Source organism: Pseudomonas sp. L13, from assembly GCF_009935965.1.
Lineage (GTDB): Bacteria > Pseudomonadota > Gammaproteobacteria > Pseudomonadales > Pseudomonadaceae > Aquipseudomonas > Aquipseudomonas lactis.
In genome coordinates this window covers 1-115343 of sequence record NZ_QODJ01000008.1, presented here as the reverse complement: position 1 = coordinate 115343, position 115343 = coordinate 1, and the positions used below count along the sequence as shown (strand labels likewise).

103 protein-coding genes, 1 tRNA gene and 2 pseudogenes (1 of these 106 running past the window's edge) are annotated in these 115343 nt (G+C 60.5%); 47 read left to right on the top strand and 59 right to left on the bottom strand.

Features of this window, described 5'->3' with window-relative positions:
* Positions 1–457, bottom strand: the start of a protein-coding gene (locus DK871_RS07455; RefSeq protein WP_161904548.1) for a putative zinc-binding metallopeptidase. It extends 710 nt beyond the left edge of the window; 457 of the gene's 1167 nt are visible here — the first part of the coding sequence; it begins with the start codon at positions 455–457; its stop codon lies beyond the left edge, outside the window.
* 48 nt (positions 458–505) lie between these two features.
* Between DK871_RS07455 and DK871_RS29015 the strand changes: the two are divergent.
* Positions 506–628: pseudogene (locus tag DK871_RS29015) on the top strand (outer membrane lipoprotein carrier protein LolA); the annotation flags it as partial.
* Positions 629–637: 9 nt separating this feature from the next.
* Here DK871_RS29015 and ligA read toward each other — a convergent pair.
* The 4 genes from ligA to DK871_RS07435 all read right to left on the bottom strand — a co-directional run bounded on the left by ligA (position 638) and on the right by DK871_RS07435 (position 8397).
* Positions 638–3004 (bottom strand): NAD-dependent DNA ligase LigA, encoded by a 2367-nt coding sequence (gene ligA / locus DK871_RS07450; protein ID WP_161904547.1) that lies wholly within the window; start codon positions 3002–3004, stop codon positions 638–640.
* Positions 3005–3091: 87 nt separating this feature from the next.
* Positions 3092–3955, bottom strand: a complete 864-nt coding sequence (zipA, locus tag DK871_RS07445; RefSeq protein ID WP_032895820.1) for a cell division protein ZipA — start codon at positions 3953–3955, stop codon at positions 3092–3094.
* A 291-nt stretch (positions 3956–4246) separates the two neighbouring features.
* On the bottom strand, positions 4247–7735 hold the full coding sequence (smc, locus tag DK871_RS07440) for a chromosome segregation protein SMC (RefSeq protein ID WP_161904546.1): 3489 nt from the start codon (positions 7733–7735) through the stop codon (positions 4247–4249).
* A gap of 2 nt (positions 7736–7737) precedes the next feature.
* Positions 7738–8397, bottom strand: coding sequence for a GntR family transcriptional regulator (locus tag DK871_RS07435; protein WP_161904545.1), 660 nt, complete (start codon positions 8395–8397; stop codon positions 7738–7740).
* 280 nt (positions 8398–8677) lie between these two features.
* On the opposite strand from DK871_RS07435, the gene xdhA reads away from it, so the two are divergent.
* From xdhA to guaD, 4 genes are all read left to right on the top strand, one after another.
* On the top strand, positions 8678–10126 hold the full coding sequence (gene xdhA / locus DK871_RS07430) for a xanthine dehydrogenase small subunit (RefSeq protein ID WP_161904544.1): 1449 nt from the start codon (positions 8678–8680) through the stop codon (positions 10124–10126).
* On the top strand, positions 10119–12518 hold the full coding sequence (gene xdhB / locus DK871_RS07425; protein WP_161904543.1) for a xanthine dehydrogenase molybdopterin binding subunit: 2400 nt from the start codon (positions 10119–10121) through the stop codon (positions 12516–12518). The genes xdhA and xdhB overlap by 8 nt, the downstream gene beginning before the upstream one ends.
* 123 nt (positions 12519–12641) lie before the next feature.
* On the top strand, positions 12642–13481 hold the full coding sequence (gene xdhC / locus DK871_RS07420; protein WP_098950668.1) for a xanthine dehydrogenase accessory protein XdhC: 840 nt from the start codon (positions 12642–12644) through the stop codon (positions 13479–13481).
* 12 nt (positions 13482–13493) lie between these two features.
* Positions 13494–14798, top strand: a complete 1305-nt coding sequence (gene guaD / locus DK871_RS07415; RefSeq protein ID WP_161904542.1) for a guanine deaminase — start codon at positions 13494–13496, stop codon at positions 14796–14798.
* Positions 14799–14866: 68 nt separating this feature from the next.
* Here the strand turns inward: guaD and DK871_RS07410 are convergent, their stop codons facing one another.
* A complete protein-coding gene (locus DK871_RS07410) occupies positions 14867–15631 on the bottom strand; it encodes a GntR family transcriptional regulator (RefSeq protein ID WP_014719469.1) in 765 nt (254 codons plus the stop codon).
* A gap of 339 nt (positions 15632–15970) precedes the next feature.
* Here DK871_RS07410 and DK871_RS07405 point away from each other — a divergent pair, with 339 nt between their 5' ends.
* On the top strand, positions 15971–17161 hold the full coding sequence (locus tag DK871_RS07405) for a benzoate/H(+) symporter BenE family transporter (protein ID WP_161904541.1): 1191 nt from the start codon (positions 15971–15973) through the stop codon (positions 17159–17161).
* A gap of 37 nt (positions 17162–17198) precedes the next feature.
* Here the strand turns inward: DK871_RS07405 and DK871_RS07400 are convergent, their stop codons facing one another.
* Positions 17199–17543 (bottom strand): YggL family protein, encoded by a 345-nt coding sequence (locus DK871_RS07400; RefSeq protein ID WP_003193255.1) that lies wholly within the window; start codon positions 17541–17543, stop codon positions 17199–17201.
* 235 nt (positions 17544–17778) lie between these two features.
* Between DK871_RS07400 and dacB the strand changes: the two genes are divergently transcribed.
* Entirely contained in the window at positions 17779–19239 is a 1461-nt protein-coding gene (gene dacB, locus DK871_RS07395; RefSeq protein ID WP_161904540.1) for a D-alanyl-D-alanine carboxypeptidase/D-alanyl-D-alanine-endopeptidase, read from the top strand.
* 61 nt (positions 19240–19300) lie between these two features.
* Here the strand turns inward: dacB and DK871_RS07390 are convergent, their stop codons facing one another.
* Positions 19301–21712 carry a diguanylate cyclase gene (locus tag DK871_RS07390; protein WP_161904539.1) on the bottom strand — a complete coding sequence of 804 codons (2412 nt, stop codon included), beginning with the start codon at positions 21710–21712 and terminating at the stop codon, positions 19301–19303.
* Positions 21713–21934: 222 nt separating this feature from the next.
* Positions 21935–24199 (bottom strand): bifunctional 23S rRNA (guanine(2069)-N(7))-methyltransferase RlmK/23S rRNA (guanine(2445)-N(2))-methyltransferase RlmL, encoded by a 2265-nt coding sequence (rlmKL, locus tag DK871_RS07385; protein ID WP_161904538.1) that lies wholly within the window; start codon positions 24197–24199, stop codon positions 21935–21937.
* A gap of 531 nt (positions 24200–24730) precedes the next feature.
* Between rlmKL and rmf the strand changes: the two genes are divergently transcribed.
* Positions 24731–24946 carry a ribosome modulation factor gene (rmf, locus tag DK871_RS07380; protein ID WP_002553055.1) on the top strand — a complete coding sequence of 72 codons (216 nt, stop codon included), beginning with the start codon at positions 24731–24733 and terminating at the stop codon, positions 24944–24946.
* Between the two features lie 120 nt (positions 24947–25066).
* On the opposite strand, the gene DK871_RS07375 is transcribed toward rmf, so the two are convergent.
* The 5 genes from DK871_RS07375 to DK871_RS29550 all read right to left on the bottom strand — a co-directional run bounded on the left by DK871_RS07375 (position 25067) and on the right by DK871_RS29550 (position 28144).
* On the bottom strand, positions 25067–26086 hold the full coding sequence (locus DK871_RS07375) for a quinone-dependent dihydroorotate dehydrogenase (RefSeq protein WP_161904537.1): 1020 nt from the start codon (positions 26084–26086) through the stop codon (positions 25067–25069).
* Positions 26087–26171: 85 nt separating this feature from the next.
* A complete protein-coding gene (locus DK871_RS07370; protein WP_161904536.1) occupies positions 26172–26639 on the bottom strand; it encodes a transglycosylase SLT domain-containing protein in 468 nt (155 codons plus the stop codon).
* Complete coding sequence (locus DK871_RS07365) at positions 26626–27015, bottom strand: winged helix-turn-helix domain-containing protein (protein ID WP_044275094.1); 390 nt, start codon at positions 27013–27015, stop codon at positions 26626–26628. The genes DK871_RS07370 and DK871_RS07365 overlap by 14 nt, the downstream gene beginning before the upstream one ends.
* A 166-nt stretch (positions 27016–27181) precedes the next feature.
* Complete coding sequence (locus DK871_RS07360) at positions 27182–27397, bottom strand: FliM/FliN family flagellar motor switch protein (protein WP_003193267.1); 216 nt, start codon at positions 27395–27397, stop codon at positions 27182–27184.
* Between the two features lie 15 nt (positions 27398–27412).
* Entirely contained in the window at positions 27413–28144 is a 732-nt protein-coding gene (locus DK871_RS29550; RefSeq protein ID WP_161904535.1) for a secretin N-terminal domain-containing protein, read from the bottom strand.
* Positions 28145–28390: 246 nt separating this feature from the next.
* Here DK871_RS29550 and DK871_RS07350 point away from each other — a divergent pair, with 246 nt between their 5' ends.
* From DK871_RS07350 to cobA, 8 genes are all read left to right on the top strand, one after another.
* On the top strand, positions 28391–29590 hold the full coding sequence (locus DK871_RS07350; RefSeq protein ID WP_161904534.1) for a CmpA/NrtA family ABC transporter substrate-binding protein: 1200 nt from the start codon (positions 28391–28393) through the stop codon (positions 29588–29590).
* 13 nt (positions 29591–29603) lie between these two features.
* The gene (locus DK871_RS07345) at positions 29604–30179 is read left to right on the top strand and encodes an ANTAR domain-containing response regulator (protein WP_161904533.1); all 576 of its coding nucleotides are present in this window, start codon (positions 29604–29606) and stop codon (positions 30177–30179) included.
* A gap of 147 nt (positions 30180–30326) precedes the next feature.
* Complete coding sequence (locus DK871_RS07340; protein ID WP_161904532.1) at positions 30327–31538, top strand: NarK/NasA family nitrate transporter; 1212 nt, start codon at positions 30327–30329, stop codon at positions 31536–31538.
* The gene (locus DK871_RS07335; RefSeq protein ID WP_161904566.1) at positions 31538–33205 is read left to right on the top strand and encodes a bifunctional protein-serine/threonine kinase/phosphatase; all 1668 of its coding nucleotides are present in this window, start codon (positions 31538–31540) and stop codon (positions 33203–33205) included. The genes DK871_RS07340 and DK871_RS07335 overlap by 1 nt, the downstream gene beginning before the upstream one ends.
* Before the next feature lie 233 nt (positions 33206–33438).
* Positions 33439–35892, top strand: a complete 2454-nt coding sequence (gene nirB, locus DK871_RS07330; protein WP_161904531.1) for a nitrite reductase large subunit NirB — start codon at positions 33439–33441, stop codon at positions 35890–35892.
* Positions 35889–36206: a nitrite reductase small subunit NirD gene (nirD, locus tag DK871_RS07325; RefSeq protein WP_003193279.1), complete on the top strand. Its 318-nt coding sequence runs from the start codon at positions 35889–35891 to the stop codon at positions 36204–36206. The genes nirB and nirD overlap by 4 nt, the downstream gene beginning before the upstream one ends.
* Positions 36206–38914: a nitrate reductase gene (locus tag DK871_RS07320; protein ID WP_161904530.1), complete on the top strand. Its 2709-nt coding sequence runs from the start codon at positions 36206–36208 to the stop codon at positions 38912–38914. Before nirD ends, DK871_RS07320 begins: the two co-directional genes overlap by 1 nt.
* Positions 38915–38924: 10 nt before the next feature.
* Entirely contained in the window at positions 38925–39668 is a 744-nt protein-coding gene (cobA, locus tag DK871_RS07315; RefSeq protein WP_161904529.1) for a uroporphyrinogen-III C-methyltransferase, read from the top strand.
* Between the two features lie 57 nt (positions 39669–39725).
* Here cobA and DK871_RS07310 read toward each other — a convergent pair whose 3' ends face one another.
* The 8 genes from DK871_RS07310 to ppsA all read right to left on the bottom strand — a co-directional run bounded on the left by DK871_RS07310 (position 39726) and on the right by ppsA (position 47864).
* Entirely contained in the window at positions 39726–40706 is a 981-nt protein-coding gene (locus DK871_RS07310) for an OmpA family protein (RefSeq protein ID WP_034128361.1), read from the bottom strand.
* A gap of 107 nt (positions 40707–40813) precedes the next feature.
* A complete protein-coding gene (gene sigX / locus DK871_RS07305) occupies positions 40814–41404 on the bottom strand; it encodes an RNA polymerase sigma factor SigX (RefSeq protein ID WP_003193286.1) in 591 nt (196 codons plus the stop codon).
* Between the two features lie 87 nt (positions 41405–41491).
* Complete coding sequence (locus DK871_RS07300) at positions 41492–42316, bottom strand: mechanosensitive ion channel domain-containing protein (protein ID WP_003193288.1); 825 nt, start codon at positions 42314–42316, stop codon at positions 41492–41494.
* Positions 42317–42318: 2 nt separating this feature from the next.
* Entirely contained in the window at positions 42319–42564 is a 246-nt protein-coding gene (locus DK871_RS07295) for a hypothetical protein (RefSeq protein ID WP_014719486.1), read from the bottom strand.
* 86 nt (positions 42565–42650) lie between these two features.
* Complete coding sequence (locus tag DK871_RS07290; RefSeq protein ID WP_161904528.1) at positions 42651–43646, bottom strand: zinc transporter ZntB; 996 nt, start codon at positions 43644–43646, stop codon at positions 42651–42653.
* A 25-nt stretch (positions 43647–43671) separates the two neighbouring features.
* Positions 43672–44163 (bottom strand): ribonuclease E activity regulator RraA, encoded by a 492-nt coding sequence (gene rraA / locus DK871_RS07285; RefSeq protein ID WP_056786731.1) that lies wholly within the window; start codon positions 44161–44163, stop codon positions 43672–43674.
* A gap of 229 nt (positions 44164–44392) precedes the next feature.
* On the bottom strand, positions 44393–45382 hold the full coding sequence (locus tag DK871_RS07280) for an alpha/beta fold hydrolase (protein WP_056786734.1): 990 nt from the start codon (positions 45380–45382) through the stop codon (positions 44393–44395).
* 106 nt (positions 45383–45488) lie between these two features.
* A complete protein-coding gene (gene ppsA, locus DK871_RS07275) occupies positions 45489–47864 on the bottom strand; it encodes a phosphoenolpyruvate synthase (RefSeq protein ID WP_032895796.1) in 2376 nt (791 codons plus the stop codon).
* A 178-nt stretch (positions 47865–48042) separates the two neighbouring features.
* On the opposite strand from ppsA, the gene DK871_RS07270 reads away from it, so the two are divergent.
* Complete coding sequence (locus DK871_RS07270) at positions 48043–48861, top strand: pyruvate, water dikinase regulatory protein (RefSeq protein WP_003193298.1); 819 nt, start codon at positions 48043–48045, stop codon at positions 48859–48861.
* Positions 48862–48965: 104 nt separating this feature from the next.
* Here the strand turns inward: DK871_RS07270 and DK871_RS07265 are convergent, their stop codons facing one another.
* Positions 48966–50390, bottom strand: a complete 1425-nt coding sequence (locus DK871_RS07265) for a PLP-dependent aminotransferase family protein (protein WP_161904527.1) — start codon at positions 50388–50390, stop codon at positions 48966–48968.
* Between the two features lie 109 nt (positions 50391–50499).
* Between DK871_RS07265 and DK871_RS07260 the strand changes: the two genes are divergently transcribed.
* Genes DK871_RS07260 through DK871_RS07240 form a run of 5 tightly spaced genes read left to right on the top strand, consistent with a single transcriptional unit; the run spans position 50500 to position 56022 of the window.
* On the top strand, positions 50500–51444 hold the full coding sequence (locus DK871_RS07260; protein ID WP_032897827.1) for a DMT family transporter: 945 nt from the start codon (positions 50500–50502) through the stop codon (positions 51442–51444).
* A 23-nt stretch (positions 51445–51467) separates the two neighbouring features.
* Positions 51468–53330, top strand: coding sequence for a molybdopterin-synthase adenylyltransferase MoeB (gene moeB / locus DK871_RS07255; RefSeq protein WP_161904526.1), 1863 nt, complete (start codon positions 51468–51470; stop codon positions 53328–53330).
* Positions 53331–53346: 16 nt separating this feature from the next.
* Positions 53347–54261, top strand: coding sequence for a PLP-dependent cysteine synthase family protein (locus DK871_RS07250; RefSeq protein ID WP_161904525.1), 915 nt, complete (start codon positions 53347–53349; stop codon positions 54259–54261).
* 37 nt (positions 54262–54298) lie between these two features.
* A complete protein-coding gene (locus tag DK871_RS07245; RefSeq protein ID WP_161904524.1) occupies positions 54299–55291 on the top strand; it encodes a serine O-acetyltransferase in 993 nt (330 codons plus the stop codon).
* A 2-nt stretch (positions 55292–55293) separates the two neighbouring features.
* Positions 55294–56022, top strand: a complete 729-nt coding sequence (locus DK871_RS07240) for an alanyl-tRNA editing protein (RefSeq protein WP_161904523.1) — start codon at positions 55294–55296, stop codon at positions 56020–56022.
* Between the two features lie 129 nt (positions 56023–56151).
* Here the strand turns inward: DK871_RS07240 and prpD are convergent, their stop codons facing one another.
* From prpD to DK871_RS07210, 6 genes are all read right to left on the bottom strand, one after another.
* Positions 56152–57636 (bottom strand): 2-methylcitrate dehydratase, encoded by a 1485-nt coding sequence (prpD, locus tag DK871_RS07235; protein WP_161904522.1) that lies wholly within the window; start codon positions 57634–57636, stop codon positions 56152–56154.
* A gap of 199 nt (positions 57637–57835) precedes the next feature.
* Entirely contained in the window at positions 57836–59026 is a 1191-nt protein-coding gene (prpF, locus tag DK871_RS07230; RefSeq protein ID WP_161904521.1) for a 2-methylaconitate cis-trans isomerase PrpF, read from the bottom strand.
* Positions 59027–59037: 11 nt separating this feature from the next.
* Positions 59038–61632 carry a Fe/S-dependent 2-methylisocitrate dehydratase AcnD gene (gene acnD, locus DK871_RS07225; RefSeq protein WP_161904520.1) on the bottom strand — a complete coding sequence of 865 codons (2595 nt, stop codon included), beginning with the start codon at positions 61630–61632 and terminating at the stop codon, positions 59038–59040.
* 170 nt (positions 61633–61802) lie between these two features.
* Positions 61803–62930: a 2-methylcitrate synthase gene (prpC, locus tag DK871_RS07220; protein ID WP_161904519.1), complete on the bottom strand. Its 1128-nt coding sequence runs from the start codon at positions 62928–62930 to the stop codon at positions 61803–61805.
* 155 nt (positions 62931–63085) lie between these two features.
* Positions 63086–63979 carry a methylisocitrate lyase gene (prpB, locus tag DK871_RS07215; protein ID WP_003193320.1) on the bottom strand — a complete coding sequence of 298 codons (894 nt, stop codon included), beginning with the start codon at positions 63977–63979 and terminating at the stop codon, positions 63086–63088.
* Positions 63976–64689 (bottom strand): GntR family transcriptional regulator, encoded by a 714-nt coding sequence (locus DK871_RS07210; protein WP_003193321.1) that lies wholly within the window; start codon positions 64687–64689, stop codon positions 63976–63978. Before DK871_RS07210 ends, prpB begins: the two co-directional genes overlap by 4 nt.
* A gap of 270 nt (positions 64690–64959) precedes the next feature.
* Here DK871_RS07210 and DK871_RS07205 point away from each other — a divergent pair, with 270 nt between their 5' ends.
* The 6 genes from DK871_RS07205 to DK871_RS07180 all read left to right on the top strand — a co-directional run bounded on the left by DK871_RS07205 (position 64960) and on the right by DK871_RS07180 (position 70343).
* Positions 64960–65484 (top strand): ATP-dependent zinc protease, encoded by a 525-nt coding sequence (locus DK871_RS07205; protein ID WP_014719501.1) that lies wholly within the window; start codon positions 64960–64962, stop codon positions 65482–65484.
* 18 nt (positions 65485–65502) lie between these two features.
* Positions 65503–67035, top strand: coding sequence for an inactive transglutaminase family protein (locus DK871_RS07200; RefSeq protein WP_161904518.1), 1533 nt, complete (start codon positions 65503–65505; stop codon positions 67033–67035).
* On the top strand, positions 67035–68021 hold the full coding sequence (locus tag DK871_RS07195) for an alpha-L-glutamate ligase-like protein (RefSeq protein WP_003193326.1): 987 nt from the start codon (positions 67035–67037) through the stop codon (positions 68019–68021). Before DK871_RS07200 ends, DK871_RS07195 begins: the two co-directional genes overlap by 1 nt.
* Before the next feature lie 101 nt (positions 68022–68122).
* Positions 68123–69466 carry an aminodeoxychorismate synthase component I gene (pabB, locus tag DK871_RS07190; protein ID WP_161904517.1) on the top strand — a complete coding sequence of 448 codons (1344 nt, stop codon included), beginning with the start codon at positions 68123–68125 and terminating at the stop codon, positions 69464–69466.
* A gap of 218 nt (positions 69467–69684) precedes the next feature.
* Positions 69685–69987, top strand: coding sequence for a type II toxin-antitoxin system HigB family toxin (locus DK871_RS07185; protein WP_161904516.1), 303 nt, complete (start codon positions 69685–69687; stop codon positions 69985–69987).
* Entirely contained in the window at positions 69987–70343 is a 357-nt protein-coding gene (locus DK871_RS07180; protein ID WP_161904515.1) for a type II toxin-antitoxin system HigA family antitoxin, read from the top strand. Before DK871_RS07185 ends, DK871_RS07180 begins: the two co-directional genes overlap by 1 nt.
* A gap of 127 nt (positions 70344–70470) precedes the next feature.
* Here DK871_RS07180 and thrH read toward each other — a convergent pair whose 3' ends face one another.
* Positions 70471–71088 (bottom strand): bifunctional phosphoserine phosphatase/homoserine phosphotransferase ThrH, encoded by a 618-nt coding sequence (gene thrH / locus DK871_RS07175; protein WP_014719505.1) that lies wholly within the window; start codon positions 71086–71088, stop codon positions 70471–70473.
* Between the two features lie 150 nt (positions 71089–71238).
* Between thrH and DK871_RS07170 the strand changes: the two genes are divergently transcribed.
* The 3 genes from DK871_RS07170 to DK871_RS07160 all read left to right on the top strand — a co-directional run bounded on the left by DK871_RS07170 (position 71239) and on the right by DK871_RS07160 (position 74736).
* The gene (locus DK871_RS07170) at positions 71239–71973 is read left to right on the top strand and encodes a phosphoadenylyl-sulfate reductase (RefSeq protein ID WP_161904514.1); all 735 of its coding nucleotides are present in this window, start codon (positions 71239–71241) and stop codon (positions 71971–71973) included.
* Positions 71974–72464: 491 nt separating this feature from the next.
* Entirely contained in the window at positions 72465–73994 is a 1530-nt protein-coding gene (locus tag DK871_RS07165; protein WP_161904513.1) for an NCS1 family nucleobase:cation symporter-1, read from the top strand.
* A gap of 13 nt (positions 73995–74007) precedes the next feature.
* Positions 74008–74736 (top strand): aspartate/glutamate racemase family protein, encoded by a 729-nt coding sequence (locus DK871_RS07160; protein WP_161904512.1) that lies wholly within the window; start codon positions 74008–74010, stop codon positions 74734–74736.
* Positions 74737–74841: 105 nt separating this feature from the next.
* Here DK871_RS07160 and DK871_RS07155 read toward each other — a convergent pair whose 3' ends face one another.
* On the bottom strand, positions 74842–75765 hold the full coding sequence (locus DK871_RS07155) for a LysR family transcriptional regulator (protein ID WP_161904511.1): 924 nt from the start codon (positions 75763–75765) through the stop codon (positions 74842–74844).
* 107 nt (positions 75766–75872) lie between these two features.
* Between DK871_RS07155 and DK871_RS07150 the strand changes: the two genes are divergently transcribed.
* Positions 75873–76619 carry a 3-oxoacyl-ACP reductase family protein gene (locus tag DK871_RS07150; protein WP_161904510.1) on the top strand — a complete coding sequence of 249 codons (747 nt, stop codon included), beginning with the start codon at positions 75873–75875 and terminating at the stop codon, positions 76617–76619.
* A gap of 128 nt (positions 76620–76747) precedes the next feature.
* On the opposite strand, the gene DK871_RS07145 is transcribed toward DK871_RS07150, so the two are convergent.
* Positions 76748–77434 (bottom strand): HAD-IA family hydrolase, encoded by a 687-nt coding sequence (locus DK871_RS07145; protein WP_161904509.1) that lies wholly within the window; start codon positions 77432–77434, stop codon positions 76748–76750.
* A gap of 224 nt (positions 77435–77658) precedes the next feature.
* On the opposite strand from DK871_RS07145, the pseudogene DK871_RS07140 reads away from it, so the two are divergent.
* The 8 genes and pseudogenes from DK871_RS07140 to DK871_RS29000 form a co-directional block, all read left to right on the top strand.
* Positions 77659–77910, top strand: a pseudogene (locus DK871_RS07140) (type II toxin-antitoxin system RelE/ParE family toxin); the annotation flags it as partial.
* A complete protein-coding gene (locus tag DK871_RS07135) occupies positions 77894–78220 on the top strand; it encodes a helix-turn-helix domain-containing protein (protein ID WP_003193344.1) in 327 nt (108 codons plus the stop codon). The pseudogene DK871_RS07140 and the gene DK871_RS07135, both read left to right, overlap by 17 nt.
* A gap of 50 nt (positions 78221–78270) precedes the next feature.
* On the top strand, positions 78271–78636 hold the full coding sequence (locus DK871_RS07130; RefSeq protein ID WP_161904507.1) for a DUF2784 domain-containing protein: 366 nt from the start codon (positions 78271–78273) through the stop codon (positions 78634–78636).
* Positions 78637–78689: 53 nt separating this feature from the next.
* The gene (locus DK871_RS07125) at positions 78690–79268 is read left to right on the top strand and encodes a DUF4337 domain-containing protein (protein ID WP_161904506.1); all 579 of its coding nucleotides are present in this window, start codon (positions 78690–78692) and stop codon (positions 79266–79268) included.
* Positions 79269–79440: 172 nt separating this feature from the next.
* Positions 79441–79776, top strand: coding sequence for a hypothetical protein (locus DK871_RS07120; RefSeq protein WP_003193349.1), 336 nt, complete (start codon positions 79441–79443; stop codon positions 79774–79776).
* A 68-nt stretch (positions 79777–79844) separates the two neighbouring features.
* A complete protein-coding gene (locus DK871_RS07115; protein ID WP_161904505.1) occupies positions 79845–80885 on the top strand; it encodes a DMT family transporter in 1041 nt (346 codons plus the stop codon).
* Positions 80886–81014: 129 nt separating this feature from the next.
* Entirely contained in the window at positions 81015–81467 is a 453-nt protein-coding gene (locus DK871_RS07110) for a thiol-disulfide oxidoreductase DCC family protein (protein ID WP_161904504.1), read from the top strand.
* A complete protein-coding gene (locus DK871_RS29000) occupies positions 81464–81769 on the top strand; it encodes a hypothetical protein (protein WP_256677392.1) in 306 nt (101 codons plus the stop codon). The genes DK871_RS07110 and DK871_RS29000 overlap by 4 nt, the downstream gene beginning before the upstream one ends.
* On the opposite strand, the gene DK871_RS07100 is transcribed toward DK871_RS29000, so the two are convergent.
* The 3 genes from DK871_RS07100 to DK871_RS07090 all read right to left on the bottom strand — a co-directional run bounded on the left by DK871_RS07100 (position 81720) and on the right by DK871_RS07090 (position 83857).
* Entirely contained in the window at positions 81720–82217 is a 498-nt protein-coding gene (locus tag DK871_RS07100; protein ID WP_161904503.1) for a DUF2269 domain-containing protein, read from the bottom strand. The genes DK871_RS29000 and DK871_RS07100 overlap by 50 nt on opposite strands.
* 2 nt (positions 82218–82219) lie before the next feature.
* Complete coding sequence (locus DK871_RS07095) at positions 82220–83347, bottom strand: saccharopine dehydrogenase NADP-binding domain-containing protein (protein WP_161904502.1); 1128 nt, start codon at positions 83345–83347, stop codon at positions 82220–82222.
* Between the two features lie 210 nt (positions 83348–83557).
* Positions 83558–83857 carry a hypothetical protein gene (locus tag DK871_RS07090; protein ID WP_161904501.1) on the bottom strand — a complete coding sequence of 100 codons (300 nt, stop codon included), beginning with the start codon at positions 83855–83857 and terminating at the stop codon, positions 83558–83560.
* A gap of 528 nt (positions 83858–84385) precedes the next feature.
* On the opposite strand from DK871_RS07090, the gene DK871_RS07085 reads away from it, so the two are divergent.
* Positions 84386–84655, top strand: coding sequence for a short-chain dehydrogenase (locus tag DK871_RS07085; RefSeq protein WP_161904500.1), 270 nt, complete (start codon positions 84386–84388; stop codon positions 84653–84655).
* Between the two features lie 85 nt (positions 84656–84740).
* Here the strand turns inward: DK871_RS07085 and DK871_RS07080 are convergent.
* A tRNA-Ser gene (locus tag DK871_RS07080) sits at positions 84741–84830 on the bottom strand.
* A 321-nt stretch (positions 84831–85151) separates the two neighbouring features.
* Between DK871_RS07080 and DK871_RS07075 the strand changes: the two genes are divergently transcribed.
* From DK871_RS07075 to DK871_RS07065, 3 genes are all read left to right on the top strand, one after another.
* A complete protein-coding gene (locus tag DK871_RS07075; RefSeq protein WP_014719521.1) occupies positions 85152–85844 on the top strand; it encodes a crotonase/enoyl-CoA hydratase family protein in 693 nt (230 codons plus the stop codon).
* A gap of 212 nt (positions 85845–86056) precedes the next feature.
* Entirely contained in the window at positions 86057–86800 is a 744-nt protein-coding gene (locus tag DK871_RS07070; protein ID WP_161904499.1) for a 1-acylglycerol-3-phosphate O-acyltransferase, read from the top strand.
* A gap of 158 nt (positions 86801–86958) precedes the next feature.
* Positions 86959–87930, top strand: coding sequence for a magnesium and cobalt transport protein CorA (locus DK871_RS07065; protein WP_003193449.1), 972 nt, complete (start codon positions 86959–86961; stop codon positions 87928–87930).
* Here DK871_RS07065 and DK871_RS07060 read toward each other — a convergent pair.
* The 3 genes from DK871_RS07060 to DK871_RS07050 form a co-directional block, all read right to left on the bottom strand.
* On the bottom strand, positions 87908–88651 hold the full coding sequence (locus tag DK871_RS07060) for an amidotransferase (RefSeq protein ID WP_161904498.1): 744 nt from the start codon (positions 88649–88651) through the stop codon (positions 87908–87910). The genes DK871_RS07065 and DK871_RS07060 overlap by 23 nt on opposite strands.
* Positions 88652–88856: 205 nt before the next feature.
* Positions 88857–91001 (bottom strand): 3-hydroxyacyl-CoA dehydrogenase NAD-binding domain-containing protein, encoded by a 2145-nt coding sequence (locus tag DK871_RS07055; protein ID WP_161904497.1) that lies wholly within the window; start codon positions 90999–91001, stop codon positions 88857–88859.
* 16 nt (positions 91002–91017) lie between these two features.
* Positions 91018–92223, bottom strand: coding sequence for an acetyl-CoA C-acetyltransferase (locus tag DK871_RS07050; RefSeq protein ID WP_161904496.1), 1206 nt, complete (start codon positions 92221–92223; stop codon positions 91018–91020).
* A gap of 653 nt (positions 92224–92876) precedes the next feature.
* Here DK871_RS07050 and DK871_RS07045 point away from each other — a divergent pair.
* Complete coding sequence (locus DK871_RS07045; protein ID WP_161904495.1) at positions 92877–93677, top strand: cytochrome c; 801 nt, start codon at positions 92877–92879, stop codon at positions 93675–93677.
* 103 nt (positions 93678–93780) lie between these two features.
* Here the strand turns inward: DK871_RS07045 and DK871_RS07040 are convergent, their stop codons facing one another.
* From DK871_RS07040 to DK871_RS06975, 14 genes are all read right to left on the bottom strand, one after another.
* Positions 93781–94563: a transglutaminase family protein gene (locus DK871_RS07040; protein ID WP_161904494.1), complete on the bottom strand. Its 783-nt coding sequence runs from the start codon at positions 94561–94563 to the stop codon at positions 93781–93783.
* Positions 94560–95510: an alpha-E domain-containing protein gene (locus DK871_RS07035; protein WP_060765933.1), complete on the bottom strand. Its 951-nt coding sequence runs from the start codon at positions 95508–95510 to the stop codon at positions 94560–94562. The genes DK871_RS07040 and DK871_RS07035 overlap by 4 nt, the downstream gene beginning before the upstream one ends.
* 4 nt (positions 95511–95514) lie before the next feature.
* Positions 95515–96924, bottom strand: coding sequence for a circularly permuted type 2 ATP-grasp protein (locus DK871_RS07030; protein ID WP_161904493.1), 1410 nt, complete (start codon positions 96922–96924; stop codon positions 95515–95517).
* A 445-nt stretch (positions 96925–97369) separates the two neighbouring features.
* Positions 97370–97711, bottom strand: coding sequence for a ribonuclease E inhibitor RraB (locus DK871_RS07025; RefSeq protein WP_003193463.1), 342 nt, complete (start codon positions 97709–97711; stop codon positions 97370–97372).
* A 213-nt stretch (positions 97712–97924) separates the two neighbouring features.
* Positions 97925–98161 (bottom strand): hypothetical protein, encoded by a 237-nt coding sequence (locus tag DK871_RS07020; protein WP_014719530.1) that lies wholly within the window; start codon positions 98159–98161, stop codon positions 97925–97927.
* Positions 98162–98264: 103 nt separating this feature from the next.
* Positions 98265–98870 (bottom strand): START domain-containing protein, encoded by a 606-nt coding sequence (locus DK871_RS07015; RefSeq protein WP_161904492.1) that lies wholly within the window; start codon positions 98868–98870, stop codon positions 98265–98267.
* A 41-nt stretch (positions 98871–98911) separates the two neighbouring features.
* A complete protein-coding gene (locus DK871_RS07010) occupies positions 98912–99166 on the bottom strand; it encodes a YkgJ family cysteine cluster protein (RefSeq protein ID WP_161904491.1) in 255 nt (84 codons plus the stop codon).
* 162 nt (positions 99167–99328) lie between these two features.
* Entirely contained in the window at positions 99329–99820 is a 492-nt protein-coding gene (locus DK871_RS07005; protein ID WP_161904490.1) for a translation initiation factor 2, read from the bottom strand.
* A 93-nt stretch (positions 99821–99913) separates the two neighbouring features.
* Positions 99914–101353 (bottom strand): PLP-dependent aminotransferase family protein, encoded by a 1440-nt coding sequence (locus DK871_RS07000; protein WP_003193472.1) that lies wholly within the window; start codon positions 101351–101353, stop codon positions 99914–99916.
* Between the two features lie 265 nt (positions 101354–101618).
* Positions 101619–102431 (bottom strand): OmpA family protein, encoded by an 813-nt coding sequence (locus tag DK871_RS06995; protein WP_161904489.1) that lies wholly within the window; start codon positions 102429–102431, stop codon positions 101619–101621.
* Positions 102428–102790, bottom strand: coding sequence for a DUF4398 domain-containing protein (locus DK871_RS06990; RefSeq protein WP_161904488.1), 363 nt, complete (start codon positions 102788–102790; stop codon positions 102428–102430). The genes DK871_RS06995 and DK871_RS06990 overlap by 4 nt, the downstream gene beginning before the upstream one ends.
* Positions 102791–102799: 9 nt before the next feature.
* A complete protein-coding gene (locus DK871_RS06985) occupies positions 102800–103615 on the bottom strand; it encodes an ABC transporter substrate-binding protein (RefSeq protein WP_161904487.1) in 816 nt (271 codons plus the stop codon).
* A 72-nt stretch (positions 103616–103687) separates the two neighbouring features.
* Positions 103688–104617, bottom strand: a complete 930-nt coding sequence (locus DK871_RS06980; RefSeq protein ID WP_161904486.1) for an electron transfer flavoprotein subunit alpha/FixB family protein — start codon at positions 104615–104617, stop codon at positions 103688–103690.
* A 2-nt stretch (positions 104618–104619) separates the two neighbouring features.
* On the bottom strand, positions 104620–105369 hold the full coding sequence (locus DK871_RS06975) for an electron transfer flavoprotein subunit beta/FixA family protein (protein WP_014719538.1): 750 nt from the start codon (positions 105367–105369) through the stop codon (positions 104620–104622).
* A 516-nt stretch (positions 105370–105885) separates the two neighbouring features.
* On the opposite strand from DK871_RS06975, the gene DK871_RS06970 reads away from it, so the two are divergent.
* A complete protein-coding gene (locus DK871_RS06970; RefSeq protein WP_161904485.1) occupies positions 105886–107550 on the top strand; it encodes an electron transfer flavoprotein-ubiquinone oxidoreductase in 1665 nt (554 codons plus the stop codon).
* 168 nt (positions 107551–107718) lie between these two features.
* Here the strand turns inward: DK871_RS06970 and DK871_RS06965 are convergent, their stop codons facing one another.
* Positions 107719–108612 carry an AraC family transcriptional regulator gene (locus DK871_RS06965; RefSeq protein WP_003193483.1) on the bottom strand — a complete coding sequence of 298 codons (894 nt, stop codon included), beginning with the start codon at positions 108610–108612 and terminating at the stop codon, positions 107719–107721.
* A gap of 180 nt (positions 108613–108792) precedes the next feature.
* On the opposite strand from DK871_RS06965, the gene DK871_RS06960 reads away from it, so the two are divergent.
* Positions 108793–109845 carry an NAD(P)-dependent alcohol dehydrogenase gene (locus DK871_RS06960; protein WP_161904484.1) on the top strand — a complete coding sequence of 351 codons (1053 nt, stop codon included), beginning with the start codon at positions 108793–108795 and terminating at the stop codon, positions 109843–109845.
* On the opposite strand, the gene DK871_RS06955 is transcribed toward DK871_RS06960, so the two are convergent.
* The 5 genes from DK871_RS06955 to DK871_RS06935 all read right to left on the bottom strand — a co-directional run bounded on the left by DK871_RS06955 (position 109846) and on the right by DK871_RS06935 (position 115149).
* Positions 109846–110649 carry an IclR family transcriptional regulator gene (locus DK871_RS06955; RefSeq protein ID WP_003193487.1) on the bottom strand — a complete coding sequence of 268 codons (804 nt, stop codon included), beginning with the start codon at positions 110647–110649 and terminating at the stop codon, positions 109846–109848.
* A 181-nt stretch (positions 110650–110830) separates the two neighbouring features.
* Positions 110831–111796 carry an L-arabinose ABC transporter permease AraH gene (gene araH, locus DK871_RS06950; protein WP_014719542.1) on the bottom strand — a complete coding sequence of 322 codons (966 nt, stop codon included), beginning with the start codon at positions 111794–111796 and terminating at the stop codon, positions 110831–110833.
* 22 nt (positions 111797–111818) lie between these two features.
* Positions 111819–113318: an L-arabinose ABC transporter ATP-binding protein AraG gene (araG, locus tag DK871_RS06945; protein ID WP_161904483.1), complete on the bottom strand. Its 1500-nt coding sequence runs from the start codon at positions 113316–113318 to the stop codon at positions 111819–111821.
* Positions 113315–114295, bottom strand: a complete 981-nt coding sequence (locus DK871_RS06940; protein ID WP_161904482.1) for a substrate-binding domain-containing protein — start codon at positions 114293–114295, stop codon at positions 113315–113317. Before DK871_RS06940 ends, araG begins: the two co-directional genes overlap by 4 nt.
* Before the next feature lie 32 nt (positions 114296–114327).
* A complete protein-coding gene (locus DK871_RS06935; protein ID WP_161904481.1) occupies positions 114328–115149 on the bottom strand; it encodes an SDR family oxidoreductase in 822 nt (273 codons plus the stop codon).
* Positions 115150–115343: the final 194 nt, after the last annotated feature.

Sequence of the window (115343 nt, the reverse complement as noted above, 5' to 3'; positions counted from 1 at the left end):
CGCTCTTGGGCACCACTTGCAGGCCCAGGCTGATCAGTTGCGCCACCAAGCGGCGCTTGGCGGTTTCGACCTTGCGCCAGCGTTCGGGGTTTTGCGCAACGGAAAGATCAGGGATGGTGCGGTTCAGGCTACAGGCCACGCACAACGGCGCGGTGCTGTGGGCAGGAATCAACCAATTGCACGCAGCCGGTGAGTCGAGGTTGGCACAGCGCCGGAAAGCGCCAGCATCGAGATTGTCGTCGGCCAGCCAAGTACCGACCACCGGCCCCGGTTGCAGGGACGACAGGCGGCTTTGCTGCGGCTGGTAACCCAACGCCGCCTGGCAGGCCAGGCATTGGCTGTTGCGAAAGAACAGCGACTGGCCACACCGGCACTGCCACACCTTGCTGTTGCGCGAGGTTTGGGCCATGAACGGAGCGGCGATGCGCGTGCTGAGTTGCTCGAAGTAGCGGAACATGGCGATCTCTCCCTAGGGTGACAGAGACTAGATCATTTCTCGTGAGAGATCGTTCAACTGCTCCCTGTAGGAGCGAGCTTGCTCGCGAAGATCGTCAACGATAACACGGGCTGCCTGGTTCACAGCGGCGCCCTCCGGATCTTCGCGAGCAAGCTCGCTCCTACAGTATTCAAAAGCCTGTCAGACGGTGATGTTGTGCTTGACCAGGAAGGCGACGAAGGCCTCCTCGTCCAGCACTTTCAGGCCCAGCTCATTGGCCTTGGCCAATTTCGAACCGGCGCCCGGCCCGGCCACCACGCAGTGGGTTTTCGCCGAAACAGAACCAGCCACCTTGGCCCCCAGGCTTTCGAGCTTGTCCTTGGCCACATCGCGACTCATCAGCTCCAGGGAGCCGGTGAGCACCCAGGTGTGCCCGGCTTCAGGCAAGCCTTCGACGAGCTTTTTCTCGCTCTGCCAATGCATGCCGAAGTCCTTGAGCTGCTGCTCGATGGCCAAGGCACGGTTGGCGTTGTCGGCGTTGTCGAAAAACTCCCGTACAGCCTTGGCTTGCTTTTCGGGCAGCGCCTGGCGCATGTCGAGCCAGTCAGCCTTGATGATGCCTTCCAGCGAACCGAACTTGTCCGCGAGCTTCTGCGCCGCGCCCGGGCCCACCGAGGGCACGTGCAGCTTGTCGAGCAAACCGTCCAAGGTGGTGCTGGCGGCGAATTCGGCGCTGAGTTCGCCTTGTTCCTGCAATTGCAGGCCGCATTCGTCCGGCGCCAACAGCGCGCCAATCACCTGCTGGTTGTGGCCGTCTTCAAAGAAGCTATGGATCTCATGGGCCACTTCCAGCCCGACATCCGGCAAGTACGTCAGCACCTCTGGCAACGCCTTTTGAACACGCTCCAGGGACGCCAGCGAGCGCGCCAGGACCTTGGCCGTCTCCTCGCCCACGTCGGGAATGCCCAAGGCGTAGATAAAGCGTGCCAGGGTCGGGGTCTTGCTGTTTTCGATGGCGCTGATCAGCTTCTTGCTGGAGATATCGGCAAAACCTTCCAGGTCGATGATCTGTTCGTATTTGAGCTTGTAGAGATCGGCCGGCGAACCGATGAGCTTTTCATCCACCAGTTGCTCGATGGTCTTGTCGCCCAGGCCGTCGATGTCCATGGCCCGGCGCGAGACAAAATGAATGATCGCCTGCTTGAGCTGCGCACCGCAGGCCAGGCGCCCGACGCAACGGTACACCGCGCCTTCGCTGACGGTTTCCTTACCCTTGCTGCGTTTGACCAACTGCGTGCGCTCGACGTGGGAACCGCACACCGGGCAATTTTGTGGGATCTGCACGGCGCGGGCGTTTTCAGGGCGGCGTTCGGTAACCACCGAAACCACCTGCGGAATCACATCGCCGGCGCGGCGGATGATCACGGTGTCACCGATCATCAGCCCCAGGCGTGCCACTTCGTCCATGTTGTGCAGGGTGGCATTGGACACGGTCACGCCGGCTACCTTCACCGGTTTGAGGCGTGCTACCGGCGTCACCGCACCGGTACGGCCGACCTGGAATTCCACGTCGAGCAGTTCGGTGAGTTCTTCCATCGCCGGGAATTTGTGCGCGATCGCCCAGCGCGGCTCGCGGGCACGGAAGCCCAGCTCACGCTGATAGGCAATGCTGTTGACCTTGAACACCACGCCGTCGATTTCATAGCCCAGCGCATTGCGGCGTTCGCCGATGTCGCGGTAGTAGTCCAGGCACTCCTGGATGCCCTTGGCCAGCTTCAGTTCGTGACTGATCGGCATGCCCCACTGCTGCAACTGCTTGAGGTTGCCGATATGGGTGTCGCTGATATCCGCGGTCACTTGGCCGATGCCATAGCAGCAGAATTCCAGCGGGCGACTGGCGGTGATCTTCGAGTCCAGTTGGCGCAGGCTGCCCGCCGCGGCGTTGCGCGGGTTGGCGAAGGTCTTGCCGCCGACTTCCAGTTGCGAGGCGTTCAATCGCTCGAAACCGGCCTTTGACATGAACACTTCACCGCGCACTTCCAGGGTGGCCGGCCAGCCCGTGCCGTGCAGTTTCAGAGGGATATTGCGCACGGTGCGCACGTTGACGCTGATGTCCTCGCCGGTGGTGCCATCACCCCGGGTAGCACCGCGCACCAACTCGCCATCCTGGTACAGCAGGCTGACCGCCAGGCCGTCCAGCTTCGGCTCGCAGCTGTATTCCACCGCCGCGCCAGCGCCAAACAGATCGCCCACCGGCAGGTCAAGGCCCTCAGTGACCCGGCGATCAAACTCCAGCATGGTGGTTTCATCAAAGGCGTTGCCCAGGCTGAGCATCGGGATCTCGTGCTTGACCTGGGTGAACGCCGACAGCGCGGCACTGCCGACCCGCTGCGTCGGCGAATCACGCGTCACCAGTTCCGGGTGCTCGGCCTCCAGGGCCTTGAGCTCGTGGAACAGGCGGTCGTACTCGGCGTCCGGGATACTCGGCTCGTCGAGGACGTGGTAACGGTAATTGTGCTGATCCAGTTCAGCGCGCAGTTCGAGAATGCGGGTATGGGCGGCGGTCATGGGTGTTCTCTCATAAAGCAAAAGAGCAGCCGAAGCTGCTCAATATGTTAGTGCACGGATTCTACAGACAACGCTTAAGATCGATCCTCAGCGTTTCTGTGTCAGGGCGCGACGCTCGAACTCGACGATGCGCTGACGGTAGTGTTCGATGGTCTGGGCAGTGAGCACGCTGCGTTGGTCGTCCTTGAGCTCGCCGTTGAGTTCCTGGGACAGCTTGCGGGCGGCGGCCACCATCACGTCGAACGCTTGTTTGGGGTGACGCGGGCCTGGCAGGCCAAGGAAGAAACTCACTGCCGGAGTGCTGAACAGGTCGATATCGTCCAGATCGAAGGTGCCCGGCTTGACCGCGTTAGCCATGGAGAACAGCACTTCGCCGTTACCGGCCATGCTTTCGTGACGATGGAAGATATCCATCTCGCCAAAACGCAGGCCGCTTTCGAGGATGTTCTGCAAGAGTGCCGGGCCTTTGAAACCGCCGGCGTCACGGCAGATCACGCTGATGACCAGGACTTCTTCGGCCGCCGGCTGATCGTTCACCGATTGGCGTGCCGCGCTCTTGCTGGACGTCTCGTCCGGGAAATCGTCATCGCGGCTGCTGAAGCTCGGGCCATCATCGACGTCGAGGTTCAGGTCGCCCTGATGCGGCTCGGCAACCGCCGCGCTACCGCGTTTGCCGCGCTTGGACGATGGCTCACGGGCTTCACGCAGCGGCGCGCTCATCGACGGCAGGTCGTGCTCGTCCAGTTGCGGCTCTTTATGGGTATCCAGCACACGGGGCGGCCCCAGCAGCTCGGCGGCGCCGTCGTCGTCAGGCAAGTTGGACAGGTTTCGGTCCAGCCGGAACTTGAGCTTGCCCTTGCCACCGCGCATACGGCGCCAGCCATCAAAAAGAATACCGGCAATGACAATGATGCCGATGACGATCAGCCACTCGCGCAGACCGATTTCCATGTAATCCCGTGCCTCTAATAAAAAATGCTGAAAAATAAGGGGTTTAGCACCGTGCAAACCGCTTTAAAACGTGGCGCCAACTCTATGTTCTGACTGACGTTTTGCCCACGCACACGAAAAATTGACATTAAATTAGCACAGTTGGCGAAAGATGTATTGGATTGGCATCTTCGCTGCGCAGTAGCATTTTCGTACTCGGGCGCCAACTGTGAGCTACAAGCTGCAAGTCATTAGCTACAAGCCGAAGCCAGTCCACTTGCAGCTAATAACTTGCAGCTTACAGCTACGCCGCTAGGCGTCCACCATCTTCATCGCTTCTTCCACATCCACCGCGACCAATCGCGAACATCCCGGCTCATGCATCGTCACGCCCATCAACTGGTCGGCCATTTCCATGGCGATCTTGTTGTGGGTGATATAGATGAACTGCACGGTCTGGGACATCTCTTTAACCAACCGAGCGTAGCGTCCAACGTTAGCGTCATCCAGCGGTGCGTCAACTTCGTCGAGCATGCAGAACGGCGCCGGGTTCAACTTGAAGATGGCAAATACCAGGGCCAGTGCGGTCAGGGCTTTCTCGCCGCCGGACAACAAATGGATGGTGCTGTTCTTCTTGCCCGGAGGCCGCGCCATGATCGTTACCCCTGTATCGAGTAGATCTTCGCCCGTCAGTTCCAAGTAGGCGCTGCCACCACCGAAAACTTTTGGGAATAACGCCTGTAAACCGCCATTAATCTGATCAAAGGTATCTTTGAAGCGGTTGCGGGTTTCCTTGTCGATCTTGCGGATCACGTTTTCCAACGTGTCCAGGGCTTCAACCAGATCGGCGTCCTGGGCATCCAGATAACGTTTGCGCTCGGACTGCTGCTGGTACTCATCGATGGCGGCGAGGTTGATCGCACCCAGGCGCTGAATACGTGCGGCAATCCGTTCAAGTTCTTCTTCGGCGTCTTTCTCGTTGGCCTGGGCGGTCAGGGTGTTGAGCACGCCGTGCAGGTCATAGCCATCTTCCAGCAATTGGTCTTGCAAGGTCTTGCGGCGCACGGTGAGGGCTTGCCATTCCATACGCTGTTGTTCGAGCTGGCCGCGGATCAACTGGGACTGCTGCTCGGCCATGGTGCGGCGCTTTTCGGCGTCGCGCAGTTCACGGTCAGCGTCTTCCAGGGCGATCTGTGCGGTCTTGAGTTCGACGTCGACGGTCATGCGCTTGTCGAGCAATTCCTCAAGCTTGAGGCGCAGCTCTTCCAGCGGCGCCTCACCCTCCTCCAGGTTGAGGCTCAGTTGCTCGCGCTTTTCGGTCAGGCGCTCGGACTGCATCTCCAGGCGCTCAAGGGCCTGGCGCGTGGAATCATGCTGGGCGCGTAACGAGCCTAGGCGTACGGCCAACTGGTGGGCGTGGTCCTTGTGCTGCCGGGCTTCCTGGCGCACGCGGTCAAGGCGCTCGCGCAGGCTGTCGCGCTGGGCCAACAGCAATTCGCGCTGTTCGGTGTCCAGGGCCATGCTGTCGAGGGCTTCCTGTAAGTGCAGGCGCGCTTCACCGATCTGTTCGTGTTCCAGGGCGCGCTGTTCGCCCATCTCGGCCACTTCTTCGTCAAGACGGGTGCGGCGCAGGGTCAATTGTTCGACCTTGGCCCTGCTCGCGGACAGTTGGGCTTTCAACTCGCCTTGCTGGCGCGCTTCGTCTTGTAACAGCCGACGCAGGTGTTCGCGGCCGGTTTCCTGCTGGCGCTGGGTGGCGCGCAGGGTTTGCAGTTCGGTTTCCAGGCTTTCCAGGGTGGCTTCGCGTTCTTCACGCTCGGCGCTCAGGTTGACGATTTCCTGGCCACGGGCCAATACGCCACTTTCCGCCTCACTGGCGCGGCGCACCCGCAGGAAGTGGCGGCCGACCCAATAGCCATCGCGGCTGATCAGGCTTTCGCCGGCCGCCAATTGCCCGCGTTGGGCCAGGGCTTGCTCAAGGGACTCCACCGGCCTGACCTGGCCCAGCCAGGGCGACAGATCTATCGCCGCCTCGACCTTGTCCAGCAAGCTGCCCGGCACCCGCGCCCCATCGGTCGCCGGGCTGAGCAGGCGCAGGTCGCCCTGGGCAAAGCCGGCCAGGTCGAAGCCGCCGAAATCATCCACCAGCACCGCTTGCAGATCGGCACCCAGCACGGTTTCCACCGCCAGTTCCCAGCCGGCTTCGACTTTCAAGCCTTCGGCCAGGCGCGGGCGCTCGGCCAAATGCTGGTCGCGCAGCCATTCGGCGGTGCCGGTGCCGGGGTCGAGCGCGGCTTGCTGCAAGGCCTCCAGCGAAGCCAACCGACCATTGAGCCGCTGCAAATCGCCTTGGGCCTGCTGCTGCGCCTGAGTCGCAGTGTGCAATTGCTGACGCAGTTGCTCCAGGCGCTCCACTTGCTGTTCTTCGCTGGCCTCCAGCTCCTCCAGAGTCATTTCGCTTTCGGCCAGTTGCTCGCTCAACTGCATGATTGCCGCGTCTTCCGGGTCGGCAGCGAGCAGTACGCGCTCTTCCTGCAGCCGGCGCTGGCGCTCGGCCAGGCGTTCCATGCTGGTTTCCAACTGTTGGATGCGTGACTGCTGCACCTCGGCCTGGCGGCGTGGCTCGGCGGATCGCAGGTTGAAGGCGTCCCACTGTTCCTGCCAACCGTGCATGGTGGTTTCGGATTCTTCCAGGGCCGCGGCGGCCTCTTCGGCGGCGGCGCTGGTGATTTCCTGCTCGGGAGTGAGCATGTCCAGCTCTTCGCCCAGGGTCAGCAGCAAGGTCCGGTCATGGCCCAGGTGCGATTCGGTTTCCAGGCGCGCGCGCTCGGCTTCCTTCAAGTCGTCCTGCAACTGGCGCAAACGCTGCTGGCCGTGCTGGATGCTCTGCTCGACCCGGGCAATGTCACCGCCCACCGAATAGAAGCGGCCCTGCACCAGATTGAAGCGCTCAGACAACTCATGATGGCCGTCACGCAAGCGCTCGATGCTGGCGTCGGCATTACGCTGCTCGGCCACTAGCGCTTCAAAACTGACTTCCTGGGTGCCAATGATCGCTTCGCGCTGGCCCACCTGATCATTCAATGCCTGCCAGCGCAGGGCCGACAGTTGCGCCTTGAGCTGGCGCTCCTCGCCCTTGTATTCCTGATACTTCTCGGCGGCCTGGGCCTGGCGGTGCAGGCGTTCGAGCTGGCGCTCCAGCTCTTCGCGCAGGTCGGTGAGGCGGGCGAGGTTTTCGTGGGTGCGGCGGATACGGTTTTCGGTCTCGCGGCGGCGCTCCTTGTACTTGGAGATGCCGGCCGCTTCTTCGATAAAGTTACGCAGGTCTTCGGGCTTGGCTTCGATCAGCTTGGAGATCATGCCCTGCTCGATGATCGAGTAGCTGCGCGGGCCCAGGCCGGTGCCGAGGAAGATATCGGTGATATCGCGACGGCGACACTTGGTGCCGTTGAGGAAGTAACTGTTCTGGCTGTCGCGCGTGACTTTGCGGCGAATGGAGATCTCCGCGTAGGCCGCGTATTCGCCGACCAGGGTGCCGTCGGAGTTGTCGAACACCAGTTCGATGCTGGCCTGGCTCACCGGCTTGCGGCTGGTGGAGCCGTTGAAGATGACGTCGGTCATCGACTCGCCGCGCAGGTTTTTCGCCGAGCTCTCGCCCATCACCCAACGCACGGCGTCGATGATGTTCGACTTGCCGCAGCCATTGGGGCCCACCACCGCCGCCATGTTGCTGGGGAAGTTGACGGTGGTCGGGTCGACGAAGGATTTGAACCCCGCCAACTTGATGCACTTGAGCCGCACGCTTAGGCGTCCGCCAAGGCTGCGATGACCAGCGAACTGCTGCGCTGGCAATAGGCTGTGAGTACCAGGCGAATCTGCACCAAGTCACGAGCCAGTACCGCGGCGAGCAATTGCGCGAACAGCGCCTGGAACTCGCTCATGGACGCCTTGCGCTGATCCAGGGCCAGGTAATAAGCGCGGTTCATCGCCGGTTGCAGATTTTCGACGGTTTCCTGCAAATACGGGTTGTTGGCGAAGGGGTACGCAGTGCGCATCACATTGAAGCTTTCTTCGACGAAAGCGCGGATGTCCTCGCGCTCCAGGCTCAATTGAAGGCGTTGCTGGATCTGCAGAAACGGCGCCATGTCGGCCTGGGTCTGCCAGCCTTCGGCAACCGCATTGCCGAGCAGGATGTACATCTCGCCCATCAACGTACACAGGCTCTGCACCTTGTGCGCGGTGAGTTCGGTGACGTGGGCGCCACGGCGCGGCAGGATCGCGATCAAATGGCGGCGCTCGAGGATCAGCAAAGCTTCGCGCACGGAACCACGGCTGACGTTGAGCGCCAGCGTGACCTTCTGTTCCTGGATCCGCTCCCCAGGCTTGAGATCGCCGCGAATGATACGTTCGGCGAGGTGGTGAGCAATTTGCTCGGCGAGACTGTCCGGCGCCTTGAACGTCATGTTTTCCCTTCAAAATCTGCTATCGGTACAAGCGCGGCAGTGTAGCGCATTGGCCCGCTGATGGCGCTACGCCCACCGTGGCGAATTTGGCATGAAATAAGCAGCGTTGAAAGCCTGTACGCCGCCAAAAACGCCGGTTCCAGAAGACTGGACCATAATTGAAAGTGTTGCGACCGCATTTTCTTGACCCTTAGGTCAGAAAACCATTGACCGAAAAGTCAGACATGACTAGATTCGGCGCAAAGCGGTTAACAACAATAATGAGTCTGCGAGGCCTTCCGTGATCCAGTTTTTACTTAACCAGGAACTCCGTAGCGAGCACGCCCTGGACCCCAACCTGACCGTGCTCAACTATCTGCGCGAGCATGTGGGCAAACCCGGTACCAAGGAAGGCTGCGCCAGCGGCGACTGTGGCGCGTGCACCGTGGTGGTCGGCGAGTTGCACACTGACGAGCAAGGCGCCGAGCAGATTCGTTATCGCAGCCTCAATTCCTGCCTGACGTTCGTGTCGTCACTGCACGGCAAACAACTGATCAGCGTTGAAGACCTCAAGCACCAGGGCCAACTGCACAGCGTGCAACAGGCCATGGTCGAGTGCCACGGTTCGCAGTGCGGCTTTTGCACTCCAGGTTTTGTGATGTCGCTGTTTGCCCTGCAAAAAAACAGCGACGCCCCCGACAGCCAGAAAGCCCATGAAGCCCTGGCCGGTAACCTGTGCCGCTGCACCGGTTATCGCCCGATCCTCGCGGCCGCCGAACAGGCCTGCTGCAACAAACCCCAGGATCAATTCGACAGCCGCCAGGCTGAAACCATCGCCCGCCTCAAGGCCATCGCGCCAACCCAGACCGGTGAGCTCAACAGCGGTGACAAGCGCTGCCTGGTGCCGCTGACCGTCGCCGACCTGGCCGACCTCTACGACGCCTACCCGCAAGCCCGCCTGCTGGCCGGCGGCACTGACCTGGCGCTGGAGGTCACCCAGTTCCACCGTATCCTGCCGGTGATGATCTACGTCGGCAACATTGAAGCCATGAAACGCATCGAGCAATTCGACGACCGCCTGGAAATCGGCGCGGCCACCGCCCTCTCCGACTGCTACGCCGCGCTGCACCACGAATACCCGGACTTCGGCGAACTGCTGCACCGCTTCGCCTCCCTGCAAATTCGCAACCAGGGCACCCTGGGCGGTAATATCGGCAACGCTTCGCCCATTGGTGATTCGCCGCCGCTGCTGATTGCCCTGGGCACACAGATCGTACTGTGCAAGGGCAACACCCGCCGTACCCTGGCGCTGGAAGACTACTTCATCGACTACCGCGTCACCGCCCGCCAGGACAGCGAGTTCATCGAGACCATCATCGTGCCCAAGGGCCACACGCTGTTTCGGGCCTACAAGGTGTCCAAGCGTCTGGACGACGATATTTCCGCCGTGTGCGCAGCGTTCAACCTGAAGATCGACAACGGCGTGGTCAGCGAAGCGCGCGTTGCGTTTGGCGGCATGGCCGCAACGCCAAAACGCGCAACCCGCTGCGAGGCTGCGCTGGTAGGCGCCACGTGGAATGCGGCCACGGTGGAAAAAGCCTGCATCGCCCTGGCCGGTGACTTCACCCCACTGTCGGACTTTCGCGCCAGCAAGGAATACCGCCTAATCAGCGCGCAGAACCTGCTGCGCAAGTACTTCATCGAACTGCAAACGCCGCACATCGAGACTCGGGTGACCGCTTATGTCTAACCATCACGCCGTGGTAAAAACCCAGGCCGAACTTGCCGCACTGTTTGCCCAGGACCTCACCACCGGGGTCGGTCGCAGCGTCAAGCATGACAGCGCCGCCAAGCACGTCAGCGGTGAAGCGCAGTACATCGACGACCGCCTGGAATTTCCCAACCAGTTGCACCTGTATGCGCGCATGTCCGACCGTGCCCATGCCCGGATCATCAGCATTGACACCACGCCCTGCTACGCCTTCGACGGCGTACGCATTGCCATCACCCATGAAGACGTACCGGGCCTGAAAGACATCGGCCCGCTGATGCCCGGCGACCCGCTGCTGGCCATCGACACCGTGCAGTTCGTCGGCCAGGTGGTGCTGGCCGTGGCCGCCCGCGACCTGGAAACCGCACGCAAAGCGGCGATGGCGGCGCTGATCGAATATGAAGACCTGGAGCCGGTGCTGGATGTGGTCGAGGCGTTTCGCAACAAGCATTTCGTGCTCGACAGTCACACCCACCAGCGCGGCGATTCGGCCACTGCGCTGGCAAGTGCCAAGCATCGCATCCAGGGCACCTTGCATATCGGTGGCCAGGAACATTTTTACCTGGAAACCCAGATCTCTTCGGTGATGCCCACCGAAGACGGCGGCATGATCGTCTACTGCTCCACGCAAAACCCCACCGAAGTGCAAAAGCTGGTGGCCGAAGTGCTGGATGTGTCGATGAACAAGATTGTGGTGGACATGCGCCGCATGGGCGGTGGCTTTGGCGGCAAGGAAACCCAGGCCGCCAGCCCGGCGTGCCTGTGCGCCGTGGTGGCGCGCCTCACCGGCCAGCCGACCAAGATGCGCCTGCCACGGGTCGAAGACATGCTGATGACCGGCAAGCGCCACCCCTTCTATATCGAATACGACGTGGGCTTTGACGACAACGGCCGCCTGCACGGCATCAACCTGGAACTGGCGGGTAACTGCGGCTGTTCGCCGGACCTGTCCAACTCGATTGTCGACCGCGCCATGTTCCACGCCGACAACTCGTATTACCTGGGCGACGCCACGGTCAACGGCCATCGCTGCAAGACCAATACCGCCTCCAACACCGCCTATCGCGGCTTCGGCGGCCCCCAAGGCATGGTCGCCATCGAAGAGGTGATGGACGCCATCGCGCGCCATCTGGGCCAAGACCCGCTGGCCGTGCGTAAGGCCAACTACTACGGCAAGACCGAGCGCAACGTCACCCACTACTACCAGACCGTCGAGCACAACATGCTCGAAGAGATGACCGCCGAGCTGGAAGCCAGCAGCCAGTACACTGAGCGCCGCGAAGCGATCCGCCTGTACAACGCCCACAGCCCGATCCTGAAAAAGGGCTTGGCGCTGACCCCGGTGAAATTCGGTATTTCATTCACCGCCAGCTTCCTCAACCAGGCCGGCGCCCTGATCCATATCTACACCGACGGCAGCATCCACCTGAACCACGGCGGCACCGAGATGGGCCAGGGCCTGAATACCAAGGTCGCGCAAGTCGTGGCCGAAGTGTTCCAGGTAGACATCGACCGCGTCCAGATCACCGCCACCAACACCGACAAGGTGCCCAACACCTCGCCCACCGCGGCCTCCAGCGGCGCCGACCTGAACGGCAAGGCTGCGCAGAATGCGGCCGAAACCATCAAGCAGCGCCTGGTGGAATTTGCAGCGCGCAAGTACGACGTGAGTGAGGCGGACGTGGAGTTTCGCAACGGCCATGTACGCGTGCGCGAGCAAATCCTCAGCTTCGAAGCGTTGATCCAGCAGGCGTATTTCGCCCAGGTGTCGCTCTCCAGCACAGGCTTCTACAAGACCCCGAAAATTTTCTACGACCGCAGCCAGTCACGCGGGCGGCCGTTCTACTACTACGCGTTCGGGGCGGCCTGCTGCGAAGTGATCGTCGACACCCTGACCGGCGAATACAAAATGCTGCGCACCGACATCCTGCATGACGTGGGCGCCTCGCTGAACCCGGCCATCGACATCGGCCAGGTGGAAGGCGGCTTCATCCAGGGCATGGGCTGGCTGACCATGGAAGAGCTGGTGTGGAACAACAAGGGCAAGCTGATGACCAACGGCCCGGCCAGCTACAAGATCCCAGCGGTGGCCGACATGCCACTGGACCTGCGGGTGAAGCTGGTGGAGAACCGCAAGAACCCGGAAGACACGGTGTTCCATTCCAAGGCCGTGGGCGAGCCGCCGTTCATGCTCGGCATTGCGTCGTGGTGTGCGATCAAGGATGCGGTGGCGAGTCTTGGTGATTATCGCCATCAGCCCCACATTGATGCGCCGGCCACGCCGGAGCGGGTGTTGTGGGGGTGTGAGCAGATGCGGCAGTGGCAGGCGGTGAAAGCTGTCGAGGCTGACACCGAGATGGCATCGCTCTAGACCCAGGCGCTGCCATCGCGGGCAAGCCCGGCTCCCACATTTTGAGGTGCGAACCCAATCAAATGTGGGAGCTGGCTTGCCTGCGATGGCGGCCGAACTAACAGCAGAAATGTTGAGGTAGACATGGACAACTGGATCAGCGCCCTCGCCACCCTGCAAAACCAGGGCGAACCCTGCGTACTGGTGACCATCATCGAAGAACTCGGCTCAACCCCGCGCAACGCCGGCTCCAAGATGGTCATCAGCGCCGCGCAGACCTTCGACACCATCGGCGGCGGGCACCTGGAATACAAGGCGATGCAGATCGCCCGGGACATGCTGGTGCGCGGCCAGCAGAACACTCACCTGGAGCGCTTCAGCCTCGGCGCCAGCCTGGGCCAATGCTGCGGCGGCGTCACCGTGCTGCTGTTCGAACCCATGGGCCAGGCGCAGGCGCACATTGCCGTATTTGGCGCCGGCCATGTCGGCCGTGCGTTGGTACCATTGCTGGCAAGCTTGCCCTGTCGGGTACGGTGGATCGATTCCCGCGAGCAGGAATTCCCGCAGCACATTCCCCAAGGCGTGCGTAAAATCGTCAGCGAAGAGCCGGTCGACGAAATTGCCGACTTGCCGGCAGGCAGCTACTGCATCGTCATGACCCACAACCACGCGCTGGACCTGGAACTGACCGCCGCCCTGCTCAAGCGCAACGACTTCGCCTACTTCGGCCTGATCGGCTCGAAAACCAAGCGGGTCAAATTCGAACACCGCCTGCGTGACCGTGGCTTTGATGCCACGCAGTTACAGCGCATGCGCTGCCCCATGGGTCTGCCCGAGGTCAAGGGCAAGCTACCGGTGGAGATCGCCATCTCCATCGCCGGCGAAATCATCGCCACCTATAACGCCAATTTCGGCCAGCACCTTGCCGGCGCCGAACCTATTGCCAAACTGCTGCCGGCTTCGCGCCGCAGCCACGCTATCTAAATTGAGACGATCATGCCTTTGACTCGCAAAGCCTACCGTGCCGCCATCCTGCACAGCATCGCCGACCCTGCCATCGTTGGCATCGAAGCCTCCTACGAATATTTCGAGGACGGCCTGCTGGTGATCGATAACGGCCAGATCAGTGCCCTTGGCCACGCCAGCGACCTGCTGCCGAGCCTGCCCGCCGATATCGACATCACCCATTACCAGGACGCGCTGATCACCCCTGGCTTGATCGACACCCATATTCACCTGCCGCAGACCGGTATGGTCGGCGCCTATGGCGAACAACTGCTGGACTGGCTCAACACCTACACCTTCCCCTGTGAAAGCCAGTTTGCCAACAAGGCTCACGCCGAAGAAGTCGCCGATATCTTCATCAAGGAACTGCTGCGTAACGGCACCACCACGGCGCTGGTGTTCGGCAGCGTGCACCCGCAATCGGTGAATGCATTCTTTGAAGCGGCCGAGAAACTCGACCTGCGCATGATTGCCGGCAAGGTGATGATGGACCGCAACGCGCCGGATTACCTGACCGACACCGCCGAATCCAGCTACCAGAAAAGCAAGGCGCTGATCGAGCGCTGGCACGGTAAGGGCCGCCTGCATTACGCGGTGACGCCACGCTTCGCGCCTACGAGCACGCCGGAGCAACTGACGCTGGCCGGGCAGTTGCTGGGCGAATACCCGGATTTGTACATGCAGACCCACATCAGCGAAAACAAGCAGGAAATCGAGTGGGTAAACGAGCTGTTCCCGGAGCGCAACGGCTACCTGGATGTCTACGACCATTACAAGCTGCTTGGCGAGCGCTCGGTGTTTGCCCACGGCGTACACCTGTGTGACGACGAATGCGCACGGCTGGCAGAGACTGGCTCGGCGGTGGCGTTCTGCCCGACCTCGAACTTCTTCCTAGGCAGTGGTTTGTTCAACCTGCCGATGGCCGAGAAACACAACCTAAACGTGGGCCTGGGCACCGACGTGGGTGGCGGCACCAGTTTCTCGCTGCTGCAAACCCTGAACGAAGCCTACAAGGTCATGCAACTGCAAGGTGCGCGCTTGAGCCCGTTCAAGTCGCTGTACCTGGCGACCCTCGGCGGCGCCCGGGCGTTGCGCCTGGAAGACAAGATCGGCACCTTGCAGCCGGGCACCGATGCAGACTTCCTGGTGTTGGATTACAACGCCACGCCACTGCTGAGCTATCGCCTGAAACAGGCCAATAACATTGCCGAGACGTTGTTTGTGCTGATGACGTTGGGGGATGATCGGACGGTACTGCAGACCTATGCAGCCGGCCAGCTCGTGCACCAACGCTGATTCAAGCTACACACAACCAATGTGGGAGCCAGCTCCCACAAAAGCCCGGCTCCCACATTTGATTGGGTTTACAACTTTACAGACGAGCGCCCAGGTTTTTTAGTCTGTAGAAGGTGCGAAAACACCGCATGCAGATCATCCGACGCGCTCTCTTCATCGAGGTTGAGCTTGCTGTCGATGTGATCCATGTGATGCATCATCAAGTTCACCGCCAACGTCGCATCCCGGGCTTCGATCGCGTCGATCAACTGGGTGTGTTCATCGTAGGAGCAGTGCGAGCGGTTGCCGCTTTCGTACTGGGCGATGATCAATGACGTCTGGGACACCAGGCTGCGCTGGAAGCTGATCAGCGGCGCGTTCTTCGCGGCTTCGGCCAGCTTCAAGTGGAATTCGCCGGAGAGACGGATACCGGCGCCACGGTCACCACGGGAGAAGCTGTCGCGCTCGTCGTTGACCATCTGGCGCAACTCGGCCAACTGCTCGGCCGTGGCGTGCTGCACCGCCAACTCCGTGATCGCCCGCTCCACCAGGCGCCGGGCCATGAACACCTGGCGCGCTTCTTCGACGCTTGGGCTGGCAACCACCGCACCGCGATTGGGCCGCAGCAGTACCACGCTTTCATGGGCCAGGCGCGACAGCGCGCGGCGAATGATGGTGCGGCTCACGCCGAAGATCTCGCCCAGTGCCTCTTCACTCAATTTGGTTCCGGGCGCCAGGCGTTGTTCAAGGATCGCCTCGAAAATATGCGCATAGACGATATCGTCCTGGGTTCCGCTGCGACCGGCCTTGCCGGCTCGCGGTTGTTTCTTGAGAGGTTGCAACTGTTCGTTCATGGGCACTCGGGTTTGAGAACGGCGAATTAACGGTAATACGGCAACAGCGTGTCGCTGGCAAGTATCACCTAAAAACAGCGCACATTGTACACAACCCACTGCGCCAACACACTGTACGGCTGTTTGCGGGCTCGGCTGTATTGCAATGACTGGTTACGTTTGAGTTTAGGCTTGATTCCACGATTTCCCATGAACGACATCCCACTGTAGGAGCGAGCTTGCTCGCGAAGAACCCACGGGCGCCGCGTTTAATCTGATTGCCCGCGTTATCGTTGGCGATTTTCGCGAGCAAGCTCGCTCCTACAGCGTGCGGAGTCAGGTAAAAAGGAACACCTCTTCATGACCGACGCCACCCAAGCGCCCTTGCGCCCACTGGCCGACACTTCTGCGTCGGCCGTCGTCGCCGGCTTTATCGCCATGATGACCGGCTATACCAGCTCCCTGGTGCTGATGTTCCAGGCCGGCCAGGCCGCCGGCTTGACCACCGCGCAGATTTCTTCGTGGATCTGGGCGATTTCCATCGGCATGGCGGTGTGCAGCATCGGCCTGTCCCTGCGCTATCGCACCCCCATCACCATCGCCTGGTCCACCCCTGGCGCGGCGCTGCTGATCACAAGCCTTGGCGGCGTGAGCTATGGCGAGGCCATCGGTGCCTACATCACCTGCGCGGTACTGGTGACGCTCTGCGGGTTGACCGGCAGCTTTGAGAAGCTGGTCAAGCGGATTCCGGCGTCACTGGCGGCGGCGCTGCTGGCGGGGATTCTGTTCAAGATCGGCAGCGAAATTTTCGTCGCCGCCCAGCACCGTACCGGGCTGGTGCTGGGAATGTTCTTCACCTACCTGATCATCAAGCGTCTGTCGCCACGCTATGCCGTGCTGGCGGCCTTGCTGATCGGTACCGCCTTGTCAGGGCTGATGGGGCTGCTGGATTTCAGCGGCTTTCACCTGGAAGTGGCGACGCCCGTGTGGACCACGCCGCACTTTTCGCTGGCGGCGACCATCAGCATCGGCATCCCGCTGTTCGTGGTGGCGATGACCTCGCAGAACATGCCCGGCGTTGCGGTGCTGCGGGCCGACGGCTACACCGTCCCGGCTTCGCCGTTGATCACCACCACCGGCCTGGCGTCGTTGGTGCTGGCACCGTTCGGCTCCCACGGCATCAACCTGGCGGCGATCAGCGCCGCGATCTGCACCGGCCCCCACGCCCATGAAGACCACAACAAACGCTACACCGCTGCGGTGTGGTGTGGAGTGTTCTACGGGATTGCCGGGGTGTTCGGCGCCACGCTGGCGGCACTCTTCGCGGCGCTGCCCAAGGAGTTGGTGCTGTCGATTGCGGCGTTGGCGTTGTTTGGCTCGATCATCAATGGCTTGAGCATCGCCATGAATGAGCCGAAGGAACGGGAAGCGGCGCTGATTACCTTTATGGTCACGGCGTCAGGCTTGACGTTGTTTTCCATCGGTTCGGCGTTCTGGGGGATTGTGGCGGGGGTGTTGACGTTGCTGATTCTGAACTGGGGCAAGGCATAAAAAAACGGCGACCCTCAGGTCGCCGTTTTTTTCAGTATCACTTAGCCGCGTTGATCGGCTTTTCCGGATACCACACGTCCAGCAACGGGCTGACTTCAGCCTTGGTCAGCTCGGAACGGGTTTTCAGCCAGGCTTCGACCGCAGCACGCTGCTCTTCGGAGACCGAGCCACGCTTCTGCAGGCAAACCAGACCGTAGTCATCGCCGCCAACATAGCCCAGGCCGTTGGCTTCCATGGCTTCTTTGATGAATGCTTCGAGGAAAGCGTCGATAGCTTCTTCACTCAGGCCTTCGTTGAAGTCCAGGTTCAGTTCGAAACCCAGCTCTTGAAATTCATCAACGCACAGTTTTTTGCGCAGACGCTGGGAACGGTTAGTCGCCATTGGAACAATCCTCATAAGTATTAACGGGCGGCACTTTAGCAGTTTAAGGCGGCAATTGCCCGACTCTCTGGGACCGACGGGCAAATGCGCGCAAAAAAACCACGATTAGCAGCTATCGTTCAGCTACACGTGGCGCCAGCTTGGGGCATAATGCCGACACTTTCGTGACCACTGAGGGATTTTCTTCCATACCCCTCGCCTTTTTCACCCTCCTCAGCAGTAGGGTTTATTTCTTATGATCAAATCTTTGCGTTCAGTGTTACTTGCCAGTGTTGTCTTGCCCCTGGCCTTTTCCGTTTGCGCCGCTCCCGTCAATAACACCCTGCCACCCAGCGTTGCCCAGGCCTTGCAGAAGGCCAAGCTGCAAAATACCGCGCTGTCCCTGGTGATGCTGCCCCTGAACGGCCCTGGTACCCCTACGGTTTTCAACGCCGACGTCTCGGTGAACCCGGCTTCCACAATGAAGCTGGTCACCACTTACGCGGCCCTGGAGATGCTCGGCCCCAACCATCAGTGGAAGACCGAGTTCTACACCGATGGCACCCTCAGCGGCGGCGTGTTGCGCGGCAACCTGTACCTCAAGGGCGGCGGCGACCCCAAGCTGAACATGGAAAAACTCTGGCTGCTGATGCGCGACCTGCGCGCCAATGGCGTTCAGCAAGTCACCGGCGATCTGGTGCTAGACCGTAATTTCTTCAACCCGCCGCAATTGCCCGAGTTCAACGACGACGGCAACGATGAGAACAAGCCGTTCCTGGTCAAGCCCGACGCCTTGCTGGTCAACCTCAAGGCCCTGCGCTTTGTGACCCGCAATGATTCAGGGCGGGTGATCGTGTCGGTCGAGCCGCCGATTGCCAGCATTCGCATCGACAACCAGGTGAAAGTCACCAACGCCAAACAGTGCACCGGTGACGTGCGCTACAGCCCGGTGACCGCCGCCGATGGCAGCGTGACCGTGACCGTCAGCGGCCAACTGGGTGATGGCTGCAGCTCGCAGACCTACCTGTCGCTGCTCGACCACGCCACCTATACCGCAGGCGCCGTGCGGGCGATCTGGAAGGAGTTGGGCGGCACCATCCAGGGCCGTGATATCCAGGCACCGGTGCCCAAGGATGCCAAAGTCCTGGCTCGCGCCTTCTCGCCGGACCTCGCGGAGATCATCCGCGACATCAACAAATACAGTAACAACACCATGGCCCAGCAGTTGTTCCTGAGCCTGGGTGCGCAATTTCGCAACGATGCCGATGGCGACGATGCCAAGGCCGCGCAACGCGTCGTGCGTCAGTGGCTGGCCAAGAAAGGCATCACCGCGCCGCACCTGGTGATGGAAAACGGCTCCGGCCTGTCCCGCGCCGAACGAGTCAGCGCCCGCGAAATGGCGGCCATGCTGCAAGCCGCGTGGAAAAGCCCTTACGCGGCGGAGTACATCAGCTCGATGCCGATCGCCGGCACCGACGGCACCATGCGTAAACGCCTGAAAACCACCGCCCTGCGCGGCGAAGCCCATGTGAAGACCGGCACCTTGAACACCGTGCGCGCCATCGCCGGCTACAGCCGCGACAACAATGGCAATACCTGGGCGGTAGTGGCGATTCTCAACGACTCCAAGCCGTGGGGAGCCTCGTCAGTGTTGGATCAGGTGCTGCTGGACCTGTATCGCCAGCCGAAGGCCGTTGCCGCCGCGCCGGTACTGTAGGAGCGAGCTTGCTCGCGAAAAACGTCAACGATAACGCGTGCTTACTGAATAAACGCGGCGTCTATGGTTTTTTCGCGAGCAAGCTCGCTCCTACAGGCATCAGGGCTTCCTCGACCCGATCCCTGCCCGCCTGCTTGGCCACGTACACCGCCGAATCCGCGCGCAGCAGCAAGCCATCGATACCTTCGTCGACCCGCCAACTGGCCACGCCGAAGCTGGCGGTGACCACCCCCACCGGCTCCATCGATGCATCGCGCAGCGACTGCCACAACTGCATCGCCAGGCTGTAGGCCTGGGCGCCATCGGTGTTGGGGCACAGCACCACAAACTCTTCCCCACCGATCCGGCAGAATACATCGGTGCGGCGCAAGCGTTGGCCGATACGCTTGCACAACTCCTGCAGCACGCCGTCGCCCACGGCATGGCCGTGCTGATCGTTGATGCGCTTGAAGTGGTCGATATCGAGCATGATTAACGACAGCGCGCCAGACATACGGTTGAGCCGGAGCATTTCGCCCTTGAGGCGATCCTGGAAATAGCGACGGTTATAGATCCCTGTCAGGGAGTCGGTGATGGACAGCGCACGCAGTTCTTCCTCGACCCGCTTGAGATCAGAAATATCCGACACATAACCGTGCCAAAGCGTACCACCTCCCGGCAACTCTTCCGGCGTCGCTTCGCCGCGAATCCAGCGCAGGCCTCGTTGGGGTAATTGCACGCGGTACTCTTCGCGCCAATGGCTCAGTTGCAACGCAGAAAGGCGTATCGACGCACGCACGCGCTCCAGGTCCAAAGGGTGAATGCGCTCCAGCATTTTGCCCGCATCCTGCTGCAACACGCCCAGCTCGATTTCATAGATATCGCGCATGCCTTCGCTGGCATAGATGAAACGCCAGGTGTCCTGGGGTTCCAGGGTGAACTGGAAGATCCCACCCGGCACATGGGCGCTGAGTTTTTTCAGCAGGCGGTCGCGTACGGCAAGGGCCTCATAGGCGCGCTTTTGCTCGGTGACATCCAGGTAAATCGCCAGGTGCCCGACCCACAGGCCATGGTCATCCAACAGCACGGTCGGCAACATGTTGACCGTCAGCTGGCTGCCGTCCTTGCGCACCAGCGTCCACTCACGTCCTTCATGTTGACTGTCCGGGCTCTCCACCAGCATCGCCTGGCTCGCTGGGATGCGCTTCCCCAGCGCCCTGCTCAACGGCTCAGCGCGGGCGTCGAGTTCCATGGCTACGTGCAGACGGTCCAAGGTCATATGCCCCAGCACCTCCTCGGCCGTAAAGCCCAGCATCTGCTCGGCACCGGCATTGAAGGTGTTGATCACGCCGCGCAGGTCCGTGGCAATGATCGCCACTTGAGTCGCTGCATTCAGCACGCTGCGCAATTGCCCATGGGCGCCACGCAACTCCTGCTCACGGGCACGCAATTGCACGGTGCGTTGCTCCACCAGTTTCAGTGCGCGTTGGCGCTGGCTGACCAGCATGTATAGCAGCGCACTGAGCAAGGCACTGAGCAGCACGCCCATCGCCAGGATGGTGTGCATTGAAGAATGGTTGGCCCTGTCGAACACTTCGCTGGCGCTCAGGCTCAGGGCGTAGACATGATCGCCCAGAGTGAGGCGGCGCGCAGCCGTCAAGCCACTGCTACCCAAGGCGTTACTGGAGGCATACAACACCCGTTGCTGGGTGTCGGAGGTGTCTACGATCTGCATCACCAGGTTGTCCCGGTTGGGCCTGGGCAACCCCTCGGCTACCAGCTGACGCATGCTGATCACCGCCATCACATAACCGTAGGGCTCGGCACCTGCGAGCTTGCTAACGGGCGCCACCAACAATACGCCTGCCGCATAAGCGGGTTCCACACCCACCAACTGCATGGGTTGCGATACCGCCAACTGGCCGCTTTGTTGCGCACGCTCCAGGGCTGAGCGACGCAGGGGCTGGGCCAGCAGATCAAAGCCCAGCGGCGAGCCCAGCAGACTTTGCGTCTGGCTATACAGCACCGGTACGTATTCATCGCGTTCGGCCGCTGGCGCCAACTCACCGGAAGTATTCAGTTCGCGGATACTGAAAGGAATGCCACGCTGGCGAGAAATGTCCTGCTCAAACAGGCTGCGCTGCGTGCGAAATATCCGTGGAGCCCAGGCATAAGCGCGGGCATGCAACAACAGCGGTTTGGCGAAACCGTCGAACTCGGCGCGGGACACCTCGCCGGAATTGACGAAAAAGCGCTGCAAGCTGCCCAGGCGTTGCTCCTGGTCTTCAAAACGTTCCTGGATACGGGTGTAGCGCTCGTTGACCAGCAACTGAAACCGCTGGCGCACCTGTTGCTGATACAGGTCCGAAGCCGCCCACGCGACGACCACCGTCAGCGCGCTACCGACCAATAACACCACCAATGCCACCAGCCAAGCCGATGCCTGCTCACTGATAAAACCAAGGATTTTCGGGCGAACGACTTGCATCGGCATAGGCAACACTCACAGCGCCAGTGTGCGGGGGTGTCACTTTGGCTAGGGCTTAAGTTATAGCCATCGGTCAGGGGTTTGACCAGTGCAAAACCGTCAACGGCCACAGAAGCTTACTGTAGGAGCGAGCTGGCTCGCGAAAAACTCACAGGCACCGCGTTCATCCAGGATATCCGCGTTATCGTTGACGTTTTTCGCGAGCAAGCTCGCTCCTACAGGGAAAAATCAGCGTGCGGTGATTTTCCAGGCGCGGTGGATCTTGGCATTGCGCGCAAAATCCGGGTCGATGGTCTTGTCGCTGATTTCCTCGACCGCATAGCGTTCGCTAAGGTTGTCTTCCAGCTGGAACTTGCGGAAGTTGTTGGAGAAGTACAACACGCCACCCGGCGCCAGGCGCGCCATGGCCAGGTCGAGCAACTGCACATGGTCACGCTGCACGTCGAAGATGCCTTCCATGCGCTTGGAGTTGGAGAAGGTCGGCGGGTCGATGAAGATCATGTCGAATTCATCGCGGCTCGCTTCCAGCCACGCCATCACGTCACCCTGTTCCAGGCGGTTCTTGTCGGAGAAGCCGTTGAGGGAGAAGTTGCGACGCGCCCAGTCCAGGTAGGTCTTGGACAGGTCGACGCTGGTGGTGCTGCGCGCGCCGCCCTTGGCAGCATGCACACTGGCGGTGGCGGTGTAGCAATACAGGTTGAGGAAGCGCTTGCCCGCCGCTTCCTTCTGGATGCGCATGCGCATCGGGCGGTGGTCGAGGAACAGGCCGGTGTCCAGGTAATCGGTGAGGTTGACCAGCAACTTCACGCCGCCTTCGCTGACCTCGGTGAATTTACCTTGGGCACTCTGACGCTCGTATTGCTTGGTGCCGCTCTGACGCTCACGACGCTTGACCACCACACGGCTCTTGTCGACGTTCAGTGCCTGGGGAATGGCCGCCAGGGCATCGAACATGCGGGCCGAGGCTTTTTCCGGGTCGATGGATTTAGGCGCGGCGTATTCCTGCACGTGCACCCAATCGTGGTACAGGTCGATGGCCATGGAGTACTCAGGCATGTCGGCGTCATACACACGGTAGCAATCCACGCCTTCGCGCTTGGCCCATTTGCCCAACAGCTTGAGGTTCTTCAGCAGGCGGTTGGCAAACATCTGCCCGCCTTCGCTCAAGCGCGCCTGCTCCACCACGGGGGCGGGGGCGGGTTTGATCGGGTTGCCGTTCTTGTTGTACTGACGCTCTGCCGGCTCGCTCGGAGCCTGGTCGTAAGCCGCTTGCTCACGCTCGGCCTGGCGCTGCTCAGGGGTGCGGCGTTCGCCGGTGACGAACTGATCCGGGTTGACCTTGATCAGCAGCAACTTGCACGGCAATGCGCCGTTCCAGAACGAATACTGTTTGTGGCTACGGATACCCATGCGCTTGCCCAGGTCTGGCGCGCCGGTAAACACCGCCGCTTCCCAGCCCATGCAGGCCTGGCGCAGACGCTCGCCGAGGTTCTGGTAGAGGTACAACAGGCTGGCTTCATCACCCAAGCGCTCGCCGTAAGGCGGGTTGCAGATGACCAGGCCTTTCTGGTTCTGGTCCGGACGCGGCTCGAACGTGCCGACTTCGCCCTGGTACACCTTGATCCAATGACTCAGCCCGGCGCGCTCAATGTTATTGCGCGCAGGCTGGATCAAGCGTGGGTCGGCTTCGTAGCCACGTACCCACAACGGCGGCTTGTTCATGCCGATGGCGGCACGCTCAGTGGCTTCTGCGTGCAATTTTTTCCACAGCGCCGGGACGTGGCCCAGCCAGGTGGTGAACCCCCACAGTTCACGGTTGAGGTTGGGGGCCATGTCGGCGGCGATCATTGCGCCCTCGACCAGAAAGGTACCCACACCGCACATCGGGTCCGTGAGTGCGCCGCCTTCGGCTGCAATACGCGGCCAGCCGGCGCGGATCAGGATCGCCGCCGCCAGGTTTTCCTTCAGGGGCGCCGCGCCCTGCTGCAGGCGGTAGCCGCGCTGGTGCAGGCTGTGGCCGGAAAGGTCCAGGGACAGGATGGCTTCGCCACGGTCCAGGCGCAGGTGAATGCGCAGGTCAGGGTTGATCTTGTCGATGGACGGACGTTCGCCGGTCGGGGTGCGCAGTTTGTCGACAATCGCATCCTTGACCTTCAGCGCGCCGAAGTGGGTGTTGTCGATGCCCGAACCGTGGCCGCTGAACTCCACCGCGAGGGTACCGTCGGGGACCATGTGGTCAGCCCATTCGATGTCCAGCACGCCGTGGTAAAGATCCTCGGCGTCCTTCATCGGGAAGCGCTTGAGCACCAGCAACACACGGTTGGCCAGGCGCGACCAGAGGCACAAGCGGTAGGCGGTTTCCATGTCGGCCATGCCGCGCACGGCCGAGGTGTGCTCGCGAGCTTCCTCAAGGCCAAGCCCGACGGCTTCCTCGATCAGCAGGCCTTCGAGGCCCTTGGGGCAGGTGAGGAAGAGTTCAAAACGGTCCGACATGGGGCATTCCAGGCTTTTCAGCAATAAGTGAACAGGCGACGCATCGCCGGTTCGGTTTTCAATCAAGCACTTTTCTTGAAGAGTGCTCGCGTGGCACGAATGTGCCGTTCCACCCCGTCTGACGGGCCCTTGAGCCTTTATTGGCGAGGCAGAAGAAGAATTTTGCGCAACAAAAAGAAATATTCCGACCCTTCGTCGAATAATAACCGACTGCAACAGGCGGGCATTCTCACCAAGGGATTAAACCTTTCCTCTGTGCAGGGCACATCATAGCTGGCTTTGCCCTATAAAAGGGGCGAATAACCAGCCCAGCTTATGGCTATAGCATCGTTATCGTTACGTGCTTATGACAAAACGATCATTGAAACCATGTGACCTATTGGTTAGAACTCAACACAGGTTGGCGCCGTAACGGTGCCAACACTTGGCTCGCCACGCCGGCAGCGAGCCCACCAACGGCAGAAAAACTCTGCCCGGCCTTGGACAAGGCCGAAGGATATCTAGACAGTCAACAAGTGAGGGAAACACCCTATGAGAAGACTTAAGCGTGATCCGTTGGAAAGAGCATTTTTACGCGGATATCAATATGGCGTTCATGGAAAATCCCGTGAGCTTTGCCCATTTACTCTACCGTCGGTACGCCAAGCCTGGATCAACGGCTGGCGAGAAGGACGCGGCGACAACTGGGACGGTATGACTGGCACTGCGGGCATCCACAGACTCAACGAACTTCACGCCGTCGGCTAATCAGGGCATTTAATTCCGACACACACCTTTGAAGCATGTAACGACTTAACCACGCGCGCCCCATCCGGGCGGCGGGCTTCGGCCCAGGGGCTCCTTCATGGAGCCCTTTTTATTGCCTGATCAGCGCAAGGCAGCGATGGCATCCACCGACTGGCGAATCAGCGCCGGCCCCTTATAGATAAAGCCGGAGTACAACTGCACCAGGCTGGCGCCGGCCGCGATCTTCTCAGCTGCGTGCTTGCCTTCGGTGATACCGCCCACCGCGATGATCGGCAAACGCCCAGCCAACTCGGCCGCCAGCACCTTGACGATATGGGTGCTCTTGTCACGCACCGGCGCGCCCGACAGGCCGCCCGCCTCGTCACCATGGGCCAGGCCTTCGACGCCCACGCGGCTGAGGGTGGTGTTGGTCGCAATCACCGCATCCATCCCTGAATCCACCAGGGCCTGGGCCACCAGTACGGTTTCTTCATCGCTCATGTCCGGCGCAATCTTGATAGCCAGCGGCACACGCTTGCCATGACGCACGGCCAGGTCTTCCTGACGCTGGCGCAAGGCTTCGAGCAGTTGCTTGAGGGAATCACCAAATTGCAGGCTGCGCAGGCCCGGGGTGTTGGGCGAGCTGACGTTGACGGTGACGTAGCTGGCGTGGGCGTAGACCTTGTCCAGGCAAATCAGGTAGTCATCCACCGCACGCTCCACCGGCGTGTCAAAGTTCTTGCCGATGTTGATACCCAGGATGCCGGTGTACTTCGCCGCCTGAACCCGCGACAGCAGATGGTCGACCCCGAGGTTGTTGAAGCCCATGCGATTGATGATCGCCTCCGCTTCCGGCAGGCGGAAAATGCGCGGCTTGGGATTGCCCGGTTGCGGCCGCGGCGTCACGGTGCCGATTTCGACAAAGCCGAAACCCAACTGCGCAAACCCGTCGATGGCCGCGCCGTTCTTGTCCAGGCCGGCTGCCAGCCCGACCGGGTTGGGGAAGTCCAGCCCCATCACCGACACCGGCACTTTCACCGGTGCCTTGCATACCAGGCCATTGAGCCCCAGGCGGCCACCGGCACCGATCAGGTCCAGGGACAGATCGTGGGAGGTTTCCGGAGAGAGTTTGAACAACAGCTGGCGGGCCAGGGTATACATGGGCGGGCTAGACTCGGATGGCGGCAAAAGGTGGCGGGGATTATAGCCGGGGTGGCGGCCTGCATGCGAGGCGTGCCACCTGATCTCATTGATGTTGCGCCGTCAACGCCTCATAACGCACCCAAATCTTTTCGGCATAGCGCAGACGCAATGCCTCACGCTGTGGCCCGGGCCCCGGCCCCACGTTGTAAGCCCCCACCGCCGTCCAGTTGTAGCCAAAACGCTGGATGAATTCGGCAAGAATCGAGGCGCCTACTTCCACCGACAGGCAAGGCTCGCTCAACAGCCGTTCTTCGGTAATGCCCTGCTTGAGCAAGCGCGGCAAGTGGATGCTGTTGATTTGCATCAAGCCGATATCCCGCGTGCCATTGCGGTTGGTGTAGTTCATCGCTTGCGCCCGGTAACCCGATTCGACCGAGGCGATAGCTTGCAGCAACTCCGGCTCAAGGTCGTAGCGGCTGGCCGCCTCTTCCCAGCAAAAGGCCCAGGCCTGGCTGCTGCCCATCAATACCCCGAGCACCAGGCCTATGCCCCATGCCTCAACCCTGGACATTGCTGGCCTGACCACAGACGGCGCACACGTGTGCCACTGCCCTGGGTTGATCACCTGTGCGCACCGGGCAGGTAAAGCGATAGCCCTTGCCATAAATCGTCTTGATAAAGCCTTTGTCGGCCCTCAAGTGCTTGCGCAGGGAATAAATACACCGCGTGAGTGACTCTTCGGCCACTTCACCCCGAGGCCAGGCCAGTTCCAGCAAACGGTCCTTGGTCATCAGCGCGCCACCGGAGGCCAGCAGCAACCGCAGCACGTGCCCCTCCTTGGGAGGCAACTGAATATCCGCCTCCACGCCCGTCAACCGGCCGTCGCCATGCAAGGTCCAACGCGCGAAAACCAGGGACGTCGTCGTTTCATCCGTCACGACGGCCATACGCACCTCTGTAGTCGACTACTGACATTCAAATCCTTATTGTGTGACCAGCTCATCTGCCATTGGCACGACTATAAAAAACCGGCTCGAATACCCGCGTTAGGAAAAAACCCATTCATTCGCCTTTTTTTGGCCGCAGCCGGTCAGACAATTCGCTAATGCACCCTTATCGCGGCAACCACTCCTGAAACGTCTCCTGCAATTCAACCCCTAGCCGATCCTCCAACTGCACCAACTCTCCCACTGCCATCAGTTGTCCATTGACCCGCACCTCCACACAGCGGGTGACGCCTGGGTCCAAGGGCAGCACCTTCCCCGGTGCGAATGCGGCCAAACGCTTGCGGCTGATCAGTTGCTCCTGCAGCAATATTTCCAGGTGCATGGACAAACGCCTTTTTCAGGGGGAAAACTCCGGGTCCGCTCCCAGGAACGCACGTCGCACACGCTCGTGTTGCGCGGCGCTCAACTGAGGTGGGCCAATCCAGGGCAGTACATCGCCATCTACGCCAGCCTGCCTTGGCGAGGCGTCATCCAGCGGCTGGGCGACGTCCAGCTCGGCCACCAGTTTTTCGATGACCTTCACTTGGGCGGGTGGGCCCTTGACCAACAGACTGTTGGTATCCGGATAGGCCATCACCGCAAGGCGGCCATCGGCCAGCTGGTCCTTCTGCGCCTGGGATAGCCGAGCTTCGAGCATGGAGGCCATGCCCGGTACCTGGACCTTGTTGGCTCCCGCGCCCTGCAGGTGATCGTCCACGAGGACATTGATCACTTTCACCACGCCGAATACCGGGGCGCGCTCTGGCACCTTGCGAGGGGGTCGGTCCATCCGTTGGGCGAGACGCAACACCTGGTCGACATAACTGGAAGGGCCGGTTACATAGAACGTACGCCCGCCGTGTTCCCGCAATGGGTAACGCGGCTCATCCAGCCCCGCACGGCGCATGATGCCGCGCAGCCTACTGACGGAAATATGCCGCAGCACCACGGCCGAGCTTCTCGCGTCGTCGGCGGCGTAGAACGGCAACACCTCGCCACAGGCCGTACGACTGCCCAGCAACAGCGCGGCGCACATCAGCGCGCTGTACAGCCAGCGGCAATTGAGGGTTGCGAGTAAATCAGCGTGCACCGTGGATATGCCTGGCGGTCTGGCCTGAAGAAGCGGCCATACTGCGAGGCGCACGAGGATCAATCATGATGGAAAGTTGACGGCCAACTGCGACGTCCTGCCCATGGCATGTGCCTTGCTTTGCATTCTGGATCAGGCTCGCACCAACGGCGGCACGGGCCTACGGACAAAGGCGTCGTTCCCCTGCAATGGCCTATACGCCAACCTGGGAAACGGCGCTTTTTTTTCAGAAAAAGGCAGGTATTGATGAACGATCCGCTGGCTTGGGTAAACGGCAGCGATGCCCCGGAAAAGAGCAGCCTGGACCTGGGGTTCATGGCCCTGACCGATTGCGCCTCGCTGGTGGTCGCCGCCACCCAGGGCTTCGCCCAACCCTACGGCCTCACACTCAACCTCAAGCGCCAAGCGTCCTGGGCCAACCTGCGCGACAAGCTGGTCAGCGGTGAACTGGACGCCGCCCACAGTCTCTACGGGCTGATCTATGCCGTACACCTGGGCATCGGCGGCGTCGCCCCCAGCCCCATGGCGGTGCTGATGGGGCTGAACCAGAATGGCCAGGGCATCAACCTGTCCCAAGGCCTGCAACGGCAAGGGGTGATCACTCCTGAAGCATTGAAACGCCATGTGCACCAAAGCCGGACAAAACTGACCTTCGCCCAGACGTTTCCCACCGGCACCCACGCCATGTGGTTGTATTACTGGCTGGCGAGCCAAGGCATTCATCCCTTGCAGGATGTGAACAGCGTAGTAGTGCCGCCGCCACAAATGGTGGCGCACCTGCAAGCCGGACGCATCGATGGCCTTTGCGTGGGTGAACCCTGGTGCGCCAGCGCAGTGCAACAGAACCAGGGCTTCACCCTGGCGACCAGCCAGGCGATCTGGCCGGACCACCCGGAAAAAGTCCTGGGCTGCACCCAAGCCTTCGTTGACGCCTACCCCAATACCGCACGCGTGCTGGTCATGGCGATCCTCGAGGCCAGCCGGTTTATCGAGCAGAGCCGTGAAAACCGCCGCTCTACCGCCCAGTTGCTCAGTGCCCCTGAATACCTCGATGCGCCTGTGGCCTGCATCGAACCGCGCTTGCTGGGACACTATGAGGATGGCCTGGGCAACCAATGGCAGGATCCCCATGCGCTGCGCTTTTTCGCCGACGGCGAGGTGAACCTGCCCTACCTCAGCGATGGCATGTGGTTCATGACCCAGTTCCGGCGCTGGGGCTTGCTGCGTGAAGACCCGGACTACCTGGGCGTCGCCCGGCAGGTGCAGCAACTGGCGCTGTACCGCCAGGCGGCCGAGGCGCTAGGCATTACCCCTGGCAACTCGGACATGCGCCGCAGCCAGTTGCTCGACGGCAAGACCTGGGACGGCAGCGACCCCGCCGGCTATGCCCGCAGCTTCCACCTGCATGCCTTGGCCAATGACGCCAACCGCCAAGCGCTGCGCTGACAGGAGCCCGACGATGCTGCGAATCCTGTTGATCAACGACACCCCGCGCAAGGTCGGGCGCCTCAAGGCGGCATTGACCGAGGCCGGCTTCGAGGTGATCGATGAGTCCGGCTTGACCATCGACCTGCCCGCACGCGTCGAAACAGTGCGCCCGGATGTGATCCTGATCGATACCGAATCACCCGGGCGCGATGTGATGGAGCAAGTGGTGCTGGTCAGCCGTGATCAGCCCCGGCCCATCGTGATGTTCACCGACGAGCACGACCCGAATGTGATGCGCCAGGCCATCAAGTCCGGCGTCAGTGCCTATATCGTTGAAGGCATTCACGCCCAGCGCCTGCAACCGATCCTCGATGTGGCCATGGCGCGCTTCGAAAGTGACCAGGCCCTGCGCGCCCAGCTGCATGCCCGCGACCAGCAACTGGCCGAACGCAAGCGCATCGAATTGGCCAAGGGCCTGTTGATGAAAATGAAGAGCTGTAACGAAGAAGAGGCCTACACCCTGATGCGCCGCCAGGCCATGAGCCGTCAACAGAAACTGATCCAGGTGGCAGAGCAGATTATTGCCATGAGCGAGTTGCTCGGCTGATGTGGCTCAGCTCTTGCTAAAGAATTATCACAGGTAGCCAACGGCGGTTGCCCCCTCCACGACAAAGACGTCGCCCACCCGGTTTGCCCTCGCGAACCCGGTGGCGGCGTTTTTTCGTTTCTAGACCCCCAACCGTTGAGGTGCGTGATGAAATCAAGCTTCTGGAAATCCGGGCACACCCCGACCCTGTTTGCCGCGTTCTTGTATTTCGACCTGAGCTTCATGGTCTGGTACCTGTTGGGCCCCCTGGCGGTGCAGATTGCCGCTGACTTGCATCTGACCACCCAACAGCGTGGCCTGGTGGTGGCCACGCCGATCCTGGCGGGCGCGGTGCTGCGCTTCTTGATGGGGATGCTGGCCGACAAGCTGTCGCCCAAGACCGCCGGGCTGATTGGCCAGGTGATTGTGATCGTGGCGCTGTTCTGCGCCTGGAAGCTGGGGATCCACAGCTACGGACAAGCGTTGCTGCTGGGCATGTTCCTGGGCATGGCCGGTGCGTCCTTCGCGGTCGCCCTGCCCTTGGCGTCCCAGTGGTACCCGGCAGAGCACCAGGGCAAAGCCATGGGCATCGCCGGCGCCGGCAACTCCGGCACCGTGTTTGCCGCGCTGTTGGCGCCCGTGCTGGCGGCCGCGTTTGGTTGGAGCAACGTGTTCGGCTTTGCGCTGATCCCACTGGTGCTGACCCTGATCGTGTTCGCCTGGCTGGCGCGCAATGCGCCTGAACGGCCAAAAGCCAAAGCCATGGCCGACTACTTCAAGGCCTTGGGCGACCGTGACAGCTGGTGGTTCATGTTCTTCTACAGCGTGACCTTCGGCGGGTTTATCGGCCTGGCCAGCGCCCTACCCGGCTACTTCAACGACCAGTACGGCCTGAGCCCGGTGACCGCCGGCTACTACACCGCCGCCTGTGTATTCGGCGGCAGCCTGATGCGCCCCTTGGGCGGCGCCCTGGCAGACCGGTTCGGCGGGATCAAGACTCTGCTCGGCATGTACAGCGTGGCGGTGATCTGCATTGCGGCCGTGGGGTTCAACCTGCCCAGTTCCTACGCGGCGCTGGCGCTTTTTGTCTGCACCATGCTCGGCCTGGGCGCCGGCAATGGCGCGGTATTCCAATTGGTGCCGCAGCGTTTTCGCAGTGAGATCGGCGTCATGACCGGCCTGATCGGCATGGCCGGTGGCATCGGCGGCTTCGCCCTTGCGGCAGGCATGGGCGCCATCAAGCAGAGCACCGGCAGCTATCAACTGGCCTTGTGGTTGTTCGCCAGCCTCGGTGTGCTGGCGTGGTTCGGCCTGCATGGAGTGAAGCGGCGCTGGAGAACCACCTGGGGTTCGGCCGCCGTGACCGCCGCCCGCGTCTGATGAGCCTGCGACTGAGCGTCGCCCAGGCCAGCGCCATCGGCCCACGCAGCGAAAACCAGGATGCGCTGCGGGTGGTCACGCCCATGGCAGAACTGGCCGCGAGTAAAGGCTACCTGTGCGCACTGGCCGACGGCGTCAGCCAATGCGCCGACGGTGGCCTGGCCGCACGCTCGACCTTGCAGGCCCTGGCCCTGGACTACTACGCCACGCCACAGACCTGGAGCGTGGCCCAGGCGCTGGAGCGTCTGTTACTGGCGCAGAATCGCTGGTTGCAAGCCAACGGCGGTGGGCAGCCTTTGCTCACCACCCTCAGCGCCCTGGTGTTTCGCGGGCAACGTTTCACCCTGGCCCATGTCGGTGATTGCCGGGCGTACCGTTGGCTTGACGGCGAGTTGCAGCGCATCAGCGAAGACCATGTGTGGGAACAGCCGGGCATGCAACATGTGCTCAAGCGCGCCCTCGGCCTGGATCAGCATCTGGTGCTGGACTTTCTTGATGGCCAACTGCGCGAGGGCGAAAGTTTCCTGCTGCTCAGCGATGGGGTGTGGGCCACACTGGGCGATCACAGCATCGGCGCGATCCTGCGCGAGCAAAACGACCTCGACCTGGCCGTCAACACCCTGGTCAACGCCGCCCACCTGGCGGGTAGCCAAGACAACGCCAGCGCCTTGCTGGTGCGCATCGATCAACTCGGCGCCGCCACCCTCGGCGACGCCTTGGTACAGTTGCAGCAATGGCCACTGCCGCCACCGCTTAAAGTCGGGCAAACCTTTGAAGGCTGGCAGGTGCATAGCGTGCTGGCGCAGAGTCGCCAGTCGTTGCTGTACCGCGTGCACGATGCCCAGGGGCAACCCTGGCTGCTCAAGACCTTGCCGTTGCGTTGCGAGGATACCGATGCGGCCCAGGCCTTGTTATCGGAGGAATGGTTTCTGCGCCGGGTCGCCGGCCGCGCCTTTCCCGAAGTGCATGCCGCCAGCGGTCGTCAGCATTTGTACTACGTGATGCGCGAATACGCCGGGCAAACCCTGGCCCAACTGTTCCAACAACAGGGCCCGCTGCCGTTAGCGCAATGGCAGTCGATTGCCGAACGCTTGCTGCGCGCCGTGGGCCTGCTGCATCGCCGGCAGATCCTGCACCGCGACATCAAGCCGGAAAACCTGCTGCTGGGAGAAGATGGCGAACTGCGGGTGCTGGACTTCGGCCTGGCCTATTGCCCCGGGCTCTCCGAGGACCGTGCCTACCTGCTGCCCGGCACCCCAAGCTTCATCGCGCCCGAGGCGTTCGCTGGCGAGCATCCTACGGCGCAACAGGATTTGTATAGCGTCGGCGTGACCTTGTATTACCTGCTGACCGGGCATTACCCCTACGGTGAAATCGAGGCCTTCCAACGGCCCAGGTTTAACCAGCCCGTCAGCGCCAGCCGTTATCGACCCGACTTGCCGGAGTGGTTGCCACACAGCCTGGAACGAGCGGTGACCGCTGCCCCGGCCCAACGTTATGAAACCGCCGAAGAATGGCTGTTGGTGCTGGAGCAGGCCGACCGCCGCGAATTGAGCCTACGCCCACGGCCATTGCTCGAACGCGAACCCTTGAAGGTCTGGCAGACCCTGGCGGTGGCTTCAATGCTGCTCAATCTGGTGCTGCTGTACTGGCTGCTGCACCACTAACGGGCAGAATTCGCCGGCTCTCTGTGTAAACGCCCAGTAAAACTGGGGCTATAGGGACTTGGCACAGCTGCTGCATTAGCTTTCCCAACACCCCACATATAGCCGCTCCTTCAACGACGAAGGGCCGAGCTTCCCGAGAGAACGGGACCAGGACAAAGGCGTCCTCGCTAGCTGACTAGCGGGGACGCCTTTTTTGTTTGCGCACGATTTGTCGAGCCATTGCGGAGAACGACATGAAAAAACTCAAACTGGTGATGATCGGCAACGGCATGGCCGGGGTTCGCACCCTGGAAGAACTGCTCAAGCTGAGCAGTGAGCTGTACGACATCACCGTGTTCGGCGCCGAGCCTCACACCAATTACAACCGCATCCTGTTGTCGCCGGTACTGGCCGGTGAGCAAACCTTCGAAGAGATCGTGCTCAACGACCTGGACTGGTACCTGAACAACAACGTCAAGCTGCTGCTCAACCGCAAGGTGGTGCAGATCGACCGGGTCAAGCGCAAAGTCATCGCCGAAGACGGCACCGAGGCCGAGTATGACCGCCTGCTGATCGCCACCGGTTCCACACCGTTTATCCTGCCGATTCCCGGCAACACCTTGCAGGGCGTGATTGGCTACCGCGACATCGCCGACACCCAGGCGATGATCGACACCGCCAAGACTCACAAGCATGCAGTGGTAATCGGCGGCGGCCTGCTCGGCCTGGAAGCGGCCAACGGCCTGATGCTGCGCGGCATGCACGTGACGGTGGTGCACATCGGTGAATGGCTGCTGGAGCGGCAACTGGACAAGACCAGCGGCCAGTTGCTGCAAACCGAACTGGAGAGCCGCGGTCTGGTGTTTCGCCTGTGCGAGCAAACCCAGGCCCTGCACGATGCCGGCAATGGCCGCGTCGGCTCGGTGCAGTTCAAAAATGGCGACATCATCCCCGCCGACCTGGTGGTGATGGCCGCCGGCATCCGCCCCAATACCGAGCTCGCGGAAAAGTGCGGCATCCCCTGCAACCGTGGGATCCTGGTCAACGACACCATGCAAACCTACGACCCGCGCATCTATGCCATCGGTGAATGCGCCAGCCATCGCGGCATCGCCTATGGCCTGGTGGCGCCGTTGTTCGAGCAAGCCAAGGTCTGCGCCAATCACCTGGCCCAATTGGGGTTTGCCACTTACAAGGGCTCGGTGACCTCGACCAAGCTGAAAGTCACCGGCATCGACCTGTTCTCCGCCGGCGACTTCATGGGTGGCGAAGGCACCGAGACCATCACCCTCTCCGACCCGATTGGCGGCGTGTACAAGAAGCTGGTGATCAAGGACGACATCCTGGTCGGTGCCTGTCTGTACGGCGATACCGCCGATGGCGGCTGGTATTTCCGCCAGATCCGTGAGAACCACGCCATCGGTGAAATCCGCGATCACCTGATGTTTGGCGAGAATGCACTCGGCGATGTCGGCCATCAAGGCCAGGACAAAGCCATGAGCATGGCCGATAGCGCCGAAGTCTGCGGCTGCAATGGCGTGTGCAAGGGCACCATCGTCAAGGCGATCCAGGAACAAGGGTTGTTCAGTGTCGATGAGGTGAAAAAACACACCAAGGCTGCCAGCTCCTGTGGCTCCTGTGCCGGGCTGGTCGAGCAGATCCTGATCAACACCGTGGGCGGCGCCGCCGACGTCAAACCCAAAAGTGAAAAAGCCATCTGCGGCTGCAGCGACCTCAACCACGGGCAGATCCGCCAGGCCATTCGCGAGCAACATCTGCTGACCATCGACAGCACTATGCGTTACCTGAACTGGCGCACCCCCAATGGCTGCGCCACCTGCCGCCCGGCGCTCAACTATTACCTGATCTCCACCTGGCCCGGCGAAGCCAAGGACGACCCGCAATCGCGGCTGATCAACGAACGGGCCCACGCCAATATTCAAAAGGACGGCACCTACTCCGTGGTACCACGGATGTGGGGCGGCGTGACCAATCCTTCAGAGCTGCGCCGCATCGCCGATGTGGCCGACAAGTACAACGTGCCGATGGTCAAGGTCACTGGCGGCCAGCGCATCGACTTGCTCGGTATCAAGAAGCAGGACTTGCCAGGGGTATGGAAGGACCTGGATATGCCGTCCGGGCATGCCTATGGCAAATCCATCCGTACCGTCAAAACCTGTGTGGGCAGCGAGTTCTGCCGGTTTGGTACGCAGAACTCCACACAACTGGGCATCGAGCTGGAGCATGACCTGTTCAATATGTGGTCGCCCCACAAGGTCAAGTTGGCGGTGTCCGGTTGCCCACGTAACTGCTCGGAGGCGGGCATCAAGGATGTGGGCATTATCGGCGTCGACTCGGGCTGGGAGATGTACATCGGCGGCAACGGCGGGATCAAGACTGAAGTCGCGGAGTTCTTCGTCAAGGTGAAAACCGCCGAGCAAGTGCGCGAATACAACGGCGCGTTCCTGCAGTTGTACCGCGAAGAAGCCTTCTACCTGGAGCGCACCGTGCACTACCTGCAGCGAGTGGGCATGGAGCATATCAAGAGGGCCGTATTGGAAGACCCGGCGCGCCGCCAAGCCCTCAATGAGCGTTTGCAATTCTCGCTGTCATTCGAGCAGGACCCGTGGAAGGAACGCCTGGAACAGCCGCTGCTGAAAAAGGAATTCGACGTGATCCCCGTCAAACAACTGGAGGTCTCGCTATGAACTGGCTGGATATCTGCGCCCTCGATGAAATCAACGCGCTGGGCTCGCGCATCATCAGCGGGCCGAAAGGTGACATCGCGATTTTTCGCACCAGTGACGACGAAGTCTTTGCCCTCGACGACCGCTGCCCGCACAAGGGCGGGCCGCTGTCCCAAGGCTTGATCTACGGCAAGCGGGTGGCCTGCCCATTGCACAATTGGCAGATCGACCTTGAGTCCGGCCAAGCCCAGGCCCCGGATATCGGCTGTGCCCACCATCACCAGGCCCGGGTCGAAAACGGCCGGGTGATGCTGGCCCTGCGGGACGCGGGTTGATGAACCGCCAGACCACCGCGTCCACCTGCTGTTATTGCGGGGTGGGCTGCGGCGTGCTGATCGAGCATGACGGCGAACAGATCCTGGGGGTGCAAGGCGACCCCAGCCATCCGGCCAACTTCGGCAAGTTGTGCAGCAAAGGCGCGAGCCTGCACCTGACCGGCGACTTGAGCGCCCGCGCCCTCTACCCGCAATTACGCTTGGGCAAAGCACTGGCACGCACTCGCACCGACTGGGACACCGCCCTGGAACATGCGGCCAACGTGTTCGCCGAGACCATTGCCGAACACGGGCCCGACAGTGTGGCGTTCTATATCTCCGGGCAACTGCTGACCGAGGACTACTACAGCTTCAACAAGTTGGCGCGGGCGTTGGTGGGCACCAACAATATCGACAGCAACTCCCGCCTATGCATGTCTTCGGCGGTGGTCGGCTACAAGCGCAGTCTGGGCGCCGATGCACCGCCGTGCAGTTATGAAGACCTGGAAAACAGCGACTGCGTGATGATCGTCGGCAGCAATATGGCCTACGCCCACCCGGTATTGTTCCGACGCCTGGAGCAAGCCAAGGCGCAACGCCCGCAGATGAAAGTGCTGGTGATTGACCCTCGGCGTACCGACACCTGCGACTTGGCCGACCTGCACCTGGCGATCTTGCCGGGCACGGATGTGGCGTTGTTCCACGGGATTTTGCATCTGTTGCTGTGGGAAGACTGGGTCGACCGCGCGTTTATCCAGGCCCACACCGACGGCTTGGCCGAACTCAAGCGCCTGGTGCATGACTACACGCCGCAGATGGTCACGCAGCTGTGCGGTATCAGCGTCGAACAGTTACGCCTGTGCGCGCAGTGGGTCGGCACCTCCAGCAGCTTTTTGTCGCTGTGGTGCATGGGCCTTAACCAGTCCACCGCCGGCAGCGCCAAAAACAGCGCGCTGATCAACCTGCATTTAGCCACGGGGACCATTGGCCGCCCGGGCTGCGGGCCGTTTTCCCTGACCGGCCAACCGAACGCCATGGGCGGGCGCGAAACCGGCAGCCTGTCCAATTTGCTGCCAGGCCACCGCGACGCGGCCAACCCAGAACACCGCGCTGAAGTGGCGGCCTATTGGGGCGTGGAACAACTGCCGGCGACCACCGGCCTTACCGCCATCGAACTGTTTGAACAGGTGCAGGCTGGCAAGATCAAGGCGTTGTGGATTGCCTGTACCAACCCTGCCCAATCGCTGCCCGACCAGAACGCGGTGCGCGCCGCTTTGGCAGCGTGCCCGTTCGTGGTGTTGCAGGAAGCGTTTCGTAACACCGAAACCGCCGCCTATGCCGACCTGCTATTGCCCGCCGCCAGTTGGGGTGAAAAAGACGGCACGGTGACCAACTCCGAGCGGCGTATTTCCCACGTGCGCCGCGCCATCAACCCACCGGGTGAAGCACGCGCGGATTGGGCGATCACGGTGGATTTCGCCCAGCGCCTGGAGCGCCGTCTGCGTCCAGGGCAGCCGAGCCTGTTCGCCTTTGAGCAAGCGACGCAGCTGTTTGATGAATTCAAGCCACTGACCCAAGGCCGTGACCTGGATATGTCCGGCATCAGCCACGCCCTGCTCGACCAGCTCGGCCCGCAGCAATGGCCGTTTCCCGAGGGTGCGCAGGCGGGTACATCGCGCTTGTACACCGACGGTATTTTCCCCACTGACACTGGGCGGGCGCAGTTTGTCGCCGAGCCTTATCGCGCCGCCAAGGAACAGCGCGATGCGCGATTTCCGTTGACCCTGCTCACCGGTCGCTTGCGTGACCAATGGCACGGCATGAGCCGCACCGGCACCGCCGCGCAGTTGTTCGGGCACGTCAGTGAGGCGCTGTTGAGCCTGCACCCGGACGAATTACGCCGCCACCGCTTCAAAGAGGGTGACCTGGTCAGCCTGAAAAGCCGTCGCGGCAGCGTGATCGTCGCCGTGGGCAGCGATGACAGTGTGCGCCCCGGCCAAGCGTTCCTGCCCATGCACTGGGGCGACCGTTTTCTCAAGGGCGGGGTCAATACCCTCACGCAACCGGCGTTCGACCCTTTGTCCAAGCAGCCGGAGCTCAAGCACAGCGGCGTGCGCCTGGAAGCAGTGCAACTGCCATGGCAGCTGTTTGCACTGATCGAAGGCGATGTGCAGCAGCACTTCGAAGCCTTGCGCCCACTGTGTGAAACCTTTGCCTACGTCAGCCTGAGCCTGGCCGGCCGCGAACGCCCCGCGCTGCTGGTGCGCGCCGCGCATACCGAGGCGCCCGACCTGCAACTGTTGACCCGCATCGACCACCTGCTGGGCCTCAACGACGGCCCGGTAATGGCCTATGACGACCCGCGCCGCTCAATCGGCAAGCGCGTGAAAATCGAGAAAGGCCGCATCACCGCCCTGCGCCTGGCCGGCGAAACCCTGGCCCGTCACTGGCTGCAAAGCCTGTGGCTGGAAGGCCGGGCCGATGAGCAACTGCGGCGCTGGTTGCTGGCGCCCTTGAGCGCGCCACCGGGCGGTACCACGGCCAGCAACAAGATTGTGTGCAACTGCAAGAACGTCAGCGAAAACGCCGTGTGTGCCGGTATCGGCAGCGGCCTGGACCTGGATGGCCTCAAACAGGCACTGGGCTGCGGCACCCAATGCGGATCCTGCGTGCCGGAAATCAAACGTCTTTTGGCCAGCAACCCGCAGCCAATCGCCATCAGTGTGTAAGGGGAACAACATGAGCGCAAAAGTGTGGCTGGTAGGCGCTGGGCCTGGTGACCCGGAGTTGCTGACCCTCAAAGCGGTCCGGGCGCTGCAGGCAGCGGACGTCGTGCTGATTGATGATCTGGTCAACCCGGCAGTACTGGAACACTGCCCCAGCGCCCGGGTGATTACCGTCGGCAAGCGCGGGGGCTGTCGCTCTACCCCGCAGGAGTTTATTCACCGCCTGATGTTGCGTTATGCACGCCAGGGCAAGTGCGTGGTACGCCTTAAAGGCGGTGACCCGTGTATTTTTGGCCGCGGTGGCGAAGAGGCAACCTGGCTGCGCGAGCGCGGAGTCGAGGTGGAACTGGTCAATGGCATCACCTCAGGGCTGGCCGGGGCGACCCAGTGTGACATCCCATTGACCTTGCGCGGGGTGAGCCGGGGAGTGACCTTGGTCACCGCGCATACCCAGGATGACAGCAGCTTGAACTGGCGTGCGCTGGCTGAAGGTGGCACCACGCTGGTGGTGTATATGGGCGTGGCCAAGCTGGAAGAAATCCGCGAACAGTTGCTCAACGGCGGCATGGCTGCGGATATGCCGGTGGCAATGATCGAAAACGCTTCGTTGCCCCAACAACGGGAATGCCGCAGCTCGCTTGCGGCCATGCATGAAGCTGCAAAAGACTTTGCACTCAAAAGCCCGGCCATCCTGGTGATTGGCCAGGTTGCCGGCACCGCACAGACGACCAGTATCGCAACTGCAGCTAGCGCCTGAAGCAAATCGCAGGCGAAAAAAAGCCCGGCCTGAGCCGGGCTTTTCTTTACTCAGTAATTACTGAGCTTGAGCTTCAACCGACGCTTCTACGCGACGGTTAACAGCGCGACCAGCTTCAGTTGCGTTGTCAGCAACTGGGCGGGATTCGCCGTAACCAACAGCAGTTACACGGCTAGGAGCAACGCCGTCTTTAACCAGGACTTGCTTAACAGCGTCAGCACGACGCTGGGACAGCTTCTGGTTGTAAGCGTCTGGACCTACGGAGTCAGTGTGACCAGCAACTTCTACGTTGGTAGCTGGGTACTGAGCCATGAAGTCGGCCAAGTTTTTAACGTCGCCGTAGCTGTTAGGCTTAACAACGGCCTTGTCGAAGTCGAACTTAACGTCCAGCTCAACACGAACAACCTGAGCAACCGGAGCTTCTGGCTCTGGAACTGGCTCTGGAGCTGGTGCTGGGGTAGGAGCTGGAGCAGCTGCGCCAGCGTTACCGCCGAAGTTCACGCCCAGGCCAACCAGTGCGGAGTAGTCCCACTTGCCGTTGTCCAGACCATAGTCAGCTTCAACACCAGCACGAGCGTACAGGTTGTTGGTGAAGTAGTACTTCACGCCGGTACCGATGGTAGCGAAAGTGGTCTGGTCGCGACCGCTGTGGCCGTCAGCCTGAACGTTGGTACGGCTCTGGTGGCCGAAACCGCCTTCAACGTATGGACGCAGGCTATCAACGCCAGCCTGACCGAAGTGGTACTGAGCAACGAGGCTGCCAGTGTCACCTTTGATCTTCTGGTTGCCAGTGCCGTCGTTCGAACGGGTGTGGTTGGTCTTGTCGTACGACAGATTCAACGACAGATCGTCGGTCAGGAAGTAACCAATGCGAGCGCCTGGGTTGAAGCCGTCTTCGATGTGCTTAACGCTATCGTTGTACTGCTTCTTGTAGAACAGCTCGCCTTCAACTGCGCCTTGGCCTTGTGCCAGAACGCCGAAAGAAGTAGCGGCAATAAGAGAACCAATGGCCAAGCCCAAGGTGTTTTTCAGTTTCATCCGTTAAATCCCCATCTGGTGATTGTAAAGCAGTCCCACAAACCGGGGGACAACTCGGCGACAAGTCTAACAGAACTTGCCTACACGTAAGAGATATTTGCTACGCACTAAGTTTCAGTCTCGCCCGCAAATTTCTCACGTAATTTATCAAGAGCACGCTTGTACCGCATTTTTGTAGCACTCAAACCCATATGCATGATGTCAGCGATTTCCTGAAATTCCAGCTCTGCGACAAATCGAAGCACCAGAATTTCGCGGTCAATCGGGTTCACATGCACCAACCAGCGATCAAGTCCGCCCTTTTCCTCGGGTGCCGGCGCCTTCTCTTCAGACGCCTCCTCAAGGGGGTCCAGACTCAAAGCGTCCATCAAGCGACGCTTTCGCCGTTCCTTCCGATACTGCGTGATGCACTCGTTGTACGTGATGCTGTACAGCCAGGTCTTGAACTTCGATTTGCCCTCGAAGTTCTTCAGGCCGTATAGCACCTTGAGCATCACTTCCTGACAGACATCATCCGCATCTCTATCGTTCCCCAAATACCTTGAACAAACGTTGAACAGAGTGCGTTGATACCTGCGCATCAATTCTTCGTACGCGCGTGTTACGTGAAACAGCTCCGTGTGCGAGCGCGCGACCAACTCCTCATCAGAGAGCTCACGGGGGTCATAGCGCGTGGACAGCGTTTGGGCTTTATTCAAAACAAGTCGTGCCGACAGTCAGGTCAATGTCCGCTGCAACCCGGTCACCCGGGTTTGCGGCGGCGTACATTAGCAGGATTTGCCGGATTAGCGGCTACTGACCTGCTGCTCCAGGAGAATCCGGTTGGACAGCGACACCAGTTCCCCGTCATCGGTCAGCACGGTTGTCTTGACTGTGCCGATCTCCTCGATTTGCCCTTCGACCTCGCCCACACGCACCTGTTGCCCAACTTGATACAGCTCACGCACATAGATTCCCGCAAGAATCTGACCGGCAATTTCCCGGCTTCCCAACCCCATGGCCAGCGCAACTGCCAGACCAACGGTAATCAAAACAATCACAATCACGTGGTTAAGCAGGTCAGTCTTGACCTCCAACTGGCTGATCGCGACAGAAATACTGATGATGATCACCAGCCCCTGGGCGATTCTCCCAAGGCCCGCCGCGTAGTCCAAGCCCACGCCTTCGGCGGCCCCGCGCACCAGCCCGTTGGCCAATTGCGCGAGTAAAACCCCCACCAGCAGCACCAGCGCGCCGCCGAACACTTTCGGCAAATACAGTGCCAGCATGTCGAGCGTAGCTGAAACTCGCTCAAGTCCAAGGGACTGCGCTGCAGAAACCAGAAAAATAAGTAGAACGAACCAATAGACGATCTTGCCGATCAGGGTCGAAATCGGTACTTGCAACCCCGCGCGGCCGAGCAATTTGGTCAGGCCAGTGCCGGCCATCAGGCGATCGAGGCCCAGTTTGGCAAGCAATTTGGACAGCAGGGTATCGAGCAGCTTGGCGACGACAAACCCCAGCAATACCAGGACCAGGGCACCAAACAGGTTGGGAATGAAATTCGCCACCTTGGTCCACAATGCGGTCATCGCGGTGACCAGACTCTGGGTCCAGAGATCAAGTTCCATATTCAATCAGCCTTATCAGCAGTGCTAGCAAGAGGTTTACGCCGGGAAACCGGTGACACATGGGCCGAACCATTGTTCAGGGCCATCATCAACGCCGGCAACCAACGCCCGAGCAGACCGAACAGGTCACCCGCCCCTACCTGACGGTTGGCGGTTTTCAGTACGCGGCCCAGGCAAGCATCGTCATCACGGTTGGATGGCGAAGCATTGAGCATGTCACGCAAAGACTGTTCGAACGGATCGTGCATAGAGACCTCTCGCAAGTGATTTAAAAGACGAGGGTAAAATTCATCGGGTCACATCGGCCCTTTCTTACGTTCAGGTCATATTCAGGTCAAACCCAGCGCAATCGTCGAAATAACCACCATTGCCCCAGTGCCACAGACACCATCAACAGGCACGCGATCATGAATCCATAAGGGCTGGCAGAGAATGGAATGCCGCCCACATTTATACCGAGCAGGCCGGTGAGAAAACTCATCGGCAAGAAGATCCCGGTGATGATCCCGAAGCGGTACATGGTGCGGTTCATGCGCAGGCTCAAGCGCCGGTCTTCGGCCTCAAGCACAAGCCCCACGCGCTCTCTGGCCAATTCCAGCTCTTCCAGGTAGCGGGTCAGGCTGTTGTGTAACTCGTTCCAGTAGTCGGCATCGTCGTCGCAGAACCATGCCAATTTGATGCGCGTGAGTTGGGCAAAAATATCCCGCTGGGGGGCCAGGAAACGCTTGAGCCCGGCAGCCCTTCGACGGATCTGCAGAACGCTGCCGTGCTCCGGAGTATACCGTTCGTCGGCATCGAGATTTTCTTCCTCGGAATCGACGATTTCAGACAAGCCAGCAACCAGATCCTGCACTTTATTGGTCAGGTACTGGGCCATATAAAGGATGAGTTCAGACGCCGTCTTGGGGCCTTTGCCGTCTGCCAATTGCACCAGTAACTCATCGGTAGCGCGCAAGGGGCGCAAACGCAGGGAGATCACGCGGTTGGCGGCGGCAAAGATGCGCACCGACACCATGTCTTCGGGCTCGGCGCCTGGGTTTAGATTGATCCCGCGCAGAAACAACAGCAGTTCGGCGTCCGGCAGCGGCAACAGGCGTGGGCGAGTGTTCTCCTCCAGCAGCAGATCACAGGCAAACTCGCTCAGGCCGCTGGATTTACGCAGCCAGGTCTGGGTTTGAGGATGGCTGCGATCCCAGTGCAGCCACAGGCTTTCCTGGGGCTGCAACTGCAAATCGTCGAGCTCAGTCCGGGCAATCGAACGCGCACCGCCTTTACCGTCCAGCACCAGGGCATGCACCAGCCCCCATTGCGCGTTTTCTTCTTCGAACATCCTCACCCCGATCGGTTACGGCAGTTTATTCAGGCATTTTCAGTGGGGTGGGCGACACGATCACCCCGTTGTTGTCGGCATAAATGTACTCACCGGGGCGGAACGTCACGCCCCCGAATGTCACCGCCACGTTCAGGTCGCCAAGGCCGCGCTTGTCGGTTTTTTTCGGGTGCGAGGCCAGGGCCTGCACGCCCAGGTCGGTCTGGGCGATGACGTCGACATCACGGATGCAGCCGTAGATCACCAGCCCTTCCCAACCATTTTTCGCGGCTTTCTCGGCAATCATGTCTCCCAGCAACGCGCAGCGCAGGGAACCGCCACCGTCGACCACCAGCACTTTGCCAGCGCCGGGCAGGTCTGCCTGCGCCTTGACCAGGGAGTTATCCTCGAAGCATTTGAGGGTGACAATTTCGCCGCCAAAGGAGTCTCGGCCACCGAAGTTGCTGAACATCGGCTCCACTACCTGCACCAGCTCCGGGTAGGCGTCACACAGGTCGGGGGTCACGTAATGGTTCATCGAGAAACTCCTGTCATCAAAGAAGAGGTCGAACATCCACGGTGCACATCAAGAAAACGCCCCGCGACAGGCATTCTTTAAGTGCCTGCGCGTTGGCGGCGGCCATGATCAAACCCTGATCCGCGCAACGCAATACACGTTGCGCGACTGAATATGACCAGAAGCGCCTGGCGCGTCATATCTTAGCCGCAACCATTCAAGAGTGAAACGCCCCTGGCAGAGCGTTTCGTCAAACCGTTGCAGCCACCTCGGGCTGTGTGCCGAATACAGGCGTCAGCGGGTCGTTCAACCAACGCTCGACCAAAGGCCACACTTGGGCTTGGGCGGCTTTGCTGACCAGCATCTGCACATGGCCGAAATCCTCGCTGAAACCTTGCTGACGCCCCAGGCACAGGTACTGGCGATGCTCGCTGCCCACTTGCTCGAAGAGCTTGCGGCAGGCCCAGTCCGGGTCTTGCCGGTCGCCCGCGGCGCTCACCGCCAACAGTGGCACATCGACCTGCGCCAAGCCTTTCCACCAGTCATGTTCGGCATCGCCAAACCGGCCGAACAGGCCGTTCCAACGCATCGCCTCGATCATCACCCCAGCCGGTTCGTCCTCGGGCCCACGCTTGAAGCGCGGGCCGGACAGGTGGGCAAGGCGCTTGAGGATAAAGCGACCGCCCCACTCCACCGGTGGAATTTTCAACGGCCAGTGTGTACGACTGACCTGGCAGCCGAACAACGCCACCGACGCCACCGCGGACGCGTCCAAGTGCTGCCCGCCCAAGGCCGCAGCCAAGGTGGTGGCGCCGAGGGAATGCCCGATCCAGTGCGGAACCTGCCCGCTTTGCTCAGACACAAACGCCCCCACGGCCGGCAAATCGTAGCGTGCGTAATCGGCGACACGGTTTCTGGCGTAGTCGTGATTGCGCTTGGACAAGCCATGGCCGCGCATTTCCGGGATCCACACATCAAATCCGCGACGCGCCAGGTAAGCCCCCAGGCCGATGCCCTTGGGCGAGTACCAGAAGCGCCGGTTGGAAAAACTGCCATGCAATAAAATAATCGGCGTGCCCCGGTTTTCCGGGACATCGGCCAGGCCCAAACGGGTCACCGCCAGCTCGACGGTGCCGTCTGGGCTGTTACCGGGTTTGAGCCGGTAGACGTCTTCACTCAGGTCGCCACGACGTTCAGCGCTGATCAGGGCGACAGGAAACAGATTGCTGCTGCTTTGCATAATGCTCTTGCACAAAAAAGGGCGGCGTCCGCAAGGATTCCCGCCCTGTACAGATAAGAATGCCGGTCACCCGCAACGAGTGACCGGCACTTTTGACCATGCGATCTTAGGCGGACGCTTGGCCTTCAGCCAAGAAGAACCAGGTTTCCAGCACGGAATCGGGGTTCAGCGAGACGCTCTCGATCCCCTGCTCCATCAGCCATTTGGCCAGGTCAGGGTGGTCCGAAGGGCCTTGGCCGCAGATACCGATGTACTTGCCAGCCTTGTTGCAGGCCTGGATGGCGTTGGCCAACAGCTTCTTGACCGCCGGGTTACGCTCGTCGAACAGGTGGGCGATGATCCCCGAGTCGCGGTCCAGGCCCAGGGTCAACTGGGTCAGGTCGTTGGAGCCGATGGAGAAACCGTCGAAGAACTCCAGGAACTCTTCAGCCAGGATGGCGTTGGACGGCAATTCGCACATCATGATGACGCGTAGGCCGTTCTCGCCACGGGTCAGGCCGTTTTCGGCCAGCAGGTCCACCACTTGGCTCGCTTCGCCCAGGGTGCGCACGAACGGCACCATGATCTCGACGTTGGTCAGGCCCATCTCGTTGCGCACGCGCTTGAGCGCACGGCATTCGAGCTCGAAGCAGTCACGGAACGCTTCGCTGATGTAACGCGAGGCGCCGCGGAAACCCAGCATCGGGTTTTCTTCTTCTGGCTCGTAGAGCTTGCCGCCGATCAGGTTCGCGTATTCATTGGACTTGAAGTCCGACAGACGCACGATGACCTTTTTCGGGTAGAACGCCGCAGCCAGGGTGCTGATGCCTTCGACCAGTTTCTCGACGTAGAACCCTACCGGGTCGTTATAGCCGGCGATGCGCTTGTCGACGCTTTCCTTGATGTCCAGCGGCAGGCCGTCATAGTTCAGCAGTGCCTTGGGGTGCACACCGATCATGCGGTTGATGATGAACTCCAGGCGGGCCAGGCCCACACCGGCATTCGGCAACTGCGCAAAATCAAAAGCGCGGTCCGGGTTGCCGACGTTCATCATGATCTTGAACGGCAGGTCGGGCATGGCGTCGATGGAGTTTTGCTTGATATCAAAACCCAGCTCACCTTCGAAGATAAAGCCGGTATCGCCTTCGGCGCAGGAGACGGTCACGCCCTGGCCATCCTTGAGCAGTTGAGTGGCGTTGCCGCAACCCACGACGGCCGGAATCCCCAGTTCACGAGCGATGATCGCCGCGTGGCAGGTACGCCCGCCACGGTTGGTGACGATGGCGCTGGCGCGTTTCATCACCGGTTCCCAGTCCGGGTCGGTCATGTCGGAAACCAGTACGTCACCCGGCTGGACCTTGTCCATCTCGGACACGTCCTTGATGATCCGCACCTTGCCTGCGCCAATGCGCTGGCCGATGGCACGGCCTTCCACCAGCACGGTGCCGGTTTCCTTGAGCAGGTAGCGCTCCATGACGTTGGCCGAAGTGCGGCTCTTCACGGTCTCGGGGCGTGCCTGCACGATGTACAGCTTGCCGTCGTCACCGTCCTTGGCCCACTCGATGTCCATCGGGCACTTGTAGTGCTTTTCGATGATCATCGCTTGTTTGGCCAACTCGCTGACTTCAGCGTCGGTGAGGCAGAAACGCGCGCGCTCGGCCTTGTCGACGTCAACGGTTTTAACCGAGCGACCGGCCTTGGCCTCGTCGCCGTAGATCATCTTGATGGCCTTGCTGCCCAGGTTACGGCGCAGAATGGCCGGGCGACCCGCTTCGAGGGTGCCCTTGTGTACGTAGAATTCGTCCGGGTTGACCGCGCCTTGTACGACGGTTTCGCCCAGGCCGTAGGCGCCGGTGATAAACACCACGTCACGGAAACCGGATTCGGTATCCAGGGTGAACATCACGCCGGCCGTGCCGGTTTCCGAACGCACCATGCGCTGCACGCCGGCAGACAGGGCCACCAGCTTGTGGTCGAACCCTTGGTGTACGCGGTAGGAAATCGCACGGTCGTTAAAGAGGGACGCAAACACTTCCTTGGCCGCGCGGATCACGTTTTCGACGCCGCGAATGTTGAGGAAGGTTTCCTGCTGGCCGGCAAAGGAGGCGTCCGGCAAGTCTTCGGCGGTGGCCGAGGAGCGCACGGCGACGGCCATGTCCGGGTTACCGGCCGACAGGGTGGCGAAGGCGGTGCGAATTTCTTCGTTGAGCTTCTCGGGGAACTCGGCTTCCATGATCCACTGGCGGATCTGGGCGCCGGTCTTGGCCAGGGCGTTGACGTCATCGACGTCCAGGGCGTCCAGCGCGGCGTGGATCTGGGCATTGAGGCCGCTCAGCTCGAGGAAGTCGCGGTAAGCCTGGGCCGTGGTGGCAAAACCACCGGGCACCGAGACACCAGCGCCTGCAAGATTACTGATCATCTCGCCGAGGGATGCGTTCTTGCCCCCCACATGCTCTACATCATGGACGCCGAGCTTATCGAGGGAAACTACGTACTCTACCAAGGTGATCTCTCCACTTTCTGTGTTGGAAAAGCTCAGGACGCGGGTTGCTCAGTAGGAGCTAACGCCAGCGCTTGTGGCCTGGACCTGGAAAATAAGTGAGAATGCGGCCCACTGCGGGACGGCAAAATCGCGCCTATCATATCCAAGATTCGCCATCAGCTTAAGGCCCAGGGCTCAAATGAAACGATCTGCTTTCTTTATTTCCGACGGCACCGGCATCACAGCCGAAACATTGGGTCAGAGCCTGCTCGCGCAGTTCGAAAACATTACCTTCGCCAAATTCACCCGGCCTTATATAGACAGCGTGGATAAAGCGCGGGCCATGGTACAACAAATCAATCTGGCGGCTGAAAAAGACGGTTTTCGCCCGATCATTTTCGACACCATCGTCAATCAAGACATTCGTGAGATTCTCGCAACGTCGAATGGTTTCATGATCGACATTTTCTCTACGTTCCTGGCGCCGCTGGAACAGGAGTTGAGTGAACACTCGTCCTATTCCGTCGGAAAATCCCACTCCATCGGGCATAACTCCAATTATATGGAGCGTATCGAGGCGGTGAACTTCGCCCTCGATAACGACGACGGCGCCCGCACTCACTACTACGACAAGGCCGACCTGATCCTGGTGGGCGTGTCGCGTTGTGGCAAGACCCCGACCTGCCTGTACATGGCCATGCAGTTCGGTATTCGTGCGGCCAACTACCCGCTGACCGAAGACGACATGGAACACCTGACCTTGCCCGCCGCCCTGCGCGCGCATTCCCACAAGCTGTTCGGCCTGACCATCGACCCGGACCGGCTGACTGCCATCCGCAACGAACGCAAGCCCAACAGCCGCTACTCCAGCTATGCCCAGTGCGAATTCGAAGTGCGTGAAGTAGAAAATCTGTTCCGCCGCGAGAATATTGCGCACATCAATTCCACGCATTTTTCGGTGGAAGAGATTTCGGCGAAGATTTTGGTGGAGAAGGGTGTGGAGCGGCGCTTCAAGTGATCGCTGGCGCCTGATCTGACGCTATCGCAGGCAAGCCAGCTCCCACAGTTGGAATGCATTCCCCTGTGGGAGCTGGCTTGCCTGCGATGAACGGTAACGCGGATTTACAGATGAAACCGCCCGCCCCCCTGCCCCAACGCCGTCGCCAGCGCATCAAACCCCTCGCGCAATAATTGATCATCGCCCGACGTATTACAGATACTCGCCCGAATAAACTGCGGCACCGCCGTCTGCCCCACGGCAAACGCCTCGGCGGTGGCGATCAGGTAATTGTTCTGCTTGAGCTCTGCCTCGATTTCCGAGGCTCGCCAGGGTTCCGGTACTTCGATCCAGAAATGCGGGCTGTTGAGGTGGGTGCGGTAGGCCAGGCCGGTCAATAAATCTTTGACCAACGTCTTGCGCCGACTGATCTCGTTGATCTGCTGACGCAACAAATACTCTGCCGTGCCGTTTTCGATCCACTGGGTCGCCAGTTCCAGGGTCACAGGTGTGGCCATCCAACAGGTCGAACGTATCGCCGCCGAGATGCGGCTGACCAGCGCCGGTGGCGCATGCACGTAGCCCACCCGCAAACCGGCTGACACCGCCTTACTCAGGCTGCTGATCAAGATCGTACGCTCTGGCGCGAAATAGCTGAGGGGCGGCGGACGGTCCTCCACCAGCACACCGTGGGCTTCGTCCTCCAGAATCAGCAGGTTATGTTCGCGACACACCCTGGCCAAGGCTTCGCGGCGCGCAACCGATAACACAGCGGTCGTCGGATTCTGGATAGTCGGCGTGCAATACAACGCCGAAATCCGGTGATTACGACAGACCTCATCCAGGGCCGTGGGCAGCACACCCTCCTCGTCCATCTCCAGGCCAATCAGCCGCACCCCCAGCATGCGCGCGGCGGTAATCAGCCCGGGGTAAGTCAACTGCTCGGTGACCACCGTATCGCCAGCGCGCAGCAGGGCCATCATGGCGCACAGCAAGCCGTGCTGGCCGCCGTTGACGCAGATGACCTGCTCGGGAATCGGATGAAACTCGCGCTGTACCAGCCATTGCGCGCCCGCTTCACGGTAACGCGGCAAGCCGGCGTCCGGGGTGTAGGCGCTGATGTCCTGGAGGAACTTGGCGTTGGTCGACAGGGTTTGAAAGCTCTGGGCGAGAAACACCGTCTCTTGCCCGGGAATGTGCATGTTGCGGCTCATGTCGAAGTACTGGCGCGGCTCCTCGCTGAAATTGCGAAAGCCCTCATCACGCTGGCGCTCCATCCCACGCTTGCGCACGAAAGTGCCGTCACCTACCCGTGCAACCACCAGGCCCAGGCGTTCCAGCTCACCGTAGGCCCGGCTGATGGTGCCGATGGTCACGCCTAGATTGTCGGAAAGCACCCGGTGGGGCGGCAGTTTTCGTCCCGGTTCAATCAAGCCTTCGAGGATGCCCCGTTCCATCACATCGGACAGACGCTTGTACTTCACGCCCTGCCCGTTGGACAACCCCTCACGCATAATTGACACCATGTCAATATTTGTTTTGACAGCCATCTTTCGCCCTAATAGTGTGCTTTTACGGGTTCAATCGCCGATAAACATAACTCATTACAAGTTCAATATAGAGTTCAATTCCGGCTCAGGGAAGCAATAAACGATGCCAATGTCCGCCGTTCTCGAAAACACTGCAAAAACAAAAACGCAAAAACAGTGGCTCGCCGGGCTGGTGACCAGCGTGATGTTCCTGATCGTGTGCCTGAGCTGGGGCACTACCTGGCTAGGCATCAAGATCGCCGTCGAGAGCGTGCCGCCGCTGACGTCCGCCGGCCTGCGCTTTCTCATCGCGTTTCCGCTGTTCCTGTGTTTTGCCATGGTGCGCCGTGAGCCGATCCTGTTTCCCCGGGAAAGCCGCTGGTTCTTCGTATTCGTGACCCTGTCCTACTTCAGCGTTCCCTACTATTTGCTCAACTACGGCGAAATGCATGTGTCGTCGGGCCTCACCGCCCTGCTGTTCAGCTGCATGCCGGTGTTCATCCTGATCTTCTCCGCACTGTTCCTGCGCGAGCGCATCTATTTTTCCCAAGTGGTCGGCATCGGCATCGGTTTCGGCAGCCTCTACATGATCATCAAGAGCCAGGGCCTGCACCTGGACCACGCCGAGTTCCTCGGGGTGCTTGCCATTCTGAGCGCCGCGATCATGCACGCCTTGTGCTATGTCATTACCAAGCAAAAAGGCAGCGCCATCAGCGTCATCACCTACAACACCCTGCCCATCGGCATTGCCGGGCTGATGCTGTTCCTGGCCGGCCTGTGGTTTGAAACGCCGACGTTCGACGCCATCACCCTGCGCTCCTGGAGCGCGCTGTTCTACCTGGGCCTGGTGGCCTCGGTGGGTGGGTTCATTGTGTATTTCATGCTGCTCAAGCGCCTGAGCCCGATCATCCTGTCGTTCGTCTTCATCATCTTCCCGGTGTTCGCGGTCATCATCGGTGCCTGGTACGAAGGCGTGGAAATTTCTCGCGACCTGATGCTGTACTCGGCAATCCTGCTGGCCGGCTTTGCGATCACCAAATTGCCGATTGAAAAACTCATGGCCAAGAAAAAGTGACCCTCAACCAACGCGAGAGAAACATGGACGTCCTCCGCCCCACCGCCCTGGAACAGATCTACGCCCACGCCAGCCGCAGCTACCCCGAGGAGTGCTGTGGTTTTGTCTTCGCCGACGGCAGCGTGTACCTGGGCAGCAATATCCAGAATGAGCTGCACCGCAAGAACCCCCAGATGTACCCACGCAGCGCGGCCAACGGCTACACCTTTTCAGTGGCCGACACCCTGCTGATGAACAAGGCGTTTCGCAGCGACAACCCGGTGGTGGTGATCTACCACTCACACCCGGATGTGGGCGCCTATTTCAGTGACGAAGACCAGGACAAGGCGCTGTTCCTGGGCGAGCCGATTTTCCCCGTCAGTTACCTGGTGGTGGATGTACGTCAGGGCCAGGCCCTGGGCTCCAAGCTGTTTGCCTGGGATGGCAAGCATTTCTCCCTTCAACCTTTCAACGACCTGCACACGGAGTTGTCCATGAACGCTGTCTCTTTCCCCGACATTCTGGTTCGCGTGGCCAAGCTGCCGGAATCGACCCTTGAGGGCGCCGGATCGACATTGCGCGAAGTCATTGAAAATCTCTGCACCCATCACCCCCAATTGCGTCAGCACCTGTTCCATGAAAAGAACGACCAGCTCAAGGAACACTTCCTGTTTACCGCCGAGGAAGAGCTGATCGAGCCCGATGACGCCCTGCCGGCAAAAAGCCGGATCGAAGTGTTGCTCGCTACCTCAGGTGGCATGGACATCGATACCCTGAGCAACGAAGAAGTGCAGCGCTATGTGCGCCACATCACCTTGCCGGGCGTCGGCCGCGAAGGCCAATTGAACCTGAAGAAAGCCAAGGTGCTGGTCATCGGTACCGGCGGCCTGGGCTCGCCCATCAGCCTGTACCTGGCTGCGGCCGGCATCGGCACCCTGGGCCTGGTGGACTTTGACGTGGTGGAAAGCAGCAACCTGCAACGCCAGATTGTGCACGGCAACAGCACCCTGGGCATGCCCAAGGTCGAGTCCGCCAAGCAGCGCCTGCTGGACCTCAATCCGCATATCCAGATCAACGCGTACAACACCGCGCTCAACAGCGACAACGCCCTGGAACTGGTGGGCGCCTATGACCTGGTGATCGACGGCACCGACAATTTCGACACCCGCTACCTGGTCAACGACGCCTGTGTGCAGTTGGGCAAACCTTTGGTGTACGGCGCCATCTACCGTTTCGACGGGCAGATCAGCGTACTCAACTATAAAGGTGGGCCGTGCTATCGCTGCCTGTTCCCCAAGGCCCCGCCCGCTGAGCTGGCGCCCAATTGCAGCGCGGGCGGTGTGATCGGCGTGTTGCCGGGTGTGGTCGGCATGATCCAGGCCACCGAGGCGATCAAATTGCTGATCGGCATTGGCGAACCTTTGTCCGGCCGCTTGATGCGCTTCGACGCACTGGCGATGAAGTTCAGCGAGATCCGCTTCAAGCGCCGCGCCGACTGCCCCTGCTGTTCAGACCTGCGCCACAGCGAGACCGTCGCGCCGGCCGCCTGCGCCGATGCCGTACCGAGCCAGCCCTCCCTGGCCGCAGAACGCTACATCAAGCCCCAGGTGCTCAAGCAAGTGCTCGAACACCCCAGCAGCGCCGATGTATTGCTGGACGTGCGTGACGCCAGCGAACTGGAAGTGTGCAAATTACCCGGCGTGGTGCATATCCCGCTGGCAGAACTGGATGGGCAGCTCGCCAGCCTGAGCCGCGACAACACCCACTACCTGATCTGCTACGCAGGCACTCGCGCCGAGCAAGCCGCCAGCACCTTGTTGGCCGCCGGCTTTGCCAACACCAAAGTCTTGCAGGGTGGCATGAAACATTGGGTTCGCGACGTCGAACCTGACATGCCGTTGTACTAAGGGTGGGGGCGTACTGATGCTGCATAACTCCATCCTCGACGTGATCGGCCAAACGCCGATCGTGCGTCTGGCCCAGTTTTCCGAAGACCTCGGCATCGAGGTCTACGCCAAGCTGGAGTCCCTCAATCCCGGTGGCAGCCACAAGGCGCGCATCGCCTTGGGCATGATCCTGGATGCCGAGCGCCGCGGCGTGCTGATCCGTGATTCCGGGCAGACCATCATCGAACCCAGTGGTGGCAACACCGGCATTGGCCTGGTGATGGCCGGCAATGTGCTGGGCTACAAAGTGGTGCTGGTGATCCCTGACAACTACAGCCCGGAAAAACAGAAACTGCTGCGGCTGTACGGCGCCAGGGTAGTGCTGTCCGATAGCCGCCTGGGCAATAACTCCCACGGCGAAAAGTGCATGGAGCTGCAGTTGGAGAACCCCAACTACGTGATGCTCAACCAGCAACGCAACGGCGCCAACCCCCAAACCCACCGTGACACCACCGCCCCGGAAATCCTCCGCGCCTTCGGTGAACAGCGCGTGGACTACTTCGTCAGCGGCATAGGCACCGGGGGGCATATCACCGGTATCGGCGAAACCCTCAAGGCAGCCTGGCCGGCGCTGCGAGTGATGGGCGTAGAACCGCAGGAATGCGACTTGCTGAAAGACCAGCACGCCGCGCACGCGATTCAGGGCCTGTCGATTGGCCTGATCCCCAGCATCCTCAACCTGGATGTGATCGACGGCATGCTCAAGGTGTCGCACGCCGATTGCCTGGACATGATCAAACGCATCATGCGCACCGATGCCATCAGCCTGGGGCTGTCTTCGGCCGCCAACATGGTTGCCATCGCCCAACTTGCCCCCGAACTGCCGCCCGAAACGGTGGTGTTGACCATGGTCTACGACAATGCCGACAGCTACCTGCCCAGTTTCGAGTAACCGGGCTTTTAACCATTCAACATACGGGGGTGTCTCCATGGGGGGCTTTATCGACATGCAACAGCTGCACGATGAGTTGCTGACCCACCTCATCACCACCCTGACGCCCGGGCAGATGAAGCAGCTGGAACCGCACCTGGCGCCGTTGATCCAGAACGCCGCCCAGGCAGTGGCCGAGGACCTGATCGCCTATGCCTATCGCGACCCGGCGTCCCGTGGCCGCGGTGAGTTGATCCTGGAATCCTACGCCTCGTTCAAGGCCGTGCTGTTCTACCGCCTTGCGCACCTGGTGTGGCATTTCCAGACCGCTGACAACGGCGATTTTTCGCGCATGGCCCTCAAGCTCAGCAACCAGGGCAAGATCCTCTCCGGCGCCGAGATTCACCCGGCAGCGCGCATTGGCCGGCGCTTTGTGCTGGACCATGGCTACGGCACCGTCATCGGCGAAACCTGTGTGATCGGCAATGACTGCTACATCCTCTGCGGCGTGACCCTGGGCGCGCGCGGTATCGCCAACAACCCGGACGGCAAGCGCCACCCACGCCTGGGCAACAACGTCGAAGTCGGCGCCGGCGCCCGGGTGCTGGGCTACGTGTCGATCGGCGACAACGTGTTTATCAGCCCCTCCTGCGTGATTACCCAAGACGTGCCGGCAGGCACCAAGGTCAAGGTGGTCAACCAGATCCAACTGCAAAAAAACGATGAATCAGACCACAGCAATTACCTCGGCGCCTTTGCCCTGGATGAGCGCTTGCACGTGGTGGGCGAGGTGAGTGTCGGCCACAAGGTCACCGTGCTGGACGCCGACTTTCATCCGCTGCAAGGGCTGATGCTCGAACCCACGGTGAAAGAGCGTCACCACCTGCAGTTTCGTCTGCGTCGCCTCGACAACGACGAACAACTGCCACGCCTGCCCCTGAACCTGAAGGTATGCGGGCCGGAATTTGAAATCACCCTGCTCTCTCCCCCTGGCTTGAGCGCACTGGTGCGCCACCTCTTGCAAGCCACCCCATTGATCGTCGGAGGTTGAACATGTCCGTGCATACCATGGAAACCCTGGCGCTGTTCGACAGCGCGCCCTACCAGAACGCCTTCAGCGCCCGGGTGATTGCCGTCAGCGAACAGGGTATCGCCCTGGAGCACACCCTGTTCTACCCCACCGGCGGCGGGCAACCGGGCGATACCGGCCACCTCACCCTGGCCGATGGCACACGGGTGCCAGTGACCGGCACCGTGCGCGACCCGGTGTTGCGCTCGATCATCTGGCACCAGGTGGACCACTGCCCTGAACAGTTGGTCTCTGGCGTCCAGGTCGACGCCGGGCTGGATTGGGAGCGGCGCTACCAGCACATGAAGATGCACACTTGCCTGCACTTGCTGTGCTCCCTCATCGACGCACCCGTGACCGGTTGCAGCATCAGTGCGGATAAAGGCCGACTGGATTTCGACCTGCCAGAGATGACCCTGGACAAAGACGGCCTCACCCGTGACCTCAACGCCCTGATCGAGCAGGCCCACGCGGTGAAAACGCTGTCGATGCCTGCCACCGAGTACGCGACCCTGCTGCAGATCACCCGCACCCAGGCGGTTGCGCCGCCGGTGGTCTCGGGCTCGGTACGGGTGATTGAAATCCCCGGCATCGATATCCAGCCCTGCGGCGGTACCCATGTGCTCAATACCGAGGAAATCGGCCGGGTGTTCTGCGAGAAGATCGAGAAAAAGAGCAAACACAACCGCCGAGTGATACTGCGGTTTGAATAGATTCTGAAGCTGGGCTCGGTCAACTGTGGGAGCTGGCTTGCCTGCGATAGCTGACATCCAGTTAATTCATGTGGGGCTGACACACCGCTATCGCAGGCAAGCCAGCTCCCACCTTGACCGTGTTGTTTTTCAGATCACTAACAGGTCCATGAAACGGTTCACAGGCGTCGCCTCAAGCCGTGCCTGATCCTTGCACAATGCAAAAATCTCGGCGCTGCGTTGCGCAGTAAAGCGCGTGGCCAGGTTGGCCTTGAACTTGTCTTCCAGCAGTGGAATGCCGTCCACCCGACGGCGACGATGGCCAATCGGATATTCCACCGCCACCTGCTCGGTGCAGGTGCCGTCCGTGAAAAACACCTGCACCGCGTTGGCAATGGAGCGTTTGTCGGCCTCCAGGTATTCGCGGCTGTAGCGCGGGTCTTCGACGATGACCATCTTGTCGCGCAGCTCATCGATGATCGGGTGGGCGGCGTGGAAATCATCTTCATACTGCTCGGCCACCAGGTTGCCGAACGCCAAGGGCACGGCGGTCATGTATTGCAGGCAGTGGTCGCGGTCGGCGGCGTTGGCCAATGGGCCGACCTTGGAAATAATGCGAATCGCCGACTCGTGGGTGGTGATCACGATGCGCTCGATTTCATGCAGGCGATGCTTGACCTGCGGATGCAGGGCGACTGCCGCTTCACAGGCGGTTTGCGCGTGGAACTCAGCCGGGAAGCTGATCTTGAACAGCACGTTTTCCATCACGTAGGTGCCATAGGGTTGAGGCAGGCTGAAGGCGCGCTTGTCCTCGGGCTTGAGCGCCAAGTTCTTGTTGGTGTGGCTGAACAGCACGTCGTAGAAGCCCCATTGCGGCGCACTCAACACGCCGGGGATGCCCATTTCGCCACGCAGGGCGATGTCTGCCAGGCGCACGCCGCGGCTCGATGCATCGCCTGCCGCCCAGGATTTGCGCGAGCCGGCATTCGGCGCATGGCGATAGGTGCGCAGCGCCTGGCCATCGACAAAGGCATGGGACAACGCCGATAGCAGCTGCTCGCGGTTGGCGCCCATCAGCTTGGCGGTGACCGCCGTGGTAGCGACTTTCACCAGCAACACATGGTCGAGGCCTACACGGTTGAAGGAGTTTTCCAGGGCAATCACCCCTTGGATCTCGTGGGCCATGATCATCGCTTCCAGCACTGCACGCACGGTGAGCGGCGCGTCGCCATTGGCCAGGCGCTTTTGCGACAGGTGATCGGCCACGGCGAGGATGCCGCCAAGGTTGTCCGATGGGTGGCCCCATTCGGCGGCAAGCCAGGTGTCGTTGTAGTCGAGCCAGCGCACGATGCAACCGATATCCCAGGCGGCCTTGACCGGGTCCAGGCGAAACGAAGTGCCCGGCACCCGTGCGCCGAATGGCACCACGGTGCCCTCCACCATCGGCCCCAGGTGCTTGGTGCACTCGGGGAAGCGCAGGGCCAGCACGCCACAGCCGAGGGTGTCCATCAGGCAGTTGCGGGCGGTATCCAGGGCGTCCTGGGAGTCGATGCGGTAGTTGAGGACGTAGTCGGCGATGTCCTGCAACACCGGGTCGTAGTCGGGGCGGTTGTTCTGGTCGACGTTGGCGCTCATGGCAGTTCTCCAAAATAGGTGGGTTTATTCCTCAAGCTCACGGTTGATCATCAGGGCGGGTCTGGTTGCCTGCCTTGGAATAAAGATCCCTTGTGGGAGCGGGCTTGCCCGCGATTGCGATTTTTCAGTTGATAAAGATGTCGACTGATACTCCGTCATCGCGGGCAAGCCCGCTCCCACAGGGGCTCTGCGTAGACCTTTAGAAGGCGTCGCCTGGGATGCGCACGTAGCCTTCCATCAGCACCCGTGCGCTGCGGCTCATGATGGCTTTCTTCACCACCCATTCACCGTCCACCTGGCTGGCCTCGGCGCCTACGCGCAAGGTGCCGGACGGGTGCCCGAAGCGCACGGCATTGCGCTCCACGCCGCCTGCCGCCAGGTTGACCAAGGTGCCGGAAATCGCCGCGGCGGTGCCAATCGCCACCGCCGCGGTGCCCATCATCGCGTGGTGCAGTTTGCCCATGGACAAAGCACGCACCAGCAGATCCACATCGCCGGCCTTGATCGCCTTGCCGCTGGAAGCCACGTAATCGGCAGGCTTGGCCACGAACGCCACCTTGGGCGTGTGCTGGCGCTGGGCGGCTTCGTCCAGGTGTTTGATCAGGCCCATGCGCAACGCGCCATACGCCCGCACGGTCTCGAACATCGCCAGGGCCTTGGGGTCGCTGTTGATCGCGCCTTGCAGCTCGGTACCGGTGTAGCCGAGGTCTTGGGCATTGATGAAGATCGTCGGGATACCGGCGTTGATCAGCGTGGCCCTGAAGGTACCGACGCCGGGTACCTCCAGGTCATCGACGAGGTTGCCAGTGGGGAACATCGACCCCCCACCACCCTCTTCTTCCGCCGCTGGGTCCATGAATTCCAGCTGCACTTCGGCGGCCGGGAAGGTCACGCCGTCCAGTTCAAAGTCGCCGGTTTCCTGCACCGCGCCATCGGTGATCGGCACGTGGGCGATGATGGTCTTGCCGATATTGGCCTGCCACACCCGCACCACGGCCACGCCGTTATGGGGTACGCGGGCCGCATCGACCAGGCCAGCGCTGATGGCGAACGAACCCACCGCCGCCGACAGGTTGCCGCAATTGCCGCTCCAATCGACAAATGGCTTGTCGATGGAGACCTGGCCGAACAGGTAGTCCACGTCGTGATCGGCGCGGCTGCTTTTGGCCAGAATCACGGTCTTGCTGGTACTCGAGGTGGCCCCACCCATGCCGTCGATCTGCTTGTCGTACGGGTCGGGGCTGCCAATCACTCGCAGCAACAAGGCGTCGCGTGCAGGGCCCGGCACCTGCGCCGCTGCGGGCAGGTCCTTGAGACTGAAGAACACGCCCTTGCTGGTGCCGCCACGCATGTAGGTGGCGGGAATTCTGATTTGCGCTACGTGTGCCATGGTTATCCTCTTCAGGCGGTCGCCTTTGATTCCAGGAAGTCCTGGGCGAAACGTTGCAACACGCCACCCGCCTCGTAGATCGACACTTCTTCGGCGGTGTCCAGGCGGCACGTCACCGGCACCTCGACACGCTCGCCATTCTTGCGGTTGATCACCAGGGTCAGTTGCGCACGCGGGGTGCGCTCGCCGACCACGTCATAGGTTTCACTGCCGTCGATCTTGAGGGTGTGGCGGTCGGTACCCGGCAGGAACTCGAGGGGCAGCACGCCCATGCCCACCAGGTTGGTGCGGTGGATGCGCTCGAAGCCTTCGGCGGCAATCGCTTCCACACCGGCCAGGCGTACGCCCTTGGCCGCCCAGTCGCGGGACGAACCTTGGCCGTAGTCGGCGCCGGCGATGATGATCAGCGGCTGCTTACGCTCCATGTAGGTCTCGATGGCTTCCCACATCCGCGTGACCTTGCCTTCCGGCTCGATACGCGCAAGAGAGCCCTGCTTGACCTTGCCGTTTTCCTGCACCATTTCGTTGAACAGTTTCGGGTTGGCGAAGGTGGCGCGCTGCGCCGTCAAATGGTCGCCCCTGTGGGTGGCGTAGGAGTTGAAGTCGACTTCCGGCAAACCCATTTTCGCCAGGTATTCACCAGCGGCGCTGTCCAGCATGATCGCGTTGGACGGCGACAAGTGGTCGGTGGTGATGTTGTCCGGCAGCACCGCCAGCGGGCGCATGCCTTTGAGCGGCCGTGCGCCGGCCAGCGCGCCTTCCCAATACGGCGGACGGCGGATATAGGTGCTTTGTGGGCGCCAGTCGTACAGCGGCATGACCTTGGGCCCGGTGTCTTCGTGGATGGCGAACATCGGGATATACACCGCACGGAATTGCTCGGGTTTCACCGAAGCCTTGACCACCGCGTCGATCTCTTCATCGCTCGGCCAGATGTCTTGCAGGCGGATTTCCCTGCCGTCGGCGTCCAGGCCGAGCACGTCCTTCTCGATGTCGAAACGGATGGTACCGGCAATCGCATAGGCCACCACCAGCGGCGGCGACGCCAGGAAGGCTTGCTTGGCGTAGGGGTGAATGCGCCCGTCAAAGTTGCGGTTACCCGACAACACTGCGGTGGCGTACAGGTCGCGGTCGATGATCTCTTGCTGGATCACCGGGTCGAGCGCGCCCGACATGCCGTTGCAGGTGGTGCAGGCAAAGGCCACCACGCCAAACCCGAGTTTTTCCAGCTCATGGCCAAGTCCCGCTTCTTCCAGGTACATGGCCACGGTTTTCGAGCCCGGCGCCAGGGACGACTTGACCCAAGGCTTGCGGCTCAGCCCCAGCTTGTTGGCGTTGCGCGCCAACAGGCCGGCGGCGATCACGTTGCGCGGGTTGCTGGTGTTGGTGCAACTGGTGATGGCGGCGATGATCACCGCGCCGTCGGGCATTTGCCCCGGCACGTCATCCCATCGGCCGGCAATACCTTTTGACGCCAGGTCGCGGGTGGCCAGGCGGGCATGGGGGTTGCTCGGGCCGGCCATGTTGCGCACGACGCTGGAGAGGTCGAAGCTCAGGCTGCGCTCGTACTGCGCGCCTTTCAGGTCGTCGGCCCACAGGCCGGTGTGACGTGCGTATTGCTCGACCAAGGCGACCTGTTCATCTTCGCGGCCGGTGAGTTTGAGGTAGGCAATGGTTTGCGCGTCGATGTAGAACATCGCGGCGGTGGCGCCGTACTCCGGGGCCATGTTGGAGATGGTCGCACGGTCACCCAAGGTCAGTGCCGAAGCCCCTTCGCCGAAGAACTCCAGCCAGGCACCGACCACCTTCTGCTGGCGCAGGAATTCGGTGAGCGCCAGCACCATATCGGTAGCGGTGATGCCTGGTTGCAGCTTGCCGGTCAGTTCCACACCAACGCTTTCCGGCAGGCGCATCCAGGACGCGCGGCCGAGCATCACGCTCTCGGCTTCCAGGCCACCGACGCCGATGGCGATCACCCCCAGGGCATCCACGTGGGGGGTATGGCTGTCGGTGCCAACACAGGTGTCCGGGAAGGCCACACCGTCACGCACCTGAATCACCGGGGACATTTTCTCCAGGTTGATCTGGTGCATGATGCCGTTGCCTGGCGGGATCACATCGACGTTCTTGAAGGCCTTTTTGGTCCACTCGATAAAGTGGAAACGGTCTTCGTTGCGACGGTCTTCAATGGCGCGGTTTTTTTCGAACGCTTGCGGGTCAAAGCCACCGGCCTCGACGGCTAGGGAGTGGTCGACGATCAGTTGAGTGGGCACCACCGGGTTGACCTGCGCCGGGTCGCCGCCTTGCTGGGCGATGGCATCGCGCAGGCCGGCGAGGTCGACCAGGGCGGTCTGGCCGAGGATGTCATGGCACACCACGCGGGCCGGAAACCACGGGAAGTCGAGGTCGCGCTTGCGCTCGATCAGTTGGCTCAGCGAGGCATTGAGGGTGGCCGGGTCGCAACGGCGCACCAGGTTCTCGGCGAGCACGCGCGAGGTGTAGGGCAAGGTGGCGTAGGCACCGGGGGTGATTGCCTCGACAGCCGCACGGGCGTCGAAGAAATCCAGGCGGCTGCCGGGGAGCGGTTTGCGAAATTCAGTGTTCATCGTCAGGACTCGGTCACGGAATAGGTTACTGCGTGAAGCCCGCCTCCTGTAGGAGCGAGCTTGCTCGCGAAGGTCGTCAACGATAACGCTGGCATGCTGAATGATCGCGGTGCCTTGACGTTTTTCGCGAGCAAGCTCGCTCCTACAGAGAGCAGGGTTACACCTGCAATTCAGCGACGTTCGATTGGCACGAACTTGCGCTGCTCAACGCCGGTGTACTCGGCGCTTGGACGGATGATGCGGTTGTTGGCGCGCTGCTCGAACACATGCGCGGCCCAGCCGGTCAGGCGCGAGCACACGAAGATCGGCGTGAACAGCTTGGTCGGGATGCCCATGAAGTGGTACGCCGAGGCATGGTAGAAATCGGCGTTGGGAAACAGCTTCTTCTGTTCCCACATGGTCTTGTCGATGGCTTCGGAGACCGGGAACAACACGGTGTCGCCCACTTCGTCAGCAAGTTTTTTCGACCAACCCTTGATCACCTCGTTGCGCGGGTCGCTGTCTTTATAGATCGCGTGGCCAAAGCCCATGATCTTGTCTTTTCGCGCCAACATGCCAAGGGTGCCTTCAACCGCTTCCTGGGCCGAGGAGAAACGCTCGATCATTTCCATCGCCGCTTCGTTGGCACCGCCGTGCAGCGGGCCGCGCAGGGAGCCGATGGCGGCGGTGACGCAGGAATACAGGTCGGACAGGGTCGATGCACACACCCGTGCGGTGAAGGTCGAAGCGTTGAATTCGTGTTCGGCGTAGAGGATCAGCGACACGTTCATCACTTTGACGTGCAGCTCGCTCGGCTTCTTGCCATGCAGCAGGTGCAGGAAGTGGCCGCCGATGCTCGGTTCGTCGGTCACGCAGTCGATGCGCTGGCCGTCGTGGCTGAAGCGGTACCAGTAGCACATGATCGCCGGGAACGCGGCGAGCAGGCGGTCGGTGACATCGTGCTGTACGCTGAAGTCTTTCTCCGGCTCGATATTGCCCAGGAACGAGCAACCGGTGCGCATCACGTCCATCGGGTGGGCGTCGGCGGGGATGCGTTCGAGCACTTCTTTCAGGGCTTGGGGCAGGTCACGCAGTTTGCTCAGCTTGTTGCTGTAGGCGGCCAGCTCGGCCTGGGTTGGCAGTTCGCCATAGAGCAGCAGGTAAGCGACTTCTTCAAACTGGGCGTCGGCAGCCAGTTCGCGTACGTCGTAGCCACGGTAGGTCAGGCCGGCGCCGGCCTGGCCCACGGTGGACAGTGCAGTCTGCCCGGCGACCTGGCCACGCAGGCCAGCACCACTCAATACTTTAGCTTCAGCCATGTTCGTTCTCCAATTTTGTAGTTATCAGGGAGCCGTCCAGCTCACACCCTGTAGGAGCGAGCTTGCTCGCGAAAAACGCAAGGGCATCGCGTTTCTCCAGGTTTCCCGCGTTATCGTTGGCGATCTTCGCGAGCAAGTTCGCTCCTACAGTGCAGTTACTTTTTCGCGGCGAACAGCGCGTCGAGCTTCTGCTCGAAGGTGTGGTAGTCGATGCGATCGTAAAGCTCCATGCGCGTTTGCATGGTGTCGATCACGTTCTGCTGGGTACCGTCGCGACGAATCGCGGTGTAGACATTCTCGGCGGCCTTGTTCATGGCACGGAAAGCCGAGAGCGGGTACAGCACAATGGAAACATCCGCAGATTTCAACTGTTCGGTGGTGTACAGCGGTGTGGCGCCGAACTCGGTGATGTTCGCCAGGATCGGCGCCTTCACACGGGAGGCGAACAGCTTGTACATCTCCAGTTCAGTGATGGCTTCCGGGAACACCATGTCGGCACCGGCCTCGATGCACGCGGCGGCGCGTTCCAGAGCAGACTCCAGGCCCTCGACCGCCAGGGCGTCGGTGCGCGCCATGATCACGAAGCTGTCATCGGTGCGCGCATCTACGGCGGCCTTGATGCGGTCGACCATCTCCTGCTGGGACACGATTTCTTTGTTCGGGCGATGACCGCAGCGCTTGGCGCCAACCTGATCTTCGATATGGATGGCGGCGGCGCCGAACTTGATCATCGACTTGACGGTACGCGCCACGTTGAACGCCGAGGAGCCGAAACCGGTGTCCACGTCCACCAGCAGCGGCAGGTCGCACACGTCGGTAATGCGGCGCACGTCGGTGAGCACGTCATCCAGGCCCGTGATGCCCAGGTCTGGCACGCCGAGGGAGCCAGCGGCTACGCCGCCACCTGACAGATAAATCGCCTTGAAGCCGGCGCGCTTGGCCAAGAGCGCGTGGTTGGCGTTGATGGCGCCTACCACTTGCAAGGGCTGTTCGCTGGCGACGGCGTCACGAAAACGCTGGCCGGGAGTGCTGTTGTTGTTGGAACTCATGACTCACCTCGTGATGAAGGCGCACCGTCCGGGAAGTGACGGGCAATGTTGCGTTTGGAGGCGCCGATATGCCGGCGCATCAACAGTTCGGCCAGTTCACCGTCGCGATCGGCAATCGCGTCCAGAATGCGGTGATGCTCGGCAAAGGCCTGGCGTGGACGATTGGGGGTGGCGGAGAACTGGATGCGGTACATGCGCACCAATTGGTACAGCTCGCCGCAGAGCATTTGGGTGAGGGTGCGGTTACCGGCGCCTTGAATGATGCGGTAGTGAAAATCGAAGTCGCCTTCCTGCTGGTAATAGCCGACACCGGCCTGGAACGCCGCGTCCCGTTCGTGGGTGTGCAGCACCTGGCGTAGCTCTTCGATTTCCGCGTCGGTCATGCGCTCGGCGGCCAGGCGACAGGCCATGCCTTCCAGCGACTCGCGAATTTCATACAATTCAACCAACTCGGCGTGGCTCAAAGACACCACGCGCGCGCCGACGTGAGGCACCCGCACCAGCAGGCGCTGACCTTCCAGGCGATGGATCGCTTCGCGCAACGGGCCGCGGCTGATGCCGTAGGTGCGCGCCAGCTCCGGCTCGGAAATCTTGCTGCCGGGGGCGATTTCGCCTTTGACGATGGCGGCCTGGATACGCCGGAAGACGTTCTCCGACATGGTCTGGGAATCGTCCGGTGCCACGGCTGGTTTTTCCAGTTGCTCCAACATATTGTCGACACCTTTAAAAGCAATGCCGCAAAAACTAGTCAATTAGCCCCACATAGTCAAAGAATAAATACATATTGTCGACAATCGTCTAATAACCTCTGCATCGACCTGCCAAGGCATGGCCGCCTGCCAGCGCTGGCGCCAAAAAAGCATCATGTTAGAATGCCCGCCGCTTTTGCCTGACATCAGATGATGAAAGGGCGCACCCGAGATTGCGCAGCAATGCCAGTCGCCATGAAATGAACAGTGCACTGCCCTGCCTCAGGATTTATGAGACTCAAGCCTTACCTACTAGTGATGTGCCTGCTGTGCATACCGAGCCTTGGCGCTGGCGCCGAGAAGACCGTGTACGGCCTGAATGAATACGCCAAGCTTGCAGGTATCGACCTGGAAGTGGCGGCCAAACTCGACACCGGCGCCAAGACCGCCTCGTTGAGTGCCCGCGATATCAAGCGCTTCAAGCGCAATGGCGAGTCCTGGGTACGCTTCTACCTGGCCATCGACACCGCCCATTCCCACCCCATCGAACTGCCCCTGGCGCGTGTCAGCAAGATCAAGCGCCGCGCCGGCGACTACGACCCCGATGAGGACAAGAACTACACCGCCCGCCCAGTGATTGCGCTGGATATCTGCATGGGCAGTGCTTTACGCAGCATAGAAGTGAACTTGACTGACCGCAGCGCATTCCAATACCCGCTGCTGATTGGCTCCGAAGCCTTGAAACGCTTTGATGCGCTGGTCGACCCCAGTCTTAAATATGCAGCAGGCAAACCCGCCTGCGCCGCCGACGCTTAATACCGCCGAGTAAACCGAATGCGCTCTCTGACCCTGCACCTGAAAATCCTGATCACCTTGCTGGTGGTGCTGGGCATTTCGGTCACCGCCTATCAGATCTTCGTGCTGGGGATACCCGTCACCGAAGATGCCACCGACGACTTGTGGAACATCGACGCCAAGGTCGAGTTCGTCGCCAACCCGAAAGACCCGGTCAAGATCCAGATGTTCGTGCCGCCCCTGAGCCGCGACTTCGTCAGCCTTAATGAGAGCTTTATCTCGAACAACTACGGGGTGAGCGTCAATCGCATCGACGGCAACCGCAAAGTCACCTGGTCGGCGCGTCGGGCCAAGGGCAACCAGACCCTCTATTACCGCTTGGTGCTGACCAAGCGCTACAGCGGCGAAAAGGTCAAGATCAAAGGCCCGACCTTCCGCGACAGCATCGCCGTGGAAGGCCCGGAGAAGATCGCCGCCGAAGCCCTGCTGGCGCCGATTCGCCAGCACTCGGCCGACGTCGAGACCTTTATCAGCGAAGCCATCAAGCGCACCAACAACCTCAACGACGACAATGTGAAGTTGCTGCTGGCCGGCGACCCTTCAACGCCGCACAAGGCCAAGATCGTCGAACTGCTGCTGTCCATCGCCCATGTGCCGGTAGAGAAAGTCCACACCATCCGCCTGGTGGCCGACCAGCCGCAAACCCCGGAACTGTGGCTGCGCAGTTTCAACGGCAACGACTGGCTGTACTTCAACCCGGAGACCGGCGAACAGGGCCTGCCCGCCGACCGCCTGCTGTGGTGGACCGGCGATGAAAACCTGATCACCGTCGATGGCGGCAAGAAAGCCATGGTGACCTTCAGCCTGAACAACAGCGAGATGAACGCCATCCGCCTGGCCAAGCTGACGGACGAAAACACCGACGCCAACTTCCTCGAATACTCGCTGTACGGCCTGCCGCTGCAAACCCAGCAGACCTTCATGATCATGGTGATGATCCCGATTGGCGTGCTGGTGATCTTGATCCTGCGCAACCTGATCGGCCTGCAGACCCTGGGCACCTTCACCCCGGTGCTGATCGCCCTGGCGTTCCGCGAAACCCAGCTGGGCTTCGGGATTGCGTTGTTCACGATTATCACGGCACTGGGCCTGTCGCTCAGGTCGTACCTGGAACACTTGAAACTGCAAATGCTGCCGAGGCTGTCAGTGGTGCTGACCTTCGTGGTGGTGTTGATTGCCGCCATCAGCCTGTTCAGCCACAAACTGGGGCTGGAGCGCGGCTTGTCGGTGGCGCTGTTCCCGATGGTGATCCTGACCATGACCATCGAACGCCTGTCGATCACCTGGGAGGAACGTGGTGCCAACCATGCGCTGAAAGTCGCGATTGGCACGCTGTTCGCCGCGTCCCTGGCGCACCTGATCATGAGCGTGCCGGAGTTGGTGTACTTCGTGTTTACCTTCCCGGCGATCCTGTTGATTCTGGTGGGCTTCATGCTGGCCATGGGTCGTTATCGCGGCTACCGCCTCACCGAGCTGGTGCGTTTCAAGGCGTTCCTGAAGGCTGACTCTTGATGTTCGGCTTCTGGAAGACCTGGAAGGCCCTGGAAGCGCGGGGGATCATGGGCATCAACCGGCGTAATGCCGACTACGTGCTCAAGTACAACAAGCGCAGCCTGTACCCCATCGTGGATGACAAGATCATCACCAAGGAACGGGCGCTGGCGGCCGGCATCCACGTGCCGGAAATGTACGGGGTGATCTCCACCGAAAAGGAAATCGACAAGCTCGACGAGATTATCGGTGGGCGCAGCGACTTCGTGATCAAGCCCGCCCAAGGTGCCGGTGGCGACGGCATCCTGGTGGTGGCCGACCGGTTTGAGGGGCGCTACCGCACGGTCTCCGGCAAAATCATCAGCCACGAAGAAATCGAGCACCAGATTTCCAGCATCCTCACCGGCCTATATTCCCTCGGTGGCCACCGCGACCGCGCATTGATCGAGTACCGCGTGGTGCCCGACCAGATCTTCAAGAGCATCAGCTATGAAGGCGTGCCGGACATCCGCATCATCGTGTTGATGGGCTACCCGGTGATGGCGATGCTGCGCTTGCCCACCCGCCAGTCCGGCGGCAAGGCCAACTTGCACCAGGGCGCGATCGGCGTGGGCGTGGACCTGGCCACCGGCCTGACCCTGCGCGGCACCTGGCTGAACAACATCATCACCAAGCACCCCGACACCACCAACGCGGTAGATGGCGTGCAACTGCCCAACTGGGACGGTTTCATGAAGCTCGCCGCCGGCTGCTACGAGCTGTGCGGGCTGGGTTATATCGGCGTGGACATGGTGCTGGACCAGGAAAAAGGCCCGCTGATCCTTGAGCTGAACGCACGGCCTGGGCTGAACATCCAGATTGCCAACGATTGCGGCCTGACTCTGCGCACCCATGCGGTGGAGGCACGACTGGAAGAACTCAAGGCGGCCGGCGTGACAGAAACGCCGGAAGAGCGTGTGAAGTTCGTGCAGGAAATGTTCGGCCATATACCGCCCGTGGAAGGCTGATCCGGTCTTCGAACTGTCTATCCCCGACATCCCCTCTAGGAGCAAATCCTACAGGGGACTACAATCCCCCTCCCCCGCGCCATTGGCTGATCCCACCCCGCATGTTGACCTGCTCCGTATACCCGTTGCCCTACCGGGCCAACCCCGCCGAGTATTTTGCGGCGATTCGCCATGCTCCAGGCGCGGTACTGCTCGACAGCGGCCGGCCGACGGCCGAGCGTGGGCGTTACGACCTGCTCAGCGCCTGGCCCGAAGCGACCTTGACGGTAGGGCCGGATGAGAGCGGCAGTGATTTCCTGCAGCGGCTGCGCGAGAACCTGGCGCAGTTGGGCGAGGCGGCCTTGCCTGCTGGGGTTGAATTACCCTTTGCCGGCGGTTTGATCGGTTACTTGAGCTATGACTTCGGCCGGCACCTGGAACGGGTTGCACGCCTGGCCGTGGACGACCTGCATCTACCGGATGCGCGCTTGGGGCTGTATGCCTGGGCGCTGGTCAGTGATCACCAGGCACGCACCAGCCAACTGGTGTTTCATCCGGTGCTGGCCGATAGCGAGCGGCAACGCCTGATCGCCCTGTTCAGTCATGCAACGGGCGACGCTCCCGCCGCCTTCAAGCTCCAGGGCCCCATGGCGCCGGACCTCAGCCTGGAAGAGTACCAACAGGCCATCCTGCGTATTCAGGACTACATCCAGGCCGGGGACTGCTACCAGGTCAACTTTACCCAACGCTTTCGCGCACCTTGTAGCGGCGACCCGTGGGCGGCCTACTGCGCCTTGCGCGAAGCCTGCCCGACCCCGTTTTCCGGGTTCCAGAGCCTGCCGGATGACGGCGCCGTGCTGAGCCTCTCGCCGGAACGCTTTGTGCGCATCAGCGAAGGCCAGGTCGAGACTCGCCCGATCAAGGGCACCCGCCCTCGCGGCCTGACCTGCGAAGAGGACGCCGCCAACGCCGCCGAACTGCTGGCCAGCCCCAAGGACCGCGCAGAAAACCTGATGATCGTCGACCTGCTGCGCAACGACCTCGGCCGCAGTTGCCGCATCGGTTCCGTGAAAGTGCCGGAGCTGTTCAGCCTGGAAAGCTACCCCAACGTGCACCACCTGGTGAGCAGTGTCACTGGCATATTGGCCGACGACAAAGACGCCCTCGACCTGATCGCCGGCAGCTTCCCCGGCGGCTCCATCACCGGCGCGCCGAAGATTCGCGCCATGCAGATCATCGACGAGCTTGAACCCACCCGTCGCGGGCTGTATTGCGGCTCGCTGGTGTACCTGGACGTGCGCGGCGAGATGGACAGTTCCATCGCGATTCGCAGCTTGCTGGTCAAGGACGGGCAAGCGTGTTGCTGGGGTGGCGGTGGGATTGTGGCGGATTCAGAGTGGCAGGCGGAGTATCAGGAGTCGCTGACGAAAGTGCGGGTGTTGTTACAGACATTGGAAGGTTTGTAGGGTCGCCCGCTCTCCAGGGCCGGGTATTGCGCACGACAAAACCTGAATCAGAACGGTTGTGGACGGACTGTGCGCTGGACGATAGCGTCCGTCCCTACCGCCCACCTTGCCGTCTGTGAAGGATCACATATGCGACAGCTTACTCGTCAGGAGTTGTTTCCGGGATTGCATCCCTACCTACGCCGCCCTATCATCTCCCATATTGGGAGGTCGAATCGATGCGAATAATCGCTTTATCGACTTTACGAATATTCTGGGAGCGCCATCCCGCCTGTGTTGACGCAAAAGCTCCGCTGGTCGAGTTGTATCGCCATATGGAAAAGGCCACTTACCCTACGCCACAGGCACTCAAAGCAGAGCTTGGAGCGGCGAGCATCCTCAAGGGCGGTAGGGTTGTATTCAACGTGGGCGGCAACAAGTATCGAGTGATCATGGCGATCGATTACGAGCGGCAGCTTGGGTTCATACGTTTCGTAGGGACCCACGCGCAATATGATCAAATCAACGCGGAGACCGTGTGATGAACATCAAACCTATTCGTTCCGATGAGGATTTGACCGCGGCACTCGCTCGCGTGGAGCAGCTTTGGAACGCACAAACCGGCTCGCCAGAGGGTGACGAGCTGGAGATTCTTGCAATCCTCATCGAGAAGTACGAGGCGGAGCATTACCCCATGCCACCTTCAGACCCCGTGGAAGCCATCCGATTTAGAATGGAGCAACTGGGCATGACCCCGCGCGACCTGGAGCCCTTTATCGGCACCAGCGGGCGTGTGTCGGAAGTATTGAATCACAAGCGCAAGCTGAGCCTGGCGATGATCAAACGCCTGCATGAAGGTTTGCGTATTCCTTATGAGCGCTTGCTGGCCGAGGGTTAGGCGGTGACGGAGCCGACGCCATCGCGGGCAAGCCCGGCTCCCACAGTTAACCGCGCTGTTTGACGTTACATGGTCGAAGGTGGGAGCTGGCTTGCCTGCGATGGGGCAATCAGCCGCGCCACATAACTTACAAGCTCAACTGCCGATTCGACGCCTTGATAAACTCTTTCTTCAAGTCTTCAAACGTATGCACCGCCGGGAACTGCGGGAATTCGCGAATCACATTGTCCGGCGCATGGAACAGAATCCCACGGTCAGCTTCACCCAGCATGCTGGTGTCGTTGTAGGAATCACCGGCAGCGATCACGCGGTAGTAGAGGGTTTTGAATGCCAGCACCGATTGGCGCTTGGGGTCTTTCTGGCGCAGTTGGTAGCTGACCACTCGGTCGTTTTCATCGGTGATCAAGCGGTGGCAGAGCAGGGTCGGGAAACCCAGCTGACGCATCAGCGGCTGGGAGAATTCGTAGAAGGTGTCGGACAGGATCACCACCTGAAAGCGCTCGCGCAGCCAGTTGACGAACTCGATGGCGCCGTCCAGCGGCTTGAGCGTGGCGATCACGGCCTGGATATCGGCCAGTTTGAGCCCATGCTCGTCGAGGATGCGTAGGCGCTGTTGCATCAGCACGTCGTAGTCGGGGATGTCACGGGTGGTGGCCCGCAGGGACTCAATGCCGGTTTTCTCGGCAAAGGCGATCCAGATTTCCGGAACCAGTACCCCTTCCAGGTCAAGGCAGGCAATTTCCACACGACACTCCTGTTAGATATTGTTAGTTGAGCGAGCAAAAGGACTGCCGAACTCTAGCGACTCAAGCACGCCGCCGCAACGCACGGCAGATTTTGATACCATCGCCGCCTATAGAGCGCTCAGCGCCACTGACCTGTAGGAACCGTCCTGATGAACCAAGCCTTTGACGTCGTTGAACTCGCCACGACTTATGCCAACAAGTCTGCTCAGGACATTCTCAAGCTGGCGCTCAGCCAGTTCGGCGATGACCTGTGGATTTCCTTCAGCGGTGCCGAGGATGTGGTGCTGGTGGACATGGCCTGGAAGCTGAACAAGAACGTCAAGGTGTTCAGCCTCGACACTGGCCGCCTGCACCCGGAGACCTACCGGTTTATCGAGCAGGTGCGTGAGTTCTACAAGATCGACATCGAACTGATCTCGCCGGACTCAAGCAAGCTGGAGCCCTTCGTCAAAGAGAAAGGCCTGTTCAGCTTCTATAAGGACGGCCATGGCGAATGCTGCGGCATCCGCAAGATCGAACCGCTGCGCCGCAAACTCGCAGGTGTGAGTGCCTGGGCCACCGGCCAGCGCCGCGACCAGAGCCCCGGCACTCGCAGCCAGGTGGCGGCGCTGGAAATCGACACGGCGTTCTCCACGCCGGAACGTACCCTGTACAAGTTCAACCCGCTGGCGCAGATGACCAGCGAGGAGGTGTGGGGTTATATCCGCATGCTCGAGCTGCCGTACAACAGCCTGCATGAGCGCGGGTTTATCAGCATCGGCTGCGAGCCGTGCACCCGGCCGGTATTGCCCCGCCAGCATGAACGTGAAGGCCGCTGGTGGTGGGAAGAAGCCACGCAGAAGGAATGCGGGCTGCATGCGGGGAATATCATCAGCAAGGCTTGAGCCTCTGACGCCACCGCCTCTGTAGGAGCGAGCTTGCTCGCGAAAAACGTCAACGATAACGCGTGTTTCCTGACTGAACGCGGCGTCTGTGAGTTTTTCGCGAGCAAGCTCGCTCCTACAGAAAGCGGCATTTGCTTTGTGGTCGGGCAAATCTTGTACACAACCCATGTAACCATAGGTGCCATTTTTGTGTGCAACTTAATGTACAACGCACCAAAACGTAACATCTCCCGGCGCCCATGGCGCTGCCTATAAATAGCCCTGCAATTAACAAAAAAATAAATACCTGTTCAAACGGTCAATTTATAACGTTTGTAATTCAGTAAGTTATTCACAACCTATATAAAAACGAAATTAGCCAAGATTTTCATATATCGAGAATTGGCACGCATATGGCTTAGGCAGAAGTACGCTTTGTATACAATCAATACAAAACCTACATACACTTTGCCATCCGCCGCTTTGCTGCAGATGCGCTGGAGCCTGCCGGAATGCGTACAAGTCTCTCAAACACCCTCGCACTGGATCTGCCCTCCTCCCCATTAAACCCTGCAGCCGCCGGCCCCGGCCCGCTGGTGCTCAGCCCGCGCCTGCACAACAAGGACCTGGCGCCCACCAAGGTCGAAGGCCGACGCTGGGGGCGCTATAGCATCTTTGCGTTGTGGACCAATGACGTGCACAACATCGCCAACTATTCATTTGCCATCGGCTTATATGCATTGGGCCTGGGCGGCTGGCAAATATTGCTGTCCCTGGGGATCGGCGCGGCGCTGGTGTACTTTTTCATGAACTTGTCGGGCTACATGGGGCAGAAGACCGGGGTGCCGTTTCCGGTTATCAGCCGCATCAGTTTCGGCATTTACGGGGCGCAAATTCCGGCGTTGATTCGGGCAGTGATTGCAATTGCCTGGTTTGGGATCCAGACCTACCTGGCCTCGGTAGTTTTCCGCGTATTGCTGACGGCCATTCATCCAGGGTTTGCCGATTATGACCACGACTCGATTCTCGGTCTGTCGACCTTGGGTTGGGCGTGTTTTGTGGCGATCTGGCTGGTGCAGTTGGTGATCCTCGCCTACGGCATGGAAATGGTACGTCGCTATGAAGGCTTCGCCGGGCCGGTGATTCTGCTGACCGTGGCTGCGCTGGCCGGCTGGATGTACTTCCAGGCGAACGGGCAGATTGCCTGGTCGATCCGCGAGCCCCTGAGTGGCGGCGAGATGTGGCGCAATATCTTTGCCGGCGGCGCGCTGTGGCTGGCGATCTACGGCACCCTGATCCTTAACTTCTGCGACTTCGCCCGCTCTTCGCCGTGCCGCAAGACCATCCAGGTCGGCAACTTCTGGGGCCTGCCGGTGAATATCCTGGTGTTCGCCGCCATCACCGTGCTGCTGTGCGGCGGGCAGTTCCAGCTCAATGGCCGGGTAATCGAAAGCCCGACCGAAATCATCGCGGCGATCCCCAACACCTTCTTTCTGGTGCTCGGCTGCCTGGCTTTCCTGATTGTCACCGTGGCGGTGAACATCATGGCCAACTTCGTCGCTCCGGCCTTTGTACTGAGCAACCTGGCGCCCAAGTACCTGAACTTTCGGCGCGCCGGGCTGATCAGCGCCTTCGTTGCCGTGCTGATCCTGCCGTGGAACCTCTACAACAGCCCGTTGGTGATCGTGTACTTCCTCTCTGGCCTGGGCGCGCTGCTGGGGCCTTTGTACGGGGTGATCATGGTCGATTACTGGATGATCCGTAAAAGCCAGGTGGACGTGCCACAACTGTACAGCGAAGACCCCCAAGGCATTTATTACTACAGCCGTGGGGTGAATATGCGTGCGGTGGCGGCGTTTATTCCAGCGGCGGTGATCGCCATCCTGCTGGCGCTGTTGCCAGGGTTTGCCAGCGTCTCGCCGTTTTCCTGGTTGTTTGGCGCAGGCATCGCCGGGTTGCTGTACCTGTTGATTGCCAAGCGCCAACCGCACTACGCCGATGTCAGCGGCGAAAGCATTGCCGTCGATAACGTCAGTCATTAAACAAGGACTTTCCATGCGTATCCTCGTGGTCAACGTCAACACCACCGAATCCATCACCGAGACCATCGCCCAGCAAGCACGGGTGGTGGCTTCACCGGGCACCGAGATTGTCGGGCTCACCCCGTACTTCGGCGCCGAATCGGTGGAAGGCAATTTTGAGAGCTACCTGGCGGCCATTGCCGTGATGGACCGGGTGATGGCCTACGACCAGCCCTTTGATGCGGTGATCCAGGCCGGCTATGGCGAACATGGCCGTGAAGGCCTGCAGGAACTGCTCAATGTACCGGTGGTGGATATCACCGAAGCGGCGGCCAGCACCGCGATGTTCCTGGGGCACGCCTACTCGGTGGTAACCACCCTGGACCGCACGGTGCCGCTGATTGAAGACCGGCTGAAACTCGCCGGCCTCTACCAGCGTTGTGCTTCGGTGCGCGCCAGCGGTATGGCGGTGCTGGAACTGGAAGACGACCCGCTGGGCGCCATGGAAGCCATCGTGCATCAAGCGGAACTGGCCATCCGCGACGACAAGGCGGAGGTGATCTGCCTGGGCTGCGGCGGCATGGCCGGGCTGGATGAGCAGATCCGCCAGCGCACCGGGGTGCCGGTGGTGGATGGGGTGACGGCGGCGGTGATGGTGGCCGAGTCGTTGGTGCGGTTGGGGTTGTCGACGTCGAAGGTCAGGACATATGCGGCGCCGCGGCCGAAGAAGATCATCGGGTGGCCGGGCAAGGTCGGGCGGTAGACCGATGCGCCTGCATCGCGGGCAAGCCCGGCTCCCACATTGGATTGCGATCACTGTGGGAGCCGGGCTTGCCCGCGATGGCCACGACTCGGTGTAAAGCCGTGCTCAGATAGCACTGAACCGTTGAGCCAGTTTCTGCTCGGCAAACCGCTCAATAACGAAATCCACAAACGCGCGAGTCTTGCCCGGCAACAATTTATGCTCGGCGTAATAGATGGAAATATTGCCGTCGTCCACATACCAATCGGGTAACACCCGCACCAACGCACCGCTGTCCAGGAACGGCACGGCCATTGGCATGCTCACCAGGGCGATACCAAGGCCCTGGGCACTGGCGCAGCAAGCGGCTTCGGAGTCGCTCATGGTCATGGCCGGTTTCAGCACCAGTGGGCTGTGCTCGCGCTCACGGTTGGTCAGTTGCCACGAACGCACCCGGCCAGTCTGCGGCGAGCGGATCAAAATGCCGAGGCAGTGCGACAGGTCCTCGGGCGCCAGCACCGGCAAGCGACGCGCCAGGTAATCCGGCGATGCCACCAGCACCCGGTGCGCCGGCGTCAACTTGCGCGCCACCACGCCTTGGGGCAGCTCGAACCCGCCGCCGATGGCCGCATCGAAGCCTTGGCCGATCAGGTCGACCTGGCGGTTATCGAAGTGCCAGTCCGGGCTGATATCCGGACAGCGCCGCATAAATTCGCCCAGCAATGGCACCACGTAGCGGTTGCCGAACACTGGCCCCATGCTGACCTTGAGCGTGCCCACCGGCCGCCCTTCGGCACTGGCCAGGTTGGCGACCGCATTCTGAATGGTGGTGAGGCTGCCGCTGACTTCCTTCAGGAACAGCTTGCCGGCTTCGGTCAGCGCCAGGCGCCGAGTGCTGCGCTGGAACAGCCGCACACCGAGGCGCGCCTCCAACTTGGCAACGCTTTTACCCACCGCAGCCGGGGTCAGGCTCAGGTGCCGAGCAGCCTCGGCAAAGCTGCCACCCTCGGCGCTGCGCACAAAGCATTCGATACTGCCAAAGCTCTCCATATCGCCCCACGCTAAACTTTTGGTTTACACAGACTATAGCAACCACGGGCTACCGAGCAGCGCGGGTGAGGTCGATACTCGCTCCATCAACTAACTCGGAGATCGACATGACCACACACAACCTCACCGGCAAAGTCGCCTTGATTCAAGGCGGTTCCCGCGGCATCGGCGCCGCCATCGTCAAGCGCCTCGCCGCCCAGGGGGCAGCGGTTGCCTTTACCTACATCAGCTCGGCCGCCAAGGCCCAAGCGTTGCAGAACGAGGTGATCAGCGAAGGCGGCAAAGCCCTGGCGATACAGGCCGACAGCGCCGATGCCACGGCGATTCGCGCGGCGGTCAACGCCACGGTCAAGGCGTTTGGGCGCCTGGATATCCTGGTGAATAACGCTGGCGTGCTGGCCATCGCGCCGCTGGACGAATTCAAGCTGGAAGACTTTGACCAGACCTTGGCGATCAACGTACGCAGCGTGTTTATCGCCACCCAGGAAGCCGCCAAGCATATGGGCGAAGGTGGCCGGGTGATCAATATCGGCAGCACCAACGCCGAACGCATGCCCTTTGGTGGCGGCGGGCCTTACGCCATGAGCAAGGCGGCGCTGGTGGGGTTGACCAAGGGATTGGCGCGGGACCTGGGGCCACGGGGCATCACCATCAACAATGTGCAGCCTGGGCCGGTGGACACCGACATGAACCCGGCGAACAGTGATTTTGCCGAAAGCCTGATTGGGTTGATGGCGGTAGGTCGGTATGGGCATGTGGAGGAGATTGCCAGTTTTGTGGCCTATCTGGCTGGGCCGGAAGCCGGCTATATCACGGGCGCCAGCCTGACCATCGATGGTGGTTTCAGCGCCTGATTTGTTCAGAACCGCACACCAAATGTGGGAGCGGGCTTGCCCGCGAAGGCAGTGTGTCAGAGCCACATCTGTCACTGCACTACCGCTTTCGCAGGCAAGCCAGCTCCCACATTTTTGACCGTGCGGGGTCAGGCCATGGGGGGCAAGCCGTAGGCGGCCAAATCAAAGTCGGCGAGCTTGCGAATAATCTGGTCAGCATGCTGGTACTTGCTGTCAGCCATGGCCTCATCGGGCACCGCAATAGCGGTCATGTGCGCAGCCTTCGCCGCCGTCACGCCGAACGGCGAGTCTTCGAATACCAGGCAATCCTCAGGCGCCACACCCATACGGCGCGCAGCGGTGAGGAAGATATCCGGCGCAGGCTTGGCAGCGCCTACTTCCGGGTCGTCGGCGGTGACGATAGTGTCGAACAGGCCAAACCATTCACGGTGCAAGGTGGTCTTGTGGCCAAACGAATTACGCGATGAACTGGTGCCCACCGCAATCGGAATATTGTGCGCTTTCAAGTGCCGCACCAACGCCTCAGCGCCGGGCATGCCCAGGGCCTTGGGAAAACGCTCGCTCATCAGTGGTTCGCGTATTTCCAGAAACTCGGCTGGCGTGATCGGCAGGTCCAGTGCCTTGACCACATAATCGGCCAAATCCTGGGCACCGCGCCCGATGATGTGCTGCTTGATGCTCCAGTCGTAGGTACGGCCATAGCGTTCGGCAATGATCTGTGTCACTTCGGTGTAGATGCCTTCGGTATCCAGCAACAACCCGTCCATATCGAAAATCACGGCCTTGATCGGGACAGCGGTACGCGGTGCATTCATCACAACACAACCTTGGGGCGAGGACTAAATGGATTCAGCACAATAACGGCCCTCGTTGCCTGCAAGCAACCTTCGTGGACCAACCGTTGATTCATACCACGCAACAGTTTTACCCGTCGGCGCTGACGGCGGCCGTCTAGGGTTTGAGAGGAAAACGTCATGACCCGTTGACGCGGATCTGAAAATATCGATTGCAAACCTTATAAAAGACTTATTAACCTCCCATGAATTCAATCCAATGGACGCGAAAAGCCGTCAAACAATTGCTTCGGTTGCATGCGTATCATCAGCAACAGGTACGCGATGCCGTGTCCGCTCTTGAACACATGCCCGATGCAATCAACGTCAAGGTGCTGGTTAACCATCCTCACAGCTATCGCTTGCGGGTAGGTCATTACCGGGTCCTTTTCGACTGGGACGGCAGCATCCAGGTCGTCAGCATCCAAGAGGTTAAAAAACGTGACGAGCGAACCTACTGCCGTACAGATCATCCACAATACGCAGGGCAAACCGGCCTATGTGGTGATTCCCTATGAACATTATGTGGCGCAGCAAAACGATCCAAACCTGATCCCCCATGCGGTCGTCAGCCGCCTGGTGGATGGTGCAACACCTATCCGCGCGTGGCGCGAGCACCTGAGCTTGACCCAGGAAGAAGTCGCCCAACGCCTGGGTATTTCACAATCGGCATTTGCCCAGCAGGAAGCGGTCAGCAAACCCCGTCGCACCACGCGGGAAAAGATAGCCAAGGCGTTCGGTATCAATGCCAGTCAACTGGAGCTATAACGTCACCCTGCAAAAATTCACGTATTCCTTTACTCACATCGAGCTCAAACATGCTCTACCGCCTAGCCGCCGACGGCCTCGTGCTGTTCCACCTGGCCTTTATCTTGTTCGTGCTGTTCGGCGGCCTGCTCACCCTGAAGTGGCCTAGGGTAATGTGGCTGCACCTGCCCGCCGTTGCCTGGGGCATCGCGGTAGAGGTGCTGCACCTGCCCTGCCCGCTTACCCGTTGGGAAAACCTGTTTCGCCACCTGGCCGGGCAGGACGGTTATGGCGGCGGGTTTATCGAGCATTACATCCTGACGCTGATCTACCCAGCCGGGCTGACTGCGAATACTCAATTGGTGCTGGGGGCCGTGGTGGTGGTGGTCAACCTCGCGGTGTATGGGCGGGTTATCCGGCGTTACGTACAGGCTTGAGACAGCTGCGCTGGTGAAGAATCAGCGCACCTCAATCCGTTCGCGGTCGCCCCATGTCCGAAGCCTTCGAAGTCCCCAGCCCCCACGAAAAACACCTAGAACACACCACCGAGCATGCTCACGGCCGCGGCGACAGCTTTGCCAGCCGCATCGCCGTGATGACCGCGATCATGGCGACCGTCGGTGCCATGCTCAGCTATCAGGCCGGCTCCAGCGAAAGTGAAGCTGCGATGGACAAGAACAACGCCGCCATCATCAAGACCGAAGCCGCCAACCAGTGGAACTACTACCAGGCCAAATCCAGCCGCCAGAACCTGGCGGAACTGGCCACCCACATTCCCGGCGTGGATGCGGCGCACTACCAGGATGAGATCGAGCGCTACAAGCATCAAAAAGAAGAGGTGCGTAAACAGGCCGAAACGCTCGAGGCCACTTCACGGGACTGGGATCACAAATCCGAAGCAGCGCTGCACCAGCACCATCGCTGGGCCCAGGCGATGACGGCGATTCAGATCGCGATTTCATTGGCGGCGATTACCTTGCTCACGCGCAAGGAATGGCTCAAACGGATGTCGTACACCGCTGGCGGCGTAGCGGTGATGTTGGGAGGCCTGGCGTGGCTGCATCTCTGAAAGGTGGGCGCTGTCGGGACCCTGCGAGGCTGCGATGGGATCACCGCGGAGCACGCGCCAGGCTGAGTCATCTGCATCCCAGCCGCGCTGATTGATTTCAATCTGCCAGCTGAGCGCTTAGAGTGTTGCCCCCCGAGAATTGAATCTCGAGCTTGAATCTATGGAGTTATAAGTGAAATACGTCAGTAAAGTCGTTGCAGCAGCCGTACTTGGTTTCACCCTGGCAGGTTGCACCGGCACCGCCATGAAAACCCAGCAATACGACGCCAGCCAATACACCGTGCTGGGCCACAGCGAAGCCAGCGCCACTGGCATCATGCTGCTGGGCGTCATCCCTATCGGCCAGAACAACCGCTTCGTGCGCGCTCAGGATGCAGCCATCAAGGCCAAGGGCGGGGACGCGTTGATCAACACGCAAGTGCAGGAAAAGTGGTTCTGGGCTTGGGTATTGAACGGCTACACCACCAAGATCTCCGGTGATGTGATCAAGCTGAAGACCGCGCAGTAAGTATGAAACTGCCAGGGCGCTGGCCCCGGCAAGCGACGTATCATGGGCCTGACTTTCGAGGATGGCCCATGAACCTCAGCATCATTTACGCCCTCGCGGCCGCCGCCCTGTTCGGCGCCAGCACCCCGCTCGCCAAAAGCCTTGGCCTGGGCCTTTCGCCCATACTGCTCGCCGGCCTGCTCTACCTCGGCAGCGGCATCGGCCTTGCCGGTGTGCGCTTGATCCGTGATCGCGGCTGGAAACCCACCGGGCTAACCCCATCGGAATGGCCCTGGCTGCTTGGCGCCATCGCCTTCGGCGGCCTCCTCGGCCCCGTTGCACTGATGTTTGGCCTGAGCCGTACCTCCAGCGCCAGCGCCTCCCTGATGCTCAACCTTGAGTCGGTACTGACTGCCGTGATCGCCTGGGTTGTGTTCCGCGAAAACGCCGACCGACGCATCGTCCTCGGCATGCTCGCCATTGTGCTGGGCGGCGTGGTGTTGTCATGGTCCGGTGCCGACGGCAGCCGCCAGGACTGGACCGGACCGCTTGCCGTTGCGCTGGCGTGTTTGTGCTGGGGGATCGATAACAACCTCACGCGCAAAGTGTCCGCGTCTGACGCGTTGTTTATCGCAGGTGCCAAGGGGTTGATTGCGGGGCTGGTCAATTGCAGCCTGGCACTTTACCTCGGGGTGCAGATTCCCGGCATGGCGCAACTGGCGCCGATTCTACTGGTCGGGTTCCTCGGCTATGGCATCAGCCTGGTGATGTTCGTGCTGGCGCTCCGTGGGCTGGGCAGTGCGCGTACCGGGGCTTACTTCTCCACGGCACCTTTTCTCGGTGCCGCAGTGGCGTTGCTGGTACTTGGCGAATCGGTGACCGCGGCGTTCTGGATTGCCTCGGCGCTGATGGCCGTGGGCGTGTGGCTGCACCTGACGGAGCGGCATGCCCACGAGCATGTGCATGAAGCCACGGAACATGGGCATCGGCATGTGCATGATGAACATCACCAGCATGAGCATGGGTTTGAGTGGGATCCGGCGCAGCCGCACAGTCATGTGCATGTTCACAAGGTGATGACCCACAGCCACGCGCATTTTCCGGATGTGCATCATCGGCATAGGCATTGATGATCGTTTGGTACGAAAAGACTTCGGTATTCTCCAATCCTGAAGCCCAGTGGGAGTGGCTCCAAACACCACAGTGCAGGCGAAGGCAGGTATGATCCAGGCCAACCCGGCCCGACTGGACCTACACACATGCCTGCCTCCGACACCCGCCCTACGCCCGCGCCATTCCTCAAGCCCGGTGAAACCGTGGTGTTGTTCGACGGGGTGTGCAAGCTGTGTAACGGTTGGGCGAGGTTTCTGATCCGCCACGACCACCAACGGCGCTTGCGATTAGCCGCCGTGCAGTCACCCGAGGGTCAGGCGCTGCTGGCGTGGGCGGGGTTGCCGCTGGAGCAGTTCGACACCCTCGCAGTGATCCGCGATCGGCACTGTTGGGAGCGTTCGGAGGCGGTGTTGGAAATCATTGCGCAACTGCCTGCCCGCTGGCGCCCATTGCTGCTCCTGCGCGGCATCCCGCGCTTTCTTCGGGATTGGGCTTACGACCGCATCGCGCCCAATCGCTATCGGCTGTTCGGGAAATACGATACCTGCCTGTTACCGAACGCGGATCATGAACAGCGCTTTTTAAAGGATCAGCCATGAATCCCCTGTTGCGCATCAACTGGATCGCCCGGGGCGGCCTGGCTTTCATGTTTGCTTACCATGGGCTGGTGCCGAAGCAGCTGTGGCTAAGCCAGGGTGAGCGGGCAATGATCCAGGCGCACGGGATCGAGCAGGTGCAGTTGTTTGCCACGCTGGCGGGGGTTGGCGTTGTGTGCGGTGGCTTGGAATACCAAGCCCTGAACGGCATTTATTTCAGCCCGAGTGCCTCAAGTGCAACGGCCAGCGCTGATGTCAGCCACACAGCAACAGCCCAATCAACTGCCATGGCGTCATCTTCGTGACCATGATCAGCACGATCACAAACATCCCAGAGAAACCCAAAACACCCATCCAGAACCATTGCCTATAGACGTCGCGGTATCCATCACCAAGCGCGCTGCACGTCTCAACCGCACTGAGCGCCATCTGCTGCAAACGCTTCTGCAGCACCAGCACCGGCAGCCAAAGAGCCCCCACACACAGGAAGATGATCAGCGAAGTCAGCACCCATTCGGTGGTCAACCCAAGTCCGGCAAGCTTGACCAACACAAAGCCGGTAATGATCTGAATGACGCCCGCCGGCGTAGTGATCCAGGTATCGAACTGCACCACCATCCGCGCCACATGGGCAATCACTTGCGGGTTGGCCGTACGGCTCGCGGCGATCAGATACAGATACGAGCCCATGCCGAAGCCAAACAGGAAAATCGCCGCGATGATGTGGATGTATTTCAGGCTCAAATAGAGCATGGTCAGCCCTGCCCGTCAGAGAAATGCACGGCCAGGCTAAGGTTCGCCGGGTCGTTGATGGCGTCCATGTATTCGTCGACGGTGATTTCGCCAACGCACGGCCGCGCACCGGGTTCAGGCACATAACCTTGCGCGACTTTGAGGGCCAGAGCAACGGCGGCGCAGCTGGGGATTTCCGGGCCTTTGTCATTCAGCGCCGTCAGTTGCACCGCCAGGGACAGCGGTTGCCCTTCTGCGCCGAGGCCGTTCACGTCGATGTACATCGCGCTTTTGCCATCGCCAAAGCGCTCGGACCAAGTACCCAGCCGATGCAGCCGCGCAGCCCAGGCAAGATGGTCACGCACCACGCCCCACCGCAGCGCCTGGGCCAGCAGATAGTTGGCGATACCGCCAAGCTTGAGCCCCGCACCAGCCTTGAAGCTCAGGGTGTGGGCACCATAGCGGCCAGCAAAGATGTCCATGTCGGGCACGTCCACATTCGCCAACACCCGCGTGCCAAGCTCAGGCATTTTGCGCAGCGTCAGGTCCTGCCAGCCCAGCACTTCATGCACCTGGCCATGCCTGAGCTGCTTGATGGGTTTGCCCGCGTAAGCCAGCACACCTTCGACGGTGGACAGGCCCGGCATCTTGGCCGAGGAGGAAATACCGTGCTCGATCGAGTCGATACGGGTGAAGCGATAGCGATACTGATCGATGATGGCGGACGACAGCGTCGGCACGGAGCTGCACCCGCTAAGGATCGCCACGCCTGCCTGCCGTGCTTGTGCATCCAGCACGCTCACGCCGTTGACGAAGGTGCGGCAGTCGGACAAGTCGCAGTAGTTCACGCCAGCGTCGATGCAACTCTGGGCGACAGCATAGGACTGCCCCTGGAACGGGCCGCCGGTGTGGATCACCCACATGATGTTCATCGACCGCAAAACGGAGGCGAACCCGGCTCCCATGGCATCGCCGCACCAGCCCTCGCAGGCGGTGTTCGACTGGCTTTTCAGCTCATCCACCTTGCGCTGCAGCTTATGAGGGTCGCGACCCGAGATCACCAGTTCAATGCCCGGCGCCAACACCAGATGCCGGCAAACGATGCTGCCGAAATTGCCGTAGCCACCGACCACCAACACCCTGAGTGTCATTCCATTCTTCCCTAAACAAACGATCATGCGCTGCGCCTGAGGCAGGCTGGCGGCTAATGCGGCTAAAGATACCCGATTTGCTTAACAGCTCGGGCCAGATCAGCAGAGAGAGAGTCAGAAGAAGGACTACGGTTTTACAGAGCCCTGCCCTGGCTGATCACCAGCCCGCCCCACAAGCCGTCCCAGGCCACCTGCAACGGTTTACCGCGATCAATTGACTCCAGGCCAGCTCTCTACATATTCAATAGTGAAGTCCGGATAGGAATCGACAATCTGGATCTTGTAGTCAGGATAGCTATCCACGGTTTGCCATTTCCCGACAGAGTCCGGCCAGGAAACCACCTTCTTTACTTTGAGGTCGGGGAATTGATTCACCACCTTCACCTTGTAGTCGGGATAGCTGTCCACGAACTGGATCTTGCCGTAAATCTTCGACACATCGACCGTCGTACCGGCGTAAGCGCAAAAGGTGCAGGTCAACAGCAAGGAAGCGAGGGCAACTTTGAACATGAGTATTGCATCCTGAAAAATTGAGGCGTCCAGTCTATCGGTAGCCGCGCGGGCCGTGCCGAAAAACGCCTATCCCTTAAACTCACCCGTCCCATTGCCGACGGCGTCAACATACGCCACACACAACGACTCGGCGATCTGGCTTTTGACTGCTTTGGTCGATTCTGCGCGCGGGTTTCACCTTTGTTGTTTCCGGACTTTCGATGGCAACCCTGAGCCGGAAATAACATGAGGGTTCCCGTCGGCGAAGTTAGCGATAAAACACAACGCTGTGCGGGCCATAAAGTAAATAAATCCGTCCCCTTTTCCGTCCCATACGGGCAACGTCCTACAGGCCAAGCAGAAATGTGGGGCTCCCGTTTCAAAATCGCAATGTCTATAGTCGCCCGGTCGCCCATACGGCGGCCGGGTTTGGCGACTCGAAAACAAGACGGAACGTAGACGACGTTATTTTCATGCAGCTGCCATTTTTGGCGGTTTAGCGTGAAAAGAGCTCATTGTTTTTATATTTGTCTTGTGGAGTTAAACATGAACCCATACATCGCCCTCACCAGCAACGACAGCGCCACCCCTGCCCTTTTTGTCGATACCACCGTGCCATTGGAAATACTCCTCGACGCCGCGACCTATCGACTTCGTGCCGTTACACAAGTCCTTGAGAACCTCGCACTACGCAGTGAGATCAGTAGTGATGCGGTTGTACTCAGTGATTTTGCGTTGCTTTGTTCAATCCCTTTGCGCGACGGCTGCGATTTACTGGACGTCATAGGAAGGCGAATGGATATGCCAAGCGCGTGACCTGATAAAGCTGGACTTTTCAAACCCCAGAAATCACAAAACCCCTGGCTTCTCTCGAAACCAGGGGTTTTGTTTACATCGAATTTGGCGGTGAAGGAGAGATTCGAACTCTCGATACAATTTCTTGTATACACACTTTCCAGGCGTGCTCCTTAAGCCACTCGGACACTTCACCGTATCTCATCAAACCAGTTCAGTCTGTCGAGGCGCGCTAATGTAGTCGAAAGCCTTTCTGATGGCAAAGGTTTTTTTCAGAATTTTCATGCGGTTAGACCGTTATGCTATTCACCGCCCGGCAAGGGGTGGTGATTGTGCCATTCTCAGGCAGCGGCGGCACGCTTCTGGAATGCTTGCTGCGCCCTGCTCCGGGGCGTCTACCCTTGGGGATGAGGCAAAAGCCTGACTGGGTAGTCAGTCACGGCGCTTTACCCGCGGGGGCGCGGTGAGTAACGTCTGCGCATCTATCTCTATAACAAGCCCTACAAGGAACCGCGTCATGAGTGAGTTGATTGCCTACCACTTCGAAGACGGTATCGCGACCCTGACCCTGAGCAACGGCAAGGTGAATGCCATTTCTCCGGCGGTGGTCAGTGAGTTTAATGCGGCGCTGGATCAGGCCGAGAAGGATCGGGCGGTGGTAATCATCACGGGCACGCCGGGGATTTTGTCGGGTGGCTATGATTTGAAGGTGATGACCGCCGGCCCTAAAGAGGCGATCAGCCTAGTGACCTCGGGTTCGACCCTGGCGCGGCGGATGTTGGCGCATCCGTTCCCGGTGATCGTGGCCTGCCCGGGCCATGCGGTGGCCAAGGGCGCGTTCCTGTTGTTGTCGGCCGATTATCGGATTGGCGTCGAAGGCCCGTTCAGCATTGGCCTGAATGAAGTGGCGATTGGCATGACCATGCACCACGCCGGTATCGAGTTGGCGCGCGATCGCCTGCGTAAGTCAGCGTTTCAGCGTTCGGTGATCAATGCCGAGATGTTTGATCCGCAAGGCGCCCTGCACGCCGGTTTCCTCGACAAGGTGGTGGCACCCGAAGAACTGCACGCTGCAGCACTGGAAGCAGCACGGCAATTGAAGAAGATCAATATGAACGCGCACAAACACACCAAATTGAAAGTGCGCCGCGCACTGCTCGAAGCCCTGGACGATGCAATCATCCAGGATCAGGGCCATAGCCTGAGCTAAGTCCTACACCTGCTGTGCCAGAGCCCGACCTTGAGTCGGGCTTTTTCTTACCTATGAATGTGAAACGTCCGTAGCCGCTCTAGTTAGCCGTTATCGGCCCATGTGGAAACATGCGCTTAAACATCGGCTATCTCCTACGTCTGTAGGGGCAATTGCCGAATACAGTGCACATCCGTACACTGCGCCACCTTTTGTCCCGATGGGCCGTGTCGATGCTTTTTCTGTTGCGTATGTTGTTGATGAGCCTGCATTTTATGATCGCTGGCGTGCTGGGTGTGCTGGTCGGTGTATGCCGGCCGTTCAATCCGGACAACAGTCGTCTCTGTGCTCGCCTCTATGCGTTGCCAGCCATGCGGATCTTGGGCTTGAACGTGAAGACCGATGTCGACTCGCTGCGCAACAAGCCCGGTACCTGCGTGGTAATCGCTAACCATCAGTCCAACTACGATCTGTTTGTGTTCGGCAACGTAGTACCCCATCGCACGGTCTGCATCGCCAAGAAAAGCCTGAAATGGGTACCACTGTTCGGCCAGTTGTTCTGGCTGGCGGGCAATGTGCTGATTGACCGTGGCAATGCACATAAGGCGCGGCGTGCGATGCTGACCACCACGCATACCTTGCAGCATGAGGACACGTCGATCTGGGTGTTCCCGGAGGGCACGCGCAACCTGGGCAAAGGGTTGTTGCCGTTCAAGAAAGGCGCGTTTCATATGGCGATTGCGGCGGGTGTGCCTATCGTGCAGGTGTGTGTCAGTAACTATGTGACGCAGATGAAGCTCAATCGTTGGGACAGTGGCAGTGTGCAGATACGCTCGTTACCGCCGATTCCTACCTGTGGCTTGACGGTGGATGACATACCTCAGTTGCTGCTGACGTGTCAGACGCAGATGGCTGAGTGCATTGCACAAATGGACCGTGAGCTTGTAGGAGCGAGCTTGCTCGCGAAAAACGTATAAGCAACGCGGGTCGCCTGTGGGCGCTGCGTTATCGTTGACGATTTTCGCGAGCAAGCTCGCTCCTACAGGGGAGTGAGCAATGTCGGTGAGCAACAACGGAACGCCATTCAGGCTAAGCTGCCCAACACCTGTCCTCTTGATAAGAAGTGATCAGCACCATGGGTAGAGTTGTTGCGGCTGCCGTTTACAGCGCCGGTAAGAAAGTCTCGGATATCACCCTCGATGAAGGCGCGGCCTGGGCCGCCAAACCTGGGCACTTTGTGTGGATCGGCCTGGAAGAACCCAGCGCTCAGGAACTGAACAATCTGCAACGCCAGTTCAACCTGCACGAGCTGGCGATCGAAGACGCCATGGAAAAACACAGCCGCCCGAAGCTGGAAACCTTCGGCGACGCGCTGTTTATCGTCACCTACTCACCGGTGCGCGAGAACGGCAAGCTGGAGTTTATCGAAACCCATATCTTTGCCGGCAACGGCTATATCATCACCGCACGCAACGGCCACTCGGCGTCCTACGGTTTTGTGCGCCAGCGTTGTGAGGCGCGCCCGTTGTTGCTGGAGCATGGGGAAGATTTCGTACTCTATGCGTTGCTGGATTTTGTCACTGAAAACTACCAGCCGGTGAGCGAGGCGATCCACGCCGAGATCGATGAGCTGGAGCGTAACGTGCTGTGCAGTTCGCTCAACGAGCGCGATATCCAGCACCTGCACGGCCTGCGCCGCGATGTGTTACGGCTCAAGCGGCATGTGGCGCCAATGGTGGAGATCAGCCAGGAATTACAGAAGCTCAGCTTCCCGTTTATCGACAAAAACATGCGCCCGTATTTTCGTGACGTGCAAATCCACGTTACGCGGCAGATGGAAGACCTCACCACCCTGCGCGACATCGCCAGCCAGACCATTGAGATCGGTGTGCTGCTGGAAGCCTCGCGCCAGAGCGTGGTGCAGCGCAAGTTCGCCGCATGGGCGGCGATCCTGGCGTTCCCCACGGCGGTGGCGGGGATTTATGGGATGAACTTCCAGAACATGCCCGAGCTGCAATGGCACTACGGCTATTTTGCGGTGCTCGGGTTTATTACCCTGGGCTGTACCGGTTTATGGGCCAGCTTCAAGCGTTCGGGCTGGCTTTAAGCTTGGCTTCAGGCTGATGCGCAACGAAGCGCATCATCCATTCCGCCACGGTTACGCCGTGGTGGTCGCGTTCCAGGCTGGCCACGCCGTTGCTGTAGACCTTTTCACCCAGGGTTGTCTGAAGTATTTCCAGCAACTCGCGGGAATAGTCGTGAACAAACTCCGGATGGCCCTGGAAGCACAGCACCTGGTCGCCAATGTGATACGCGGCAAACAGGCAGAATTCGCTGGAAGCGATGACCGTTGCATTGTCCGGCAATGTAGTGACTTGGTCCTGGTGGCTGATCAACATCCTCAGCTCAGGCACCTCGGGGCTCATCCACGGGGCCTTGGCGTCCAGCTTGTAGTCGTGGGTGCCCATGCCCCAGCCCTGGCTGGCACGCTCGGCCTTGCCGCCCAGCAGCAGCGCGAGCAACTGATGGCCGAAGCACACACCCAGCAGCTTGTCGCCACGCTCATAGCGCGTGAGCAGGTAGGCCTTGAGGGTCTGGATCCAAGGGTCGGTCCCGAACGAATCGGCCTTGCTGCCGGTGATCAGGTACGCGTCAAACACTTCGTCATCCGGCGGGTACTCGCCCTGCACCACGTTGTAGACGACAAACTCGGCGGCAATCGGTTGCTTGGCGAACAGGCGCTTGAACATCTGCCCATAGCCTTGGTACTCATCGATCAAAGCGGGACGCAGAATATCGGTTTCCAGGATGCAGACGCGTAGCGACATAAAAAATACCTGACACGGCGATGGGAATATTGCACACCCAGAGCCTGCCCTGAAATACCCCTTCAAAGCAAGCCCTCAATGGGCACCCACACACACTGTAGGAGCGAGCTTGCTCGCGAAAAACGTCAACGATAACGCAGGTATCCTGGATAAAAGCGTTGCCTGTGCGTTCTTCGCGAGCAAGCTCGCTCCTACAGTGAAGCGTCTAAAACAGTGTGCCTTTTGCGGCTTTTTCCAGTAATAACGCCGGCGGCGAGAAGCGCTCCCCGTACTCCTCGGCCAGGTAGCGGGCGCGGGCGATGAAGTCGTTCAGCCCGTACTGGTTGATAAACTGCAACGCGCCGCCACTCCACGCGGCAAAGCCGATGCCGAAGATGGAACCAACGTTGGCGTCCGCCGTGGACATCAACACGCCCTCCTCCACGCAGCGTACGGTTTCGATGGCTTGGATAAACAGCAAGCGGTCGCGTACGTCCTGAGGTGAGATTTGCTTGCCGGGCTGTTCAAAGCGGGTTTTGAGCTCAGGCCACAGGTGCTTCTGGCCGCCAGCGGGATAATCGTAAAAACCAGCGCCGGCCGCCTTGCCCGTGCGTTTGTATTCGTTCACCAACAGATCGATCACCGCCGTCGCCGGATGGTTCGGCATGGCCTTGCCTTCGGCCTGCAGGTCCTTGGCCGTTTGCTGCCGGATATGGCTCATCAGGCTGAGGGACACTTCGTCGGACACCGCCAACGGCCCCACTGGCATCCCGGCCTTGCGCGCTTCGGTCTCGATCATCGGCGCAGCCACGCCTTCGCCGAGCATGGCGATGCCTTCGTTGGTAAAGGTGCCGAATACCCGCGAGGTGAAAAAGCCGCGACTGTCGTTGACCACAATCGGGGTTTTCTTGATTTGCAGTACGAAGTCAAACCCTCGGGCCAGGGTTTCGTCGCTGGTGCGCGCGCCCTTGATGATTTCCACCAGGGGCATCTTGTCCACGGGGCTGAAGAAGTGCAGGCCGATGAACTTGGCTTGATCGGGCACCGCCGTGGCCAGGCCGCTGATGGGCAAGGTGGAGGTGTTGGAGGCGATCACAGCAATGGCCCCCACCACGCTTTGCGCCGCGGCCGAGACCTTGGCCTTGAGTGCGCGGTCTTCGAATACGGCCTCGATGATCAGGTCGCAGCCGGCCAGGTCGGCGTCATCCTGAGTAGGATAAATGCGCGCCAGGGTGGTTTCGCGCTGTTCGGCGGTCTGTTGCCCACGGCTGACTTTCTTGTCCAGCAATGCAGCCGAATGGGCTTTGCCTTTTTCGGCGGCGGCCAGGGTGATGTCTTTGAGCACCACCTCGATACCCGCACAGGCACTGACATAGGCGATGCCCGCGCCCATCATCCCGGCGCCGAGCACACCGACCTTACGCGTGACGTAGGGCGCAAAGCCCTGGGGTCGCGAGCTGCCGGCATTGATTTGGTTGAGCTGGAACCAGAAGGTGCCGATCATGTTTTTTGCCACTTGCCCGGTCACCAGTTCGGTGAAGTAGCGGGTTTCGATCAGGTGCGCGGTGTCGAAGTCCACTTGGGCGCCCTCGACGGCGGCACAGAGAATTTTCTCCGGCGCGGGGAAGCAGCCCTGGGTCTTGCTGCGCAAAATCGACGGCGCAATGGCGAGCATCTGCGCGACTTTAGGGTGGGACGGCGTGCCGCCGGGAATCGCGTAGCCCTTGTTGTCCCAGGGTTGTCTAACGTCGGGATTAGCCAGAATCCAGGTACGGGCCTGTGCCAGCAATGCCTCGCGATCCGCCGCCAACTCATCAACCAAGCCCGCTTGCAGGGCCTGGGCAGGCCGCACCTTTTTACCTTCGAGCAAATACGGCAAAGATTTTTCCAGCCCGAGCATGCGCACCATACGCACCACGCCACCGCCCCCTGGCAACAGGCCAAGGGTCACTTCCGGCAAACCCAGTTGCACTGACTTGTCGTCCAGCGCAACCCGGTGGTGGCAGGCCAGGCAAATCTCCCACCCACCGCCCAGGGCCGCGCCATTGATCGCGGCCACCACCGGTTTGCCGAGGGTTTCCAGGCGGCGCAACTGCGCTTTCAACACCAACACACTGTCGTAGAACGCCTTGGCCTGGGCTTTGTCGACCTTGATCAGCTCATTGAGGTCGCCACCGGCAAAAAAGGTTTTCTTGGCCGAGGTGATCACCACCCCGGCGATCTCGTCCTTTTCCGCTTCCAGGCGCGTGAGGGTGGCCGCCATGGCTTCGCGGTAGGCGGCGTTCATGGTATTGGCGCTCTGGCCGGGCATGTCGAGGGTCAGTACCACGATCTGGTCCTGGCCTTTTTCGTAACGAATGGCATCGGTCATGACAAATTCCTTAGGCTCAGAGGCGTTCGATAAGGGTGGCGATTCCCATGCCACCGCCGACACACAAGGTGGCCAGGCCGTAGCGTTGCTGGCGTACTTCCAGCTCGTCGAGCAAGGTGCCGAGGATCGCGCAGCCGGTGGCGCCCAAGGGGTGGCCCATGGCGATGGAGCCGCCGTTGACATTGACCCGTGTGGGGTCGATGCCCATGTCCTTGATGAACTTGAGCACCACCGAAGCAAAGGCTTCGTTGACTTCGAACAGGTCGATGTCTTCAACCCGCAGGCCGGCCTTGGCCAGCGCCTTGCGAGTGGCCGGCGCGGGGCCGGTGAGCATGATGGTCGGGTCGGTGCTGGTCACCGCCGTGGCAACAATGCGCGCCCGCGGTTGCAGGCCCAATTCGCGGCCTTTGGCTTCGGAGCCGATCAGCATCAGCGCGGCACCATCCACGATCCCGGAGCTGTTGCCCGGCGTGTGCACATGGTGGATGCGCTCCACGTGGCTGTAGACCCGCAATGCGGTGGCGTCGAAGCCCATCTGGCCCATCATTTCGAAGCTGGGCTTGAGCTTGCCCAAGCCCTCAAGGGTTGAGTCGCCACGGATAAATTCGTCATGGTCCAGCAGCACGATGCCGTTCTGGTCGTGCACCGCGATCAGCGACTTGTTGAAGGACCCGTCTGCCCGCGCCCTGGCGGCTTTCTGCTGGGACTGTAGGGCAAAGGTGTCGACATCCTGGCGCGTGAAGCCTTCCAGGGTGGCGATCAGGTCGGCGCCAATGCCTTGGGGCGTGAAGTGGCTGTGCATATTGGTTTGCGGGTCGAGCACCCAGGCGCCGCCATCGCTGCCCATGGGCACGCGCGACATGGACTCGACGCCGCCGACCACCACCAGGTCTTCGAAGCCGGAACGCACCTTCATCGCCCCAAGGTTCACCGCTTCCAGGCCCGATGCGCAGAAGCGATTGACCTGCACACCGGCAACACTGACATCCCAGTCGGCCACCAGCGCGGCGGTCTTGGCGATATCGGCGCCCTGGTCGCCCACGGGGGTGACGCAGCCCAGGACGATGTCATCCACTTGGCGGGTGTCGAGGTCGCTGCGTTGCGCCAACGCCGTGAGCAAGCCGGCCACCAGGTTTACCGGCTTGACACTGTGCAGGGCACCGTCGGCCTTGCCTTTACCCCGGGGCGTGCGTATCGCATCAAAGATCAAAGCTTGGGTCATGACATCCTCGAACCGCTGTGGGTGTGTGCCCCTACCTTAGGCCCGATTGACACGGTTTCAATGACGGATGCGCTCATTGCTTTTGACCCCCTCGCTCGGACGAACGGTAGGTCCCTATGGGAAAACCCTGATTAATCGTTTTAGCGGTCTAGCCCTAGGGTTGGCGCCAAGATGGCAATAAGCCTCATGCCGTTTTTAGCGCAAATGCTTATTAGCTGATATGAAATGGGTCTAAGCCAGAAAGAACGGGCGCTCTAAGGTTGAATCTGTAAGACGCTGCTGCCGGGTTTTGCTGGAGCAGTTGTAAGAAAAGTGCAACGTCACCTCGCGATACTGAATACAACGGCACGCATTTGACGCTCAGGAATAACAACAATAGAAAAGGCAGTCGGCCATGTTCAAACAATCGAAAGTACGTCAGGCGGGACTTATTCTGTTCGCCACCACCCTGATTCTGATCTTGCCCAATTTACCCAAGGTTATTGGGTGACGATTGCGCTCCCACCTGTGGTGAACGCACCGCACCAGGCCAGCCGCTTTTGGCAGCACCTGCCAGGACATTGCGCTTAGCGCGCCTGTTGCAGGGGCTGTCTTTTTACCTGCCGTTTTCCGTTATCGTGTGCGCCCTCACTCTCTCGCAACGGGCCTGTGCCTTGAAACCGATCCTCGCCCTTTTTGCCCTGCTGTTGAGCCTGCCTGCGGCGGCGGCCCCCTTGACCATCGAGTTGGACCACGGCCAAAAGACCTGGCAGACGGCCGAATTGCTCAAGCACCCCGACGCTCAGACGGTGCAGATCGTCGATGATGTGTCCTACAAGCGCACTATGACCTATCGCGCGGTGCCCCTCGCGGTGCTCTTACCGGGCCTTAAGCCTGCGAACCACCTGCAAGCCGTTGCCCTTGATGGTTTTGCCGCCGAACTTGCCGCCGCGCCGTTACTGGAAAAAAACGGCGCCCGCGCCTGGCTGGCCGTGGAAGACCCGGCCCATCCATGGCCACCGCTGGCACAGGGCAAGCCCAGCGCCGGGCCGTTCTATCTGGTCTGGACCCACCCTGAAGCCGGGCACATCAGCCCCGAACAGTGGCCGTTCCAGGTCTCCAGGTTCAAGCAGTTGCAGACGGTTGGCGAGCGTTTCCCGGCGTTATTGCCCGACCCGAAGCTGGCGGCGAACGACCCCGTCAACCAGGGCTTTGCGTTGTTCCAGAAAAACTGCCTGGCGTGCCATCGCCTCAATGGCGGCGGTGATGCCCAGATGGGTCCGGACCTGAATGTGCCCTACAACCCCACCGAGTATTTCAGCGGCGATTTCCTCAAGCGTTACATCCGCGACCCGCAAAGCCTGAGGCATTGGCCACAGGCGAAGATGCCGGCGTTTACAGCCAGTGTATTGCCAGACAATGAGTTGGATTTGCTGGTGGGCTATCTGCGGCACATGGCAGGCCGCAAGATGTAGGAGCGAGCTTGCTCGCGAAAAACCTGAGAGCACCGTTGAGTATCAGGCTCCCCGCGTAATCGTTAACGTTTTTCGCGGGCAAGCTCGCTCCTACAGTTATCGGTCATTGTTGAGGCGCCACGAATACCTTGGCATGCATCTGCTCATGCCCACCGCCACGGCGCATGCCGCGTACCGGGCAGGCGTCGAGGTAGTCCAGGCCCACGGCCAGCTTCAAGTGCCGCTCCGGCCGCGCCAGTTGGTTGGTCACGTCAAAGCTGTACCAGGCGTCATCCAGCCAGGCTTCGGCCCAGGCATGGCTGGCCAGGTGCGTGCTGTCTTCGGTGTACAGATACCCCGACACATACCGCGCGGGGATCCCCAGGCTGCGTGCGCAGGCCAGGAACGCATGGGTGTGGTCCTGGCACACCCCAGCGGCACCTGCAAAGGCCTGGGCGGCGCATGTATCGACGTCGGTCGCGCCAGGGGTGTAGACCATGGTGTGGTTAAGCGCCTGCATCAAGTCGATAAGCGCGGTGCGGTCGCGACGCTGATGGCAGTGTTGCTCGGCAAAGCCGCGCAGGGCGTGGTCGGGCTCGGTGAGGCGCGTGGAGCGCAGGAACGGGAAGGCCGACTGGCTTTCGTGTTCGGCCTCGCGCAATTCATCGATCTCCACCACGCCCCGGGCGCCAATGATGATGGCGTCATGGGGCTCGTCCAGGGTGAGCACATGCAAGATATTACCGAAGGGGTCAACCTGGGCCCGCACCGGGCGTGGCAGGTCGAGTTGCCAGCTCAGCACGTGCTGGCGCTCGCTGTCATGGGGTGTCAGGCGCAGGTACTGGATGCTGGCGCGCACCTGGTCTTCGTAGTGGTAGGTGGTGTCGTGGCTGATGGAGAGTCTCATGCCGCCTCCAGGTAGGAACTGTAGATGGCGTCGCCCAACTGGCGGACCAAGGGGATAAAGTCGGTCAGCCAGGCATGCAGGCCTTCCTCGAGGATTTCGTCGATGGCGGTAAAGCGCAGGCGCGCATCCATCTCGGCGGCCAGGCGCTGAGCCGGGCGGCCGTTGATGCCGGGCAGGCTGGCGAGGATCTGGTCGATCTCTTCGCTGCAAGCGCGCAGCGAACGCGGCACATCCGCGCGTAACAGCAGCAGCTCGGCCACTTGCCGAGCCCCCGGTGCATCGCGATAAATCTCGGTGTACGCCTCGAATGACGACAGGGCGCGCAGCAACGCACTCCATTGGTAATACGCGTGGGCCGTGCCATCGCTGACCGCCTCAGCCTGTTCGCCGGCCATTTCGTAGCGGGCATCCAGCAGGCGCAGGGTGTTATCGGCGCGCTCAATGAAGGTGCCAAGGCGAATAAAGCGGAAGGCATCGTTGCGCATGATGGTGCCGTAAGTGGCCCCGCGGAACAGGTGGGAACGCTCCTTGACCCACTCACAAAACCGGCTCATGCCGTAGTGGCTCAGCCCCTGCTGGGCGATATCGCGAATGTCCAGCCAGGTGGCGTTGATGTTTTCCCACATGTCGGCGGTGATTCGCCCACGTACCGCATGGGCGCTGGCCCGCGCCGCGCCCAGGCAGCTATAGATGCTCGCCGGGTTGGCCGCGTCCAGGGCAAAAAAGTGCAGCAAGCGTTCTGCGTGCAATGGGCCATGGCGCGCGTGGTAATCCTCCAGGGTGCCGGTGATCAACAGCGGCATGGCCAATTCGTGCAGGCCATCGCCGCGCCCGTCCTGGGGCATCAGCGACAGCGAATAGCTGACATCGAGCATGCGCGCGAGGTTTTCGGCGCGTTCCAGGTAGCGCGACATCCAGTACAAATCCGAGGCAGTTCTACTCAACATGGCATCAGTCCTCGACCACCCAGGTGTCTTTGGTTCCGCCGCCCTGGGACGAGTTGACCACCAGCGAGCCTTCGCGCAGCGCCACGCGGGTTAGGCCACCCGGCACCACGCGGGTGTCCTTGCCGGACAACACGAAGGGTCGCAGGTCGATATGGCGTGGGGCGATACCGTTTTCGACAAAGGTCGGGCAGGTGGACAAGCACAGGGTCGGCTGCGCGATATAGGCGTGTGGCTTGGCCTTGATACGCGCCCGGAACGCTTCGATTTCTGCGGTTGTAGACGCCGGGCCAACCAACATGCCATAGCCGCCTGAGCCTTGAGTTTCCTTGACCACCAGATCGGGCAGGTTGGCCAGTACGTGGGACAACTCGTCAGGCTTGCGGCATTGGAAGGTCGGAACGTTCTGCAGGATCGGCTCTTCGTCGAGGTAGAAGCGAATCATCTCGGTGACGAACGGATACACAGATTTGTCGTCCGCAACCCCGGTGCCAATGGCGTTGGCCAGCACCACATTGCCGCAGCGGTAGGCGGCGAGCAGGCCGGGCACACCGAGCATGGAGTCGGGGTTAAATGCCAAGGGGTCGAGAAATGCATCATCGAGGCGACGGTAGATCACATCGACAGCCTTGGGCCCGTCGGTGGTGCGCATGAATACACGGTCATCGCGCACGAACAAATCTGCGCCTTCGACCAACTCCACGCCCATCTCTCGGGCCAGGAAGGCATGTTCGAAGAACGCGCTGTTGAAACGCCCGGGCGTCAATACCACCACACTGGGGTTATCCAGGGGGCTGGCGCTTTTGAGGGTCTCGAGCAGCAGGTTGGGGTAATGGTCGATGGGTGCGATGCGCTGGGCCGCGAACAGTTCGGGGAACAGACGCATCATCATCTTGCGGTCTTCGAGCATGTAGCTGACACCGCTGGGCGTGCGCAGGTTGTCTTCAAGCACGTAGTACGTGCCGTCGCCATCGCGCACGAGGTCGACCCCGGAGATATGCGAATAGATATCGCGGTGCAAGTCCAGGCCCTGCATTGCCAATTGATATTGCTCGTTGGCCAGTACCTGCTCGGCGGGAATGATGCCGGCCTTGATGATGCGTTGGTCGTGGTACAGGTCGGCGAGAAACAGGTTCAGCGCCTTGACCCGCTGGATGCAACCGCGCTCGACAATCCGCCATTCACTCGTTGGAATGCTGCGGGGGATAGTGTCGAAGGGGATCAGGCGCTCGGTGCCTTGTTCGTCCCCGTAGAGGGTGAAGGTGATGCCGGCGCGGTGGAACAGCAAATCGGCTTCACGCCGGCGCTGGGCCAGCAGTTCGGCAGGGGTGTCGGCCAGCCAACGGGCGAACTCGCGGTAATGGGGGCGAACCTGCCCTGCCCCATCGTACATTTCATCGTAATAAGTGCGGATCATGCCGTACTCCTTGTCACCCGGACGCAAGAACCTTCGCAAGGCCCGTGCCAGCGGCATAAACACTTAATAATCAATCAGTTGAAGAATCCAAGCGAAAGCACCGCACCGTCCTGGTGCGCGCAATTGCCTGGGGCAGACCGTGCGCTTCATTGCAATGCGGTCTTTGGCTATCAACAGCATAGTCAGAGTTGATTTCACTGCCCGCCTGCACATACGGATAATCGCCCACATCGGTTGAACAGGACACGTCCTACAGCCAAACCCTTTGCACATTCAGTAACGTGTTAATTCGTGTACTGATGACTCCTCAGTCTTCCCTTTCCGCCACCCCATCCGGGTGGCTTTTTTTTGCGCGTAAAACGGCGGTTCACTTTGCACCGGCGGCCCAAACAAAATCGGCCGACCCAAAGGTCAGCCGATACGCTGTGCTGCTCATAAATACCAACTACATGGGTAACCCACGCACCTCCTGCTTGACGCCCCAGCCTTCGATAATCCCACCCAGGGGCTCGACCACTGCCTCAAAGTCCTGCTCGAAATCTCCTATGCCGTCGTAGGTTGCGAACATGATTTTGCTCAGTTCCAAGTACCAGGCGCCATCGTCGCGCGCGCTGACCTGGGCATTGAGGGACTCCCCACGAAATCGACCCGCAGCCCTGCGCGCTCGTTCCTCATCCGGGAAAATGGCGTAGAACTCGATGGGGTGAAAACGCGAGAAATCAAAGCCGCCTTCTTTCATGCGGCGCAGTACGTTGGTGCTGATGTCTTCTTGATAGGCTGTGCTCATGAAACGTCCTCCTCAAACCGATGGATAGACTTTCCGTGCTTCCTGAAGCCCCGCGCCCTGCTGGCGCGGGCACCACGGCATAACAACACCGCAGGAAAACAAGCATGTAGCTGACAAGACCAGACCTTAGCGATTCATTCGCTGATCTCGATTGCAGAGTAGCGCGAAGCTATCACCTCCACCAGAGGTGCTCGTGTGGCGTGTGAAAAATGTTTAGACGGAGGGAGAAATATCGAGAATCTGGATACTGTTCTGATCTTTGAGAATCTTGACCGTCGGCTCGGGTTTACGGCCTTCCAGGTCATTGAGATCGAGTTCGGCAGCAATCGGCACCAGCTTCGCACGAATCATATGCGCAGCGTCTTCGAGGCTGGGCTTTTGTTCGCAGGTGAACTGCTGCACGGACTTTTCACCGTGATCATCAACGAAGGTAATTTGCCACGTTTGCATCGGTGCCTCCTCGATAAAACCCATAGGTGGGCTTACAAGTATCTGGACCTTGGCGGCGCGCAAAACGTTCCGCTCAAGCCCGGAGGCACCGGATCAACTGCACTTATTTTTCAGCGTGTTCTTTCAAGGCTTTCAAGGTGTTGAACGGGGCGTCCACCACGAACTTGTTGGCCAGCCACGAAGGTACGCTGCCGCCTGGCTCGGTGTGTACCTGGTAGGTAACTTCGGTCTGGTTATCGCCCTTTGGCACCAGTTTCCAGAAACCCTCCACCTGTGCGACCCGCACGTAGCCTTTTTCTTCAGGCTTGTAGGTCGGCACACCTTCCAATTTGCGCGTGACGGTACCGTCTGCGGCTTTGCTGGTGGTGACATGGATGTACGAGTCGCGGTCCGTCACGGGGAACGGCGCCTTGAACTGGGTGTAGGTCCAAGCCTCGTCGCCTTTCTTGTCGACGAGTTTCTGAGACTTGCACTCATGGATCCAGGCGCAAGCACCGGCCACATCTTCCTGCAGCGCCTGGACCTTGGCCAAAGGCGCCTTGATCACCGTCACACCGCGATACGCCTTGTACTTGGAACCGGCAATCTCGCTCAGGGACACCTTGATACCGTCTTCATCCTTGGCGACTTGCCAATCTTCAGCCTGGGCAGTGGCCGCAAACAACAGCGTAAAACCGCACAGCACAGCCACTCGTTTCAGCGAACCCATCGTTGTATTCCTTATTGTTGAAGTTCCGATAGTAAAGCCCATCAAGCCGCCGTCATCTGCTCCCACCAGCCGATCAGCCGGATGGCATCGGCCTGGTCGTTGCCACAGACGTCGATATCCGCCTTGAAATCACTGCACACGGCGGGCCGCTCCGGTTGACCAAACAACTGGCACAGTTGTTCCACCGACAGGTGCACACAGCGAACGCCAGCGGGTTTGCCCTGGGGCATTCCGGGTAGCGGTGAACTGATGGAGGGGGCAATGCAGCATGCGCCACAGCCTTCACGGCATTTCATGACCAGCAGGTCCTCGACGACTCAATAGGGATGGCCGGACTAGAGTACGCTCTTAAACAGCCGTTTTAAAATGGCCCAACAGGGGTTTTTCGCACAAAACAAAAGTGACCGACCAGTCTGCGACAGATGGTCGGCGACCTGGGTCACCTGGGCTAAGAAAGTTTATTGCTTGAATTCGAAATCCAGCGCAGCGCCTTCAACATCACGGCGCTCTTCGTTACGCAGTTGCAGCTTCATCTCATTGCTGAGCAAGCGGCCGTTGATCTGGAACGCGCTGTTGTCGGTGGGCTTTTCGCCAAACATCGGCGGCAACAAGGGCACGCTCTTGGGCTTGGGCATGGTGCCGATGGGTTGTAAGTGCCTGACCATGTCCGAAGGCAGGGACAGGTCCAACTGTGCCGGTGGCAGTTTGGTCTGGGCGACTTCACGGGCCGACTTGGACTTGCTCGCCACGGGTGCACGCTTTTTGGTCGAGGCGGCCTTCTTTTGTGCCGTGGGGGCTTTTTTCGCAGGGGTTGGCTGCTTGGCTGAGGTCTTTTGCTCGGCACTGACGGCAGGCTTGCCATCACCCACCGGCGCTGCAGCCAGCACGCTGCCCACATTGCACAGGCCCAGCAGGCCAATCATCCATGTAACGCGAAAAATAGAAGTCATATCGCCAACAGCATTAACGGCAGAAGGCCATATGCTCGCTTGTTGCGCGCGGCATGACAAGGGCACAGATCAACCTTGTCCTCTTTACACGCCTCAAAAACCCGCTGCGGCCTCCTGGCATAACTGGCTCGCAAGCATTCCCAGGGTCATCAGCGCCCGCTCTGCCTCGCGGTTCCACGGCGTGCCGCAATTGAGACGAATACAGTGGTTGAACTGTTCGGTATTACTGAAGATCAGCCCTGGCGCAATGCTGATGCCTTGTTGCAGGGCACGCACATGCAGTTCCTGGGTATTGACCCGCCCCGGCAAACTGACCCACAAGATAAAGCCGCCGGTCGGACGGGTCATCTGGGTACCTTCGGGAAAATACTGCTGCACCGCCAATTGGAAGGCGCTGAGGTTCTTGCGGTATTCCTGGCGGATGTAGCGCAGATGCCGGTCGTAGCCACCGTTTTCCAGATAGGCCGCGACGCCCATTTGCGTGACGCTGCAAGCAGAATGCGTGCTGAACATCTGCAGGCGCTGGATTTCCTGCTGGTATTTGCCGGCAATCATCCAGCCAATGCGCACGCCCGGCGACAAGGTCTTGGAAAAGCTTGAGCAATAGATCACCCGGTCGAGGCGGTCGTAGGCCTTGAGGGCTTTGGTGCGGCCGAGTTCGAACATCAACTCGCCGTAAATATCATCTTCGACGATCTGGATATCGAAGTCCGACGCCAGGCGCAGCAACTGTTTCTGCCGCTCCTCTGGCATGGTGCCGCCCAGCGGATTACTCAGGCGCGTGGTCAGCACCAGCGCCTTGATCGACCATTGGTTGGCGGCCAGTTGTAAGGCCTCCAGGCTCATGCCCGTGGCGGGGTCGCTGGGGATCTCGATCACCTTGAGGCCCAGCAGGTCAGCCAATTGCAGCAAGCCGTAATAGGTGGGTGATTCAGCCGCGATCAGGTCGCCAGGGCGCGTCAGCACGCGCAGCGACATCTGCAATGCATCGACACAGCCATGGGTGATCACCACTTCGGAAGGGTCCACGACCACCCCGGCATCGCGCATGCGGATCGCCACCTGGCGGCGCAGAGGTTCAAAGCCAGGGCTGAACATGTAGCTGAACGCCCGTGGGCTCTGGAAACGCGTGACCTTGGCCAACTGCTGATGCAGGGCCCGCACCGGCAAGTAGTCGACACTCGGCACCGCCGCGCCCAAGGGAAACACCCCTTCACGGCGCGACTCGACCAGCACCTGCTGGATGATGCTGCTACGGGTGACCAACCCTGGGCGCTCGACCCGTGCGATATCGGGTGTAGGCGCCGTGAGTGCTGGCGTCTGATGCACGTAATAGCCCGACTGCGGCCGCGCCCGGATCAGCCCCTGGTCTTCCAGGTTGGCGTAGGCCTGCAGCACCGTGGCATGGCTCACATTGAGCTGGGAACTCATCTTGCGTACCGACGGCACGCGCTCCCCCGGTTGATAGACACCGCGCCGGATGTCCTCAGCCAGTTGCTGGGCAATACGTTGGTAAAGCAACAGATTGGTCATGACGCAGCACTCGATTTCACGGGTATTTTATTTTTGTGTGAAACATACCGGCACAGTTTAGAAGTGTACGGGGACAGTTGCCACAATAGTCGAGCGCGGGCGGGAGTGACAGTAAAAACTGCGGGGGGAGCTGGGGTGGGCATCGCCGAAACGAAATGTGGGAGCGGGCTTGCCCGCGAAAGCGGTGTGTCAATCAGTACATTCGGTACTGAGCCACCGCATTCGCGGGCAAGCCCGCTCCCACAATTTGGATCTGCGTCAGATGTTAGCGTGCTGCGCCCAATTGGCCCTTCTCGTCAGAGAATACAATTTCCACCCGACGGTTCTGCGCACGACCACGCTCGGAGGCATTGGCTTCCACCGGGTATTGATCGCCATAACCTTCGACTTCGATGCGCTTGTCATCGATACCCAGGTCCATCAACAGATCGGCCACCGATTGAGCACGGTCGCGGGACAGTTTCAGGTTTTCCTGCTCGCCACCGGTGTTGTCGGTATAGCCCTCGATACGCACCCGACGCTTGGGGTTCAGTTGCAGGAATTGCACGATCTTGAGCACTGTGCGGTTGGCCGAGTTCTGCAGTTCAGCTTCGCCGGTGTCGAACAGTACGTCCCCCAGGGTCATCACCAAGCCACGGTCGGTCTGGGTGGTGAGGCTGGCGATCTGCGCTTCAACCCACTTGCCCTGCTGCTGCACGCTGGCCAGCTTGTTTTCGCGCAAGGCCAGTTGCAGGCGCTGACGTTCGAGTTCCAGTTGGGTACCGCGTTCGGCATTCAGGCCCTGCTGGGTGTGCTCTCGGGCGATGGCGCTGTAACGCTGGCTCAGGTAGGCGTAATGCACCACATCGGCGCCGCTGCCCCAGTAGCTGGACAGGCGATCGGCGCGTGCCAGGGACTCGCCGGCGCGGATCACGTCCTTGGGCGCGAAGCGCAGCACGTTGGCGTCTTCCTTGACCTTCTGAAAGTCATCGCCGGCCTGCTGCAACGCCTGCTCGCTGGTGGGTTGGCTGGCACAACCGCCCAACGCCGCGCTGCCCAACAGCAGTACACAGCTCAAACTACGGATCATCGGGCTCATTGTGCGTCTCCCAACTGCAGTTGCTTACGCAGGCGAGTGATGCGGGTAGTGAGCACGTTCAATTGTTCCTGGCTCTTGCCGGTCAGTACTTTGGCTTCGGCCAGGCGCGCGTCCAGCTCCGCCTGCTCGGCGCGCATACGCGCTCGCTTGTAGGATTGGTCGGCCATGTTGCCCTTGGCCCGGGCGAATTTTTCTTCGGCCAGTTTCAGTTCGGGGGATTCATCGGTGTTGGCCCCGACCGCGGTGGCTTGTTCCAAGGCTTGCTGGGTCAGGCGCATTTGTTCGATCGGCGCAGGATCGGTTGCACATCCTGCCAGCGCGACAACGGCGAGGGCCGCGAAAAGAGCTCGAAAAATCACTGTAAATCCCTACTTTGTTGGGGTGCCGACAGGTTGTTGCAGTTGCGCTTTCCAACGCTCCAGATTGCGCTGCAGCGCGGCTTGAGCGGCACCGGAGGCGAGCAATTCTGTCATCTTTTTCGTCAGCTGTCCGCGCAGCCACGGATCATTGCAGGCCGAGTTGTGGGAAATCGCCAGGTAGAGGCCAGGCTGATCGACAGGCACCTCATGAGCCACCAGGTCATTACTCATGCCCAGCGTCTGGGCCATGGCCATGCCGGAATAGCGTCCGGCCAGCACGTAGTCCACCTCACCCAACAACAGTTTCTGGAAGGCCGGCGTCAAGTTGGGCAGGCGTTGCAGGTTGAGCTGCTGACCAGCGAAGGTCTCGAATTCGGCGCTCAAGCGCGCACGCTCCGATACCGCGCCTTTGTGGCCGTGCAAATCGGCGTCGGTGGAATAGACCAGGGCGGAACCCTTACGCGTCCACACCAGATAGTCGGTCTGCATCAGCGCTGGATGAATGTAGTCGAAGTGGTCCAGCTCGCCCAGGTTCAGCGGTGCGTCGGCGAGGATGTCCATGCGCCCGCTACGTGCTTCATCAAGGGCCAAGGAGCGTTTGCCGCCGTAGAGCAGGTCGATTTTCAGCCCAAGGTCCTTGCCCACTTGTTGCAGCACATCAGCGGTGGCGCCGATCAGGTGCGTGGGGTCTTGGGGGTCGCGCCAGAGTAACGGCGGTGCGTCCGGGCTGCCGGTGATCACCAGGCGCTCGCACTTGCCGGCGGCGATCGTCAGGCTCGGCAGCAGCGTAAGGCCCAGCAGTAAGGCCCAGGGGCGCAGTTCCATGGCAAGACTCTCCCGATCAGTAAAAAAAAACCCGGTCATAAGACCGGGCTCTTTATAAGTGAAGCGGCTGGATTAGACCAGCTTCTCCAACTCGGGAACAGCTTCGAACAGGTCAGCCACCAGGCCATAATCGGCAATCTGGAAGATCGGCGCTTCTTCGTCCTTGTTGATCGCAACGATCACTTTGGAGTCTTTCATACCAGCCAGGTGCTGGATCGCGCCGGAGATACCGACGGCGATGTACAGCTGTGGCGCAACGATCTTGCCGGTCTGGCCGACCTGCATGTCGTTGGGTACGAAACCTGCGTCAACGGCTGCGCGGGAAGCGCCGACCGCAGCGCCCAGCTTGTCGGCCAGGGCGTACAGGTGCTTGAAGTTGTCACCGTTCTGCATGCCACGCCCGCCGGAAACGACGATCTTGGCAGCGGTCAGTTCAGGACGGTCCGACTTGGCCAGCTCTTCGCCGACAAAGCTGGAAGTGCCAGCGTCGTGGGCAGCGGAGACGGCTTCAACGGCAGCCGAGCCACCCTCGGCGGCAACCGGGTCGAAACCGGTGGCGCGCACGGTGATGACCTTGACCGAAGCGTTGGACTGTACGGTGGCGATGGCGTTGCCGGCGTAGATCGGGCGCGTGAAGGTGTCGGCGCTTTCTACCGAGATGATCTCGGAGATCTGGTCAACGTCCAGCTGCGCGGCAACGCGTGGCAGGATGTTTTTGCCGTTGGAGGTGGCGGCAGCCAGGATGTGGCTGTAGCTCTTGCCCAACTCTGCTACCAGTGGTGCAACGTTTTCTGGCAGCTGATGCGCGTAAGCGGCATTGTCAGCGTTCAGGACTTTGCTCACGCCCGCGATTTTCGCAGCGGCTTCAACCACGGCGCCAGCGCCCTGCCCTGCTATCAGGACGTGGATGTCGCCACCGATCTTAGCGGCTGCGGCCACGGTGTTCAGGGTGGCCGGGGCCAGCACCTTGTTATCGTGTTCGGCGATTACGAGGATAGTCATGATCAGATCACCTTCGCTTCGTTTTTCAGTTTCTCGACCAGTTCAGCCACCGACTTGACCTTGATGCCCGCGCTGCGTGCTGCCGGCGCTTCGACTTTGACGGTCTTGTTGGTAGAGGCGGTAGAAACGCCCAAAGCGTCCGGAGTCAGCGTCTCCAGAGGCTTCTTCTTGGCTTTCATGATGTTTGGCAGGGACGCATAGCGCGGCTCGTTCAAACGCAGGTCGGTGGTGACGATGGCTGGCAGTTTCAGGGAAACCGTCTGCGCGCCGCCGTCGATTTCACGGGTGACCGCAACGCTGTCGCCGCTCACTTCGACTTTCGAAGCGAAGGTGCCCTGGCCGTAACCGGTCAGTGCAGCCAGCATCTGGCCAGTCTGGTTGTTGTCGCTGTCGATGGCTTGTTTGCCAAGGATCACCAGTTGTGGCTGTTCCTTGTCGACAACGGCCTTGAGCAGCTTGGCAACGGCCAGGGAGGTCAGCTCTTCAGCGGACTCCACCAGAATGGCGCGGTCGGCGCCCAGGGCCAGAGCGGTACGCAACTGCTCTTGGGCAGTGGTCGGGCCGATGGACACCACGACGATCTCCGTCGCCACGCCTTTCTCTTTCAGGCGCACGGCTTCTTCCACAGCGATTTCGCAGAAAGGGTTCATCGACATCTTGACGTTAGCAAGGTCGACGCCGGAATTGTCCGCCTTGACGCGAACTTTCACGTTGTAATCGACAACGCGTTTGACAGCTACAAGAACCTTCATGGATTCCTCGTTACTCTCCGGTGAAAAGAAAGTCGCCTAGGCGAACCTGGCGGTTGATGCTCATCGGCACACAAGGGCACCTCCAAAAACCTAGGCAGTGGCCTTGCACACGGGAAATGACGACCGTTCGTCAGTGGTGACTGAGAGGTCATTCTTTATCGCGGCGTGTAAACTGCGCCCCAACGTTTGGGTGCGCATCACCTTTATTGCCTTCGGCCTGTCTTTGGACGTGCTCTTGAAACCTGCAGTCTGCCTACGGGAAGCGCAAAACCGACCGTATCTTGACCGGAACGCCTATTCTGGTCAATACGGCAAAATGGTCAGTCATAAGCCCCGTTGCTTTGATTTATCTAGGCTGCAGGCAATTCAAACAAACGTTTGTATTGGACGCTGTCAGTGGTCTATATATAATGCGCCACCTAGAGAGACAGGTGGGTGCTGCCTTCGCGCAGAACCACACCGAACCTCCACCCATTAGAAAAAAAAGCCTGTTGAGCCTTGAGTAGGAGATAGCCTGTGGAACGCGAATACATGGAATTCGACGTGGTCATCGTCGGCGCTGGCCCGGCGGGCCTGTCTGCCGCCTGCCGACTGAAGCAGAAGGCCGCCGAAGCCGGTAAGGAAATCAGCGTCTGCGTGGTCGAGAAAGGCTCCGAAGTCGGCGCCCACATCCTCTCCGGTGCCGTGTTTGAACCACGTGCCCTGAATGAACTGTTCCCGGACTGGAAAGCACTCGGCGCCCCGCTCAACACCCCGGTGGCGCGCGATGACATCTATGTGCTGCGCAGCCCGGAAGCCTGCACCAAGGTGCCCGACTTCTTTGTGCCCAAGACCATGCACAACGAAGGCAACTACATCATTTCCCTGGGCAACCTGTGCCGCTGGCTGGCCCAGCAGGCCGAGAACCTGGGCGTGGAGATCTACCCAGGCTTCGCCGCCCAGGAAGCGCTGTTCGACGAGAACGGCGTGGTGCGCGGCATCATCACCGGCGACCTTGGCGTTGACCGTGAAGGCAAGCCAAAAGACGGCCTGTACACCCCGGGCATGGAACTGCGTGGCAAGTACACGCTGTTCGCCGAAGGTTGCCGTGGCCACATCGGCAAGCAACTGATCCAGCGCTTCAACCTGGACAGCGACGCCGACGCCCAGCACTACGGCATCGGCCTGAAGGAAATCTGGGAAATCGATCCGGCCAAGCACCAGCCGGGCCTGGTGGTGCACACCGCCGGTTGGCCGCTGGACATCATGGGTAACGAGAACACCGGTGGCTCCTTCCTTTATCACTTGGAAAACAACCAGGTGGTAGTCGGCCTGATCGTCGACCTGTCCTACAGCAACACCTTCCTGTCGCCGTTCGATGAATTCCAGCGCCTCAAGCATCACCCGGTGCTGGCCCAGTACCTGGAAGGCGGCAAGCGCATCAGCTACGGCGCCCGTGCGATCTGCAAAGGCGGCCTGAATTCGCTGCCGAAGATGGTTTTCAAGGGCGGTGCGCTGATCGGTTGCGACCTGGGCACCCTCAACTTCGCGAAGATCAAAGGCAGCCACACCGCGATGAAGTCCGGCATGCTCGCCGCCGACGCCGTGGCCGACCGCCTGTTCGCCGAATCCGAGGGCGGTGATGAACTGACCACGTATGTCGACAGCTTCAAAGCCAGCTGGCTGTACGAAGAATTGTTCGCCAGCCGTAATTTCGGCCCGGCCGTGCACAAGTTCGGCGCAATCATCGGCGGCGGTTTCAACTGGCTCGACCAGAACATTTTCGGCGGCAAGATCCCGTTCACCCTGCACGATACCAAGCCGGACTACGCCTGCCTGAAGCTGGCCAAAGACAGCCAGAAGATCGACTACCCCAAACCCGACGGCAAGTTGAGCTTCGACAAGCTGAGCTCGGTGTTCATCTCTGGTACTAACCACGAAGAAGAGCAGCCGTGCCACTTGAAGCTCAAGGACCCAAGCATCCCGATCGGCACCAACCTGCCGCTCTACGATGAACCGGCGCAGCGCTACTGCCCGGCTGGCGTGTATGAAGTGGTGACCAAGGAAGACGGCGAGAAGCGCTTCCAGATCAACGCCCAGAACTGCGTGCACTGCAAGACCTGTGACATCAAGGACCCTTCGCAGAACATCACCTGGGTCACGCCGGAAGGTGCGGGCGGGCCGACTTACCCGAATATGTAAGTCGTTCGTTTGACCAAAAAAGGCTCCCGAGATGGGGGCCTTTTTTGTGGGCGACATCGATCAACATGTGGGAGCTGGCTTGCCTGCGATGGCGGTCTTCAGGTGCCAAATGTATGGCTGACCCACCGTTATCGCAGGCAAGCCAGCTCCCACACAGACCGTGGGGTGTCAGGCGGCCCGCTCTTCGCCTGGGTTGCGCAGGAAGTAGCGTTTGTACTCCCGACTGAACTGCGACGTACTCTGATACCCCACCTTATGCGCCGCCTGCGCCACACTCATGCCTTCCACCAGCAGCAACTGCTGGGCCTTCAATAACCGCAAGCGCTTGAGGTACTGCACCGGCGATAACAAGGTGCAGCGTTTGAAATGCTCATGAAAGGTCGAGGCACTCATGTGCGCAAATCCGGCCAACGTCTCGATATTCAGCGGCTCGGCGTAATGGGCATGCAGGTGATTCAATGAGGTGGCGATCCGGGAAAACTGCCCCTGTTGTTCCACCAGCGCACGCAACACATCCGCCTGGGGCCCACGCAAGGCGGTGAACAACAATTCACGCACCCGCGCCGGGCCCATGATCCGGCTTTCCAGCGGATCGTGCAGGCACTGCAACAGCCGCTCGACGCAGCCGCGCATCGCATCGTCCAGCACCACCGAACTCATCGACTCCAAGGTCTGCGCGGTCGGCGGCGGCCCCGCCTGCATGCCCATGGCAATCACCAACTCGCCCAACACCACGCGATCGATGCCTACCGTGACGCCATACAGCGGCGCCTCGGGGGCCATGGCAAAGGTCTCGCATTCGAACGGCACCGGCATCGCCTGGATCAGGTAATGCCCGGCGCCATACTCCAGTGTGCGCGGGCCAAGGTAGGCGACTTTGCTGCCCTGGGCCACGAACATCAGGCTTGGCTCATAGATCTGCGGCCCACGCGCCACATCGCAACTGGCGCGCAGCACCTGCACGCCGGGCAGGTGAGTCGGGGAAAAACCGTCGCGGGGCGTGAGCCCTTCGATCAAGGCAACCAGCGTGGCATTGGCGTCCAAATGGCGGGTCAACAGCATGGCAAAAAACTTCGCGAATGAGGGATGACAGCATCATCGCAGGTCTGGCGGCCAATATATCCAAACCTCAGGCACTGCCGGACGAATAGGCATGAGACTCGGAGCAATTGCCATGTTCGCGCCAAAGGCCTGCGCGCAGACTTTGCCGCCTCTGCAGTCCAAGCTTTTGTGAGGTTTACTATGTACACCGCCATCGGTTACGCCGCCCAGTCGGCCACCACGCCCCTCGCCCCAATGACATTTGAACGCCGTAGCCCGCGCGTCGATGACGTGGCCATCGAGATTCTCTACTGCGGCGTGTGCCACTCCGACATCCACCAGGCGCGCAACGAATGGGGCATCGCCGTGTACCCGCTGATGCCGGGCCACGAGATTGTCGGCAAAGTCACAGCGGTCGGCGCCAATGTGACTGCCCATAAAGTCGGCGACCTGGTGGGCGTAGGCTGCATGGTGGACTCGTGCCGTCACTGCCAAGCCTGCCAATCAGACCTTGAGCAGTATTGCCTCGAAGGCCCGACCATGACCTACGCCACGCCGGACCGCGTGGATGGCAGCAACACCATGGGCGGCTACTCCGACAGCATCGTGGTCAGTGAGCATTTCGTGGTGAAGATCCCGGCCAAGCTCGACCTGGCCAGCGCTGCGCCGATCCTGTGCGCAGGCATCACCACCTACTCGCCCCTCAAGCACTACGGCGTAAAGGCCGGCGATAAAGTCGGGATCCTCGGCATGGGTGGCCTGGGCCACATGGGCATCAAGTTCGCCAAAGCCATGGGCGCTGAAGTCACGTTGTTCACGCGCTCGGCCAGCAAGGCCGAGGAAGGCCGTCGCCAGGGCGCCGACCATGTGATCGTGTCCACCGATGCCGAGCAGATGAAAGCTGCTGCCGGGCACTTCGACTTCCTGCTGGACACCATCCCGGTGCAGCACGACCTGAACCCCTACCTCGATGTGCTGCGCTTTGACGGCGTACACATCCTGGTCGGCCTCATCGAGCCGGTGGACCCGCCCGTCAACGCCGCCAAGCTGGTGCTGGGCCGTAAAGTGTTGGCCGGTTCACTGATCGGCGGTATTGCAGAAACCCAGGAAGTCCTGGATTTCTGCGCCGAGCATGGCATTACCTGCGACATCGAGATGCTCGACATTCGCCAGATCAACGAGGCTTATGCGCGCATGATCGCTGGCGACGTGAAGTACCGCTTTGTCATCGACATGGCGAGCCTGAAAGCCTGATCAGGCTTTGGCGCCCAACTCCGCTGACAGCCGGGCTGCGACCTGTTTGATCACAGGGATCAGCTCGGCCATTTTCTCCAGCGGCATGTAGGGCACCGTACTGGCAATGCTGATGCCGGCGACAATGCGCCCGCTGGCATCGCGCACCGGTGCCGCCACGCAGCGGATCGAAGGCTCGTTGTCTTCAAGGTCAAACGCATAACCCCCCTCCACATACTCATGCATGCGCTGTTCGAACTGCGCCCAGGATTGCTCCGGGTGCTGCGGCCATTGCAGGCTTTTGCCCGCCGTCGGCAAGCTCGCCTCGTACAAGCGCTGCCACTCCTGCGGCGAGTCATCGAGCATCAACGCCTTGCCGATACCGGTGCGCGCCAGCGGCATACGATGGCCGACCCGCGAGCGCATTTCCGGGCCATTGCGGCCGGGGTTCTTGTGCAGGTAAAGCACCTCGTCGTATTCACGAATCGCCAGGTGAATGGTGTCGCCGGTCAGCGCCGACAACTCGTCTAGGTACGGCACTGCCAGGTTCACCAAGGGCAACTCTTCACGGGCCTGGAACCCCAGCTCGATCAGCTTGGGCCCCAGCAGATAACCGACCTGGGGCACCACACGCAGGTAACGCTCGTCCACCAGGCAACTGGCCAGGCGGTGCGTCGTGCTGCGCGTGGTGCCGATGCGTCGGGCGATCTCCTTGAGATCCCGCGCACCGGCCGCCACCGCTTGCACCACGCCCAGGCCGCGCAACAGGGTCTGGGTACCGGTGGGGGCGGCGTCTTTGACGGGGGTGTGGGCGTTTTCCTGCATATCGGGCCTATAAGTATGAAAGCGGGGGCATTATGGCAAATACCGCCCTCCTGAACACAGGAGATCCAATGTGGGAGCTGGCTTGCCTGCGATAGCGTTGGGTCAGTTAAAGATAGGCTGGCTGACACACCGCTATCGCAGGCAAGCCAGCTCCCACAGTTTGATCTTCACAGGGCGAACGTCAGCGTTGTTTCATGCGGTCGATTATCACCGCCAACAGCAGGATCGAGCCGCGAATCACATATTGGTAAAAGGTATCGATGTTCTTCAGGTTCATCGCATTCTCGATGATCGCCAGAATCAACACCCCGGCAATCACATGGCGGATCATGCCGATACCGCCGCTCAACGACACCCCGCCCAGCACACACGCCGAAATCACCGTCAGCTCGAAGCCCTGGCCAATCATCGGCTGGCCCGAGGTCATGCGTGACGCGAGGATCACCCCGGCCAATGCGCCGATCAAACCGTGCACGGCAAAGATGATGATCTTGGTGCGATCGACATTCACCCCCGCGAGTAACGCGGCTTCCTGGTTGCCGCCAATGGCCATGGTGTTGCGCCCGTAGGTGGTGTAATTGAGCAACCAGCCAAAGAACACAAAGCACAGCACGGTGATGATGATCGGCACCGGCACGCCCAGCAGCTGGCCGTTGCCGAACACGAAGAACCCTTCATTCATCACCCCCACCGCCTTGCCGTTGGAGAAGATGTAGGCCAGTCCGCGCACGATCTGCATGGTCGCCAGGGTGGCAATCAACGCGTTGATGCGCAGCTTGGCAATCACAATGCCGTTGATCAGCCCTACCACCAGGCCCATGGCCAAGGCTGCCGACACGCCGAGTGCCACGCTGTCGGTGTCGCGCATCACGATGCCCGCCACCACCCCGGCACAGGCGATCACCGAACCCACCGACAAGTCGAAGTGCCCCGACGCCAGGCAGAACAGCATGGTGCAGGCGGCGATGCCCACGGTGGAAATCGCCAGACCGAGGCCGCGCATGTTCAACGGAGACAGGAAGTTATCGATGAACACCGCGCTGAGCACAAAAATGCCCAGCGCCGCCAACAGCATCACCCAATCATCGAGAAATTTGCGCTGATTGAAACCTGGCCAGAAGCCCTTTGCTGTTTTTACCTCAGACATAGCCAAACCCTCTTATTCTTGTTCAAGCCCGCGACTGTGGCAGCGCCAGTTGCAGCAGGCGCGCTTCATCCGCTTGGGCGCGGGGTAACTCACCGGTCAAGGCGCCTTCACTCATCACCAGGATGCGGTCGCAGATGCCCATCACCTCCATCAGGTCGCTGGACACCACAATTACCGCAATGCCACTGGCCGCCAGGTTATGGATGATCTGGTAGATCTCCGACTTAGCGCCGATGTCGATACCGCGAGTGGGTTCGTCGAGCAGTAACACCTTCATCGGCATCGACAACCAGCGGCCAAGGATGGCTTTCTGTTGGTTGCCGCCGGACAGGTACATGATCTTCTGCGCCGCGTTCGGCGTTTTGACCCGCATCGCCTGGATCTGGCGGTCGGCGTTACCTTTCTCCCAACCTTCGCGCAACAGCCAGCCAAAGGTGGAATGGGCGCCACGGGCGCTGATGTTGATGTTTTCAGCGACGCTGCCCAGCGGGATGATGCCCTCTTTCTTGCGGTCCTCCGGACACAGCAATACCCCGGCGGCGATGGCGTCGCGGGGTGAGCGCAGTTGCAGCGCTTGCCCGCACAGTTCCAGGCTGCCGGCGCTGGCGCGCTCTAACCCGCTGAGCAGGCGAAACAGCTCGGTACGCCCCGCGCCCACCAGCCCGAACAGGCCCAGGATCTCGCCCTTGCGCACCTGAAAACTGATCGGTTCACGCAGGCCCGGGCCGAGCAAGCCGTCCACCTTGAGCGCCACTTCGCCCTGCTCACGCGGGCGGTAATCATAGATGTCCTGAATATCGCGACCGACCATGCAAGTCACCAACTGGTCGTGGGTCAGCGCGCTCATGTCCTCGAACGTGCGCACGTAGCGGCCATCCTTGAACACCGTCACCGCATCGCAAATACGGAATACTTCTTCCATGCGATGGGACACATAGAGCACCACTTTGCCCTCGTCGCGCAGGCGCGCGATGATCGCCATCAAGCGCTCGATTTCCCGCGCCGATAAACTGCTGGTGGGCTCATCAAAGGCAATCACGTTGGCGCCGCGAGACAGCGCCTTGGCGATTTCCACCAGTTGGCGCTGGCCCAGGGACAGGCGCCCAAGCTTCTCGTCGGGATCGATTTCATCGGCCAGGCCCTTGAGGCAGGCCAGGGCCTGCTTGCGCAGCAGGCCCCGGTTGACCACGCCAAAGCGCGTGGGCAAATGCCCGAGAAACAGGTTCTCGGCCACGCTCATTTCTGGCACCAGGTGCAGCTCTTGGTGAATCACCGCCACACCGCTGGCGATGCTGTCGGCGGCGCATTTGAAGGCCATGGTTTGCGCGCCGATTTGCACGGTGCCGCTGGACGGAATATAGGCGCCGCCGAGGATTTTCAGCAGGGTCGACTTGCCGGCGCCGTTCTCGCCCATCAGTGCATGCACCGAGTGCGGCCGCGCTTCAAAGCTGATCTGCGCCAGGGCTTTCACACCGGGAAATTCCTTGCCGATGCCATTGAAACGCAGGGCCGCGCCGCTCATTTCCACAGGCCGATCTTGGTCAGTTCTTCCTGGAAATTGGTGCGGGTGATCAAGGTCACCTCGTCCATGGCGGTGTATTTGGCCGGTTCCTTGCCAGTGGTGACCCATTCGTACATCGCCAGCGCGGTGTTATAGCCTTCGATATGCGGGCTGGGCAGCATGGAGCCGAAGAAGCCGCTGTCGGCTTTCTTCAATTCGCCGATGGCGTCGGTGCCATTGATGCCGATGCCGATCACGTTGGCGGCCTTGAAGCCGGCGCTCTCAGTGGCGCGCACGCCGCCGAGCACGGTGTTGTCGTTCATGCCGCCGATGATCAGGTTCTTCGCCCCGCTCGGCAGCTTGACCAGAGCCGAGTTGGTGGCGTCCATACTGCCGGGCACGTCGAGAGTTTTCAGCGCGGCGGTGAGGATGTGGTCCTTGGGAATACCGGCCTCCTCCAGGGATTTGATCGAGCCGTCGGTGCGTTTCTTGCCAGTGTCGAGTTCGTTGAAGGTATTGATCACCGCATAGGTGTCCTTCCAGTCCCACCCGCGTTTTTTCGCTTCGGCGGCCATGGCGGCGCCCTGCTTCTGGCCGACTTCAAACGCGGCCATGCCCAGGTACGGCACCTCTTCCATGAAGTTGCCCTTGGCATCGACAAAGCGATCATCCACGGCCATCACTTTCAAATCGTTGACCTTGGCCTTGGCGACGATGGCCGGGCCCAGGGACACGTCTGGCGGGCAGATCACAAAGCCTTTCGCGCCGTTGGCGGCCAGGCTGTCGATGGCGGACAAGGTCTTTTCGCCATCGGGCACGGCGATTTTTATCACGGTGAAACCATGTTCCTTGCCGGCTTTTTCCGCGAATGCCCACTCCGTTTGAAACCAGGGTTCCTCGGCCTGCTTGACCAGGAAACCGATCTTCACTTCTTCAGCCGATACCCAGCCGCTGAACGCCATCGCCAGTGCCACGGCACCGAGTGTTTGCTTGAACATGGACCACCTCCTTCTTGTTATTGAAAAACGCTTTAGTCGTGGTACATCACAGACCGCCCGCCATCGATCATCAGGCAAGTGGCATTGATAAAGGGCGCCTCGTCGGTCGCCAGGAACAGAGCCGTCATGGCCACTTCGATGGGCTGGCCAATGCGTTTGGGCGGGTGCAGGTCGAACGCGCGCTGGCGTTCGGCGTGGGGGTCTGGGAAACCGTTCCAGTAATCGACGTTGAGCTGGGTTTCGATATAGCCGGGGGCGATGGCATTCACGCGGATGCCCTTGGGCGCGTACTCGATGCCCAAGGCACGGGTGAGGCCGAGCAGGCCGTGCTTGGCGACAGGGTAAGGGAAGCAGCCAGGAATGATTTGGCTGGAATGGGTGGACGCGATATTGATGATGTTGCCGATGCCCTGCTCGATCATGTGCGGCAACACCGACCGGCAGCCGTACCAGGCGCCGTCGAGGTCGATGGCGAAACAGCGGCGCCAGTCCTCGTCGCTCATTTGCAGCGGATCACGGAACACATTGACGCCGGCACAGTTGACCAGCACATCCACGCGGCCAAAGCGCTCGATGGTCAGGTTGACCAGCGCCTGCCATTGATCCTTGGAAGTGATATCAACCGGTTGGGCGTAAACCTGCGCGCCGCGTTCGCGCCAATGGGCGGCGACGTTCTCGACTTTGTCGCCCTGGATATCGGCAATGATCAACCGCGCCTGCTGGGCCTGGAAACAGGCAACGATGGCTTCGCCAATGCCTTGGGCGGCGCCGGTGATGATCACCACCTTGTTCTTCAGCCGCTCGCCGTAAGTGGGCTCGGGCACGGCGGGTAGGGACAACGGTTGCGCCTGCATCGCTTCACCTTTTTATTTTTTGTAGTGAGTGCTGATGCTGGCGACTATAAACCCATCGCCTGAAATATCTCAATATATAAATTATCGTCCCACATAATGAGCAAGCATTAAAAAAATGTGGGAGCGGGCTTGCTCGCGAATGCGGTGTATCAGTCAGCACATGCTTTAACTGACACACCGCATTCGCGAGCAAG

Excerpts from the sequence above, each read along its gene's own strand:
- ligA (WP_161904547.1), bottom strand. The coding sequence starts at position 3,004 with ATGACCGCCGCCCATACCCGCATTCTCGAACTGCGCGCTGAACTGGAT.
- zipA (WP_032895820.1), bottom strand. The coding sequence starts at position 3,955 with ATGGAAATCGGTCTGCGCGAGTGGCTGATCGTCATCGGCATCATTGTC.
- DK871_RS07435 (WP_161904545.1), bottom strand. The coding sequence starts at position 8,397 with ATGACGTTCAAGGCGCCGGACAGTCTCGCCGAGCAAATTGCTCACCAC.
- xdhB (WP_161904543.1), top strand. The coding sequence starts at position 10,119 with ATGTCTAACCATCACGCCGTGGTAAAAACCCAGGCCGAACTTGCCGCA.
- xdhC (WP_098950668.1), top strand. The coding sequence starts at position 12,642 with ATGGACAACTGGATCAGCGCCCTCGCCACCCTGCAAAACCAGGGCGAA.
- guaD (WP_161904542.1), top strand. The coding sequence starts at position 13,494 with ATGCCTTTGACTCGCAAAGCCTACCGTGCCGCCATCCTGCACAGCATC.
- DK871_RS07410 (WP_014719469.1), bottom strand. The coding sequence starts at position 15,631 with ATGAACGAACAGTTGCAACCTCTCAAGAAACAACCGCGAGCCGGCAAG.
- DK871_RS07405 (WP_161904541.1), top strand. The coding sequence starts at position 15,971 with ATGACCGACGCCACCCAAGCGCCCTTGCGCCCACTGGCCGACACTTCT.
- DK871_RS07400 (WP_003193255.1), bottom strand. The coding sequence starts at position 17,543 with ATGGCGACTAACCGTTCCCAGCGTCTGCGCAAAAAACTGTGCGTTGAT.
- dacB (WP_161904540.1), top strand. The coding sequence starts at position 17,779 with ATGATCAAATCTTTGCGTTCAGTGTTACTTGCCAGTGTTGTCTTGCCC.
- DK871_RS07390 (WP_161904539.1), bottom strand. The coding sequence starts at position 21,712 with ATGCCGATGCAAGTCGTTCGCCCGAAAATCCTTGGTTTTATCAGTGAG.
- rlmKL (WP_161904538.1), bottom strand. The coding sequence starts at position 24,199 with ATGTCGGACCGTTTTGAACTCTTCCTCACCTGCCCCAAGGGCCTCGAA.
- rmf (WP_002553055.1), top strand. The coding sequence starts at position 24,731 with ATGAGAAGACTTAAGCGTGATCCGTTGGAAAGAGCATTTTTACGCGGA.
- DK871_RS07375 (WP_161904537.1), bottom strand. The coding sequence starts at position 26,086 with ATGTATACCCTGGCCCGCCAGCTGTTGTTCAAACTCTCTCCGGAAACC.
- DK871_RS07370 (WP_161904536.1), bottom strand. The coding sequence starts at position 26,639 with ATGTCCAGGGTTGAGGCATGGGGCATAGGCCTGGTGCTCGGGGTATTG.
- DK871_RS07365 (WP_044275094.1), bottom strand. The coding sequence starts at position 27,015 with ATGGCCGTCGTGACGGATGAAACGACGACGTCCCTGGTTTTCGCGCGT.
- DK871_RS07360 (WP_003193267.1), bottom strand. The coding sequence starts at position 27,397 with ATGCACCTGGAAATATTGCTGCAGGAGCAACTGATCAGCCGCAAGCGT.
- DK871_RS07350 (WP_161904534.1), top strand. The coding sequence starts at position 28,391 with ATGAACGATCCGCTGGCTTGGGTAAACGGCAGCGATGCCCCGGAAAAG.
- DK871_RS07345 (WP_161904533.1), top strand. The coding sequence starts at position 29,604 with ATGCTGCGAATCCTGTTGATCAACGACACCCCGCGCAAGGTCGGGCGC.
- DK871_RS07340 (WP_161904532.1), top strand. The coding sequence starts at position 30,327 with ATGAAATCAAGCTTCTGGAAATCCGGGCACACCCCGACCCTGTTTGCC.
- DK871_RS07335 (WP_161904566.1), top strand. The coding sequence starts at position 31,538 with ATGAGCCTGCGACTGAGCGTCGCCCAGGCCAGCGCCATCGGCCCACGC.
- nirB (WP_161904531.1), top strand. The coding sequence starts at position 33,439 with ATGAAAAAACTCAAACTGGTGATGATCGGCAACGGCATGGCCGGGGTT.
- nirD (WP_003193279.1), top strand. The coding sequence starts at position 35,889 with ATGAACTGGCTGGATATCTGCGCCCTCGATGAAATCAACGCGCTGGGC.
- DK871_RS07320 (WP_161904530.1), top strand. The coding sequence starts at position 36,206 with ATGAACCGCCAGACCACCGCGTCCACCTGCTGTTATTGCGGGGTGGGC.
- cobA (WP_161904529.1), top strand. The coding sequence starts at position 38,925 with ATGAGCGCAAAAGTGTGGCTGGTAGGCGCTGGGCCTGGTGACCCGGAG.
- DK871_RS07310 (WP_034128361.1), bottom strand. The coding sequence starts at position 40,706 with ATGAAACTGAAAAACACCTTGGGCTTGGCCATTGGTTCTCTTATTGCC.
- DK871_RS07300 (WP_003193288.1), bottom strand. The coding sequence starts at position 42,316 with ATGGAACTTGATCTCTGGACCCAGAGTCTGGTCACCGCGATGACCGCA.
- DK871_RS07295 (WP_014719486.1), bottom strand. The coding sequence starts at position 42,564 with ATGCACGATCCGTTCGAACAGTCTTTGCGTGACATGCTCAATGCTTCG.
- DK871_RS07290 (WP_161904528.1), bottom strand. The coding sequence starts at position 43,646 with ATGTTCGAAGAAGAAAACGCGCAATGGGGGCTGGTGCATGCCCTGGTG.
- rraA (WP_056786731.1), bottom strand. The coding sequence starts at position 44,163 with ATGAACCATTACGTGACCCCCGACCTGTGTGACGCCTACCCGGAGCTG.
- DK871_RS07280 (WP_056786734.1), bottom strand. The coding sequence starts at position 45,382 with ATGCAAAGCAGCAGCAATCTGTTTCCTGTCGCCCTGATCAGCGCTGAA.
- DK871_RS07270 (WP_003193298.1), top strand. The coding sequence starts at position 48,043 with ATGAAACGATCTGCTTTCTTTATTTCCGACGGCACCGGCATCACAGCC.
- DK871_RS07265 (WP_161904527.1), bottom strand. The coding sequence starts at position 50,390 with ATGGCTGTCAAAACAAATATTGACATGGTGTCAATTATGCGTGAGGGG.
- DK871_RS07260 (WP_032897827.1), top strand. The coding sequence starts at position 50,500 with ATGTCCGCCGTTCTCGAAAACACTGCAAAAACAAAAACGCAAAAACAG.
- moeB (WP_161904526.1), top strand. The coding sequence starts at position 51,468 with ATGGACGTCCTCCGCCCCACCGCCCTGGAACAGATCTACGCCCACGCC.
- DK871_RS07250 (WP_161904525.1), top strand. The coding sequence starts at position 53,347 with ATGCTGCATAACTCCATCCTCGACGTGATCGGCCAAACGCCGATCGTG.
- DK871_RS07245 (WP_161904524.1), top strand. The coding sequence starts at position 54,299 with ATGGGGGGCTTTATCGACATGCAACAGCTGCACGATGAGTTGCTGACC.
- DK871_RS07240 (WP_161904523.1), top strand. The coding sequence starts at position 55,294 with ATGTCCGTGCATACCATGGAAACCCTGGCGCTGTTCGACAGCGCGCCC.
- prpD (WP_161904522.1), bottom strand. The coding sequence starts at position 57,636 with ATGAGCGCCAACGTCGACCAGAACAACCGCCCCGACTACGACCCGGTG.
- prpF (WP_161904521.1), bottom strand. The coding sequence starts at position 59,026 with ATGGCACACGTAGCGCAAATCAGAATTCCCGCCACCTACATGCGTGGC.
- acnD (WP_161904520.1), bottom strand. The coding sequence starts at position 61,632 with ATGAACACTGAATTTCGCAAACCGCTCCCCGGCAGCCGCCTGGATTTC.
- prpC (WP_161904519.1), bottom strand. The coding sequence starts at position 62,930 with ATGGCTGAAGCTAAAGTATTGAGTGGTGCTGGCCTGCGTGGCCAGGTC.
- prpB (WP_003193320.1), bottom strand. The coding sequence starts at position 63,979 with ATGAGTTCCAACAACAACAGCACTCCCGGCCAGCGTTTTCGTGACGCC.
- DK871_RS07210 (WP_003193321.1), bottom strand. The coding sequence starts at position 64,689 with ATGTTGGAGCAACTGGAAAAACCAGCCGTGGCACCGGACGATTCCCAG.
- DK871_RS07205 (WP_014719501.1), top strand. The coding sequence starts at position 64,960 with ATGAGACTCAAGCCTTACCTACTAGTGATGTGCCTGCTGTGCATACCG.
- DK871_RS07200 (WP_161904518.1), top strand. The coding sequence starts at position 65,503 with ATGCGCTCTCTGACCCTGCACCTGAAAATCCTGATCACCTTGCTGGTG.
- DK871_RS07195 (WP_003193326.1), top strand. The coding sequence starts at position 67,035 with ATGTTCGGCTTCTGGAAGACCTGGAAGGCCCTGGAAGCGCGGGGGATC.
- pabB (WP_161904517.1), top strand. The coding sequence starts at position 68,123 with ATGTTGACCTGCTCCGTATACCCGTTGCCCTACCGGGCCAACCCCGCC.
- DK871_RS07185 (WP_161904516.1), top strand. The coding sequence starts at position 69,685 with ATGCGAATAATCGCTTTATCGACTTTACGAATATTCTGGGAGCGCCAT.
- DK871_RS07180 (WP_161904515.1), top strand. The coding sequence starts at position 69,987 with ATGAACATCAAACCTATTCGTTCCGATGAGGATTTGACCGCGGCACTC.
- DK871_RS07170 (WP_161904514.1), top strand. The coding sequence starts at position 71,239 with ATGAACCAAGCCTTTGACGTCGTTGAACTCGCCACGACTTATGCCAAC.
- DK871_RS07165 (WP_161904513.1), top strand. The coding sequence starts at position 72,465 with ATGCGTACAAGTCTCTCAAACACCCTCGCACTGGATCTGCCCTCCTCC.
- DK871_RS07160 (WP_161904512.1), top strand. The coding sequence starts at position 74,008 with ATGCGTATCCTCGTGGTCAACGTCAACACCACCGAATCCATCACCGAG.
- DK871_RS07155 (WP_161904511.1), bottom strand. The coding sequence starts at position 75,765 with ATGGAGAGCTTTGGCAGTATCGAATGCTTTGTGCGCAGCGCCGAGGGT.
- DK871_RS07150 (WP_161904510.1), top strand. The coding sequence starts at position 75,873 with ATGACCACACACAACCTCACCGGCAAAGTCGCCTTGATTCAAGGCGGT.
- DK871_RS07145 (WP_161904509.1), bottom strand. The coding sequence starts at position 77,434 with ATGAATGCACCGCGTACCGCTGTCCCGATCAAGGCCGTGATTTTCGAT.
- DK871_RS07130 (WP_161904507.1), top strand. The coding sequence starts at position 78,271 with ATGCTCTACCGCCTAGCCGCCGACGGCCTCGTGCTGTTCCACCTGGCC.
- DK871_RS07125 (WP_161904506.1), top strand. The coding sequence starts at position 78,690 with ATGTCCGAAGCCTTCGAAGTCCCCAGCCCCCACGAAAAACACCTAGAA.
- DK871_RS07115 (WP_161904505.1), top strand. The coding sequence starts at position 79,845 with ATGAACCTCAGCATCATTTACGCCCTCGCGGCCGCCGCCCTGTTCGGC.
- DK871_RS07110 (WP_161904504.1), top strand. The coding sequence starts at position 81,015 with ATGCCTGCCTCCGACACCCGCCCTACGCCCGCGCCATTCCTCAAGCCC.
- DK871_RS29000 (WP_256677392.1), top strand. The coding sequence starts at position 81,464 with ATGAATCCCCTGTTGCGCATCAACTGGATCGCCCGGGGCGGCCTGGCT.
- DK871_RS07100 (WP_161904503.1), bottom strand. The coding sequence starts at position 82,217 with ATGCTCTATTTGAGCCTGAAATACATCCACATCATCGCGGCGATTTTC.
- DK871_RS07095 (WP_161904502.1), bottom strand. The coding sequence starts at position 83,347 with ATGACACTCAGGGTGTTGGTGGTCGGTGGCTACGGCAATTTCGGCAGC.
- DK871_RS07090 (WP_161904501.1), bottom strand. The coding sequence starts at position 83,857 with ATGTTCAAAGTTGCCCTCGCTTCCTTGCTGTTGACCTGCACCTTTTGC.
- DK871_RS07085 (WP_161904500.1), top strand. The coding sequence starts at position 84,386 with ATGAACCCATACATCGCCCTCACCAGCAACGACAGCGCCACCCCTGCC.
- DK871_RS07075 (WP_014719521.1), top strand. The coding sequence starts at position 85,152 with ATGAGTGAGTTGATTGCCTACCACTTCGAAGACGGTATCGCGACCCTG.
- DK871_RS07070 (WP_161904499.1), top strand. The coding sequence starts at position 86,057 with ATGCTTTTTCTGTTGCGTATGTTGTTGATGAGCCTGCATTTTATGATC.
- DK871_RS07065 (WP_003193449.1), top strand. The coding sequence starts at position 86,959 with ATGGGTAGAGTTGTTGCGGCTGCCGTTTACAGCGCCGGTAAGAAAGTC.
- DK871_RS07060 (WP_161904498.1), bottom strand. The coding sequence starts at position 88,651 with ATGTCGCTACGCGTCTGCATCCTGGAAACCGATATTCTGCGTCCCGCT.
- DK871_RS07055 (WP_161904497.1), bottom strand. The coding sequence starts at position 91,001 with ATGACCGATGCCATTCGTTACGAAAAAGGCCAGGACCAGATCGTGGTA.
- DK871_RS07050 (WP_161904496.1), bottom strand. The coding sequence starts at position 92,223 with ATGACCCAAGCTTTGATCTTTGATGCGATACGCACGCCCCGGGGTAAA.
- DK871_RS07040 (WP_161904494.1), bottom strand. The coding sequence starts at position 94,563 with ATGAGACTCTCCATCAGCCACGACACCACCTACCACTACGAAGACCAG.
- DK871_RS07035 (WP_060765933.1), bottom strand. The coding sequence starts at position 95,510 with ATGTTGAGTAGAACTGCCTCGGATTTGTACTGGATGTCGCGCTACCTG.
- DK871_RS07030 (WP_161904493.1), bottom strand. The coding sequence starts at position 96,924 with ATGATCCGCACTTATTACGATGAAATGTACGATGGGGCAGGGCAGGTT.
- DK871_RS07025 (WP_003193463.1), bottom strand. The coding sequence starts at position 97,711 with ATGAGCACAGCCTATCAAGAAGACATCAGCACCAACGTACTGCGCCGC.
- DK871_RS07020 (WP_014719530.1), bottom strand. The coding sequence starts at position 98,161 with ATGCAAACGTGGCAAATTACCTTCGTTGATGATCACGGTGAAAAGTCC.
- DK871_RS07015 (WP_161904492.1), bottom strand. The coding sequence starts at position 98,870 with ATGGGTTCGCTGAAACGAGTGGCTGTGCTGTGCGGTTTTACGCTGTTG.
- DK871_RS07010 (WP_161904491.1), bottom strand. The coding sequence starts at position 99,166 with ATGAAATGCCGTGAAGGCTGTGGCGCATGCTGCATTGCCCCCTCCATC.
- DK871_RS07005 (WP_161904490.1), bottom strand. The coding sequence starts at position 99,820 with ATGACTTCTATTTTTCGCGTTACATGGATGATTGGCCTGCTGGGCCTG.
- DK871_RS07000 (WP_003193472.1), bottom strand. The coding sequence starts at position 101,353 with ATGACCAATCTGTTGCTTTACCAACGTATTGCCCAGCAACTGGCTGAG.
- DK871_RS06995 (WP_161904489.1), bottom strand. The coding sequence starts at position 102,431 with ATGAGCCCGATGATCCGTAGTTTGAGCTGTGTACTGCTGTTGGGCAGC.
- DK871_RS06985 (WP_161904487.1), bottom strand. The coding sequence starts at position 103,615 with ATGGAACTGCGCCCCTGGGCCTTACTGCTGGGCCTTACGCTGCTGCCG.
- DK871_RS06980 (WP_161904486.1), bottom strand. The coding sequence starts at position 104,617 with ATGACTATCCTCGTAATCGCCGAACACGATAACAAGGTGCTGGCCCCG.
- DK871_RS06975 (WP_014719538.1), bottom strand. The coding sequence starts at position 105,369 with ATGAAGGTTCTTGTAGCTGTCAAACGCGTTGTCGATTACAACGTGAAA.
- DK871_RS06965 (WP_003193483.1), bottom strand. The coding sequence starts at position 108,612 with ATGCTGTTGACCCGCCATTTGGACGCCAATGCCACGCTGGTTGCCTTG.
- DK871_RS06960 (WP_161904484.1), top strand. The coding sequence starts at position 108,793 with ATGTACACCGCCATCGGTTACGCCGCCCAGTCGGCCACCACGCCCCTC.
- DK871_RS06955 (WP_003193487.1), bottom strand. The coding sequence starts at position 110,649 with ATGCAGGAAAACGCCCACACCCCCGTCAAAGACGCCGCCCCCACCGGT.
- araH (WP_014719542.1), bottom strand. The coding sequence starts at position 111,796 with ATGTCTGAGGTAAAAACAGCAAAGGGCTTCTGGCCAGGTTTCAATCAG.
- araG (WP_161904483.1), bottom strand. The coding sequence starts at position 113,318 with ATGAGCGGCGCGGCCCTGCGTTTCAATGGCATCGGCAAGGAATTTCCC.
- DK871_RS06940 (WP_161904482.1), bottom strand. The coding sequence starts at position 114,295 with ATGTTCAAGCAAACACTCGGTGCCGTGGCACTGGCGATGGCGTTCAGC.
- DK871_RS06935 (WP_161904481.1), bottom strand. The coding sequence starts at position 115,149 with ATGCAGGCGCAACCGTTGTCCCTACCCGCCGTGCCCGAGCCCACTTAC.